General features: G+C 73.2%; 87 protein-coding genes, 1 pseudogene and 1 riboswitch (1 of these 89 running past the window's edge). Of the genes and pseudogenes, 34 read left to right on the forward strand and 54 right to left on the reverse strand.

All coding sequences use genetic code 11. The features are described from left to right. The 8 genes from ACIGFK_RS33340 to ACIGFK_RS33375 all read left to right on the forward strand — a co-directional run. Window positions 1-1,142 (forward strand): ricin-type beta-trefoil lectin domain protein (locus tag ACIGFK_RS33340; protein ID WP_386473900.1); only part of this gene is annotated, 1,142 nt, incomplete at its 5' end. An 800-nt stretch (window positions 1,143-1,942) separates the two neighbouring features. After that, entirely contained in the window at window positions 1,943-3,190 is a 1,248-nt protein-coding gene (locus tag ACIGFK_RS33345) for an ATP-binding protein (RefSeq protein ID WP_376661503.1), read from the forward strand. Continuing rightward, window positions 3,187-4,029, forward strand: a complete 843-nt coding sequence (locus ACIGFK_RS33350; protein WP_400054795.1) for a roadblock/LC7 domain-containing protein — start codon at window positions 3,187-3,189, stop codon at window positions 4,027-4,029. Before ACIGFK_RS33345 ends, ACIGFK_RS33350 begins: the two co-directional genes overlap by 4 nt. Further along, a complete protein-coding gene (locus ACIGFK_RS33355; protein ID WP_376661501.1) occupies window positions 4,022-4,417 on the forward strand; it encodes a DUF742 domain-containing protein in 396 nt (131 codons plus the stop codon). The genes ACIGFK_RS33350 and ACIGFK_RS33355 overlap by 8 nt, the downstream gene beginning before the upstream one ends. Window positions 4,418-4,421: 4 nt before the next feature. After that, window positions 4,422-4,982 carry an ATP/GTP-binding protein gene (locus tag ACIGFK_RS33360; protein WP_376661500.1) on the forward strand — a complete coding sequence of 187 codons (561 nt, stop codon included), beginning with the start codon at window positions 4,422-4,424 and terminating at the stop codon, window positions 4,980-4,982. 10 nt (window positions 4,983-4,992) lie between these two features. Beyond that, window positions 4,993-6,369, forward strand: a complete 1,377-nt coding sequence (locus tag ACIGFK_RS33365; RefSeq protein ID WP_400054797.1) for a cytochrome P450 — start codon at window positions 4,993-4,995, stop codon at window positions 6,367-6,369. Between the two features lie 104 nt (window positions 6,370-6,473). Further along, a complete protein-coding gene (locus ACIGFK_RS33370; RefSeq protein ID WP_376661498.1) occupies window positions 6,474-7,721 on the forward strand; it encodes a cytochrome P450 in 1,248 nt (415 codons plus the stop codon). Continuing rightward, window positions 7,718-8,503, forward strand: coding sequence for an enoyl-CoA hydratase/isomerase family protein (locus ACIGFK_RS33375; protein WP_386467266.1), 786 nt, complete (start codon window positions 7,718-7,720; stop codon window positions 8,501-8,503). Before ACIGFK_RS33370 ends, ACIGFK_RS33375 begins: the two co-directional genes overlap by 4 nt. A gap of 512 nt (window positions 8,504-9,015) precedes the next feature. Here the strand turns inward: ACIGFK_RS33375 and ACIGFK_RS33380 are convergent. The 18 genes from ACIGFK_RS33380 to ACIGFK_RS33465 form a co-directional block, all read right to left on the reverse strand. Further along, window positions 9,016-9,885: a helix-turn-helix domain-containing protein gene (locus ACIGFK_RS33380; RefSeq protein WP_400054800.1), complete on the reverse strand. Its 870-nt coding sequence runs from the start codon at window positions 9,883-9,885 to the stop codon at window positions 9,016-9,018. A gap of 8 nt (window positions 9,886-9,893) precedes the next feature. Next, window positions 9,894-10,112 (reverse strand): alpha/beta fold hydrolase, encoded by a 219-nt coding sequence (locus ACIGFK_RS33385; RefSeq protein WP_376661504.1) that lies wholly within the window; start codon window positions 10,110-10,112, stop codon window positions 9,894-9,896. Window positions 10,113-10,249: 137 nt separating this feature from the next. Further along, window positions 10,250-13,120 carry an AAA family ATPase gene (locus ACIGFK_RS33390; RefSeq protein WP_400054801.1) on the reverse strand — a complete coding sequence of 957 codons (2,871 nt, stop codon included), beginning with the start codon at window positions 13,118-13,120 and terminating at the stop codon, window positions 10,250-10,252. Window positions 13,121-13,180: 60 nt separating this feature from the next. Further along, window positions 13,181-13,795, reverse strand: a complete 615-nt coding sequence (locus tag ACIGFK_RS33395; RefSeq protein ID WP_400054803.1) for an FMN reductase — start codon at window positions 13,793-13,795, stop codon at window positions 13,181-13,183. After that, window positions 13,792-14,877, reverse strand: coding sequence for an LLM class flavin-dependent oxidoreductase (locus ACIGFK_RS33400; RefSeq protein WP_400054804.1), 1,086 nt, complete (start codon window positions 14,875-14,877; stop codon window positions 13,792-13,794). Before ACIGFK_RS33400 ends, ACIGFK_RS33395 begins: the two co-directional genes overlap by 4 nt. Window positions 14,878-14,981: 104 nt before the next feature. Beyond that, entirely contained in the window at window positions 14,982-15,818 is an 837-nt protein-coding gene (locus tag ACIGFK_RS33405; protein WP_376657883.1) for an alpha/beta fold hydrolase, read from the reverse strand. Window positions 15,819-15,952: 134 nt separating this feature from the next. After that, on the reverse strand, window positions 15,953-18,709 hold the full coding sequence (locus ACIGFK_RS33410; RefSeq protein WP_400054807.1) for an AAA family ATPase: 2,757 nt from the start codon (window positions 18,707-18,709) through the stop codon (window positions 15,953-15,955). Next, window positions 18,706-19,593 (reverse strand): carbohydrate ABC transporter permease, encoded by an 888-nt coding sequence (locus ACIGFK_RS33415; RefSeq protein ID WP_400054809.1) that lies wholly within the window; start codon window positions 19,591-19,593, stop codon window positions 18,706-18,708. The genes ACIGFK_RS33410 and ACIGFK_RS33415 overlap by 4 nt, the downstream gene beginning before the upstream one ends. Beyond that, entirely contained in the window at window positions 19,590-20,555 is a 966-nt protein-coding gene (locus ACIGFK_RS33420) for a carbohydrate ABC transporter permease (protein WP_376657880.1), read from the reverse strand. Before ACIGFK_RS33420 ends, ACIGFK_RS33415 begins: the two co-directional genes overlap by 4 nt. Next, window positions 20,555-21,886 (reverse strand): ABC transporter substrate-binding protein, encoded by a 1,332-nt coding sequence (locus ACIGFK_RS33425; protein ID WP_376657879.1) that lies wholly within the window; start codon window positions 21,884-21,886, stop codon window positions 20,555-20,557. The genes ACIGFK_RS33420 and ACIGFK_RS33425 overlap by 1 nt, the downstream gene beginning before the upstream one ends. Before the next feature lie 141 nt (window positions 21,887-22,027). Continuing rightward, window positions 22,028-22,342 carry a GNAT family N-acetyltransferase gene (locus ACIGFK_RS33430; RefSeq protein ID WP_376657878.1) on the reverse strand — a complete coding sequence of 105 codons (315 nt, stop codon included), beginning with the start codon at window positions 22,340-22,342 and terminating at the stop codon, window positions 22,028-22,030. Window positions 22,343-22,387: 45 nt separating this feature from the next. Beyond that, complete coding sequence (locus ACIGFK_RS33435; protein ID WP_376657877.1) at window positions 22,388-23,125, reverse strand: GPR1/FUN34/YaaH family transporter; 738 nt, start codon at window positions 23,123-23,125, stop codon at window positions 22,388-22,390. Window positions 23,126-23,139: 14 nt separating this feature from the next. Next, a complete protein-coding gene (locus ACIGFK_RS33440; protein ID WP_376657876.1) occupies window positions 23,140-25,038 on the reverse strand; it encodes an amidohydrolase in 1,899 nt (632 codons plus the stop codon). Then, window positions 25,035-25,988: an alpha/beta hydrolase gene (locus ACIGFK_RS33445; protein ID WP_386467248.1), complete on the reverse strand. Its 954-nt coding sequence runs from the start codon at window positions 25,986-25,988 to the stop codon at window positions 25,035-25,037. Before ACIGFK_RS33445 ends, ACIGFK_RS33440 begins: the two co-directional genes overlap by 4 nt. Before the next feature lie 46 nt (window positions 25,989-26,034). Next, window positions 26,035-26,370, reverse strand: a complete 336-nt coding sequence (locus ACIGFK_RS33450; RefSeq protein WP_400054813.1) for an alpha/beta fold hydrolase — start codon at window positions 26,368-26,370, stop codon at window positions 26,035-26,037. Further along, the gene (locus ACIGFK_RS33455) at window positions 26,370-26,948 is read right to left on the reverse strand and encodes a Dps family protein (RefSeq protein ID WP_376657873.1); all 579 of its coding nucleotides are present in this window, start codon (window positions 26,946-26,948) and stop codon (window positions 26,370-26,372) included. The genes ACIGFK_RS33450 and ACIGFK_RS33455 overlap by 1 nt, the downstream gene beginning before the upstream one ends. 89 nt (window positions 26,949-27,037) lie before the next feature. After that, window positions 27,038-27,559, reverse strand: a complete 522-nt coding sequence (locus ACIGFK_RS33460) for a DoxX family protein (protein WP_376657872.1) — start codon at window positions 27,557-27,559, stop codon at window positions 27,038-27,040. Between the two features lie 5 nt (window positions 27,560-27,564). Beyond that, window positions 27,565-28,227 (reverse strand): hydrolase, encoded by a 663-nt coding sequence (locus tag ACIGFK_RS33465; RefSeq protein WP_376657871.1) that lies wholly within the window; start codon window positions 28,225-28,227, stop codon window positions 27,565-27,567. A gap of 348 nt (window positions 28,228-28,575) precedes the next feature. Here ACIGFK_RS33465 and ACIGFK_RS33470 point away from each other — a divergent pair, with 348 nt between their 5' ends. From ACIGFK_RS33470 to ACIGFK_RS33480, 3 genes are all read left to right on the forward strand, one after another. Beyond that, entirely contained in the window at window positions 28,576-29,220 is a 645-nt protein-coding gene (locus ACIGFK_RS33470) for a hypothetical protein (protein ID WP_400054816.1), read from the forward strand. After that, entirely contained in the window at window positions 29,217-29,963 is a 747-nt protein-coding gene (locus ACIGFK_RS33475; RefSeq protein ID WP_400054817.1) for a hypothetical protein, read from the forward strand. Before ACIGFK_RS33470 ends, ACIGFK_RS33475 begins: the two co-directional genes overlap by 4 nt. Window positions 29,964-30,042: 79 nt before the next feature. Further along, complete coding sequence (locus tag ACIGFK_RS33480; protein WP_376657868.1) at window positions 30,043-31,389, forward strand: hypothetical protein; 1,347 nt, start codon at window positions 30,043-30,045, stop codon at window positions 31,387-31,389. On the opposite strand, the gene ACIGFK_RS33485 is transcribed toward ACIGFK_RS33480, so the two are convergent. Then, window positions 31,382-32,806, reverse strand: coding sequence for a PLP-dependent aminotransferase family protein (locus ACIGFK_RS33485; RefSeq protein ID WP_376657867.1), 1,425 nt, complete (start codon window positions 32,804-32,806; stop codon window positions 31,382-31,384). The two genes, ACIGFK_RS33480 and ACIGFK_RS33485, sit on opposite strands and share 8 nt — an antisense overlap. 157 nt (window positions 32,807-32,963) lie before the next feature. Here ACIGFK_RS33485 and ACIGFK_RS33490 point away from each other — a divergent pair, with 157 nt between their 5' ends. Next, window positions 32,964-34,235: an acetyl-CoA carboxylase biotin carboxylase subunit family protein gene (locus ACIGFK_RS33490; RefSeq protein ID WP_400054820.1), complete on the forward strand. Its 1,272-nt coding sequence runs from the start codon at window positions 32,964-32,966 to the stop codon at window positions 34,233-34,235. Further along, window positions 34,232-35,494 carry an MFS transporter gene (locus tag ACIGFK_RS33495; protein ID WP_400054822.1) on the forward strand — a complete coding sequence of 421 codons (1,263 nt, stop codon included), beginning with the start codon at window positions 34,232-34,234 and terminating at the stop codon, window positions 35,492-35,494. The genes ACIGFK_RS33490 and ACIGFK_RS33495 overlap by 4 nt, the downstream gene beginning before the upstream one ends. Before the next feature lie 31 nt (window positions 35,495-35,525). Here ACIGFK_RS33495 and ACIGFK_RS33500 read toward each other — a convergent pair whose 3' ends face one another. The 9 genes from ACIGFK_RS33500 to ACIGFK_RS33540 all read right to left on the reverse strand — a co-directional run bounded on the left by ACIGFK_RS33500 (window position 35,526) and on the right by ACIGFK_RS33540 (window position 53,615). Continuing rightward, window positions 35,526-38,507 carry an aminotransferase gene (locus tag ACIGFK_RS33500; protein ID WP_400054824.1) on the reverse strand — a complete coding sequence of 994 codons (2,982 nt, stop codon included), beginning with the start codon at window positions 38,505-38,507 and terminating at the stop codon, window positions 35,526-35,528. Between the two features lie 302 nt (window positions 38,508-38,809). After that, window positions 38,810-39,250, reverse strand: coding sequence for an Lrp/AsnC family transcriptional regulator (locus tag ACIGFK_RS33505; protein WP_376657863.1), 441 nt, complete (start codon window positions 39,248-39,250; stop codon window positions 38,810-38,812). A gap of 217 nt (window positions 39,251-39,467) precedes the next feature. After that, window positions 39,468-44,144 (reverse strand): HEAT repeat domain-containing protein, encoded by a 4,677-nt coding sequence (locus tag ACIGFK_RS33510; protein ID WP_400054826.1) that lies wholly within the window; start codon window positions 44,142-44,144, stop codon window positions 39,468-39,470. A gap of 319 nt (window positions 44,145-44,463) precedes the next feature. Then, on the reverse strand, window positions 44,464-46,080 hold the full coding sequence (gene metG / locus ACIGFK_RS33515; protein WP_386467229.1) for a methionine--tRNA ligase: 1,617 nt from the start codon (window positions 46,078-46,080) through the stop codon (window positions 44,464-44,466). A gap of 96 nt (window positions 46,081-46,176) precedes the next feature. After that, window positions 46,177-47,406: a type III PLP-dependent enzyme gene (locus ACIGFK_RS33520; RefSeq protein WP_376657860.1), complete on the reverse strand. Its 1,230-nt coding sequence runs from the start codon at window positions 47,404-47,406 to the stop codon at window positions 46,177-46,179. Next, the gene (locus ACIGFK_RS33525; protein ID WP_376657859.1) at window positions 47,403-49,244 is read right to left on the reverse strand and encodes an IucA/IucC family protein; all 1,842 of its coding nucleotides are present in this window, start codon (window positions 49,242-49,244) and stop codon (window positions 47,403-47,405) included. The genes ACIGFK_RS33520 and ACIGFK_RS33525 overlap by 4 nt, the downstream gene beginning before the upstream one ends. Further along, the gene (locus tag ACIGFK_RS33530; protein ID WP_376657858.1) at window positions 49,244-50,614 is read right to left on the reverse strand and encodes an MFS transporter; all 1,371 of its coding nucleotides are present in this window, start codon (window positions 50,612-50,614) and stop codon (window positions 49,244-49,246) included. The genes ACIGFK_RS33525 and ACIGFK_RS33530 overlap by 1 nt, the downstream gene beginning before the upstream one ends. Beyond that, the gene (locus ACIGFK_RS33535) at window positions 50,611-52,422 is read right to left on the reverse strand and encodes an IucA/IucC family protein (RefSeq protein ID WP_400054829.1); all 1,812 of its coding nucleotides are present in this window, start codon (window positions 52,420-52,422) and stop codon (window positions 50,611-50,613) included. The genes ACIGFK_RS33530 and ACIGFK_RS33535 overlap by 4 nt, the downstream gene beginning before the upstream one ends. Then, window positions 52,419-53,615, reverse strand: a complete 1,197-nt coding sequence (locus tag ACIGFK_RS33540; protein ID WP_386467221.1) for an acetyl-CoA carboxylase biotin carboxylase subunit family protein — start codon at window positions 53,613-53,615, stop codon at window positions 52,419-52,421. Before ACIGFK_RS33540 ends, ACIGFK_RS33535 begins: the two co-directional genes overlap by 4 nt. Before the next feature lie 246 nt (window positions 53,616-53,861). On the opposite strand from ACIGFK_RS33540, the gene ACIGFK_RS33545 reads away from it, so the two are divergent. Further along, entirely contained in the window at window positions 53,862-54,824 is a 963-nt protein-coding gene (locus ACIGFK_RS33545) for a (2Fe-2S)-binding protein (RefSeq protein ID WP_376657855.1), read from the forward strand. Window positions 54,825-54,907: 83 nt separating this feature from the next. Here the strand turns inward: ACIGFK_RS33545 and ACIGFK_RS33550 are convergent, their stop codons facing one another. Then, window positions 54,908-55,927 (reverse strand): ABC transporter substrate-binding protein, encoded by a 1,020-nt coding sequence (locus ACIGFK_RS33550; RefSeq protein ID WP_376661817.1) that lies wholly within the window; start codon window positions 55,925-55,927, stop codon window positions 54,908-54,910. Window positions 55,928-56,072: 145 nt separating this feature from the next. On the opposite strand from ACIGFK_RS33550, the gene ACIGFK_RS33555 reads away from it, so the two are divergent. The 4 genes from ACIGFK_RS33555 to ACIGFK_RS33570 all read left to right on the forward strand — a co-directional run bounded on the left by ACIGFK_RS33555 (window position 56,073) and on the right by ACIGFK_RS33570 (window position 60,150). After that, entirely contained in the window at window positions 56,073-57,137 is a 1,065-nt protein-coding gene (locus tag ACIGFK_RS33555) for a FecCD family ABC transporter permease (protein ID WP_400054831.1), read from the forward strand. Continuing rightward, window positions 57,134-58,252: a FecCD family ABC transporter permease gene (locus tag ACIGFK_RS33560; protein WP_400054833.1), complete on the forward strand. Its 1,119-nt coding sequence runs from the start codon at window positions 57,134-57,136 to the stop codon at window positions 58,250-58,252. Before ACIGFK_RS33555 ends, ACIGFK_RS33560 begins: the two co-directional genes overlap by 4 nt. Before the next feature lies 1 nt (window position 58,253). Beyond that, complete coding sequence (locus tag ACIGFK_RS33565) at window positions 58,254-59,093, forward strand: ABC transporter ATP-binding protein (protein WP_400054834.1); 840 nt, start codon at window positions 58,254-58,256, stop codon at window positions 59,091-59,093. Between the two features lie 136 nt (window positions 59,094-59,229). Beyond that, entirely contained in the window at window positions 59,230-60,150 is a 921-nt protein-coding gene (locus ACIGFK_RS33570) for an ion transporter (protein WP_376661821.1), read from the forward strand. Here ACIGFK_RS33570 and ACIGFK_RS33575 read toward each other — a convergent pair. The 4 genes from ACIGFK_RS33575 to ACIGFK_RS33590 all read right to left on the reverse strand — a co-directional run bounded on the left by ACIGFK_RS33575 (window position 60,133) and on the right by ACIGFK_RS33590 (window position 68,404). After that, a complete protein-coding gene (locus tag ACIGFK_RS33575; RefSeq protein WP_400054836.1) occupies window positions 60,133-63,810 on the reverse strand; it encodes an SAV_2336 N-terminal domain-related protein in 3,678 nt (1,225 codons plus the stop codon). The two genes, ACIGFK_RS33570 and ACIGFK_RS33575, sit on opposite strands and share 18 nt — an antisense overlap. Next, window positions 63,807-64,886, reverse strand: coding sequence for an AAA family ATPase (locus tag ACIGFK_RS33580; protein ID WP_400054838.1), 1,080 nt, complete (start codon window positions 64,884-64,886; stop codon window positions 63,807-63,809). Before ACIGFK_RS33580 ends, ACIGFK_RS33575 begins: the two co-directional genes overlap by 4 nt. A 129-nt stretch (window positions 64,887-65,015) precedes the next feature. Then, complete coding sequence (locus ACIGFK_RS33585) at window positions 65,016-67,139, reverse strand: hypothetical protein (RefSeq protein WP_400054839.1); 2,124 nt, start codon at window positions 67,137-67,139, stop codon at window positions 65,016-65,018. Beyond that, entirely contained in the window at window positions 67,136-68,404 is a 1,269-nt protein-coding gene (locus ACIGFK_RS33590) for a hypothetical protein (protein ID WP_376658133.1), read from the reverse strand. Before ACIGFK_RS33590 ends, ACIGFK_RS33585 begins: the two co-directional genes overlap by 4 nt. A 213-nt stretch (window positions 68,405-68,617) precedes the next feature. Between ACIGFK_RS33590 and ACIGFK_RS33595 the strand changes: the two genes are divergently transcribed. Further along, window positions 68,618-69,559, forward strand: coding sequence for a trypsin-like serine peptidase (locus ACIGFK_RS33595; protein ID WP_376658132.1), 942 nt, complete (start codon window positions 68,618-68,620; stop codon window positions 69,557-69,559). A gap of 51 nt (window positions 69,560-69,610) precedes the next feature. On the opposite strand, the gene ACIGFK_RS33600 is transcribed toward ACIGFK_RS33595, so the two are convergent. Together ACIGFK_RS33600 and ACIGFK_RS33605 are read right to left on the reverse strand one after the other, a co-directional pair. Beyond that, window positions 69,611-71,026, reverse strand: coding sequence for an FAD-dependent oxidoreductase (locus ACIGFK_RS33600; protein ID WP_376658131.1), 1,416 nt, complete (start codon window positions 71,024-71,026; stop codon window positions 69,611-69,613). Between the two features lie 168 nt (window positions 71,027-71,194). Beyond that, window positions 71,195-72,127: an oxidoreductase gene (locus tag ACIGFK_RS33605; protein WP_376658130.1), complete on the reverse strand. Its 933-nt coding sequence runs from the start codon at window positions 72,125-72,127 to the stop codon at window positions 71,195-71,197. A gap of 245 nt (window positions 72,128-72,372) precedes the next feature. Here ACIGFK_RS33605 and cbiE point away from each other — a divergent pair, with 245 nt between their 5' ends. From cbiE to ACIGFK_RS33620, 3 genes are read left to right on the forward strand one after another with little or no spacing between them, the layout of a single operon-like run. Further along, a complete protein-coding gene (gene cbiE / locus ACIGFK_RS33610) occupies window positions 72,373-73,626 on the forward strand; it encodes a precorrin-6y C5,15-methyltransferase (decarboxylating) subunit CbiE (protein WP_400054842.1) in 1,254 nt (417 codons plus the stop codon). Then, window positions 73,623-74,372, forward strand: a complete 750-nt coding sequence (cobM, locus tag ACIGFK_RS33615; protein ID WP_376658128.1) for a precorrin-4 C(11)-methyltransferase — start codon at window positions 73,623-73,625, stop codon at window positions 74,370-74,372. The genes cbiE and cobM overlap by 4 nt, the downstream gene beginning before the upstream one ends. Then, window positions 74,362-75,216: a cobalt-precorrin-6A reductase gene (locus ACIGFK_RS33620; RefSeq protein WP_400054844.1), complete on the forward strand. Its 855-nt coding sequence runs from the start codon at window positions 74,362-74,364 to the stop codon at window positions 75,214-75,216. Before cobM ends, ACIGFK_RS33620 begins: the two co-directional genes overlap by 11 nt. 60 nt (window positions 75,217-75,276) lie before the next feature. On the opposite strand, the gene ACIGFK_RS33625 is transcribed toward ACIGFK_RS33620, so the two are convergent. From ACIGFK_RS33625 to ACIGFK_RS33635, 3 genes are read right to left on the reverse strand one after another with little or no spacing between them, the layout of a single operon-like run. After that, window positions 75,277-76,776, reverse strand: a complete 1,500-nt coding sequence (locus ACIGFK_RS33625; RefSeq protein WP_376658126.1) for a precorrin-2 C(20)-methyltransferase — start codon at window positions 76,774-76,776, stop codon at window positions 75,277-75,279. Next, window positions 76,773-77,420 (reverse strand): precorrin-8X methylmutase, encoded by a 648-nt coding sequence (locus ACIGFK_RS33630; RefSeq protein WP_376658125.1) that lies wholly within the window; start codon window positions 77,418-77,420, stop codon window positions 76,773-76,775. The genes ACIGFK_RS33625 and ACIGFK_RS33630 overlap by 4 nt, the downstream gene beginning before the upstream one ends. After that, entirely contained in the window at window positions 77,417-78,658 is a 1,242-nt protein-coding gene (locus tag ACIGFK_RS33635; protein ID WP_376658136.1) for a cobalamin biosynthesis protein CobG, read from the reverse strand. Before ACIGFK_RS33635 ends, ACIGFK_RS33630 begins: the two co-directional genes overlap by 4 nt. Window positions 78,659-79,061: 403 nt before the next feature. Further along, a riboswitch (cobalamin riboswitch) is annotated at window positions 79,062-79,179 on the forward strand. 45 nt (window positions 79,180-79,224) lie between these two features. Here ACIGFK_RS33635 and cobN point away from each other — a divergent pair. Then, on the forward strand, window positions 79,225-82,938 hold the full coding sequence (cobN, locus tag ACIGFK_RS33640) for a cobaltochelatase subunit CobN (RefSeq protein ID WP_400054846.1): 3,714 nt from the start codon (window positions 79,225-79,227) through the stop codon (window positions 82,936-82,938). Between the two features lie 28 nt (window positions 82,939-82,966). Further along, window positions 82,967-83,440, forward strand: coding sequence for a hemerythrin domain-containing protein (locus ACIGFK_RS33645; protein WP_400054847.1), 474 nt, complete (start codon window positions 82,967-82,969; stop codon window positions 83,438-83,440). On the opposite strand, the gene ACIGFK_RS33650 is transcribed toward ACIGFK_RS33645, so the two are convergent. Beyond that, a complete protein-coding gene (locus ACIGFK_RS33650; RefSeq protein ID WP_386467190.1) occupies window positions 83,441-83,662 on the reverse strand; it encodes a hypothetical protein in 222 nt (73 codons plus the stop codon). A 275-nt stretch (window positions 83,663-83,937) separates the two neighbouring features. Here ACIGFK_RS33650 and ACIGFK_RS33655 point away from each other — a divergent pair, with 275 nt between their 5' ends. Further along, complete coding sequence (locus ACIGFK_RS33655) at window positions 83,938-86,154, forward strand: germacradienol/geosmin synthase (protein WP_400054849.1); 2,217 nt, start codon at window positions 83,938-83,940, stop codon at window positions 86,152-86,154. A gap of 57 nt (window positions 86,155-86,211) precedes the next feature. Here ACIGFK_RS33655 and ACIGFK_RS33660 read toward each other — a convergent pair whose 3' ends face one another. From ACIGFK_RS33660 to ACIGFK_RS33675, 4 genes are all read right to left on the reverse strand, one after another. Next, window positions 86,212-87,450: a GNAT family N-acetyltransferase gene (locus ACIGFK_RS33660; protein ID WP_400054851.1), complete on the reverse strand. Its 1,239-nt coding sequence runs from the start codon at window positions 87,448-87,450 to the stop codon at window positions 86,212-86,214. 133 nt (window positions 87,451-87,583) lie between these two features. Further along, window positions 87,584-88,819 carry a YncE family protein gene (locus ACIGFK_RS33665; RefSeq protein WP_386467184.1) on the reverse strand — a complete coding sequence of 412 codons (1,236 nt, stop codon included), beginning with the start codon at window positions 88,817-88,819 and terminating at the stop codon, window positions 87,584-87,586. Window positions 88,820-88,994: 175 nt separating this feature from the next. Then, window positions 88,995-90,203: an XdhC family protein gene (locus tag ACIGFK_RS33670; RefSeq protein WP_400054852.1), complete on the reverse strand. Its 1,209-nt coding sequence runs from the start codon at window positions 90,201-90,203 to the stop codon at window positions 88,995-88,997. A gap of 76 nt (window positions 90,204-90,279) precedes the next feature. Further along, the gene (locus ACIGFK_RS33675) at window positions 90,280-91,743 is read right to left on the reverse strand and encodes an NCS2 family permease (RefSeq protein WP_376658118.1); all 1,464 of its coding nucleotides are present in this window, start codon (window positions 91,741-91,743) and stop codon (window positions 90,280-90,282) included. A 687-nt stretch (window positions 91,744-92,430) separates the two neighbouring features. On the opposite strand from ACIGFK_RS33675, the gene ACIGFK_RS33680 reads away from it, so the two are divergent. Continuing rightward, window positions 92,431-94,110 (forward strand): PucR family transcriptional regulator, encoded by a 1,680-nt coding sequence (locus ACIGFK_RS33680; RefSeq protein ID WP_376658117.1) that lies wholly within the window; start codon window positions 92,431-92,433, stop codon window positions 94,108-94,110. A gap of 188 nt (window positions 94,111-94,298) precedes the next feature. Further along, window positions 94,299-95,090, forward strand: coding sequence for a hypothetical protein (locus tag ACIGFK_RS33685; protein ID WP_376658116.1), 792 nt, complete (start codon window positions 94,299-94,301; stop codon window positions 95,088-95,090). Between the two features lie 181 nt (window positions 95,091-95,271). On the opposite strand, the gene ACIGFK_RS33690 is transcribed toward ACIGFK_RS33685, so the two are convergent. Beyond that, on the reverse strand, window positions 95,272-95,955 hold the full coding sequence (locus ACIGFK_RS33690) for a GntR family transcriptional regulator (RefSeq protein ID WP_376658135.1): 684 nt from the start codon (window positions 95,953-95,955) through the stop codon (window positions 95,272-95,274). Between the two features lie 136 nt (window positions 95,956-96,091). Between ACIGFK_RS33690 and ACIGFK_RS33695 the strand changes: the two genes are divergently transcribed. Both ACIGFK_RS33695 and ACIGFK_RS33700 read left to right on the forward strand, forming a co-directional pair. Beyond that, window positions 96,092-96,937, forward strand: a complete 846-nt coding sequence (locus ACIGFK_RS33695; protein WP_376658115.1) for a (2Fe-2S)-binding protein — start codon at window positions 96,092-96,094, stop codon at window positions 96,935-96,937. 198 nt (window positions 96,938-97,135) lie between these two features. Then, window positions 97,136-98,194, forward strand: coding sequence for a DUF2637 domain-containing protein (locus ACIGFK_RS33700; RefSeq protein WP_386467179.1), 1,059 nt, complete (start codon window positions 97,136-97,138; stop codon window positions 98,192-98,194). A 48-nt stretch (window positions 98,195-98,242) separates the two neighbouring features. Here ACIGFK_RS33700 and ACIGFK_RS33705 read toward each other — a convergent pair whose 3' ends face one another. The 4 genes and pseudogenes from ACIGFK_RS33705 to ACIGFK_RS33720 all read right to left on the reverse strand — a co-directional run bounded on the left by ACIGFK_RS33705 (window position 98,243) and on the right by ACIGFK_RS33720 (window position 106,007). After that, window positions 98,243-98,689: an ATP-binding protein gene (locus ACIGFK_RS33705; protein WP_400054855.1), complete on the reverse strand. Its 447-nt coding sequence runs from the start codon at window positions 98,687-98,689 to the stop codon at window positions 98,243-98,245. A gap of 146 nt (window positions 98,690-98,835) precedes the next feature. Then, a pseudogene (locus ACIGFK_RS33710) lies at window positions 98,836-100,265 on the reverse strand (thiamine pyrophosphate-dependent enzyme); the annotation flags it as partial. Window positions 100,266-100,340: 75 nt separating this feature from the next. Next, the gene (locus ACIGFK_RS33715; protein ID WP_400054857.1) at window positions 100,341-102,128 is read right to left on the reverse strand and encodes a protein phosphatase 2C domain-containing protein; all 1,788 of its coding nucleotides are present in this window, start codon (window positions 102,126-102,128) and stop codon (window positions 100,341-100,343) included. A 102-nt stretch (window positions 102,129-102,230) separates the two neighbouring features. Further along, entirely contained in the window at window positions 102,231-106,007 is a 3,777-nt protein-coding gene (locus ACIGFK_RS33720; protein WP_400054859.1) for a S8 family peptidase, read from the reverse strand. Between the two features lie 199 nt (window positions 106,008-106,206). Here ACIGFK_RS33720 and ACIGFK_RS33725 point away from each other — a divergent pair, with 199 nt between their 5' ends. Both ACIGFK_RS33725 and ACIGFK_RS33730 read left to right on the forward strand, forming a co-directional pair. Continuing rightward, window positions 106,207-107,184, forward strand: coding sequence for a helix-turn-helix domain-containing protein (locus ACIGFK_RS33725; RefSeq protein WP_376658801.1), 978 nt, complete (start codon window positions 106,207-106,209; stop codon window positions 107,182-107,184). A gap of 25 nt (window positions 107,185-107,209) precedes the next feature. Next, window positions 107,210-107,692: a DUF456 domain-containing protein gene (locus tag ACIGFK_RS33730; protein ID WP_376658802.1), complete on the forward strand. Its 483-nt coding sequence runs from the start codon at window positions 107,210-107,212 to the stop codon at window positions 107,690-107,692. 66 nt (window positions 107,693-107,758) lie between these two features. Here ACIGFK_RS33730 and ACIGFK_RS33735 read toward each other — a convergent pair whose 3' ends face one another. Then, entirely contained in the window at window positions 107,759-108,364 is a 606-nt protein-coding gene (locus tag ACIGFK_RS33735; protein ID WP_376658803.1) for a TetR/AcrR family transcriptional regulator, read from the reverse strand. 98 nt (window positions 108,365-108,462) lie between these two features. On the opposite strand from ACIGFK_RS33735, the gene ACIGFK_RS33740 reads away from it, so the two are divergent. Together ACIGFK_RS33740 and ACIGFK_RS33745 are read left to right on the forward strand one after the other, a co-directional pair. Then, window positions 108,463-108,888: a DUF4345 domain-containing protein gene (locus tag ACIGFK_RS33740; RefSeq protein WP_400054861.1), complete on the forward strand. Its 426-nt coding sequence runs from the start codon at window positions 108,463-108,465 to the stop codon at window positions 108,886-108,888. Between the two features lie 133 nt (window positions 108,889-109,021). Then, complete coding sequence (locus ACIGFK_RS33745) at window positions 109,022-109,393, forward strand: PPOX class F420-dependent oxidoreductase (RefSeq protein WP_376658805.1); 372 nt, start codon at window positions 109,022-109,024, stop codon at window positions 109,391-109,393. 259 nt (window positions 109,394-109,652) lie between these two features. Here the strand turns inward: ACIGFK_RS33745 and rsgA are convergent, their stop codons facing one another. Then, on the reverse strand, window positions 109,653-110,753 hold the full coding sequence (rsgA, locus tag ACIGFK_RS33750; RefSeq protein ID WP_376658826.1) for a ribosome small subunit-dependent GTPase A: 1,101 nt from the start codon (window positions 110,751-110,753) through the stop codon (window positions 109,653-109,655). A gap of 190 nt (window positions 110,754-110,943) precedes the next feature. Next, window positions 110,944-112,143 carry an FAD-dependent monooxygenase gene (locus ACIGFK_RS33755; protein ID WP_400054863.1) on the reverse strand — a complete coding sequence of 400 codons (1,200 nt, stop codon included), beginning with the start codon at window positions 112,141-112,143 and terminating at the stop codon, window positions 110,944-110,946. 29 nt (window positions 112,144-112,172) lie between these two features. On the opposite strand from ACIGFK_RS33755, the gene ACIGFK_RS33760 reads away from it, so the two are divergent. Beyond that, window positions 112,173-113,042 carry a TetR family transcriptional regulator gene (locus ACIGFK_RS33760; RefSeq protein WP_400054865.1) on the forward strand — a complete coding sequence of 290 codons (870 nt, stop codon included), beginning with the start codon at window positions 112,173-112,175 and terminating at the stop codon, window positions 113,040-113,042. Between the two features lie 4 nt (window positions 113,043-113,046). Here ACIGFK_RS33760 and ACIGFK_RS33765 read toward each other — a convergent pair whose 3' ends face one another. The 3 genes in view from ACIGFK_RS33765 to ACIGFK_RS33775 are tightly spaced (each overlapping or abutting the next) and all read right to left on the reverse strand, a layout consistent with a single transcriptional unit that may run on beyond the window. Beyond that, a complete protein-coding gene (locus ACIGFK_RS33765; protein WP_376658808.1) occupies window positions 113,047-113,889 on the reverse strand; it encodes a hypothetical protein in 843 nt (280 codons plus the stop codon). Next, window positions 113,886-114,542, reverse strand: a complete 657-nt coding sequence (locus ACIGFK_RS33770) for a response regulator (protein ID WP_376658809.1) — start codon at window positions 114,540-114,542, stop codon at window positions 113,886-113,888. Before ACIGFK_RS33770 ends, ACIGFK_RS33765 begins: the two co-directional genes overlap by 4 nt. Next, window positions 114,530-115,343, reverse strand: the 3' portion of a protein-coding gene (locus ACIGFK_RS33775; RefSeq protein ID WP_400054868.1) for a histidine kinase. The gene runs 434 nt beyond the window's last position; the window shows 814 of its 1,248 coding nt (coding positions 435-1,248); its start codon lies off the right edge, out of view — the gene reads right to left on this strand; it ends in the stop codon at window positions 114,530-114,532. Before ACIGFK_RS33775 ends, ACIGFK_RS33770 begins: the two co-directional genes overlap by 13 nt.

Genomic DNA, 115,343 nt, shown 5'->3' on the forward strand with positions numbered 1-115,343 from the left:
GCACCACCGTCCCCTACCCCACCGTCACCGGCATCGCCTCCACCTTCACCCTCCAGGGCAACCTCAACACCCCCGCCGTCCAGTGGAAGCTGAACACCGGAACGGCAACCCAAACCCCCAGCGCGGGCGGCAACACGAACCCCGCCACCACCACGGGCGTCACCTACCCCGCTGCTGAGACCTTCGGCGGGCGCAGCACCTCGTACGCGTCGTTCAACGGCGCCCAGGCGACGATCACCGCGACCGGGTCCGCCATCGACACCCGCAAGAGCTTCACCATCAGCACCTGGGCCAAGGCCGGTCCCGGCGGCGGGCTGATCGCCAGCCAGGACAACACCCGCAACAGCGCCTTCACCCTCTACGCCGACGCTGCCACCCACTCGTGGCGGTTCGCCATGGCCGCCTCCGACTCCGACGGCTGGGCGTACGACTGGTCCGGCCAGGTCAATGACGCCGGGCGGTTCGTTCCGAACACCTGGACCCGCCTGACCGCCGTCTACAACGCCGACACGGGCCTGATGAGCCTCTACGTCAACGACGTCCTGAGCGCCAGCGGCAACCACACGGCCGCCGGCAGCCCGGCCCCGACCGGCCCGCTGGTCCTCGGCCGGTACAAGGTCAACGGACAGCCGGACTACTTCGGCACCTTCGTCGGCGGCGTCAGCAACTTCGCCGTCTACCCCTACGCGGCCGCCCCCACCGCCACCGGCGCCACGACCAAGATCTCGCTGTCCTCGATCGGCACCAAGTGCGCGGACCTGGCGTCCGACGGCAACAAGGTGCAGATCTGGGACTGCAACGAGATCAGCGGTGGCCTCGCCCAGAAGTTCGAGGTCCGCGCCGACGGCACCGTCCGCATCCAGGGCAAGTGCATGGACTCCAAGGACGCCGGTACCGGCAACGGCACCCTGATCCAGGCCGTCGACTGCCACAACCACCCGGCGCAGCAGTTCCTGCCCCGCGCCGACGGCAGCCTCTACAACCCGGTCTCGGGCCGCTGCCTGGACCTGAACCGCGCCGACACGACCAACGGGGTGCAGCTCCAGCTCTGGGACTGCAACCAGTCGGACGCACAGCGCTGGTCCCTCACCGCCCTGGCCACCGCCCCCCTGCCCGTCCCGAGCTACGACGCGGCAGCCTGATCCGCCCCGACAGCGCAGCACACTGGCGGCCGCCCCTCCCACCCGGGAGGGGCGGCCGCCGCCATTGGGGCGGGGCGTGGCACTCGCCGCACACCGACACATCGCGTAGCCCGCCCCGACGCCTGGACCGCGCCCTGACCGGCGACGATTCCGCTTCGGAGGCCGGATGGCCGGGGAGAACCCGGGGGGAATGCACATCCCGACCTCACAGGGATTCGAATGACCCGCCCGTGGACTTCGCCCCGGTATGCGAATATCCGCGAACCATGCGACCGAATTCAGGCCACCTGGCCCAATCCAACCTTGCTCGAACCCGCCCGGGCTGATATGGCCGAGCAACTCGCCCCAATTCACCGCAAGAACCCAACACGCGCCCGGCATCGCGGAACTGGGCGGCGCGGCCATGCCGCCACCTGCCGAGGAGGCCCGCCCAGGGTGCGGTTGACGGCTCTCGGATCGATGTGAGGAATTGCCGCTCCTCTCGTGAAGAACTGTTTGACGGATCAACGGAGAGAGGGGTGGCCGACGGCAGATGCGGAGCCGAAAGACCCCATGTCAACCTGCTGCCGCGACGGCCGGGTTGGGCGGATGCGGCGCCATCCCAGGCGTCCGAGGGTGCGAAGATCCGGTGATAGCATCCCGGCATCTGCGATCTTGATCTGCTTTCACGCAGATGCCGATTGTGATCGGCGTCACGTTCTCTGCATATCAGTAGGTGAACCGTGTCGATCAGCTGTGTTGCGGGGCCTCACGAGGTGTATCTGCAGCCGTCCGCACGCCATGCGCCGGGAAAGGTTTCCATGAATCGAGACGCACTTGTGTGGTGCTTGGTTGCGGTGGCGGCGATATCCGTTGCCGCGGTCGCGGCACTCGTCGCCCGCAACAGGGCGCTGGAGGCGAAGAAGGAGCACATCGAGGCCGAACTGAGGCACCAGCTCCTCACGGCAGACAGCCACCTGCACTCGTCACGCGCCGAGCTGCAGGCGTTCCGGAACGAGCAGGACGCCACGCTCCGCGAAGCCAAGGAAGCGGCGGAGGAGAACACCAAGTCCGTCCTCAAGGGCGCCGCCAGCCTCCTGCAGAGCCTCGCCGCCGAGCAGACGACGCTGCTCGACGGCATCCAGCGCAAGTACGGTGGACACGCCGTCCTCAGCGACCTGTTGGACGTCAACCACGCCAACGCCCAGATGGCGCGCAAGGCCCAGGGCATCGCCGTCATGTGCGGTGCGCCGCTCGGCCGGCGCAACCGGGCCGCCAGCGTCTACGACGTGGTGCGCAGCGCCCAGGGCCAGATCCGCAACTTCAACCGTGTCGCGATCATGCAGCAGACCGGTCTCGCCCTCAAGGCGTCCGCGGTCGCACCCGTCGCGCTCGCCGTGGCGGAGCTGCTCGACAACGCCGCCAGCTTCTCGCAGCACGACGCGCCGATCGAGGTCACGTTCCAGCGCGTCCAGAACAACCTGTGCATCGTCATCGACGACGCCGGCGTCAGCATGAACGACGAGGACCGGCAGCGGGCGACCGCACTGCTCTCCGGGGAAATCGCCCCCCGCCTGTCGCAGCTCGGTACGCAGCCCAAGTTCGGTTTTCCGGTCATCGGCCTGATCGCGCGTCAGCACGGCTTCAAGGTGGACGTCACCGGAGTCTCCCGGTACGGCGGCGTCAGGGCCGTCGTCCTCTTGCCCGAGGAGCTGTGGACCATGGAGGAGATACCGCCCGTCCAGGAGGCTCCGGTCAGCAGCATCCGGCGCGCCCCCGAGAGCCGGCCCCACAGTGCGCCCCGCAGTGCCCCCCAGAGCGCGCCCCAGAGCGCCCCGTCGCGCACGATGCACGGCCTGCCCAAGCGCGGCGCGCGCCAGGCTCCCATCGCCAGCGTCCCCGATCCCGGCCCGCGTCCCGACCCCCGTCCCGACACCACCTGGGCGGCGCCACGGAACCCGGAAGAGACGGGCCGCGCTTCCGGGCGCAGCCTGGGGGCCTTCCAGCGCGGCACGCTCTCCGGCCGCAACCTTGACGCCACCTCGTTCGAAGGGCCCGAAGACGCATGACCGCAGACCTGTCGTGGATGCTAGAGGACATCGTGCACAACGTGCCCCGCGCACGTCACGCCGTCCTGCTGTCCGCGGACGGCCTCCCTCGCGGTGCGACGGAAGGCCTGGCCGAGAACGATGTGCGCACCATCTCCGCCGCCATGGCCGGAATGCAGTCGCTCAGCCGGGCGACGGCCCACTTCGCCGGACCGGACAAGGACCGGCAGTGGAACCAGACCATCATCGAGTTCTCGCACGGCTGGAACTTCCTGATCGGGGCGGGGCAGGGCTCGTACCTCGCCGCCGCGGCCGCGCCCGACGTGGACATGCAGCAGATCTCCTTCCGCATGCACCGGCTCGTGGCCCGGCTGGGCAACAACCTCACCTCGCCGCCGCGCGTGGGCCACGAGGACGCCGGAGGCACGCGGGGGAACGCGCCCCGGCAGCAGAACCCCGGTGACGCGAAGTTCGTCCTCGGCGAGCTCGACCGGGTGGTGTCCGAGGTCAAGGGTGCCCGGCACGCGGTGCTGCTGGGATCGGACGGCCTTCCCCGCGGGGCGACCACCGGGATGAGCCGCGACCTTGCGGACACGATCTCCGCGGCCATGACGGGCATCCACGCCTACAGCCGGGTCACGTCCCAGTTCGCGGGGGTCGCCGAGGACACGGAATGGCGTCAGACGGTCATCGAGTTCGAGCACGGCTGGATCTTCCTCCTGGCCGCCGGCCCCGACGCCTTCCTGGCCGCCGCTGCCGAACAGGCCTGCGACATCGAGGAGTTCACCACGCGACTGCACTCGGTTGTTCCCAGACTGACCGCGGCGGCGACACCGGCGAAGGGGGCAGGACATGCCTGACGGGCCCGAACAGGACGAAGAGCTGGAACTGACGACTCCGTTAGTCCCCCTGTTCGTGATCACGAACGGGCGGGCGCTGCCCCCGGACCACGAGTACGAGCACACGACGCTCGTGACGGCGACGGGGGCGGAGAACGGACAGGTCACGGCGCGCACCCTGTCCCCGGAAGCGGGGCAGGTCATGGACCTGGTCGCGGACGGATTCCTGTCCGTGGCCGAGGTGGCGGGGCACACGCACCTGCCCCTGGGCGTCGTCCGCATCCTGCTGGCACAGCTGGAGGAGGACGGCCTCATCCTCACGAGGACACCGATACCGCGCGCCGAACGTGTCGACAGAGAACTGGTCAGCGCCGTGCTCGAAGGCCTGAAGAATCGATTCGGAGCGTAAACGCGTGTACCTGGATCCAGATGTCTCCCACGCGGTGAAGATCCTCATTGTGGGGCACTTCGGGGTCGGCAAGACCACCTGCATCGGCAGCCTCTCCGAGATCGAGCCCCTGCGGACCGAGGAAGAGATCACCGAGGCCAGCGTGGGCTTCGATGACCTGTCGGGCACGCCCGACAAGACGACCACCACCGTCGCCATGGACTTCGGCCGGCTGACCCTCAGCGACACCCTGGTGCTCTACCTCTTCGGTACGCCCGGCCAGGAGCGCTTCAAGGAGATGTGGGAGGAACTCTCCCGGGGCGCGCTGGGCGCGCTCGTCCTGGTCGACCCGGAGCGGCTGCACGAGTCCTTCCCCGTCCTGGACCTGGTCGAGCGCTTCGGCCTGACGTACGCCATCGCCGTGAACCACTTCGAGGGCACCACGCACTACCCGCTCGACGAGGTGCGCGAAGCGCTGAACCTCACCGACGACACCCCTGTCGTGGAGTGCGACGTACGGGACGAGAGCTCCTCGGCGCAGGCCCTCATCACCCTCGTGAAACACCTCATGTCCCAACTCGGCTAGGAGCGCAGGAATGCAACAGCCACTTGAACCCATGGAGATACCTCCCGGCTGCCCCGCGCACGGGAACGTCCAGATGTACGGTCCCTCGTTCGGAGCCGACCCCGACAGCCACTACGCGCAGCTGCGTCACTTCGGACCCAGTGCGCCCGTGGACATCGCCCCGGACGTCCAGGCCGAGCTCGTGACCAGCTACGACGCCGCCCTGTACGTCCTGCAGAACCCCGCCTCCTTCGTGCGCGACTCCCGCCGCTGGAACGCCCTGGGCGAAGGGCGCGTCCCGGCCGGCAGCCCGGCGCTTCCCATGCTGGGCTACCGCCCCAACGCCCTCTTCAGCGACGGTGCGGCGCACGCCCGGCTGCGCGGGGCGGTGACCGACGCTCTCGCGACCGTCAACGAGCACCAGCTCATCCGGCAGACGCAGCAGTCCGCCAACTACCTGATCAGCCAGTTCAGTACGGACATCCGCGGCCAGGCGGAGCTGATGGCCGAGTACGCCCAGCCGCTGCCCCTGCTGGTCTTCAGCGAACTGTTCGGCTGCCCGCCCGAGATCGGCGACCGCGTGATCGCCGGGATCAGCGGCATCTTCGACGGGACCCCCGGTGCCGACGAGGTGCTCGGCGGGGCGCTCACCGAGCTGATCGCCCTCAAGCGGCACCGTCCGAAGGACGACCTGACGACACGTCTGATGGAGCACCCGGCGCAGCTGAGCGACGAGGAGGTGCTGCACCAGCTGGTGACCCTGCTCTCCGGCGGCACCGCGCCGCTGGCCGCGGCCATCGGCACCAGCAGCGCCCTGTACCTCGGAGAGGACTGGCAGGTCGGCCTCCCGGTCGAGGACGCGGTCTCCCAGACCCTGTGGAACTATGCGCCGATCGCCAACTACGCGGCCCACTACCCGACGCACGACGTCGAGCTCGGCAACAGGGTGGTCCGCGCCAATGACCCGGTCCTCATCTCGTTCGCCGCGGCCAACACGGATCCGAAGCTGACCGAGCACCGCGAACAGCTCAGCGCCAAGGCGCACCTGGCCTTCGGAGCGGGCCCGCACGCCTGTCCCGCCAAGGACCCGGCTTTCATGATCACCGTGACCGCCGTGGAGGCGCTGCTCAACCAGCTCCTCGACGTGGAGATGCGCGTCCCGTTCAAGGCGCTCACCTGGGCGCCGAGCCCGTGGAGCCGCACGCTGGTCACGCTCCCGATCCGCTTCACCCCCAAGGCCGCCGCCCAGGCGTCCAAGCCGGCCGTGGCGAACACGGGCCAGACCTCGCAGCAGCAGGCGGCGGTCTCCTCGCCCGCCGCCGGCCCCTCGCGCAGGAGCACCGGAACCGCGCAGCAGTCCAAGGGCGGCCTGTTCAGCCGCTTCCTGGCCTGGACCAGGGGCGAGTGATCCCAGTGTGATTCTAGTAACCTCCTGCGTACTCAGTGGTAGTGGATGCTCTAACGATCATGTGGGTAGGCATGGCGGCTGGTTCTCAGAAAGGAGCCGCTGTCATGGGCGTTGCCACAACTCCGTCGTACGACCGCCGGGCGTCCGCCTCCCTCTTCTCCCGTCTGCGGACGGCAAGAGGGCAGGCCGACCCCTTCCCGATATACGCCGAGCTCCTCTCACGGGGTGAGGTGGTCCCCGCCCCCTGGGGCGGCTTCGCCGTGACGGGCTTCGCCGCCTGCGACCAGGTGCTGCGCAGCCGTCAATGGCTGGAGCCCGACAGGGAGTGGCGGGAGCGCCAGGGGCCCGGGACGCGCTGGAACGCGCCCTCCTCGCGCGAGATGAGCAACACGCTCGCCGCGCTCAACGCCCCGGACCACACCAGGGTGCGCCGGGCGGCGGGCACCTTCGACCGGTCCACCGTGGAGCGCATCGGCCACAACGTGGAACGGACCGCGGATCGGCTCCTCGACGCCTTCACCGAGCGAATACGCACCGGCGAGGCGGACTTCTCGGAGCTCGTCTGCGAGGAGCTGCCCGTCGCCACCATAGGTGACTGGCTCGGACTGCCGCAGGCCGACTGGCCCATGCTGCGCGAGTTGACTCACGATCAGGTCTTCACCCAGGAGCTGCTTCCGTCGGCCAGCCAGCTGGCCCTGTCGGACGCGGCCACCGCCGAACTCCGCGCCTATTTCATGGAGCTGGTGCGCGACCGGCGCTCCCACCCCGGGAACGACCCCGTCACCGGGTGGATCCGGGCGTGGGACGCGATCGAGCCCGACCGCGACAAGGCCGACGAGGCGGTCTACTTCCTGGTGCTGTTCGTCGTGCTGGCCGCCCTGGAGACCACCGCGACCCTCCTCTCGACGATGACGCTGCGGCTCGTCGAGAGCCCGGAGCGCTGGGACATGGTCGCCGACGACCCGGATCTCATACCCGGGTTCGTGGAAGAAACGCTTCGCTACGACCCGCCCACCCACGTGATCAGCAGGGTCGCCCCGCAGGACACGGTGCTGGGGGGCATCGAGATCCGCCGCGACGAGATGGTCCACCTCATGGTCGCGGCGGCGCACCGGGACCCTGCCAGGCACAGCGACCCGGACCGGTTCGACCCCGCACGCGTGCCCGGCCACCTCGCCTTCAGCGGCGGCATCCACTACTGCCTCGGCGCGCCGCTGGCCCGCCTCGAAGCCCAGACCCTGCTCCGCCGGCTGATCCGGCGCCTTCCCCGCCTCACCCTCGTACGCCCCCCGTCGATGGCGCCCCGTGTGGCGTTCCGGCGCCTCCTGAACCTGGACGTGGCAGTCGCATGACCGAACACACCCCCTCCCCCGTGCGCACCCGGACCGCGCCCAAGGCCATCCATGCCGTGCAGGACGGCCCCGTCCTGCACGTCCGCCTCAACCCCTGGGGGCAGGACGACACGCTGGACACCGCGGTCCTCGACGACTTGATCACCCTGCTCGACGACCTCCACGAGAGACCCGACGTCCGGATCCTGACGCTGTCGTCGCTGGGCACGGACTTCTGCCTGGGTGCCGATCGGGGCGAGTACCAGGAGGCATTGGCCGCCGATCCGTCCGGAGTGGGCCTGCGGCGCATCGCCGACAAGGCGCACCGCCTGTGCCAGGCCTTGGAGAACACCCACGCGGTCACCATCGCCCGGCTGCACGGGCGTGTCATAGGCGCGGGTCTTGCCCTGGCCTCCTTCTGCGATCTGCGCGCCGGTGCCGACAGCAGCCGCTTTCGCATGCCCGAGGTCGGCATCGGGCTACCGCCGGCGTGGGGCGGGGCAATGGGCCGCCTGGTCTCCGAGGCCGGCGCCTCCAGGATTCGCGAGCTCATGCTCACCTGCGACGTCTTCGACGCCGACACTGCCCACCGTATCGGTCTGCTTCACCGGACGGCCCCGCTCGACCAGCTGGACAAGGTGATCGACTCCTGGATCAGGCCCCTCGTCCGACGCTCGCCCGAAGCACTCGTCCTGACCAAACGGATGCTGGCCGGCTACGCACGGGCGGACAGGACGGCAGACGTCTCCCTGCTCGACTCCCATCTCCTGACAGCTGCTCTCCACCAGCACGCAAGGGGCTGACCCCTCCCGGGCGGATGCGGGCGCCCGGCCCGCCACGGGCCGCCGAGACAGGGGACGGCCGGGCACCTTGCCCGTTCGACGGGCACAGTGCACGCGGAGAGGTACCTGACCACTCGCGATCGGATCGGACACCTCGCACCGGACCCGGGCCTGGTCCGCCCCACGGCGTCCGGGTGGAAGCGTTCTCAGGCCTGACGGCGGACCTCTTCGACCAGCTCCGGGACGCCACTCGCTCCGCCCGATGGCACCCTCATGGGGACATTCGCACGGCACCGCGCTCCTCGCCGCTCCGACGGACCCGGTCCGCTGCTGTCGTCCCGTAGGGCCCCCGGTCAGGTCGTCGCCCGTACCGCGCCCTCGATCAGGTCGACGACCTGTGCGGGCTCGGACAGGAGGACGGCGTGGGAGGCGTCCGGGAGTCCGACGGCTACGGCTCCGGCACGTGCGGCGCCGAAGCGCTGGGCCTCGTGTGCGTGTGCGCATCCGTCCTGTCATGACAGCGCACAGGCGGCTCAGCGCCCTCGCTCGTCCTGGGCGCCGCCGGTCGCCGGTGCGAAGGCCGAGGCCGCCAGCGCCTGCCATTCGCTGGGGCTCATGCCGTAGGCCCCGCGGAACGTGCGGCTGAAGTGCGAGGGGCTGCTGAAGCCCCAGCGGTGGGCCACCGCGGCCACGGTGATTCTCCGGTGGGAGCGGCCCAGTTCGATCCGGCAGAACTCGAGCCTGCGCTGCCTCACCCATTGGCTCACCGTGCTGCAGTCGTTCTGGAAGAGCTTCTGCAGGTACCGGACGGAGATGTGGTGGGCGCGTGCGATCGACTCCGGTGAGAGGTCCGGATCCATCAGGTGTTCTTCGATGTAGGCGTGGATACGGGACAGCATTGCGTTGACGGCCCCGGACGCGTCGTCGGCCTCGTCCGTCGCGTCCTCTGAGAGGAGCTCCATGACCAGGACGGAGAGGAGGTGTACGGCCGTCCGGGCACTCCGGTCACCGATCGTGGACCGGCGGAGCTCCGCCTCGGCGGCGAGCGCGGTCAGGAAGTCGGACGCCAGCGCCCCGATCCCCTCCTTGCCGCGTACGGGCACGCCGAGCATCCGGTTCAGCTCCGGCTCCGTGACACCCAGATAGCAGCGGGGCACCCGGAAGAAGATCATCCGACAGTCTTCGCCGAACTGCAGCAGGTGCTGTCGGGCCGGGTCGCAGAAGACCAGGTCGTTCGGCTCCAACAGGCTCTCGGCGCGCTCGTGCACGACGGTGACGGGCCCACGGACGTGGACGGCGAGATAGACGTGGTTGCGGTCGTTCGTGTCCGGCATCTCGGAAAGCACCTGGACCAGCCACCCCGAGCGGGAGGAGGGCCCACGTGACATCAGTGTGAGCGGCATGGGGGTTCCTAGCCGTAGGTTCGTGCGGACAGATGGCCGAGATGGCCGACGAGTTCGAGTGCATCGCGGGAGAGCGGGGCGATGAGGTGGCCGTGATGCGGTTTGCCGGACTTCCCGTGGCCGCGCAGGTCGACGGCGACGGACCGGACGAGCCGCTCCGCGAGCTCGTCGACGAGCGCCTGGAGCTCGGGGCTGCCCGGGCGGGCTCGCTGGAGCCTTGCGGTCATGCGCTCTTCCTCTCTTGATCAACCGTTCCCCGCGGACTTCTGCATTCCGCGGTTCTTGATCAGTCTGAGGAAACGACCACGTCGGCACATCACATGAATCGTCCATTGCCACGACACCCGCGTGGGATGCGAAGCGACTACTCTCCGCTGTCGCGACGCTTGACCAGCCAGGGCAGCTCGGCGCGTGAGGTGACGTCCAGCTTGGTGAAGGCCCGGCGCAGGTGCGAGCTCACCGTGTGCGGTGAGAGGGAGAGGTGCTCGGCCGCCTGCTGGTTGGTCAGCCCCCGGGCCACGAGCCGTACCACCCGCAGCTCCGCGGCCGTCAACTCGGGCCATGCGTCGGAGAGTCCGGACGCCGAGGGCCGGCGGCGGACGCCGGCGGCACGCAGGCGCCGGCGGACGCGTGCGACGTCCCGTTCGGCGCCCGCTCGCACGTAGAGCGCGAGGGCCGTCTCGAAGTACGGCACCGCCTCGGACGTGCGGGTGGCCGCGAGTTTGCGTCCTGCGTCCTCCAGCGCCGATGCCCGGGCCAGCACCCGGGGGCAGTCCTCGTACAGCCGGACGGCGCGTACGAGGGAGGCCAGGTCGTTGTCGAGGAGCCCCCGGGCGTGCGCGGCGGTGGCGGCGAGGAACGTGAGCCCGGGGTTGAGGACGGCTCGCTTCTCCGCCAGGGCGACCGCCTGCGCGGCCGGTTCGTGCCGGCCCGCGCCCAGCGCCAGACGGACGAGCACCGGGGCGTCGGCGGGGTCGATCAGGCCGGCGTAGGCGGGCCGGGACTCGGCGGGTGACGTCATCACCTCGTCGAGTTCGGCCATGGCGCGGTCGGGCCGGCCTTCGAAGTCGGCCATCAGCGCCAGCATCCAGGTGCCGAAGTGCCGGACGACGGGTGCGCGGTCGCTCCGCATGCGCATCGCCTCCGCCGCGTACGCCCGTGCGGTCTGCCGGTCGCCGGTGTGGAGGGCGACGCGCAGCATCACGTACCGGAGCGTGACGTCGGCGAGGTTGCCCGGACCGGGATCGCCGGTCCCCGCGGACGCGGCTTCGGCGTCGGCGCGGGCGTCCGTCAGCCGTCCGGTTTCCAGATGGATGCGGGAGCGGGTCATGAGCCACATGCGCGTGGCGGCCGTCCTGCCCTGCTCCCTGGTGATCCGGATGCCCTCCTCCGCGACGGCGAGCGCCTCCGCGGTGCGTCCGGTGGTGTTCGACAGGAGGGCGTACCACAGGGCCTCCGGAACCCACAGCGAGGTGCTGACGCCCAGGGCGTCGGCCAGCGCGGCGGACCGCTCGGCCTGCCGGAACGCCTCGTCCAGGTCCATGCGGTGGAAACTGACCGCCGAGCGGACCGTGGTCAGCGTGGCCTCGGCAGTACGGTCCCCCGCTGCCGCCGCGGTCTCCCACGCCTGCGCGGCTATCTGCTCGGCCGCCGCGTGCTCGCCGGACATCGACAGGCCGATGGCGAGCATGGCGAGCAGTCGTCCCCGTGCGGTCGCGGATATCCCGGGCAGTTCCGCCCCGGCGCGGGCCTGCCGGACGGCCTCCGAGAAGTCGAACGGTACGGAGAGGCGTGCCAGGGCGAGGCGTATGAGCGCCTCGTCCTCTGATCCGAGGCCGCCGGCCGCCAGGGCGGAGGCTCCCAGCTCACGCGCCTGGGCGGCCCGGCCCGTCTGCCAGAGCAGCGGGATCGTTTCGGCGATGATCCGCGGCCGCTCCGGAGCGGCCGCGGTGGTGAGCTCCAGGGCCTTGAGGCTGCGCTCAGCGGCGGGTCCGGGAGCAGTGGCCGCGAGTTCCGCCGCTTCGGTGCGGAGCCGGTCGGCCTCCGCGGCGTCTCCCGGCCCCGCTACTCCCTCCGGTCCCTCGGATCCCTCCGACGGCCCGGGGCGGTCGACGGGGAAGGCCGCGTTCCCCGGCGGCAGTCCGGCGGTCTGCCCGCGAAGGGCCTGGCGCAGGGGCAGGGGCAGACCGGCTTCGACCGACTCGCGGATCAGGTCCTGACGGAAGGCGAGGCGGTCGCCGCTCTCGGCGAGCAGATCTGCGTCGAGGGATTCCTGGACCGCCGTGATGAGCGCCGCGGAGGACCTGCCGAGCAGTTCGGCGAGTCGTGCGACGGTGACCGGGCCGCCCAGGGCGGCCGCCGTCCGCACCAGCTCCCGGGCCTCGTCCGACAGCCGGTCGAGGCGGCGCACGACGGAGGGAAGCACCCGTGGGGCCGGCGGTCCGGCGGACAGCGCGGCCTTGCCGTTCACGATCGTCACCGCCCCGTCCTCCCGCAGTGAGCCGAGCAGCTCGACCAGCAGCTGTGGCACGCCCTCGGCACGGCGTGCAACGCGCAGGACGTCCGGATCGGGGGCGGCGCCCAGGACGTCCTCGCTGATCTGCGCGGTCGCCCGGTCCCCCAGCTCTCCCAGCGCCAGCTCGTGTGCGCCTGCCTGCCGGATCCTGTCCAGAGTGGTGCGCACACCCGAAGGCACGATGCCGCCGCGCACGGCGACCAGCCAGAGGATGGCGTGCGAAGAGAGTCCGGCCGCGAGGGTGTGGAAGGTGAGGAGGGTGAGGTCGTCGCACCACTGGAGGTCGTCGAGGACGACGAGCAGGGGGCCCTTTCGCGCGGACTCCCGCAAGCGGTCCCCCAGTTCCTGGAGCAGCCAGAACCGCTGGCCGGGTGTCGTGGCGAGGTCCCGGAGACGGACGACGCCCGACCGCGGCTGCCCCATGCCGGCGAGCACGCCGTCGAGGAGCGGGCCGAGCGGCACGAACTGTCCGTCCGGGTCCGCCGCTCCCTCGAACACCCTGGTCCCGCGCCCCCTCGCGGCGGCCGCGGCCTCCGCGAGGATCCTGGACCTGCCGATGCCGGCGGGGCCCCCGACACGGACGATCCCGCCTTCACCCCGGTCGAGCGCGTCCAGCCGCGCCTCGACGAACGCCAGTTCGGCGTCCCTGCCGCGCAGCGGCGTCCGTACACCGTCGAATGCCTCGGGCACGGTCGTTGTCGTCACTCGGTTCACGCTCATACGGCGGAACAGTATGAACCATGTACACCACCCCGCCGTCGCCCGGCCCACGGGCTCGCCTCAGTCGAAGCGCAGGTCGGCGAGTTGCCGTTCGAGGACCGTGACCTCGTCCTCGGGCTCTTCACCGGCCGGGCGCGCCGCCATGAGCGCGGCGAGCTCGGTGCCCGCCCGGCGGACGCGGCGGGGCAGGCCGTCGGTGTACTCGTCTCCCCCCGAGCCCCAGTCCTCGGAGGCCGCGAACACGGCGGTGGGGACGACGACGGTGCGGAGATAGGCGAAGAGCGGGCGCACGGCGTGCTCGAGGGCCAGGGAGTGGCGGGCGGTACCGCCCGTCGCCGCGATCAGGACCGGCTTCCCGGAAAGGGCGTCCGGATCGATCACGTCGAAGAAGGACTTGAAGAGACCGCTGTAGGAGGCCGTGAACACGGGGGTCACGACGATCAGGCCGTCGGCCGCCGTCACCGCGTCGATCGCGGCGCTCAGTCGCGGCGGCGGGAATCCGGTCACGAGGTGGTGGGCGATGTCGCCGGCCAGTTCGCGCAGCTCCACGACCTCGGTCGACGGTGCCCGCCCCCGGGCGGCGAGTTCGTCGCGGGCCGATTCGGCCAGCCGGTCCGCGAGCAGGCGGGTGGAGGAGGGGGTGCTCAGCCCCGCGGAGACGACGGTCAGCTTCATGCGGCGGACACCTCCCGGACGGCTCGGAGGGACGGGTGCGCGGGGGCCTCCGGCACGTCGGCCGGACGTCCCTTGGCGAATTCCCTCCGCAGGACGGGCACGACCTCTTCGCCGAGGAGGTCGAGCTGCTCCAGTACGGTCTTCAGGGGCAGGCCCGCGTGGTCCATCAGGAACAGCTGGCGCTGGTAGTCGCCGACGGTCTCCCGGAACGAAAGGGTCCGGTCGATGACCTGCTGGGGAGAGCCCACGGTCAGCGGGGTCTGCTCGGTGAAGTCCTCGAGCGACGGGCCGTGGCCGTACACGGGAGCGTTGTCGAAGTAGGGACGGAACTCCCGTACCGCGTCCTGGGAGTTCTTGCGCATGAAGACCTGTCCGCCCAGGCCGACGATCGCGTCCTCCGGCCGGCCGTGGCCGTGGTGCGCGAACCGGCGCCGGTAGAGCTGCACCATGCGCCGGGTGTGGTCGGCCGGCCAGAAGATGTTGTTGTGGAAGAAGCCGTCGCCGTAGAAGGCGGCCTGCTCCGCGATCTCGGGGGACCTGATGGATCCGTGCCAGACGAAGGGCGGGACGCCGTCCAGGGGCCGCGGTGTCGAGGTGAAGGCCTGGAGCGGGGTACGGAACGTGCCTTCCCAGTCCACGACGTCCTCGCGCCACAGCCGGCGCAGCAGCGCGTAGTTCTCCTTGGCGAGGTTGATGCCCTGGCGGATGTCCTGTCCGAACCACGGGTAGACCGGACCGGTGTTGCCGCGCCCCAGCATGAGGTCGACCCGGCCGTCGGCCAGGTGCTGGAGCATCGCGTAGTCCTCGGCGATCTTCACCGGGTCGTTCGTGGTGATCAGCGTCGTGGACGTGGACAGGATCAGCCTCTCGGTGCGGGCTGCGATGTAGCCGAGCATGGTCGTCGGCGACGAGGGCACGAAGGGCGGGTTGTGGTGCTCGCCGGTCGCGAAGACGTCCAGGCCGACCTCCTCGGCCTTGAGCGCGATGGCGACCATCGCCTTGATGCGCTCGCGTTCGGTCGGCGTGCGGCCGGTGGTGGGGTCGGGGGTCACGTCCCCGACGGTGAAGATGCCGAACTGCATGGGGTGTCTGCTCTCCTGGGCTCGTCCGGTTCCCGCGCGGGGGAACCGGGGCCGGGGTGACGCCGGGGGCTCCGGCGTCACCCCGGCGGGTCAACGGTGCGGGGTCACTTCGCCAGGAAGGCGAGGAGGGCGGTGTTGACCTCCTCGGCGTGGGTCCACAGCAGACCGTGCGGGGCGCCCTCGATCTCGACGTAGTCGGCCGACGGGAGCGCCTTGCGGAAGGGGCGCGCGGTGCCCTCGGCCGGCAGGATGCGGTCGGCGGTGCCGTGCAGGATCAGGGCCGGCACGTCGACGGCGGGGATGTCGGAGCGGAAGTCGGTGTACCAGGTCGACGGTGCGGCGGACGCGGCGAAGGAGCCGCCGCGGGCGGCGGTGTTCCAGCTGTTGCGGACGGCCTCCTCGCTGATGCGGGTGCCCAGGTTCTCGTCGAGGTTGTAGAAGTCGTTGAAGAAGGCGGTGTAGTAGGCGTAGCGGTCGGCCCTGACGGCGGCGACGACGCCGTCGAAGAACTCCTTCGGGGCGACGCCGTCCGGGTTGTCGTCGCTCTTGAGCAGGCAGGGCTCCAGGGAGGCCAGGAAGGCGACCTTGGCGACCCGGCCGGAGCCGTACGTGGACACGTACCGGGCGACCTCGCCGGTGCCCATGGAGAAGCCGACCAGGACGGCGTCGTTCAGGTCGAGGGTCTCCATCACGGTGTTCAGGTCGGCCGCGAAGGTGTCGTAGTCGTATCCGGTGGCCGGCTGCGAGGAGCGTCCGAAGCCGCGGCGGTCGTACGTGATCACGCGGTAGCCGGCGTCGAGCAGCGCGGCGCTCTGGCGCTCCCAGGAGTGGCCGTCGAGGGGGAAGCCGTGGATGAGGACGACGGGCTGCCCGGCTCCCTGGTCCTCGAAGTACAGCTCGACGGGGTTGGTGTTCTCCTGGCCCACGGTGATGAACGGCATGGGGTTGCTTCCTCGATTCGGGGTGGCTGGTCCGCGCGTCGGAGCGGCGCGGTACGCCCGTCACGCTAGGAGCGGTCCCGCACCTGCTGTTGCCGTCCCGCGCACCACCCCTTGCACGGGGGCGCAGAGCCCGCTCAGTCGCCGGTGGCCGCCCCGGCGTCGTCCTCCGCGAGGACCATCCGGGCCAGATGGACCCTCGAGCGCACCGAGAGCTTGCGGAAGATCGACGCCAGGTGGGTGCTGACCGTGTGCGGGGAGACGACGAGGGCCTGCGCGGCCGACCGGTTGGTGTGGCCCGCGGCGATCAGCCGGGCCACCTTGCGTTCCGAGGCCGTGAGCGCGTCCCAGCCCTGGCCGGGGCGCGGCTGGAGGCCTCCGGTGCGCCGGCCGGAGCGGGTCGTGGCCCGTTCCGGTTCGGCTCGGACCCGGTCGGCCTCGGCGTCGGCCCCCGCCTGGGCGTAGAGGTCGTGCGCCCTGGTCAAGGCGGGTGTCGCGGCGGAGTCGCCTGCCGTGAGGAGAGCGCGCCCGAGGTCGGCGGATGCAGCGGCGAGCGGCAGCGGCCGGGGGCCGGAGGCGAGGATGCGGACCGATCGCTCCAGGAGTTCGCGGTCGGCGTTCACCAGGCCGGCCGCATGGGCGGCCGTCCCCCGGGCGGTCGGCACGGTGGGGTTGCGGGCCGCGTGTTCGGCCGCCTGGGCCGCGAGGTCCTCGGCGAGGTTCCGGTCCCCGCCGCGCAGGGCGATCCGCACGGCCTGGACGACGTGGGGGCGCAGGAGCCGCCACCGGAGGAAGGGGTGGTCCCGCTGGACGGACCGGACCAGTTCCGCCGCTGCCGCGTGGTCGCCGTCGGCGTCCGCGACGACGGCCTCGAAGTACTGGTGGGTGGCGCGGTTGCCGGTGTTCGGCCGGTCGGCCACCGTCGCCCTCACGACGTCCAGGTGGTCCCGCGCGGCTTCGCGGTCGCCGCGCAGCATCGCGAGCAGACCGCGGTTGACGCGGATGTTGACCAGGTTGCCGGGCACGTGGAGGTCGGCTTCGAGCCGCTCGGCGGTGACGAAGTCGGCATCCGCGTCGTCGAGCCGGCCGAGCCCCATGTTCAGGGTCCCCTGGGCCCAGATCAGCATCGCGGGGCGCAGGGGAGGTTCGCCCGCCGTACGGAGCAGTCGCCGTACGGTCTCGAAGTCGTCCGTGTGGATCCGTGCGACGGCCTCCTCCGGCAGGAAGGCCGTGTCGAACACGCTGAGCACCGAGTGGTGTTCGACGGCGGCGGCGCAGTCGCCCGCGTTGAGGGCGATCTCGCCGAGGCCCCACAGCGCGAGGACGCGGGCCTCCCGGTCACCGGCCCGCTCCGCCTCGACGAGCGCCCGTTCGCCGGTCTCGCGAGCGGCCCCGAGGTCGCTCCCGCGGGACCGGGCCAGGGCCAGCCGGGCGGTCAGCCGGGCACGGATCGCCGGGTCGGTGACGGCTGCCAGCGCCGCGGTCAGGCGGCGGGTCAGCTCGTGGACGTCGTCGAGGTGCCACAGCGTGTCGCCGAGTACGGACTGCAGACGGGCGAAGACGTCCAGGGGCGGCTGCCGGGCGAGCAGCGCGTCGCCGGCGTCCCGTGCCTGCGTGTAGCGGCCCGCGCGGGTCAGCGCGACGATGGCCCGTTCTCCCACGTCGTACGCCATCGGCGCACGGGGCGGTACGAGTTCCAGGGCGCGTACGGCCAGGTCCGCGGCGAGGTCGGGCATCACGGCGATCACGTCCGTGGCGGCCGTGCCGAGCAGTCCGATCGCCTCCATGTCGCCGGGTTCGGCGCTCTTCAGCAGATGCGGGACCGCGTCGGCGGAGCTCCGGCCCGCCGCGACGAGCCGGCTCGCGGCCTCCCGGTGCAGCGCCCGGCGTACGGAGGGGGCGAGGTCGGCGTACACCGCCTGGCGGAGCAGGTCGTGGCGGAACAGGAGGCGTTCGCCGTCGTCGTGGAGGAGGGCGGCGCCGATCGCCTCGTCCACTTCGGCGCTGAGTCCGGAGGCGGGCCGGCCGCACAGGGCGGCGGCGTCCGCGAGCGAGAACGCGCGGCCGAGGACCGAGCCGATCCGCAGGAAGTGGAGGGTGTCCGGCCGGAGGTCGGCCAGCCGGTCGCGCACGCCGAGGACCAGCCGCTCCGGCGGCTGCGTCCCGTCCGCGCCCGACGCCGCGATGCCCGCGAGCATCTCGGTCGCGAGGAAGGGGTTGCCGCCGGCCCCGCCGAGGAGCTCCGCGACCTGCTCCGGCACGTCCCCTCCGAGGACGTCGCGTGCCAGCTCGGTCAGGGCCGTGTCGGGCAGCGGCCGCAGAGGAAGGGTCGTCGCACGCGGCCCCTGCCCGCACAGTTCCGGGTCCTCCCTGCCCGTGAGCAGCCAGAGGACCGGGGAGCTGAGCAGCCGTGCGGGCATGGTGCTCAGGGCGAACCGGCTCAGCGGGTCGGCCCATTGGACGTCGTCGACCGCGATCAGTACGGGCGTGCCCGCCGAGCGCTCCTCGATCAGCTGGGCCAGCCGTTCGATGAGCCAGATGCGCTGGTCGTGGTGGCCGGCGAGGTCCGCGAAGTCCGTGCCGGCCAGCAGCGGCGGGTCACCGTGCAGGAGGCCCGAGGCCAGTGAGGCGAGCGGTGCCAGCTCGTGCAGTTCCTCGGCGCGCCCATGGCTGATCACGAACCCGTGGGCCCGTGCGATCGAGAGGGTCTCCTGCAGCAGTACCGTCTTCCCGATGCCGGGCTCGCCCAGGAGCAGCGCGATCGCTCCGCCCTCGCCGTCGCGGACCGCTTCGACCAGGGCGCGCAGTTGCTCCAGCTCGGCTTCGCGGCCCCGCAGCCCGGGTCGGCTCAGCCCCGTCGCCACGCCTCGTAGCCCGCGTCGGCCGGGGCTCATCCCTTGACCGATCCGGCGAGCAGCCCCCGTGCGAAGTGCCGCCGGAGGGAGAGGAAGACGAGCAGCGGGACGGAGGCCGCCACGAAGGCTCCTGCGGTGAGCCGCTGCCACTCGTTGCCGTACGTCCCGGCCAGGCTCGCCAGTCTGACCGTCATCGGCGCGGTCGCCGCCGTCCCGCCGGACAGTGTCAGGGCCACGAGGAGGTCGTTCCACACCCAGATGAACTGGATGATGGCGAAGGAGGCCAGGGCAGGGCGGGTCAGCGGCAGCACGATCCGGAGCAGCACCGTCCCGTGCGACGCGCCGTCGACGCGGGCGGCCTCGATCAGGTCCCGGGGCAGCCCTGCCAGGAAGTTGTGCAGGAGGAACACCGCGAACGGCAGCGCGAAGACGGTGTGGGCGAACCAGACCTGGCCGAACCGGGCGGGACCGGTGAGGTGCCACGCCGGCAGGAACAGCCAGCCCTGGGAGAACAGCTTCAGGAGGGGGACGAGCGCCATCTGGAGCGGCACGACCTGGAGCGCGAAGATGCCGACGACGAGCGCGTCGCGCCCCCTGAAGTCGATCCAGGCCAGGGCGTACGCCGCGAAGAACGCCAGGACGAGCGGGAACAGCACCGAGGGAAGGGTGATGACGACGGAGTTGACGAAGTACTCCGCGAGCCGCCCCGACCCGTTCCCGCCGCCGGACAGCACCTCGCCGTAGTTGTCGAGCGTGAGGTGCGGCGTACCGAACACGGTCCACCAGCCCGTCGTCTTGATCTCCTCCTCGGGGCGGAACGAGGAGAGCAGCAGACCGAGGGTCGGTGTCGTCCAGAGGACCGCGATCAGCACGGCGATCGACGTGAAGGCGCGGGAGGCCAGACGCTCCCGGACGCCGTTCACCCCGCCCTCCTCTGCGCCCGCACCTGGTGGGCGACGAAGGGGGTGACGAGGAGGAAGAGGAGCACGGCGAGCGCCGCGCCGCGGCCCGTCTCGCCGTAGCGGAAGGCCTGGTCGTACATCTCGTGGGCGATGACGCCCGTGTCGAACTGTCCGCCGGTCATGGTCTTGACGATGTCGAAGGCCTTGAAGGTGCCGATCGCCTGGGCGAGGACCACGACGAGCAGCGTGGGCCTGATCGACGGCAGGGTGATCCGCCGGAAGATCTGCCGGGGCGACGCGCCGTCGAGCAGGGCGGCCTCGGTCAGCTCCGGGGGTACGGCCCTGATCGCGCCGGCCAGCAGGACGGCCGCGAAGCCCGCCTGTGTCCACACCATCGCCACGATGAGGAACAGGACGTTCCAGGGGGAGTCGACGAGCCATTGCCTCGGTTCGCCGCCGAACGCGACGACGAGTTGGTTCAGCAGCCCGATCTGCCCCGCTTCCGAGGGGCGGTAGGCGTAGACGAACTTCCAGACGACGCCCGCGCCGACGAAGGAGATCGCCATGGGCATCAGCACGAGGGACAGTGCGAACGCTCTGAACCGCGACCGTACGACGGCCGCCGCGTAGAGCAGGCCGACCGAGGTCGCCAGCAGCGGCACGAGCACCACCCACGCCAGGGTGTTGCGCAGCGCCACCAGCGCCCGGGGGTCGGTGAACATCCACACGTAGTTGTCGAACCCGGCCCACGCGTCTCCCCCGCCGTCGGTGAACGACAGGAGCAGGGTGCGCAGACCGGGCAGGAGAAGACCGGCCGTGAGCAGCAGCAGCGCGGGGGCCAGCAGGATCAGGGCCGCGGCCCTCCTCCGTACCGGCTCCCGGTGCAGCGCGATCAGGACCAGGGCGACCACTGCCGCGAAGGCGGCGACGCCCTGGAGCAGGTACAGCAGTTTGGGCTGCTGGGCGACGGCGTCGAACGACATCAGCGGCTCGGCCAGGACCGTTCGACGGAGTCGGCGAACTGTCGGGTGCTCGCGCCCCCGATCCAGTCGACGGCACCCTTCCAGAACGTCCCGGCGCCGACCGACGCCGGCATCAGGTCCGAACCGTCGAACCTGAACTGCGTCCTGGGGTCCTGGAGCAGCTGGATCGAGAGCCTGTCGACCGGGGTCGCGGCGTTGGCCGGATCCACGCCCTTGTTCGCCGAGACGAACGGGCCCTTCTTCATGCGCGCGTTCGCGAAGTCCGCGGAGGCCAGATATTCCTGGAACGCGCGCACTTCGGGACGGTCGGCGAACGCCGCGGTGAACACTCCACCGCCCAGTACGGGGCGGGCGGCCGGGTCGTCCCCCGGGAGGAGGAAGGCGTAGACGTCCTCGTCCGGTCCGATCCCGGTGCCCTTGGGCCACATGTCCGCATAGAAGGAGGCCTGACGGTGCATCGCGCAGTCGCCGGAGAGAATCGGTGTGCCGGCCTCCTGGAAGGAGATCGAGGCCATCGACCGGGCCGGACCGAAACCGCCGTTGGCGTACCGGTCGTTCTTGAGGACGGACCCCACGGTGTCCATGGCCTCGATCACACGCGGGTCGTCGAACGGGATCTCGTGGGCGACCCACTGGTCGTAGACGTCCGTGCCCTGCCGGCGCAGCAGGACGTCCTCGATCCAGTCCGTCACGGGCCAGCCGGTCGCCTCGGCGGATTCGAGGCCCGCGCACCACGGCTTGACGCCCGATGCCGCGACCTTCTCCGTCACGGCCATCAGCTCGGACCACGTGCGGGGAACGCTCAGCCCCCTGGCGCGGAAGAACTTCGGGGAGTACCAGACGAACGACTTGACGTTCGCGACCAGCGGCGTGCCGTAGAGGGTGCCGTTCACGGTCGCATAGCCGTTCCAGTCGGCCGACCAGCCCTGCTTCGCGAGGGCCACGACCCCGTCACTCGCGGGCTTGAGCTTCCCCGCCCGCGCGAAGCGTTCCAGGAGCCCGGGTTGGGGGAAGAATGCCACATCGGGCGCATTCCCGCCGTCGACCCGGAGCTGGATCCGGGCCTCGAACTCCCCGTCCCCTTCGTACTGGACGTCGATTCCCGTGCAGCCTGCGAAGTCCGCCCAGGTCTCTTCGAACAGGTCGGCCTCCCGGTCCCGGTTCTCCGCGTAGACGGTGACCTTGGTGCCGGGGTGCTTGCCGTACTGGGCGTACCGGCCGCAGTCCGCAGTGGTGTGCGGCCGCGAACCACTGCCCTGCGGGGTGCCGCAGGCGGTGGCGGTGACGGCGAGGGTGATGACCGCGAGAGCGAGCCTCGCGCCGAACCTCATGGGTGCAACTCCTCCGATCGCCCGCCGAAGGGTTCTCGGGGGCGACTCGAAGCTACCAGCGCTCGAACAGCATCGACTAATCGTTCGATCTCGAACGATCGGATCAGCGGGCGACGGCCCGGGCCGCGTCCTGGTGGTGTGTCAGAGGCCGAACCGGGCGCGCCCCGCCTCGGGCACCAGGTCGGTGTACTCGGGGTGCTCGCCGATCCAGCCCCGGATGAAGGGGCAGTACGGCAGGACGCGCAGCCCGCGCACCCGGGCGTCGTCGAGCGCGCCCCGGGCGAGGAGACCGCCCAGGCCCCGGCCGGCGAACCGGCTGTCGATCTCGGTGTGGATGAAGGCGATCTCGCCCTCCGAGAGGTGGTACTCGGCGAAGCCCGCGGTCTCGGTTCCGTCGTCGCCGGCGAGGATCTCGTACCGGGACTTCTGGGGCCGGTCCGTCACCTGCGGTTCCATGGGTGCTCCTGTGCGGTCGTGGGGTGACGCGGTGGGTGGGTGTGGTCAGAGCGTACGGCGTACGCCCGCCTGGCGTTCCAGGTTGCGGAGCTGGACGGCCAGGTCGCCTTCCACCGCGAGGTGGGCGGGGCCGCTGCGGCCGATGGGCAGCACCTGCTCGCTGCGCATGTCCTCCAGCATCAGGGCGAACGCCGTGTACGTCGCGACCAGCGCGACCACAAGGCCGAGCGCGCCGGACGTGCGCGTGAGCCATTCGGCTCCGGTGACGCCTCCGAGGCCGGTGGCCGCCCAGCGGGGAAGGGAGACCGCGAGGACGAGCCACAGCGCGCGCTTGGGCCGGGTCACGGCGGTCATCAGGGCCCCGAAGCACAGGAGCGCCAGGTTGAACACGCCGAGGACCTGGAGGCCGTCGGCCGCGCCGCTGAGCATGACGAGCGAGTAGGGCAGCCAGCTGCCGGCGAACACCGCCATCAGCGTCGCCGCGATCACGTCACGGGCACCGAAGGCCAGGATGCTCACCAGGAGTTGGAGGACGAAGGCCGGCAGCACGGTGAAGGCGACGGCGGCGCGGGCCGCCTCGTCGAAGATCCCGAGCTGGAGGCAGCCCGTCATCACGGAGGCGATGGCTATCGTGAAGAAGCCGAGCGGCATGGGTGAGGCGATGGGGTGCAGGTTGATCCGCGTCATCGACCGGAGGTCCGGCTCGAAGCGGCGTCCCTGCAGCGCGGCCGGGTCTTCTTCGCCGCCGTCGGCGGCGGATGGGGCGGGGGAGGCTGTGCTCATCGTGCGGTCTCTATTCAGTGTTCGAAGCAGGGGTCGACGAAGGACGGCGCCGTCTCGGGCACGGCTCCGCGGGCGACGCGCCACCGGCGGTGCTGCTCGGACTCGGCGACGGCCTCGGCCACGGCCGACGCCTGGAGGGCACCGCTCCGGTAGCCGCTCTGGTAGCCGCCGAAGCGGGCCACCGGACTCCACTCGGGGGTCACCGGCGGGATGGCCTCGTCGAGTCCCTCGTACTCGGCGGTCGCGTGGACGATGCGGCCGCCGACGACGGTGAGGACGGATTCGATGCCGGGGATGACGTCCTCGGGCACGGTGAGGTAGTCGTCGGACAGGATCGCGAGGTCGCCGTAGCAGCCCTCGCGCAGGGTTCCCTTGACGTCCTGCTCGCCGGTGAGCTGCGCTCCGCCCCGGGTGTAGAGGCCGAGGGCGGTCTCCCGGTCGATCAGGTTGCCGGCCGGGTAGAGGGCCGTGCCGCCGACGGTGCGCCCGGTGACCAGCCAGTGGAGCGCGACCCACGGGTTGTACGAGGAGACGCGGGTGGCGTCGGTTCCTGCGGCGACGGTCAGGCCCCGGTCCAGCATGGCCCGGACCGGCGGGGTGTGGGCCGCGGCCCCGGCACCGTAGCGGTCGAGGAAGGCGGCGCCCTGGAAGGACATGCGGTTCTGGACGGAGAGGGCGCCGCCGAGGGCCGCGATCCGGTCGAGGCTGTCGGCCGAGACCGTCTCGGCGTGGTCGAAGAGCCAGCGGTTGCCGCCGGGGAAGAGCCCTTCCGCCGCGAGCTTCTCGAAGACGGCCAGATCGCGGCGGATCGTCTCGTCGTAGGTCGCGTGGAGCCGGAAGCCCCAGCCGTTCTCCAGGAGCAGCCGGACGGCGCTCTCGAATTCGGTCTCGTAGCCGGCGGCGAGCTCGGGCCGGGGCTCGGAGAAGTTCTCGAAGTCGGCGGCGGCCCAGGTCAGGTTCTCTCCCGCGCCGTTGAGCCTGAGCCACTCGTCCCCCTCCCCGGGCTTGACCATTTCGGTCCAACGCTTGAGGTCGGCGAGCTCCTGGCCGGCCGTCTGCGGGAAGAGGTGGTACGCGATCCGGAGGGTCAGCTCCCCCGACCGGGCGAGGTCGACGACCGTGGCGTAGTTGTCGGGGAAGTTCTGGAAGCCGCCGGCGGCGTCGACTGCGGACGTCAGTCCGAAGCGGTTCAGCTCGCGCAGGAAGTGGCGCGTGGACGTCCGTTTGTCGGCCTCGTCGAGGGCCGGCGCCTTGGCCAGGGTCGAGTACAGGATGAGGGCGCTCGGCGCCGCGAGGAGCACGCCGTTGGGCTCGCCGTCGCGGCCGCGGACGATCTGCCCGCCGCGCGGGTCGGGTGTTTCCCGGGTGAAACCGGCCGCCTGAACAGCGGCGCGGTTCATCAGGGCCGACTGGTAGAGGTGCAGCACGAACACCGGGGTGTCGGGGGCGGCGGCGTTCAGCTCCGCGACCGTCGGCATCCTGCGCTCGGCGAACTGTTCGGCGGTCCAGCCGCCCACGACGCGGATCCACTGCCCCTTGGGGGTGCGGCCGGCCTGCTCGCGCAGCATGGCCAGGGCGTGGCGCAGACTGCGCACCCCGTCCCAGCGCAGCTCCAGGACGTAGTTCAGGCCGCCCCGGATGACGTGCAGGTGCGAGTCGTTGAGACCGGGGATCACCCGGCGGCCGAGAGCGTCGACGACCTTGGTGCCCGGCCCGACGAGGTGGGCGAGGTCGTGGTCGTCGCCGAGGGCCGCGACCCGGCCGTCGCGGATCGCGACGGCGCGGGCCTCGGGCCGTCCGGGGTCACCGGTGAAGACCTTGGCGTTGCGGACGAGGAGGTCTGCGTGCTCGTGCTCCCGACGCGGGGCGGGGACGAGGCCCGCCACCGGCATGCTCGTCGACGGCCCGGTCATGCGAGGGCCTTGCGGAGGGTGTCGGTGGCGAGGCCGATGGCGAGTTCCGCGCCCTGCGTCTCGCGCAGTGCGTTCAGCATGACGAAGTCGTGGACGACGCCTTGGACGCGCAGGGCGGTGACGGGGACACCGGCGGCGCGGAGCTTGGCCGCGTAGGCCTCGCCCTCGTCGCGCAGGACATCGGCCTCGGCGGTGATGACCAGGGCGGGCGGCAGGCCGGTGAGCTGCTCGGTGGAGGCGCGCAGCGGGGAGGCGGTGATCAGGGCACGCTCGGCCTCGTCGGTCGTGTACTGGTCCCAGAACCACTTCATGGCGTCGCGGCGCAGGAAGTAGCCCTCCGCGAAGAGGCGGTACGAGTCGGTGGCGAAGGCGGCGTCGGTGACCGGGTAGAAGAGCACCTGGTGGGCGATGCGGACGTCGCCGCGCTGCTTGGCCATGAGGGTGAGGGCGGCGCTCATGTTGCCGCCGACCGAGTCGCCCGCGACGGCGATGCGCGTGCCGTCGAGGTCCTTGTGGTGACCCTCGCGGGCGACCCACTGGGCGACGCTGTAGTTCTGCTCGATGGCGACGGGGTAGCGGGCCTCGGGCGAGAGGTCGTACTCGGGAAACACGACGGCCGCGCCGGTGCCGACGGCGAGTTCGCGGACGAGCCGGTCGTGGGTGTGGGCGTTGCCGAAGACCCAGCCGGCGCCGTGGATGTAGAGGACGACGGGCAGCGGACCGGTGGCGCCGCGGGGTCGGACGATCCTGGCGCGGACGTCGCCGGTGGGGCCGCCGTGGACGGTGATCCACTCCTCGTCGACCGCGGGCAGGGGAACACCCTCGCCGCTCTGGACACCGTCCACGGCCTTGCGGCCGTCCGCGACGGGGATCTGGTAGAGGAACGGCGGCTGGGCGGTGGCCTCGGCAAAGGCCTGCGCGGCGGGTTCGAGGACCGGACGGTTCTTCATGAGGGGTGCTCCTTCGAGGATGTACGGGAGGGGGCGGATCGTGGGCTCAGCGGGTCGCCCGGGCGGCGTCGAGGATCACGTCGGCGACGACGGCCGGGCGGGAGACCGCCACGGCGTGCGACGCGTCCGCTTCGGTGATGCGCGAGCCGGCGCGCCGGGCCATCCACCGTTCGGCGGCCGGCGGGATGTTCCTGTCGGCGGTGGCGATCAGCGCCCAGGACGGGATCGTCTTCCAGGCCGCTTCACCGGCCTTCTCCTCCAGCACGGCGGTGGCGACCGGGCGCTGGGTCACGGCCATGACGACCGCGTCGACGGCGGGCACGTCGGCGACGACCTCGCAGGCCGGTCCGCCGCCGACCACGACGACGTCGAACGCATCCATCAGCCGTGCACCAGAGGGGTGTCCACGAGGTGCTCGGCCAGGAACCACACCTGCGCCTCTCCGGTACGGACGACGTCGGAGACGAGCAGGTCGGCGCTGCCCTCGTCGCCCTCCCCGGAGAGCCGGGCGGCGGCGTCCCGGGCGTCGATCAGGATCCGCTCGTGCGCGTCGAGGAGCCGCGACAGCATGACGGGCACCGGCTCGACTCCGTCCGGCGGACGGGGGATCGACGTCAGCTCCGCGACGTGGCGCGGGTCCCCGACGGCGACGCCGCCGAGGCTCTGGACCCTCTCGGCCAGCGCGTCCACGATGGCCAGCTGGGCCTCCGCGTGCTTGTCCAGCATCAGGTGGAGCGAGTAGAAGGTCGCCCCTCGCATGAGCCAGTGGTGCTTCTTGTAGAGGGAGTGGAGGATCTGCGTGTCGGCGAGAACGCGGTTCAGCCGCTGGCAGGCGTACATGCGGGTGTCGTGGCCGAGGCCGATCGGCAGCTGCTTGAGCGTGCCGAACGCCTGGGTCTCGGCGCCCTTCTGGTGCAGCAGCGGCTGGCCGCCGCCGTGCGGGGTCGTGAGGGTGTCCATCGGGTGCTCCTGTTCGGGAGGGGTGGGAAGGGCCCGGCCGCCCGGTCGGGGGTACGCGGGCGGCCGGACCCGGTCTGTGCGGCCCGCGCTCAGCGGTCGGCGACCGCCGGGGCGGGGGTCGCCGCGGCGGGGGTCCGGTGCAGGACGAGCCGGGTGAGGAGTCCGCTGCCGAGACCGGCCACGAGCGCGAGGGCGGCCCACCACAGCGGGTACGGCGTGAGGCCGAGGACCGCGTCGAGGGACCAGGCGCCGGGGCCGGTGGCTGCCAGAGCGGCGGCGGTGCCGATGAGGACGAGCGGGTACTCGTATCCGTCGTTCTGCACCCAGAGCCCGTGGCGCCACTTCACGGTGAGCGCGACCGTCATGACCCCGATGGCGCCGGTCGCGGCGAGCGGGGTCAGGAGTCCGGCGGCGAGCAGCAGGCCCGAACCGATCTGGCCGCCGCCCGCTGCCAGGGCGGTGAGGGCTCCGCCGCGGAAGCCGTCGGCGCGGAACTCCTCGGTACCGCCCTCGAGTCCCTTGCCGCCCAGGTGCGCGCTCACCTTCTGCACACCGTGGCCGGCGACGAGCAGTCCCACCAGCACACGCAGGATCAGAATGCCGGTGTCCACAGGGGTCAGCCGGCCGCGTGCGCGCCGATGACGCTCTGCGCGTACACGACGCCCAGGCCGTACGCGCCCGCGTGGGCCTTGACGATCTCCATGACCGCGCCGTACGTCTCCTGGCGCGCCCAGTCGCGCTGCAGCTCCAGGAGGACCTGGACCCAGGTCACCGGGACGGCGCCGGCGGCGATCATCCGCTGCAGCGCGTGCTCGTGGGCGGCCGGGCTGACGCCGCCGGAGGCGTCGGTCACGACGTACACCTCGTAACCCTGCTCGATCGCCGAGAGCGCGGGCAGCACCAGGCAGACCTCGGTCCACAGACCCGACAGGATGATCTTCTTGCGCCCGGTCGCCTTGACCGCCGCGACGAGCGCCTCGTCCTCCCAGGCGTTCATGGTGGTGCGGTCGATGATCTCGTTCTTCGGGAACACCTCGGCGAGCTGCGGCAGCAGCGGGCCCGAGAACGACTCGGCGGCGACCGTGGTCAGGACGGCCGGCACGTCGAACGCCTTGGCCGCCTTGGCGAGACCCGCCGTGCTGTTGATGATCGCGGCACGGTCGCCACTGCCGGTGCCGAAGAACATCTGCGGCTGGTGGTCCACGAAGAGCATGACCGAGTTGTCGGGCGTGAGCAGATCCTTGCTCGGGGCGGCCTGCACCTTGTCGATGTCGAACATGAGGGGTCCTCTCGAAGCAATCGGTAACGTGCCCGCCGCCACGCGGCTCGGCACTCCTTCACGCTATGAGCGCCCCGACCGCCCGCGTTGACCTCCTGCGCCCAGGGGTCGGCACGTCAGCGCACAACCGGATCCGAAGGTGCGGCAGGACGTCCGCGAGCAGCCCCGGACCGCAGGTTCACCGTTGTGAACGCCGGCCGCCGGCGGTCGGCGGTCGGCTCGTGGTGCCGTGCGTCCACATAGTGGGACTGGCCTGGACCCCACAGGCTCCGGTGGACTTGGGGGGACCGCGTCCGGCTGTTGGAATGATCAGCGAGATGCGCCCAGCAAATGAACCGGAGAACCCCTTTGAAAGCCCCAGCACTGAGCGCAGGCGAGAAGCCGTCCGGAGCGGCCGAGCTGACCCGATTCGCCGCCGTCGTGGCGGAGGTGGATACCGCGGCTCTCGGCACTCTGCTCGAACTGCGGCGCCGGGAACTGGCGTTGCGGTCCGATGATGTGTTCGAGCGCGCGTCGAAGACCGCCGAGGTCTACGCCCGGTGGTTCGACGCCCACGGCGTGACCTGTCCGCTGCCGGGTCAGATCGCCACGGCCCGCCGCAAAGGGCTGCCCGTGATCGGGCCCGCCGTCGATGCCCTGTTGTACGCCGAGCTGACCAGCGGCGTACTGATGGGCGTCCAGGACGGCGACGCCATCGACGGCGACCTGCACTTCGACTGGGCGGTACAGGGCGAGACCTTCGCCGGGTTCCGCTCCACCGTCACCTGTGCCCAGGACGAGCCCGTCGTCCGGGACGGGGCCGCGATCGTCGCCTCCGTCCTCCAGGGCCCCGACCGCCGGACCAGCGTCACCAAGAGCTCCCGGCACCTGGTCTTCACCGTGTACGACGCGCCCGGTCTGGCTGCCGAGGACTTCGACGGCGCCGTACGGCTGCTGCGCGATCTCCTCGTGGACGCCGGAGCCGTCCCCGACGTGCTGGAGGTGAGACTGTGACCGGCGCGACCGGCGCGACCGGCCCGACCGGCTTCCCGGGCGCCGGCTGCGAGGAGCTCCCGCAGGAGCCCCTGCCCAGCCGGCACCAGCGGCGCATCCTGATATGCGTCGGCGAGCCGGAGGCGGGCGGGCACGCGGGCGGACATCCGGACGTGTACGCGGCCACGGCCCGCTGGCAGCGCCAGTACGTCGGCGGCGTCTACGTCCGCCTCTCGGGCACCCCCGAGCAACAGCACCACGTCGTCGACCGGTTCACCGCCGCGGGGTGCACCCTGCAGGCCACCCACTTCTACCGGGCCGCGGATGTCCGGGCATTGGCGTCGCTGGCCCGGCAGCTCGAAGCCCTCCCCGCCGAAGTCGTGACCTTCGAGGGCGAGTTCGAGTCCCGGGGGATCGCGGAGCTGCTGATGGTCGGCGCGACCGACGTCGTCGGACCGTACCCGCAGCGGTACATGGCCGCCGCGCGGGCGGCGGCCTCGTACGTCAACGACCGGCTCGGCGAGGCCTGGCTGGCACTGCCCATGGTGACGCGGGCCGAGGGGACGTCGTATGCGGTTGGGGGACCGCATGCGCACGGGGGGCACGGGAGCCGGACGGGCTTCACGCGGGACGAGCTGGAAGACCACTTCGCCGACACGGCGAGGGCACTGGCGGCCGAGACCGAGAGCCGCCTGGAGATCCTGGGCCGCCTCCCGATGCACGGAGAGACCGTTCCGTGTCCGGCGGCGGCCCTCTCCGAGTGACCCGCGGCTCCGCCGACCGGCCGACCCGCCGCACCGCATAACTCATGAGCGCCACAAGCGATCTGGGGGGAACTGCACGATGCGCACCACTGCGACCCTGCGCGCCATACTCGATTTCGACCTGACCGACTACATCGGCAACGCCCGCGCCGTGGGGCGCGATCTGCTCGACCCCGCGCTGCGCGCCTGGATGGCCGAGGCGTACGAGGACGTCGTCGTCCTCCTCGCCCTCGACCGGGACCGGCTCAGCCGCAGCGAATACACGATGCTCCGCTTCGCCGAACTCGTCTTCCAGGCCGAGTGGAAACTGGCCCTCCCCGAGGGCGAGGCGCCCCAGGAGGTCGCCTCGCGCGGCGGCGGACCGCTGGACCGGCGCGGCAAGCGCTACCAGCCCTACGGCAACGTACGGCTCCTCAACCACGTGCTCGGCACCCGCATCCACGCCCCCGACGGGGCCGTCGAGCGGGCCTGCTGGCAGACGATCCGCACCACCGCCGAGAGCTGGCGGGCCTACGAGCAGCGCACCCTCGACGGAACGGAGAAATGGGCGCAGGACGCCCTGCCCTCCGACGGGCAGCTGACGGAGCGCATCGCCCGGCTCGGGTCGCTGGTCTCCCTGAGCATCGGCCGCGCGCCCGCGCTGCACCCCGCCGCGCCCGAACCGCCCCGCCACTGGCGGGACTACGTGCTCACGCCGCACGGCCCCGCCAACGTCCTGGAGCACCTGGCCGTACTGCCCCAGACCACGCAGCACGACGAGGTCACCTTCCTGCGGGTGATCCACCTCGTCGAGGCCACCACGTGGGGGGTGCTCGCCCGGGTGATGTCCGCCGCGGAGTGGCTGCGCGGCGGGCGGTGGGAGTACGCCGCGGAGTGCCTGGGGCGCGCGGCGGACCTGGCCGCAGCCCAGACCGAAGCCTTGCTCGTCATGCGCAGAACGATGCCGGTGGAGCACTTCCAGGGGTTCCGGGAGGCGACGGGCGATGCGAGCGCCGTCCAGGCGTTCCCCACCCAGCTGCTGCACATCCACCTGCTCGGGGTCCACCCGGAGAAGACCGAGGCGCTCGCCGAAGCCACCGAGAACGCCTACGTCCTGATGCACCAGAACCCGGACTTCGAACCGCTGCGGGAGCTGCTGCAGCGGGTGCCGGCGGAGCAGGCGGGGCGGCGGGTGCTGGATGCGGCCCACCGCCTCGACCAGGAGCTGTTCGCCTGGCGGAAGATCCACTACGGGGTCGCGCTGCGCTACCTGCCCAAGCAGACCACGGGCTCGGGCGGCACCTCGGGAGCCCCTTACCTGCGCAGCTTCTACCAGGACAGGCTGTTCGACGCGGACCGGTCGCTGCTTCCGCAGCACCGCTTCGGGCCGAGCACCGTCCTCAGCCCCTGGATCCGGTCCCGTCCGGCGCTCTCCCCCTTCAACTGACGGGGTCCGCCGGCCGCGTCCCGTCGGACTGCTGCGCGTACACCTCCCCGATGCGCCGGATCGCCTCGGAGATGCCCGACCGGCCCAGGGCCGTGTACCCCAGTACCAGCCCGGGCCGGGCCGTCGCCGGATCGTCGTAGTACGCCCTGCTGCCCTTGACCAGGACGGACCGCTGGAGCGCCTCGGCGACGAGGCGCTCCTCGTCGGTACCGGGCGGCAGTGCGGCGACGACGTGCAGCCCGGCGACGGGACCGACCAGGGTCGCGGCCGGCAGGTACTGCTCCACGGCCTGTGTCAGCATGCCGTGCTGGGACCGGTAGCGCGTGCGCATCTTGCGCAGGTGCCCGTCGAGCAGGCCGTTGCGCAGGAAGTCCGCGAACGCCAGCTGCATCAGGCCGTCGCCGCCCAGGTCGCGCCTGACCCGGATCGCCTCCGTCATCGAGGTCAGCGCCGGCGGCAGCACCAGCCAGCCCAACCGCAGGCCGGGAGCGAGGAGTTTGCTCGCCGTACCGGCGTAGATGACCCGCTCGGGATCGGCGGGCTGGAGCGCCAGGTGGCGGCCGCGGTGCTCCAGCCACAGCCCGCCGTCGTAGTCGTCCTCGATGATCCAGCCGCCGGTGTCCCGTGCCCACCGCACCAGCTCCTGCTGGCGCTTGGGCGACATGGGCACGCCGAGCGGGAACTGGTGCGAGGGCGTGACCAGGACGGCCCGCACCTTGCTGGCGTAGAGCTGCTCGATCTCCACCCCTTCCGGCCCCACCGGCACCGCCAGCGTCCGGATCCCGTTCTCCTCGACGAACTGGCGCTGGCGGTCGTGGCTGGGGTCCTCGACCGCCAGCCTGTCGATGCCCAGCTCGCTCAGGACCGCGCAGATCAGGCCCAGACCGTGCGCGAACCCGCCCGTCACCATGGTGTTGTCCGGATGCCCCAGCACACCGCGGACCCGGCCGAGATACGCGACGAGCTCCGTACGCAGCTGCTCGACGCCGAGCAGCGGCGGATAGCCGAGCCCTTGGTAGCGGGCCGTGCTCACGGCCCGCTGGTAGGAAGCCGTCCATTCGCGATGCGGGAAGGTGGCCGCATTGGGCGTGCCCGGCAGCAGGTTGAACCGGACCGACGGGATCGCCCGGTCGACCAGCACCACGGGCTTCCTGATCCGCGTGTCGGCGTGGGCCGCCACCCGCGTGCCGGAACCGCGGACCGACTCCAACAGGCCCTCTCCGGTGAGCTTTTCGTACACCTCCACCACGACACTGCGCGATACGTTCAGGTCCTGGGCCAGCTGGCGGCTGGACGGGAGCCTGGAGCGGGGCGTCAGCCGTCCCTGCTCCACCTGTCTGCGCAGCTGGTCGGCGATCTGGGAGCCGAGTGGCTCCGGGGTGTCGCGTCGTACCTCCAGAATGACGTGCCACGTCATGTTGTCCCCCCAAATTTTACTGTTTGTAGCGGTCGTCACGAATTTACAGCCGGTTCTGGATTGGTCCGGTGGCGAGCCGGTCAACTGGCCTGGCGTGCACGTTTCCCGGTCAGCAGACTGACCAGCCGATACGCCCCGGCCGAAAGGTTCACGTGCCATGCCCTCCTCGTCCCCGTCCCCGTCCCGGCCCTCGTCCCCGTCCTCGCCCCCGCTGCTGGTCCTGATCAGCCCCATGGACCAGGAGACCCGCGGTCACCTGCTGGAGTCCGTGGCACGGGACCACCGGATCTGGCTGTTCTCCGACCGCGAGGTCGGCTGGGAGGCGCCGTTCATCACCGGGCACACGCGGGTCGACACCCTGGACGCCGACGGCATGATCGAGGCGGCCCGGCCCCTGGCACCGGACGCGATCCTGTGCTGGGACGAGACCCGCATCCTTCCGGCGGCCAAGGTGGCCGGCGCCCTGGGGCTTCCGGGGCTGACCCCGGAAGCCGTACTGACCTGCCGCGACAAGCACCTCACCCGCCTCGCGGTGGCCGGGGCGGGCGGCCCGCAGGCCCGCTCCACCCCGGTGTCCACCCTCGCCGAGGCGCACGAGGCCGCTGCGGAGACGGGCTACCCGGTCGTGGTCAAGCCCCGGGCGCTCGTGGGCAGCACGGGCACGCGCATGGCCCGCACCCCCGGGGAACTGGCCGAAATCTTCCCCGCCATCCGAGGGACGACCATGGTCGAGGTGCGCGAGCGCTTCGAACAGCCCGTGCTCGTCGAGGAGTACCTGGACGGTCCGGAGATCAGCGTCGACGCCCTGATCTGGGACGGCGAGGTCACCCCGCTCTTCGTCGCCCGCAAGGAACTGAGCCCGCCGCCCAACTTCGAAGAAGTGGGACACGGCGTCGACGCCGCCGATCCGCTGCTGGCCGACCCGGAGCTGCTGCGCGCCCTGACCACGGTGCACGCCGCCGTCGGCATCACCCGCGGCTGGACGCACTCGGAGTGGCGCCTCACCGCGCGCGGCCCCGCCCTGGTCGAGGTCAACGCCCGCAGCGGCGGCGACTTCATCTCGTACCTCGGGCTGCTGGCAACGGGCTGGGACGCGGGCCTGGCAGCCGCCCGCCTGGCGCTCGGAGAGCGCCCCGAACAGGGCGCCGCGCGCTCCGGGGCCGCCGCCGTGCGCTTCCTCTACCCCGAGGTGGAGACCGTCGTCGGCCGCGTCACCATCGACCGGGACCGGCTGCCGGCGGGCATCGGGATCGCCCGCGTGGTCGCACAGCCCGGCCACGTCCTGGAACTCCCGCCCGCCTCGCACACCGGCCGGTACGCCATGCTCGTGGCCTCCGCCGCCACCGCCGAGGAATGCCGGGCGACGCTCGACGCCGCCGAGGGCGCGGTGCGCCTCGAAGCGGCCGAGCCGGTCCCGGCCCCGCGATGAGCGTGGACGGGGCGACCCGCGCCGACGGTGCCGAGGCGGCCGGCGTCGCACTCACCTGGCGCGAGGCACCCCTGCCGGTGAAGGCGGTGATCGCCGGGATCATGGTGAACCGGCTCGGCGGCTTCCTCCAGGTGTTCCTCGTGCTCTACATGGTCGCCGGCGGATACCCCGAGGTGCAGGCGGGGTTCGCGCTCGCCGCGCACGGAGCGGGCGCGGTGGCGGGGATCCTCCTCGGCGGCTGGCTCGTCGGGCGCATCGGCGTCCGGGCCTCGATCGTCTCCTCGATGACGGCCAACGCGGCCCTCACGGCCGCCTTCCTGTACGCCGCGTCGTACCCGGTGATGCTGCTGCTCGCGGTCGGCACCGGCGCGGCGGGCCAGGTCTACCGGCCCGCCTCGGCGGAGCTGGTCAGCCGTCTCACCGGCGAGCAGCGCCGCGTCATGGTCTTCGCCATGTACCGCCTCGCCACCAACATCGGGACCACCGCGGCGCCGCTCATCGGCGCCGCCCTGGTCGCCCACTCGTACACCCTGCTGTTCTGGGCGGAGGCGGCCGCCGCCCTGGGCGTCGCCGTACTCGGCGCCCGGCTCCTGCCGCACGACCGCCCCGGGCCCACGGCCACCGGCCCGGCCGGGGCGAAGGCGGCCCCGGAGACGGAGGGGGAGACGAGGACGGCGGCGGGCCCGGGCGGCTACCGGGCGGTGCTGGACGACCGGAGCTTCGTGCTGTTCCTGCTCGCCATCCTCGGCTTCTCCGCGGTCTACACCCAGTACCTGTCGACGCTCCCGCTGGCGGTGCGGGAGCGCGGACTCGACATCTTCGTCTACGGCGTCCTCGTCGCCGTCAACGGCCTGATCGTCATCCTGTGCGAGCTGGTGGTGACCCGGAAGGTGCAGCGGTGGCCGGCCAGGATCGCCACCATCACCGGAATCCTCGCCGTCGGCGGCGGCCTCGCCGCGTACGCGCTGCCCTGGGGCGTCGCCGGCCTCGTGGCCGCCACGGTGGTGTGGTCGGTCGGCGAGATCATCGGCTCCCCGACCATGACCGCGTACCCCGCGCTGGCAGCGGCGCCCGAGCACCGGAGCCGCTACCTCGGCGCCTCCCAGGCCATGTTCGGGGTGGGCTCCGCCGTGGGACCAGCGGCGGGTGTCGCCGCGTGGTCCCTGATGGGCGACTCGGTATGGCTCGCGTGCGGCGCCCTCGCCGCACTCGCCGCACTCGCCGCCTTCATCGGCATGCCCGCCTCCCCGAAACCCTGAGTCGTCGGACACCGGCCCGGCAGCCCGTGGCCTACGGGCGCGGGGGCCGGGGGCCGAGTTCGGTCAGGGCTCGGTCGAGGGCGTGGGTGAAGAAGTCGGCCGCTGCGGGGTCGATGCACAGCGGGGGCTTGATCTTGAGGATGTTGAGGTGGTCCCCGGTGGGCTGGACGATGACGCCGAGGTCCAGCATGCGGTCGCAGAGTTCGGCGGTCTCCTCGGTGGCGGGTTCCAGGGTGGTGCGGTCGCGGACGAGTTCCAGGCCGAGGTAGAGGCCGGAGCCGTGGACGGCGCCGATGAGCGGGTGGTGGCCGGCGAGCGCCTGGAGGGCGGACTTGAGGTGGGCGCCGGTGCGGGCGGCGTTGCCCTGGAGGTCCTCGTCGCGCAGGGCGTCCAGGACGGTGAGGCCGGCGATGCTGGACACGGGGCTGCCGCCGGTGGAGGAGAAGAAGTAGCCCTGGTCGCAGTAGCGGTCGGCGACGGCGCGGCTCGTGATGACGGCGCCGAGCGGGTGGCCGTTGCCCATGGCCTTGGCCACGCAGACGATGTCGGGGACCGCTCGCTGCTGCTCGAAGCCCCAGAACCAGTGGCCCAGGCGGCCGTAGCCGACCTGGATCTCGTCGGCCACGGCCAGGCCCCCGTGCCGACGCACGGCTGCGTACACCTGCCGGAGGTAGCCGTCGGGGAGGGCCACGCCGCCCGCGTTGCCGTAGTAGGACTCGCCGATGAAGGCGCCCGCGGGGCGGCCTGAGGCGGCCAGGTCGTCGATGACCCGGACGGCCTCCGGGGCGTACCGCGCGGCGTGTTCGCCGCGGTGGCGGCCGCGGTAGGAGTTGGGCGAGTCGACCGTGTGCACCCAGGCGGGGCGGGTGGCCAGGGCGTTGGGGTTGTCCTGGAGGGAGGTGGAGACGGCGTCTGAGGCGTACGTCCAGCCGTGGTAGGCCTCGCGCAGCGCGACGACGTCGTGCTGTCCGGTGGCCCCGATGGCGAGGCGGATCCCCAGGTCGACGGCCTCGGAGCCGGAGTTGACCAGGAAGACCGTGTCGAGGGGGTCGGGCAGCAGGGCGGCCAGGCGTTCCGTGAACTCCACGACCGCCGCGTAGTGGAAGCGGGAGTTGGTGTTGAGCCGGCGGAGTTGCCGGGAGACGGCCTGCTCGACGCGGGGGTGGGCGTGGCCGAGCGGGGTGACGTTGTTGACCATGTCCAGGTACGACCGGCCCTCGGCGGAGACCATGTGGTGGCGCCAACCGCGTTCCATGCGGGGCGGGTTGTCGTAGTAGTGCTCCTGGACCGGGGCGAAGGCGGCCGCGCGGCGGGCGAGGAGGTCCGGCTGCGTGACGGCCGCGGTCGCCGGGAGGCCGAGCAGCGGGGCGGGGTCGGCGGTGAGCGCGAGCCAGCCTGCTGCGTACTCGGGGCGGACCAGCGGCGGGACCGCGGTGACGTCCTGCCGCCGGAGCGAGACGTGGAACCGTGCGCCCGCCGGGAGGGCGGCCAGCCGGTCGCCGGCGCGTACGGGTGCCCCGGCGGCGGGGGCCGGCTCGACGGTGCCGGGGAGGGAGAGGTGCAGGACGTACGGGGCGCAGGTGACGGCCAGGTGGCCGGGGGCCGCCGCCACTACCCGGCCGTCGTGGGGTGCGTGCAGGGCGGCGGGTTCGCCCAGCCATACGTCGATGCCGGTGGCGACGGTCGCCGGTGAGGTGGCGGACAGGGCCGGGGCGGCGGTGAGCTCGGCGTGGCCGTGCCGGGTGGCGACGGCCCGGGCTCCCTCGGCGAGCAGGGCGCGCGCGAGACGGTCGCCGGCCGACTCCTCGAGCCAGATGCCGTGGTCCATGGCGTCGGCCTCGGCGGACAGGTCGAGGACGGCGATGCGGGCGGGGTCGAGGCCCTCCACCAGGGGACGGGCGGGGGCGGGAGCGGTGTTCCGGCCGGGGCCCTGCGGGCCGAGGGCATCGCTGATCAGGCGGGTCATGACTGCGGCCGGAACGGCGGTGGCCTGCTCGAAGATGCGCCACTCGCGGTCGAGGGCGGCGTCGACGTAGGCGTTGTCGCCGTCGACGGCGGCCTGCTGGCGTCCGCTGACCACCAGGGTCGCGGCCCTGAGCACGACCAGCGGCCACAGGGCCGTCGCCTCGTCGGCGGACAGGGGGCGGACCTCGTGGAAGGCGCGTACGGCGGGGAGGAGGTGGTGCGGTTCCATGCCGTCGTGGTGGAGCATCGAGGACAGGGGTATCGCGAGCTCGCACACCGCCCAGGTGTCCGTCAGGTCGCCGAAGTCGATGATCCCGTCGGGCAGGGGCAGCGGGCCGTCGGGCGAGCGGACCAGGTTGTCGTCGGTCAGGTCCAGGTGCACGGCCTGGCGCGGCAGCCGGTCGGCGACCTCCAGCAGGGCGGCCCGGGCGTCCGCGGTCGCGGACCGTACGGCGGCACGCCGGTCCGCCTCGGTGACGTGCTCCAGGAGCCGGCCGACGACGCGCCCGGCGTGGCGGGGGTCCCACTGCAGGACGCGGTCCAGTCCCGGGTGCCGGAAGCCACTCAGGGTGGTGCTGACCTGGCCGGCGATACGGCCCATGGCGGCGACCGTCCGGGGCGGGAGGTGGCGCGGGCCCGAGAGCGTCCCACCGGGCAGGTGCCGGAGCAGCCGGGCGGTGACGGGACCGCTGTCGGTGTCCACGGCGGCCGTCATGCGGCTGCCCTCGGTGTCGCGCAGGACGGTCGCCAGCCGCAGCCCGGGCTGCGCGTCGGCGATCAGGTCGGCGGCGGCGTCCTGGGCGTCGATCTCGGTCACGGTGAAGGCCGGGTTCGCGATCTTCAGTACGGCCGCGGGTGATCCGTCGTCGTGGGTCAGGAGGAAGTTGGCGTCCTGCTGGCTGCCGAGCGACTCGGCGCGTACGTCGAGGCCGAAGTGCTCGGCGGCGATCCGGCGCGCCCGGTCGGCCGTGACGCGCGGGGCGGGAAGGGCCTGGTGGCTGAAGAAGTCGACGGTGCGGGAACGGGGCTGGGGCTGGTCGTACGTCATGCCGGGGTCCTCGGCTGTTCGGGGTGGGGGTGACGGGGTGCGCCTGCGGGGCGGCGGCAGTGGGGGCCGTGCGCATGCGGAGCTGCCCGTACGACGGGGTCGCGGGCAGGCGGGCCGTGCGTCCGGCGGGGAGGCCGCCACCGGACGGGCGGTGCGTCGTGCGGCGGGAGGGCCGCAGGACCGGGGAGGGCAGGCCGGATGAGGGCCCGAAGGCGCGGCGACCGGGCCGGCAGGTGGTGCACAGGGGCGGGGGCGGGCGGGAGACCGTGTCACGGCCGGCGCCCGGCCTCAGGGGGCCGTGCTCAGTCGACGTCCCAGAGGAAGCGGTGGGTGTGGATCCCGAAGTAGGGGAAGTTCTCCACGGCCGCGACGCCCTCGATGGGGCGTACGACGTCGTTGACGAAGTCCAGCAGGTCGTGCGGACGACGGCAGACGACCTCTGCGAAGAGGTCGAAGGTGCCGGAGGTGAGCACCGCGTAGACGATCTCGTCGTGGCGCGAGAGCTCGTCGGCCACGGCACGCGGATCGCCGTCCACGCGCAGGCCGAGCATGGCCATGGTCTGGCCGCCCATGGCCATGGGGTCGGTGACTCCGACCACCTGTACCACCTTGGCGTCGATCAGCCGCTGGAGCCGCTGGCGGGCCGCCGAGGGCGACAGCCCGACCTTCGGCCCGAGATCGGCGTACGGGATCCGCCCGTCCGCCTGCAGCTCGCGCAGGATCGCCCGGTCGATCTCGTCCATGGCCCGCACCTCCTTGACGCAACCAGCTAAGCATCTGACTGATACGAGCGCAATAGAGGTCCATCACGATCGATTCAGTGGCCGAGGCAGCGGAATCGAGTGCCGGTCTTCGTCGCTCGTCGACCCCGGCGGGAAAGAACGGATGTCCGACCCCGCCGCCGGCCTGCCTCCGTGACGCTCGAAGAGCCCGAGGTCTTCCTCGGGTCCGAGGACACCGTCATGGAACTCTGCCGCTGCATCGGGGCGCCGGCCGCGGCGCGGCGGGCTCCGTGGCTGCGGCCTCCGTGAGCCGTTCGAGGGGCTCCGTGTAGAGGGGCCGTTTGTCGGGGCGGGCGTGGACGGCGGCGCGTCTGAGGGCGGGGATCGCCGACGGGCCCAGGTCGATGAGGGCCTCGGCCGCGGCCTTGCGTACGGCGGGGTGGGGGTGCTCCAGCAGTCCGGTCAGGGCAGGGATCGCAGGTGCCCAGTTCGCGTGGCAGAGGGTGCGGACCGCCATGCGGACCAGGTCCGGCTGGGGGTCGTCCAGCAGGGTCGCCGTGTGGTGCAGGTACGTCTCGCGGTCCAGCATCGTTCGCACGGTGCGGTGGGCGTGCAGGCGGACCCCGGGCCTGGGGTGGTGCAGGAGTTCGCCGAGCAGGGAGCGGAGGGCGGGGTCCTGGTCCGGGGTGGGTCCGCCGTGTTGCTCGGTCAGCCGGGTGAGGGCTTGGCGTATCCGTACCGGGTCGCCGGTGCGGGCCAGGTCCAACAGGTCTCGGCGGGTGAGGGGTTGCGGCGTTGCCTCGGGGGTGCGGTCGCGGAGGGAGGCCAGGGCGGTGGCGTCCTGTTGCGCGGCGTCCGGGTGGCGGAGCGGGCCGTCCACGAGGAGGAGTCCGTCCGCGAGGTCGTCGCGGCCTTCGGCGCGCAGGCGGAGAGCGGTGCGGGTGAGGGCAGGGGTGCGGAGCAGCGGGCGGCCGTGGAGGAGCTCGAGGAAGCCCCAGGAGCCGTCGGCGAGGCGGTCTTCGAGGTGCTCCGCCAGTACGTCGGCGGGGGCGTTGCGCAGTGCCCGGGCGGCTGCGGAGCCGGCGGCGGGAGGGGCGTGCTCCCACCACTGCAGGAGGAGCGGCACCAGGGGTTCCAGCTCCCGCGGGGCGAGTCGGCTCGCGACGAGGGCCGCCCTGTCGTGCAGGGTGTCGGGCGCGCGGAGTTCCGCCTGCAGTTCCGGCCCTCCGACGGGCAGGTCGGCGAGTACGCCGATGAGTACGTCGGCGGGGACGTCGACGTGGCCCCGCAGGAAGGCTCGGAGTACGGGGAGCCTGGCCTCCGGCTCGGGCCATTCCAGCAGGGCCAGGGCCGCGGTGTGCCGGTGGTGCGGGGTGGATGCGTGCAGCATGGCCAGCAAGCGCTCCCGCTGTGCGGTCGAGCGGGGCTGGTCGAGGTCGGCGGTGCGCACGGTCCGCGGCTGCGGTGTCGGCGCGTGCGCGGTCTCGGTGATGGTCCAGGGCGGTGCGTCCAGCGGCTGGATGTCCGTCAGCCAGTCGATGAGTGCGGGGCGGACCGCGTCTCCGGCGGAGGCGTAGACGTCGATCAGCGCGGTCAGGCGGTCGCGGGAGTCCGGGATCCCGTCGTGCCGGAGGCGGAATGCCTCCAGGGCGGACGGTGTGCGGACTGCGGCGGCCAGCGCGGCCCGCCAGGACTCGGTGCCGTCCGCTCCCGCGGCTGCCGCGGGCTGCGGTACGGCGAACGCGTCCCGCAGCACGGCGGTTTCGGCCTGCCGGGGGTCGGCGCCCAGGCGGGCCGAGGCGAGTGCGCGGTCGAGGTCGGCTCGGACCAGTACGGCGTCGAGGCTGCGGAGCAGGGGCAGCGTGGACGGGCTGCCCGCGGGGGCGGTGGGCAGTGCGCCTGCGCCCGCAGGCGCGAGGGGCAGTGCGCGTACGGCCTCGGCGACCGCGGGCTTCCGGATCGCGGGCAGGGTCGGTGCGACCGCTTCGAGGACCGCGACGATGCCCTGGCGGACTTCGGCCGGGGCCTCGGCGAGTGCGGCCAGGAGGGTTCCGGTGGACCGGGCGAAGGCCGTCAGCTCATCCGTCGTCCACGGTGCGGGGCAGAACCGGAGGGTGAGCCGCAGGACGCGGTCCCGGACGGCGGGTTCGGAGTCGGCGGCCAGACGGAGCCAGTCGGCCAGCATGGGGCGCAGCTCCATGCGGCCGATGAAGGGCGGCAGGTCCTCCCTTTCGGCGATGCGCCGGGCGACCGACGGGTCCCAGCCTTCGGTCGTCAGCGCTGCGATGTCGGGGCGCGCTCCCCCGTCCGGCGCGGCGGCCGGTGTGATCCCGTGCCCGGCCATGGCCGTCGCCAGGTCCTCGACCGTCCCGGAGGCGAGGCCGACGCGGCGGGTCGCGACGAGGGTGAGCAGGGACGGCGCCACCCGTGCCGCCTGGGCGTCCAGTGCGAGGACCGAGCGGGCCGGCAGTGTGCCGTCGAGGCCTGCCAGGAGCAGTTCGCGGGCCCGGTCGTCCTCGCTGTGTTCGGCGGCGGCGAGCAGGGTCGCCGGGTACGCGTCGCCGAGGACGGCGCGCAGGGCCTCGGTGAGCCCGTCGCGCAGCCCCGGATTGTCGTGGCGCCCCAGCCAGTGGAGCAGCGCCGGGACCGCCTCGGGCGTGCCCGTGCGGACCAGCACCGCGGCGGCGGTCTTCTTGACGTTCATGTTCGGGTGGCCGAGGCAGGCGGCGACCGCGCCGGCGGCCCACCGGGCCCGTGCGTGGCCGAGGGCGAGCAGGGCCTGCCGGACGGTCTGGATGTCCGGGGCGGCGGTCAGCGCGATCAGGCTCGCCGACAGCGCCTGCGCGTCGTCGCCCGCCGCGTCGCGGGCGAGGAGTGCGATCACGTGCTTGCGCACGTGGCGGTCGCGGTGGCGCAGCAGCCGGTGCACCCGCGCACGGGTGCCTGCGTAGGGCGCTCGGAGCAGCAGTTCGAGCAGGACCGTCAGCTCGCCGCTCGAGAGTCCGGGCCGGTCCAGCAGGTCCAGCGCCATGGACGCGAGGAGTGCGTTCCCGGCCTCGCCCTCGGTCGCCGCGTCGAGCAGGCAGGCCGGCCTGACCCGTCCGCGTGCGTGGAGGCGGCGGCCCAGGCCCCGTACGGAGTCCAGGACCTCCTGGGGGACCGCGGGTTCCCCGGCCTGTGGTCCCGGGGCGGCGGCAGCGCCCGGCTCCCGGTTCGCCGCCCGGTCGGCCACGATGCGCAGGAGGAGGTCCGCGATGACGGGCAGCGTGCCGGCGCTGCCGTGGGTGGCCAGGCGGCACAGGGCGGCCTCCGGCTCGTCCGGGTCCAAGTGGGATCCGAGGAAGGCCAGTTCGCGCTCGTCCGGGCCGCCGAGGTCCGCCGCGATACGGGGTGGCAGATCGGTCGGGTCGAGGCGGACGAGAAGGGAGCGCCGCTCTGCCGGATCCTCGGTCAGATGCCACAGCACCTCGAGGGCGCGGTGCCGCACCGCGCGCAGGTGCGGTGCGATCTCGCCCGGGGCCTGCGCCGCGGCCAGGCCGAGTCCCTCTCTCAGGGCCGTCGTCGTGCGGTGGCCGCCGATGGCCTCCAGCGCGTCCAGGGCCGCTGCGGGAGCCGGGGGAAGGAGGGCGATCACGGCGTCCTCGGCATCCGTGTGGCGCAGGGCGCGGATCGCGTCGAGGAACGGGCCCGGTGCGGGGGCCGAGGGCAGGACGCGGGTGATCGCGTCCCCGATCGGGAGCTCCCCCGCCCCCTGTGCGGCCAGGGCGACGAGCAGCGCGAGCCGCCGCGGCCAGCTCGGATCGCCGGCGGGCGCGTCGACCAGTACGCGCAGCGTCTCCTGCCGGCAGGTGAACAGGATCGTCGCGACCTCGTGGGGTGCGATCGTGTGGTCGGCCAGTGCCAGGCCGATGACGGACGGGACGTGCAGATCCTCCGGGAAGTGCCCGCGCCGGTGGAGGCCCCGCAGGCACGTCAGCGCCGGACCGGCCAGCAGCAGCGGGTCCTGTGCGGCGACCGTCGTCAGTGCGCCGATGTCGTCGCGGCCGGCGAGGTCACCGAGGAGTTCCAGGCCGCGCCGGCGAAGACCCGGTGGCAGTTCCGGATCGCCGACGACCTGCCGCAGCAGGCCGCCGTGCCCGTGCCGGGCCGCGGCCTCGAGTGCGGCATCGGCGGCCCCGGGCCGGGCCCTCACCGCATCGGCGGCGAGGAAGGGGGCCAGCCGTGCGGACGGAAGGGGGCTCGACGCCGCCCACGGCTCGGCGAGTTCGCCCAGTGCGGCGACGACGACGTCCGTGCTGTCGGCGCCGAGCAGGTCGACCAGGTGTTCGCGGACCGGGGCGGGAGCCAGCAGACCGGCGTACAGCCCCTCCCGGGCCAGGCGCAGCGCCGCGGCCTGCAGCACCGGGTCGCCGGCGGCCGCCAGCTCGTCCACGAGCCGTTCGGGCCGGTGCGCGTCGGCCACGGCCGCTTCCCGTACGGCCTGGTAGAGCAGTTCGCCCGGCGGCTCCGTCCGGACGACCGCAGGGTCGGTCAGCAGTTCGGCGCGCAGCCAGGCGATCCGTACGCGTGCCGGCAGCCCGGCCGTACGCCACGACGGCCGGGGCAGCCCCGGGCGGTACGGTCCGAGCCGTTCGTGGAGCCGCGCCAGGACGAGGTCCGTCTCCGGAGGTCCCTCCAGCGACACCGGCAGCAGCCCCGCGAGTTCGGCCAGGTCCGACGCGTCGCCGGTCCGGCCCGCCGTCACGCGCTCGGCCAGGAGGAGCAGTCCCCGGTGCCGCACGCGGGGGTCCGGGTGCCGGACGAGCCGCCCGAGGGCGGCCGGCGGGCAGCGCCGCGCGTCGAGCCGGCCGTCCTGCCGGTCGGCGTCGGCCCGACGCATCGCGTCCTGGAAGGGTTCGTCCGGCGGCGTGGTCATCATCGGATGCTAACGGGGCCGTTCCCGGCCCCACCAGCGGGATTTGCCCGATGCGCCGCACGCGCAGGACGGCGGTCAGCATCGGGAGGGTGAACTCGCCGCGGGCGGTCTCCGGCCGACCGACCGGGCGGCCTGCGCGCAGTCGGGCCGGTGTGCTGCGTAGGCGGCCGCCGCCGCGCCGAACGGCGAGGCGTGGAGCGTCCGTTCGTCTCGATCCATGCGGTGGCGCCAGCCGCCGTACCGGCTGTCCGGTACCCCGCGTCGCGCCCCCTGGATGTCCGCCGCCGGCAAGCGGTCGGACACCCGGGAGCCTCGGGCATCAGACCGTCGCCGGCTCCTCCGGGCGCGGGAAGAGGACCGCTCCCTTGGTCACTTTCGCACCGGCCTGGAGCCTGCCCCACTCGCCGGCGTCCCGGACCTTCTGGTCCGCCAGGGCGCCCAGGGACTCCGCGGCACCCAGGGAGTCCCACAGCTTCCCGGAGGTCTCCGGCATGACCGGGTTCATCAGGACGGCGACCGCGCGCAGCGACTCGGCCGCCGTGTAGAGGATCGTGGCCAGGCGGGCTCGGCCCTCGCTCGACTCGTCCTTGGCCACCTTCCACGGCTCCTGTTCCGTGATGTAGCCGTTGACCTGCTTGATGAACTCGAAGACGGCCAGGATGCCGCCCTGGAAGTCGAGTTCGTCGCCGATGCGGCGGTCCGCTTCCGCCACCGCCTTGGCGAGGCCGTCGTGGACGGCCCGCTCCGCCTCGCCGTCGGCCGTGGCCGCGGGGAGCGTGCCGCCGAAGTACTTGCCGACCATGGCGGCCACGCGGGAGGCGAGGTTGCCGTAGTCGTTGGCCAGCTCGCTCGTGTACCGGGCGGTGAGGTCCTCCCAGGAGAAGGAGCCGTCCTGGCCGAAGGAGATCGCGCGCAGGAAGTACCAGCGGTAGGCGTCCACGCCGAAGTGCGAGGTGAGGTCCTGGGGCTTGATGCCGGTCAGGTTCGACTTGGACATCTTCTCGCCGCCGACCATCAGCCAGCCGTTCGCGGCGACCTTCCGGGGCAGCGGGAGGCCCTGCGCCATCAGCATCGCGGGCCAGATGACCGCGTGGAACCGGAGGATGTCCTTGCCGACCAGGTGGACGTCGGCCGGGAAGGTCGCGCCGAACTTCTCCGGGTTCTCGTTGTAGCCGACCGCCGTGGCGTAGTTCAGCAGCGCGTCGACCCATACGTAGATCACGTGCTTGGGGTCCCACGGGATCGGGATGCCCCAGTCGAAGGTCGACCGGGAGATCGACAGGTCCTGCAGCCCCTGGCGCACGAAGTTCACGACCTCGTTGCGCGCGGACTCGGGCTGGATGAAGCCCGGGTCGGCCTCGTAGTGGGCGAGCAGCTTGTCTCCGTACTCGCTCAGCTTGAAGAAGTAGTTCTCCTCGCTGACCGTCTCCACCGGCCGCTTGTGGATCGGGCACAGCTTCTGGCCCGCGTACTCGCCCTCGCCGTCGAGGAGCTCGCCGGGCAGCTTGTATTCCTCGCAGCCCACGCAGTAGGGGCCTTCGTAGCCGCCCTTGTAGATCTCGCCCTTGTCGTACAGGTCCTGCACGAACTCCTGGACGCGGTCGGTGTGCCGCTTCTGGGTCGTCCGGATGAAGTCGTCGTTCGACATGTCCAGGTGTTCCCAGAGCGGCTCCCACGACTCGCTCACGAGCCTGTCGCACCACTCCTGCGGGGACACGCCGTTGGCTTCGGCCGTGCGCATGATCTTCTGGCCGTGCTCGTCGGTCCCGGTGAGGAACCACACGCGCTCGCCGCGCTGCCGGTGCCAGCGGGCGAGCACGTCGGCCGCGACCGTGGTGTACGCATGGCCCAAGTGAGGAGCATCGTTGACGTAGTAGATCGGGGTGCTGACGTAGAAGGCCTTCGCCCCGGCAGACTCGGGTCCATTGGGATTCATGGCTGGCGAGTCTAGTGGATCCGTTCCGTCACCACTCTTTAGAACAGGCTTGCGCAACAACGCAGTTGGGCCTTGCCGGAGCCGCACGGGGACGGCTCAGGCCGGGGTGTGACCGCCCGGTGCGAGGAAGTGGAAACCGGGCCTCGCGTGCATCAGGAAGTCGTGGTGGGAGATGTTCCAGGCGTAGGCGCCCGCCAGGCCGAAGGCCACGCGGTCGCCGGCCCGCAGGCCCGGGGCGGGTACGTGGCGGGACAGCAGGTCCTTCGGGGTGCAGAGCTGGCCGGTGAGGGTGACCCGCTCTCCGGCCGCGGCGGGGCGGGGCCAGGGGTGGGGCCACTCGGACACCGGGATCACGGTGCAGGGCTGGTCGTGGCCCTTGGTCGCCGGGGTGCGCATGTGGTGGGTGCCGCCGCGGACCACGGCGAACTCCTCCCCGTGGCTCCGCTTCACGTCCAGCACCTCGGTGGCGTACCAGCCGCAGTACGCGGTGAGGGCCCGGCCCGGTTCGATCCGCAGGGTGAGGCCGGGGTGGGCGTCCGCGAGGCGGGCGAGGCCGGCTCCGTACGACTCCCAGTCGAAGCGGCTCCCCGGGGCCGCGTAGTCGACGCTCATCCCGCCGCCCACGTTCACCTCGGCCAGGCCGATGCCGTGGCGGGCGGCCAGCCCGGCGGCCCAGGCGACGACCGATTCGGCGACCGCGAGCTGCTCCGGGGCGTCCAGGCCGCTGGCGAGGTGGGCGTGCACGCCGAGCAGCCGCAGCTGCAGGCAGGTGCCGTCGGTCAGCAGCCGCACGGCCTCGTCGGCCTCGGCCGGGTCGAGGCCGAAGGGGGTCGGGCGGCCCCCCATGGCCAGCGAGCTGCCTTCGAGGGAGGCGGCCGCCAGCGGCAGGTTGAAGCGGAGCAGCACCCCGGGGACCGCCTCGCGGCCGGAGGCGGTGCGTGCGGCGAGGGCAGCCAGCACGCGCAGTTCGTGCAGGCTTTCCACGTGGAAGCGCTCCACGCCCAGTTCGAGGGCGGCCGCGAGCTCCGCGGGGGTCTTGCCCGGTCCGCTGAAGGCGAGGGGCCGGCCCGGTACGGCCTTGGCCACATGGGCGAGCTCGCCGCCGGAGGAGACCTCGTAGCCGTCGACGTACGGGCCGAGGGCGGCCAGGATCTCCGGCTCCGGGTTGGCCTTGGCCGCGTAGTACAGCTCGACCCGCTCCGGGAGGGCGGCCCGCACGGCTGCGGCGTGCTCGCCGAGCGCGGTCAGGTCGTAGAGGTAGGCGGGCAGTTCCGCGCCGTCGAGGCCGGCGAGGCGGCTGCGCACTGCGGGGGTGGGGGCGGTCATCGGGCGCTCCGGGTGTCACGTTCGTGGTCGAGGTCGAGGTCGCGGGCGTGGGCGTGGGCGTCGACCCCGGCATCGGCGTGGAGCTGCAGCACCTGGGACAGCACGTCCTCGGCGAGCGGGGAGGCGAGCCGGACGTAGCCGGCGTCACGGTCGGCCTTGCGCTCCCAGCGGGTGAGCAGGTTGGCCTTGGCGGGCAGCGGCACCCCGGCGAGGAGGGCGGCGAGGCGAGGCGGGCAGCCGTACCGGTCGGCGTGGGCCTGGAGGGTGACGCGGACCCGGGCCCACAGGGCGGCCTCGGACTGCGGGTGCAGGTCGGCGAGGGCGGCGAGCACCTCGGCGATGTGGTTGACCAGCAGGCAGTACACGACGCGGTCCCAGCCGCGCTGGGCGTCGTACGTCATCGGGCCCGCGACGTCGGCCGGCAGTGCGGCGAGCAGGTCGGCGTGCTGCTCGGGGACCAGCTTGGTGCCCTCCAGGTCGCGGAAGAGGACCTGGGCCGGCATGCCCTCCTCGTCGACGCAGACGACGACGTTCTGCAGGTGCGGTTCGAGGACGAGTCCGTGGTCGAAGTACGCGGCCAGGACCGGCGGGACGAGCAGTTTGAGGTACGCCGTCCACCAGTCGAGGGCGGTCCGGGCGGAGGCGTCGCCGAGCAGGCGGGAGATGTGCGCGGGGCCGGTGGGGTACTCGTCGGCCACGGCCGCGGCGAGGAGCGGCGTGGTGCCGGGCATGAGACGGGCGAGGAGCCCCTCGCGGACGATGACGCCGAAGCCTTCGAGGAGGGAGCGGTCCGGGGTGCCGTCGGGGCCGGGCAGGGCGATGCTGCGGTAGGCGGGCTCGCGGAGCATGGCGGTGCCGGGGAAGCGGGTCTCCAGGTCGGTGAGCACCGGGGCGAGCAGGCGGGTCAGGGCGACCGCGCCCGAGAGCTCGTAACTCGCGTTCTTCCGCAGGCAGTTGGTGATGCGGATGTTGAGGCTGAACTTGAGGAAGGCGGCTCCGTCGTAGAGCGTGCGCACGGAGGCGGTGGCGGCGAAGGGCCGGCCGGCTTCGCCCAGGTCGAGGATGTCCCCGCGGTCGAACGCCGCGCGCAGCTGCGGGTGTTCGCGCAGCATCTCGTACTGCCACGGGTGCGCGGGGAGCAGCCGGTAGCCCTCGGGCACGTCGCTGCGCAGCCGGTCGAGGGGGCCCGCGGCTCCTTCTGCGGCGGTCTCCTCGGCGACGAGGTGCTCGCGGACCGCGAGGTGGCGCAGCCGGAAGGAGGCGCCGGTCTCGGGTGCGTACGCCAGCCAGGAGTCGGTGTCGCCGGTGCGGGCCTTGGGGGTGGGGTGGAAGCGGTGCCCGAAGACGAGGGACTGCTCGGACTCCAGGTAGGCGGTGAGCCCGTCGCTGTCCCCGGCTCCGGCCGCTGCGGCGGCCGGCCGCCCGGCGCGGACGGCGAGCGCGGCCGACACGGCCTGGTGGCTGGAGGCGATCTGCTCCAGGAACTCCTCGTTGCGCACGTCGGTGCGCAGGGCCAGCTCGTCCTGGGCGTACTCGGCGAGACGGCGCCAGCCGATCTCGGCCCAGCCGCCGTCCCGCTGCTCCCGCACGGGTCCGGTGAAACGGTGCGCGCCCAGCAGCGAGGTGCGGCGCAGGGCGGCGCGCAGCAGCACCCCTCGGCGCGGCAGCCACAGCAGCAGGTGGCCGTCGGCCACGGCGGTCTGGTGCTCCGGTCCGGACAGCTCGCGCAGCAGGCAGTTCAGGAGGGTGTGGACGACGGCCTCGTCGGCCGTGGGCAGCCCGGCCGGAACGGCGGAGGGGAGGACGGCGGCGGTACCGATTGCATCGGTCGGGGACATCAACGGCTCCAGCGGGTGCGGAGTGAGCGGAGTTTCGTGGCCGGGAGGACGGTGGCGCAGACCGTGACCAGCGCCACGGCGGTGCCGGTCAGCACGGGCGCTGTGGGCCCGTACAGGCCGTTGCCCGCGGCGGCGGCCAGTCCGGCGACGACCGCGCCGGCCTTGGAGAAGAATTCGATCGAGCCGAACAGGCCGCCCGGAGCACGGCCCTTGGCGCAGTCGGAGGCCATCACGGCCAGGCAGACGAGACCCAGGGTCAGCCCGGCGCCGAGCAGCAGCCGGACGGCGACCAGGGTGGCGAGCGAGTGGGCCGGCCCGTGCCCGGCGAGTCCGAGGGCTATGCACGCGAAGCCGAGGCCCAGGCCGAGGCGGGGTCTGCGGTGGAAGGCCGAGTGCACCCACATCGCGGTGGCGAGGTAGCACAGGTGGGGCAGGGCGAAGAGGATCCCGGAGACCGCCGGGGAGGTACCGGGGATCCGCTCCTCGATGAGGGAGATCAGGTACGGGAAGGAGATCACCGTGGAGAGGACGAAGGCGAACTCCAGGGCGTACAGCCCGCGCAGGGAGGTCGTGCCGGCCCCTCGGGCGGGGGACCGCGGGACCGGGTCCGCGGGGGCGGCCCCGACCGCGAGACCTGCGGGGGCCGCCTGCGCCCCGGGGCCCGCAGGGGCCGCCGCCGGGAGCGGGGACGCTGCCGGGTACGTCGGGGCGGCGGGCGGCGGGCTGCCGGACGGGGTCCGGGCGGCCGGGCGGTCCCCCCGGGATTCCGGGAGTGCGGTGATCAGCAGCGCTGCCGTCAGGGGGAGTACGGCGAGCAGGGCGTACTGGCGGTGCGGGGAGATCCAGGGCGAGAGGCCGCCCACCACGATCGGGGCCAACACCAGGGCGGCGCGGGCGGCGCCCTGCATCAGGGTGAGCGCCCGGGAGAGCTCCGGGCCCTCCAGTGCGGCGCCCAGGTAGCCGTTGGAGGCGGCGTAGGTGCCGCCGAGGATGCCCTGGAGGACGAGGGCCACGGTGAAGGCGGGGAGGGACTCGGCCCAGCCGGCCAGCAGGAAGGACACCGCCAGCCCCAACTGGGCGCGCAGCAGGAGCCGTTTGCGGCCGAACCGGTCGGCGAGCCGTCCCCACAGGGGGGCGCCGACGGCGGCGAAGACGGTGGGGACGATGTAGAGCACGCCGGCCCAGCTCGCGTCGCGGTCGCCGAGTTCCGGAAGGATCTCGGTGAGGAAGGGCGGGAGGCCGAGCGCGGCGAACGAGGCCACGAAGTAGCAGCCGGCGACGGCGTGCACCTGCCGCCGGCCGAGGGACGGGCGTGGCTCGGGAGCGGCCTCCGCCGTGTCCCTCAGTTCCGGTGGCGCTGCCGCGCTCAACGCGAACCCTCCGTCCGGAGAAGGTAGTTGGGGCCGGTGGTGTAGTGCTTGTTGATGTCGGCCGCTCCCGTGCGCTCCTTGCTGAGCAGGGTTCCGGCACTGACCATCGCCTTGACGGGCAGCTCCGGGGCGTCCAGGACGCGCTCCCGCAGGGTGGCGCCGGGCCCTCCGGCCGCGGTGCCGAGCCGGTCGACCGCCTCAGCGAGCCGGTCGCGTACGAGGTCCAGCAGGGCCCCGGCCCCGGCGCGGCCGTGCCGGGCGAGCCCGAAGGCGTACGAACCGGCGCACAGGTGCAGGGTGATCGTGGTGAACATGTCGGTGAGCGGCCGGTCGTCCTCGCACAGGATGCGGGCGTCGTCGAAGCCGAGCGGGGCGTCGGCGCCCAGGCTCGCCCGGACGCGGGCCGGGTGGACGCGCGGGCTGTCGTCGTCCTTGAGCAGCAGCCGCATGCGGGTGTCGCCGGCCGGGCCGTGATCGAGCACGAGGGAGATGTTCTGCTGGTGCGACTCCAGGGCGATGCCGTGCCCGAAGAGGGTCGTCTGCCAGTCGAACAGCAGCCGCAGGTAGGCGTCGAGCAGGGCGATCGGGTCGCCGCCGTAGAACCGGTCGGCGAGGTGGTCGATCAGCAGCCGCCCGCCGGGGGCTTCGGCGAGCAGGGCGGCGAGCGGGGTGACGACGGCGGCGTCGAGGCCGGCCGGGTAGCGGCGGCAGAGCGCGGCGAGGAGCTCGTGTCCGGCATGGGCGTGGACGGTCTCGTCGGCGTGCAGGATCACGCCCTGGAACCGGGGTTCGCGGGCGATCACGGCTTCCAGCAGCCGCTGGCCGGCGACCCCGTCGGCGAGGAAGCCGGGCCGGATGATCCGGCGGTTGCGCAGCCCCAGGGTGGAGGTGGCCATGGGGACCTTGATGTGCAGGGTGGGGTCCGCGCTGACGGCGACCGTACGCATGGACAGCGTCGGGACCACGTCGAGGTACGGGCGCTCGGCGAGGACGGCCCGGCCGGCCAGGCCGGCGGCGCTCAGGGCCCCGCGCAGCGGCGCCCCGACGGTGAGGGGGTGGACGGGGAGGGCGAGGTGGCTGCCGCCGAGTGCGGGCAGGCCGAGTGCGGCCGGCGTGGGCCAGGCGTCGGGCAGTGCGGCCGGTCCGCCCGCCACCGCGAGGTCCCGTTGCGGCACGACGATCCAGCGCAGCGCGAAGGTCGGATGGAACTCCGGCGCGTGTGCCCGCAGTTGGGTCTCGTCGAGGCCGGAGCGGCCGCGTGCGGTGGGGTACACCGGGTGGTCGAGGCGGGCGGCGAGGGTGTCGTGGGCGAGCCCGCCCGCGAGCCCGGTCCAGTCGGCGGGGTCGGCGCCGTGCGCGGCGGCGAGGCCGGCGGCCGCCTCGTCGCGGGTGCGGTCGTGCAGGCGCATGGTGGCGAGGGTCTGGCGGCACTCCTCGGCGAAGGCCTCGAAGCCCGCACGGTCGGCGGGGTCGGCGAGTGCGCCGAGCGCCTCGAGGACCTCGTCGTGGGTGGTGAGTCGGCGACCGTCCGACTCCCTGGCGAGCAGCGGCAGCCGGGCGCCGTACACGCCCTGGTAGCCGTCCGGGGCGACGGGCAGGAGGAGGGCGTCGCCGTCGCCTGCGGGCAGCCTCAGCCAGCGGCCGTCGGCGCGGTCGACGGGGGTGGTGCGGGTGCGCAGGCCGACGGCGTCCTCCCGAAGGAGCGCGCCGAGGACGCGGAGCAGCAGCTCGGCCTCGGTGGTGCGGCCTGCGTCGGCGGGGCCGGCCTGGGCGGCGGCCGGGGCGGCGGCCGGGGCGGTCGTGGTCACGGGGTGAACTCCCAGCGCTGCGCCGCGAGGTACTCGTCGGCGACGCGGTCGACGGCCTGCTGGTCGGTGTTCCGGCCGAACGCGCGCAGTGCGCCGATGTAGTCGCGGTTGGTCCCGTACACCTCGTGCCGCTCCCCCACCGCGCGCAGCGGGCGGTACGTCAGGTCGACGCCGTCGACGGTGAGGTCGGCGGCCCCGGGCGCGGTGGTGAGGGTGCCGGCGCTCCGGGCGCAGGGGTACGCGACGAGGGCGACGCCGTCGGTGCGGGCGCCGAGGTCCGCGGGGAGCGGCTCGCCCAGATGCGTACGGAGGACGTGTTCGAAGAGCGGGATGTCCAGCAGCCGGGCGAGCATCAGGTCGATCTGGTCGCCGACGGCCCGGTAGTTGACCTCGATGATGCGGGCGCGGCCTTCGTGCACGACGAACTCGGTGTGGCAGATGCCGAATCCGACGCCGAGGGCGTCGAGCTGGGCGAGGACCTGCCGGACGACCGGTTCGGGGTGGGCGCCGACGAAGGTGGAGCGCTCCTCGATGAAGTACGGGGGCGGGGACAGCCGGGTGTGGAATCCGCCGAGCACGTGGCGGACCGTGCCGTCGCCGAGCGTCTCGATGCTGTGCAGCTCGCCGGCCAGGTACTCCTCGATCACGAGGGCCGTCTGCGGCCGGCGGCCCTGGACCTCCTTGCAGCGCAGGACGAGTTCCGCGGGTCCCTCGACCAGCACCACGTCCTCGCTGGCCACGCCTTCCCGGGGCTTGACCACGCACGGGTAGGGCACGTCCAGGGCGGTGAGGGCGGCAGGGTCCCGGCCGGCGGCGAGCTCCGTCGACCACACGGCGTCGAGTCCGCTCGCGGCGAGGTGGCGCCGCATCTCGGCCTTGTCCTTGACGCGCAGCGCGGCCCGCCAGTCCTTGGCGGGGAGGCCGAAGTAGTCGGCGGCCAGGGCCGCCTGGGTCTGGAGGTGGTCGCTGTTGGTGAAGACCGCGTCGGGTGCGCGGTGCGTCGATATCCGGGTGACGACCGCACGGAAGTCGCGTACGTCGCACTCCAGGACCTCGAGGTCCGGCGCCGAGCGGCGGTGCGCGTCGGGCTGGTCCGTGAGGACGGTGACCTGGAGGCCGAGCCGGGCCGCGGCGGGGAGGAACCCCTCGGTGACCGAGTCGGTGGGGTTGAGTGCGAGCAGGTACAACCGCATGGGCTGAGCCCCTTCCGGATCCAGAGCTGTGGGGGGTGAGCGGGTGACTGCTTTCCGGCACGCCTCGGTGCCGGCGAATTTCCGTATCCACCGGCAAAAGCAGCTTAGGTTAGCCAACCCTTAGCCTCAACTCCCGTTCGAGACACGCAGGGTGGCGCGGCGAGCATGATCATAGATCATTGGGTTAAGGTAAGCCTTACCTACTCCCTCGTATGGAGTCTTCGTGTCGCACATGATCGAGAACCGATGACCACGGTCCCGCGCACCGCGTCTCCCCCACGTCCCGCCCGGGACTGCGCCGCCGCGCTGGCGCGGACCTACGGCCGCCTCACGGCGGTCTGCGAGGCCCTGGACGTCCGGGTGGCGGCCCCCGGCACGCACCCCTTCGCACACCCTTTCCCGCACGCCTTCGCGCACCCCTTCACCCACTCGTTCGCGGGATCCCCCGCACAGCAGTCCGCATCACCCGGACGGTGGATCGGCGGCGCGGAGCTGGCCGGGCCATCGGATCCGGCCGAAGGCCAGGGGGCCCTGGACGCCTTCGTCGCCGCCGAGGCCGACCGCATCCGGGCCGGGCACGGGCACGACCCGCGGCCGGACGTCGCCGCTTCGCGCGCGCTCCACGACTACCTCTGGTCCGTCAGCCTGCTGATGAGCGGCGTCTGGTACCTGGAGCGGCGCGTGCCCCGCATCCGCCCGCGCGAGGTGCGCGTGGACCTCTCCACCGGCCGGTTCGAGATCGTTCCGGGCGCCGGGTTCGCCTGTCTGCCCGGCGATCCCGCCGCCCGCCTGCCGGGCGCCCGGGTGGTGGCCGGCGAGGAGGCGCTGCGCGCAGAACTCCGTGCGGCCGTCGCCGATCACATGCGGCCGCTGCTGGCCGCCATCGGGCCGCGGGTCCGCCGCCGGGACCGGGCCCTGTGGGGGATGGTCACCGACGACCTCGTCTCCGGGATCTGGTACCTCGGCCGCGCCCTGGGCGAGGAGGAGCGGGCGGTGCGCGAGGCGACCGAGCTGCTGCCGACCGCCATAGCCCCCTTCCCCGGCGGCGCCGACTTCCGGCGGCTCGCGGACCGCGAGGGACACCTGCACCCGACCCGCACCCGGCTCGGCTGCTGCATGTACTACACCCTGGACGCGTCCCGGGCCTGCGCCACCTGCCCCCGCACCTGCGACGCGGAGCGGCTGCGCCGGATCGAGGGCCAGGCCTGAGCGGGTACGCCGAAGGGCCGGTCCCCGTCCCGTACTCCACGAGTACGGGACGGGGACCGGCCCCTTCTCCCTTCGGGAGCGGCCTACTTGGCGGGGTCCACCTGGAAGGCCTTGGCCAGGTCGTCGAGGACCACGTCGGCACCCTGGAGGGAGACCGAGGTCATCCAGGTGGCGTCGTCGACCTCGTGGACCTGGTTCTTCTGGACCGCGTTCAGGCGCTGCCACAGCGGGTTGGCGAGGAACTTCTTCTTGCGCTCCTCACCGCCCGAGAAGCTGGTCATGAAGATGTGGTCGCCATCGGCCTGCTGGATCTGCTCCTCGCTGATCTCGATGTTGAACTTCGCCTCGTCGCGCTGGTTCTCCGGACGGGTCAGGCCCATGTCGGTGAGGATGATGCCGCTGAAGGTCTTGGGCAGGTAGATGCGCGTCGGGCCGTCGACGAAGCGGACGACCGAGAAGGTGGGCTTGCCGTCGGCGGAGCCGCCGCCCTTGGCGTTGATCGCGTCGCCGATCTTCTTGGCGCGGGTCTGGTACGCCGTCAGCTTGGCCGCGGCCTTCTCCTCCTGGCCCAGGGCCTGGCCGAGGAAGGTGATGTTCTCCTTCCAGATCGGGCCCGTGGTCTTCACGAACACGGTCGGCGCGATCTGGCTCAGCCGGTCGTAGAAGTCGGCGTGACGGACCGTCGCCGAGACGATCAGGTCGGGCTTGAGGGCCGCGATCGCCTCGAGGTTGGGGCTGTCGAGCGGGCCGACGTCCTTGGTGTCCTTCACCGCGTCACCGAGGTAGGGCGGGAAGCCCTTCTGGTCACGGTACGAGCCGATGCCGCCGACCAGCGGTGCGTCGAGTGCGACGACCGCCTCGACCAGGCTGTTGTCCAGCGCCACCACGCGCTTGGGCTTGGCCTTGATCTCGGTCTTGCCCTTGTCGTGGGTGATCGTGCGCGGGAAGCCGGCCGATTCGGCGGTCGTCGGCTTCGACGACTCGGCGCCCGGCTTCGTGTCGTCGCTGCTGCCGCCGCAGGCGGCCAGCGAAAGGGCGAGGGCCGCCGTGAGAACGGCAGCGGCGATCCGGCCCGGCCGGCGGCGCTGAGTGAAGGTGTTCATCGGTTCTCGGTTCTCCAGAGGGAACATTCGTTCTTAGGTAAGGCTTGCCTGAGTGAACGCGTTGTGAAGACTAGCTGCTCTTCGTGGTCAAAATCCAGACGGAACCATGGAACAAATTCGGTTAGGCATCCCTTACCTTGTCTGAGTGTCTCTGAAGCCCGTCATCGCGTCCGCCACCACGGCCAATGTCCCAACCGTCCCGCCGCCCCGCAGAGTTGTGTCCCGGTCCCTGGTGCTCACGGCGCTGGTCGTCACCGTGGCGGCCATGGTCTGCGCCTCCCTCGCGATCGGCACCAAGGCCGTCCCGCTCTCCGACGTGCTGGCCGCGATATCGGGCAGCGACGCCGGTGACGCGGTCGTGGTCCGCGAACTCCGCATGCCCCGCACCTTCCTGGGCGTGCTCGTCGGACTCTCGCTGGGCGCCGCGGGCGCGGTCGCCCAGGACATCACGCGCAACCCGCTCGGCGACCCCGGCTTGATCGGCATCAGCTCGGGCGGCTCGTTCGCGGTCGCCGCGAGCATCGGCATGCTGGGGCTGACCAGTTCGTACCAGTACATCTGGTTCGCCTTCCTCGGCGGGGCGCTGGCCGGCTTCATCGCCTACGCCGTCGGCGGCACCGGCTACGGCGGCGCCACCCCCGCCAAACTCGCCCTGGCCGGCGCGGCCGTGACCGTACTGCTCGACGCGGGCACCAACACCCTGGTGCTGCTCGACGTACGCACCCTGGACCAGTACCGCTTCTGGGCGGTGGGCTCCCTGGCCGGACGGGACCCGCAACTGGGGCTGCAGCTGCTGCCGTTCGTCGCTGTCGGACTCGCCCTCGCCATCGGGCTCAGCGGCCGGCTCAACGCCCTCGCCCTCGGCGACGACCTCGCCAGCTCGCTCGGCACGCCGGTCAGGTCCACCCGCGCCCTCGGGGCCCTCGCCGTGGTCCTGCTGACCGGGGCGGCCGTCGCCGCCGCCGGTCCGGTGACCTTCATCGGCCTGGTCGTTCCGCACGTCGTACGGGCCTTCACCGGCCCCGACGCCCGCTGGCTGGTGCCCTGTTCGGCGCTGGGCGGGGCCTCCCTGATGCTCGCGGCCGACGTCGTGGGCCGGATGGTGGCCCGGCCGGGCGAGCTGGAGGCGGGCGTGGTGACCGCGCTGCTCGGTGCGCCGTTCCTCGCGCTGCTGGTCAAGCGCGGCAAGCTCAAGGAGCACACCCGATGAGCACGACGACGAGTGCGGCAGCTCCTGCCGCCGCGGCCTCGACGGGCCGCCAGAAGAAGCCGCGGCGGCTGCGGTTCGAGGTGGGACCCGTCGGCTTCGCCGTCACCCCCCGGGTCGCGCTCGCGGTGCTCGGGCTGGTGCTGACCGGGTTCGCGGGCCTGATCGCCTCCGTGTCGCTGGGCACCTTCGCGATCCCGGTCGGCGACGTACTCGGCGCGGTGCTGGGCACCGGCTCCGTTGCGGCCGATCTGATCGTCCACCAGCTCCGGCTGCCGCGCGCCCTGACCGCACTGCTGGTGGGGGCCGCGTTCGGGCTGGCCGGCGCCGTGTTCCAGGCCGTCACCCGAAATCCGCTGGCCAGTCCGGACCTGATCGGCATCGCCGCCGGGGCCGGGGCCGGCGCGGTCTGCTCGATCCTCATCGGCGGGGTGACCGCGGCCGGCGCCGGCACCTTCGGGGCCGTCCCGTTCGGGGCCCTCGCCGGCGCCCTGCTGACCTCGCTCGCCATCTACCTGCTGGCCTACCGGGACGGCACCATCACCGGCTACCGCTTCGTCCTCGTCGGCCTCGCCGCGAACGGCGCCCTGATCGCACTGACCCGCTGGCTGCTGGCCCGCGCCGACATCGACCAGGCCTCCCGCGCCATGGTGTGGCTGACCGGCAGCCTCAACGGGCGCGGCTACGAACACGTCCAGTGGGCCGGTCTGGCGCTGGCGGTGCTCGTACCGCTGACCCTGGCGCTCGCCCGCCCGTACCAGCTGCTCCAGTACGACGACGACACCGCACGCAGCCTCGGCATCCCGCTGCGGCACGCCCGGATCGCCCTCCTGGTCCTCGCCACGTGCCTCACCGCACTGGCCACGTCCGCGGCCGGGCCGATCGCCTTCATCGCGCTCGGCGCCCCGCAGATCGCGCGCCGCATCACCGGCAGCGCGGGCATCCCCCTGATCACCAGCGCGCTGACCGGGGCGGTCCTGCTGATCCTCTCCGACCTGGCCGCGCGCCTCGTCCTCGCCCCGACCGAACTGCCCGTCGGCGTCCTCACCGGCGCCGTGGGCGCCCCGTACCTGCTGCTGCTCCTCGCCCGTACCAACCGGGCCGGAAAGGGAGGCTGACATGACCGCCCCGCTGACCGAGACCCAGTCCACGGGCCTCCCGCCCACCGCACTGCACACCTCCGCGCTGCGCCTGGGCTACGGCGACCGCATCGTCTCCGAGGACCTCGACCTCGGCATCCCCGCCGGGCAGGTGACGGCGCTGGTCGGCCCGAACGCGTGCGGGAAGTCCACCGCCCTGCGCGCACTGGCCCGGCTGCTCAAGCCGGCCGGCGGCGCCGTCCACCTGGACGGCGAGGACATCGCGGGCCTGTCCGCCCGGGAGTTCGCGCTGCGCCTGGCCCTGCTGCCGCAGACCCCCAGCGCGCCGGACGGCATCTCCGTGCGCGACCTGGTGGCCCGCGGCCGCACCCCGCACCAGCGGTGGTGGCGCCAGTGGTCCTCCTCCGACGAGGCCGCGGTGGACGCCGCGCTGGCGGCGACGGGTGCCGCGGAGCTGGCGACCCGCTCCATCGACGAACTGTCCGGCGGCCAGCGCCAGCGCGTGTGGATCGCGATGGCCCTGGCCCAGCACACGCCGGTGCTGCTGCTGGACGAGCCGACGACCTACCTCGACCTCGCCCACCAGGTCGACGTCCTCGAACTGGTCGCCGACCTCAACCGCACCGAGGGCCGCACGGTGGTGATGGTCCTGCACGAGCTCAACCTCGCCTGCCGCTACGCCGGGCACCTCATCGCGATGCGCGACGGCCGGGTCATCGCCGCCGGCCCACCGTCCGAGATCGTCACCCCGGACCTGGTCCACGAGGTGTTCGGCCTGCGGGCCGAGGTCATCGAATGCCCGGTCGCCGGCACTCCCCTCGTCATTCCGATGGGCGGCCGCCGCACGGACATCGCCTGACCGGTCCGGAAGGGGCTCCTGGTACGTATGCGACGGGTGTGAAACCCGATCGGCTGTAACGCGTTAGAGGCATGGGCCGACCGATCGCCCGCCCGCCGCTGCCGCCCGCGACGCAGTCGAACGTACGAGGAGCACGATGACCAGCACGACGACGAACCCGAAGCCCGCCGGACGCGGCCGGATGAAGCTGGCGGCCCGGTGCCGGATCGCCACCGAAGCCCCCGCCTTCGGGATCGTCGTCTTCTGCGCGATCCTGTTCAACGCCGCGCTGATGGGCCTGGAGACGTACAGCGGTCTCGCCGGGCAGTACCGGCTCGTGCTGGGCGGCGCGGAGAACTGCTGCCTGGCCCTGTTCACCCTGGAGATCCTGTTGCGGATCGGCGCCCAGGCCGACCAGCCGAAAGCATTCTTCCGCGACCCCTGGAACCTCTTCGACCTCGCGGTCGTGGCCTCCGCCTTCCTGCCGTTCGTCCGCGAGAACACCACCATCCTGCGGCTGCTGCGCCTCGCCCGGGTCCTGCGCACCGCGCGTTTCCTCCCGCACCTGCGGATCCTGCTGATCGCCGTGGGCCGCAGCCTGCCGGGCACCGCAAGCTTCCTGTTCGTGGGGGCACTGGTGGTGTACGTGTACGCCATGATCGGCTGGGTCTGCTTCGCCGAGGCCGACCCCGAGCACTACGGCTCGGTGGGCCGGGCCGGGCTCACCCTGTTCCTGCTGACCACCCTCGACGGACTGACGGACGCGGTGCGCGCGGGGCTGCAGATCTCCCGGCTCAGCATCGTCTTCTACGCCTCGTACGCGCTGCTCGCCTCCTTCGTGCTGGTGAACGTCCTCATCGGCGTCGTCCTCAACTCCCTGGACGAGGCACGGGAGATCGAGGAGGAGAGCAACCGGGTCCCGGCGCAGGGCGGCGGGGAGGGGGCGGACCTCAAGGAGCGGATCGCGACGGCGCGGCGCGCGCTGGACGAGCTCGAGGCGAGCCTGCCGGTGGCGGGCGCGGGGGCTGCGGAGGCCCGGCCGGAGCGGGAGCTGGAGGCTTCACGCTCCGGAGCCTGAGTCTTCCTCCGCGGGGCCGGGGTCGCGCAGGCGGATGTCCCGCGAGCCGTCCGGGCGCCATGAGACGGTCCAGCGGTCCGGCTCCTCAGAGGAGGGCAGCTCGAGGTCCGTGTTCGCTTCGAAGCTCACGCTCTCGAAGCGAACGCGGCCCCGGAAGTCCGCGGAGTCGAAGGCCACCGGCTCTTGGAATACGGCCCCGGTCGACAACAGTCCGCGCTCCCATGCCGTGCGGGTGTAGGACACCCGCCCACCGAAGACGGCACGGTGAAGTCCGGTCATGTCGCGGAAGACCGCACGGGTGAAGTCGGCCGCGCCGGTCACCCGGATCCCGTTCATGTCGGACGGCGCCTCCAACACGGCCCGTTGGAAGGAGACTTCTCCGGCGAAGGTGCAATCCGACCATCCTGCGCTATCCCTGAAGAGCGCACGGCGGAACATGGCCCCCTGGCTGAACCGGGCCCGCTCGAAGGCCGACACGTACTGGAACACGACTCCGTCGAAGGAGACGCTCCCCATGAAAGTGCATCCGGTGAAAACCGCCCGGCGTTCGAACACCGCACGGCTGAAGGAGGCGTTGCCCGTGAACTCCGCCTGCACGGTGGTCCAGTCGTCCACGAACCGTGCGCGGTCGAAGTCCGCCCTGCCCAGCCTGACGCGCCCCGTCACCGGCTCCGTCACCGCTTGCAGGAGTTCCCGGAGCAGGCCGGGGGCGAAGGTGGTGCCCCGGAAGTCCAGCGCGGCACCCGGCGCGAGGGTCCCGAGGTAGGCGGCCCGCTCGACGTCCTCCACATGGGCCAGGCACCGGCCGTACCGCGGCAGCCTGATGCCGGTGCACCGCTCCGCGTACTCGGACAGGTGGTCGCAGACCTGCCAGTCGATGGCCTCGCGCCGGAGCTCATCGGCCTCGGTCAGGGCCTGCCCCAATTCGGCCGGGTCGTGAACGGGAACCCAGGCCATCGACCCGCCTCCGCCCCGCGTGACGGTGTGCAGCCCGGCGGCCCCGAGGTGCACGCCGAGCTCTCTGAAGAGGGAGCGGGACAGGACCGTCCGGATCGGATCGGGCACCTCCCGCCAGGTCAGGTTCCGGGCCTGTTCGACGGCCGATGCGAAGCCGTCCTCCCCGTAGCCCACGACCACTGCGACACCTGCGATCCACCAAGGCTGCCGACTGATCAGCTCCTCTGCCCTCCGGGCCAGTTCGATCAGTACCCGGCCGACCACGCCGACGGAACCCGGCTCGTCCACGGTGACGAGCCGCACCGTCTCGAAGCCGTCGGGCACCCGCACCGCCGCCCCCGTATCACGTACGAGGCCCCGCAAGAACTCGTCCAGCAGCATTCCCGCCGGGTGCGGCGACACGTCCCCGTCCATGCTCTCCGGCGCCATGGAGAACGGCGGGAGGCAGGCGCCGACCGCCAGGCCCACCCGGGACCACCGGTCGGCCTCGCCCCGCTCATTCCCGTACGCGGCGAGGAAGTCGCGGAATCCCGGCTGGTCCAGCAGGGCCCGGCCCGAAAGGAACACCATCCGGTCCGGCCAGACCCCGTGGACGATGCCGATCAGCGCGCCGTCGCGGGAGACCGGGCCGCCGCGGTACTGCGTCCAGTTCTCCGGTTCGGCCGTGAGCCGTACGAGTTCGCCGTTGCGGGCGCCGTTGTACGGGAGCACCTCGCCCGTCAGGGCGATGCGCTCCCCCTGGTCGGTGAAGCCGTCCACCCGGACCGGCCCCGGTCCCGCCTCCCCGTCGGACCAGTGCAGGGGCTCCGCGAAGACGGCCGGGTCGACCAGGTCCTCGTCGGCGCGCAGCAGGACCACCCGGGGCAGTGCCTCGTCCCACCACACCGAACGGCACCCGATCTCCCGGCCTCCGGTCCTGATCCAGGCGACCACGCTGGTGGCCGGCAGGTCGTCCCCGACCGTGAGCACCAGGCGCGGCGTCAGCAGGGTGCCGACCTCCTGCGGCTCCGCCATGGTGTCGTAGCGGACGCGGACCACGCGGTCGGCCAGGCCCGGCTCCGGGCGGGTCGGGCGCGGCCGGGCCGCGAACGGCAGGGCGTCCGGCGGCACGGGGCGGCGGCCGTCGCGCCCGTTCGTGACGCGGGTCGCCGAGAAGTCCGGGCCGGGGCCCCGGTTGCGGCTCATGTACTCCCAGACGCGGCGCCGTACGAGTTCGCGTACGGCGGCCACCTCCCCGCGCAGCTGCGAGCCGAGCAGCGCTTCCCGTACACCCGGAAGGAACTCGAACTCCACCTCGTCCGCATCCTGTCCGGGGCCCCAGGGCGCGAACAGGCCGCCGAGGGCGACCTCCGCCAGGTGCGCGTGCTCCGAGTCGCGCAGCAGTGAGCGCCGTACGAGGGTCATCACCGGGAGGGTCAGCGGTACGGCGGCCAGGTGCGCGGCGAGCTGCTGCGCGGTCGGGGAGGCGTTCGCGCGGAAGCGTTCCACGGCCTCCAGCGCGGTGGGGGCCACGGGCGGGCCGCCGGGGGCCGGGGGCGCCACGCGCCCGGGTTCCGCGTCCAGGCGCAGGCAGGCCAGGCGGTGCCGGCGGCCGTCGCCGGAGACCACGCGCAGCAGCCGGGCCAGGCCGGCGGAGGCGAGCCCGACGACGGGGACGACAGCGGCGGCAGCGGCGCCGTCGGCCGGACGCCTGCGGCGCGGGGTGCCTCGGGTGCGGGTGGCCCGGCCGCCCGGGAACCGCTGCCACGCACGGGTGGCGACGGCCGGGCGGTCCGCGCGGACGGAGAACGGGACGGGCCGGACCGCGCCGCGCGACCACAGCCGTTCGGGCAGCACGTTCAGCACGGCCACGGCGTTGTGCGCGCTCCAGTGCCGGAGCACACCCTGGAGCGGGGCTTCGCACCAGCCTCCGGCCACGGTGTCGGAGAGCACGAGGAGCAGTCGGCGGCCCGCCGGGTCGGCCAGTTCGAGGGGGTTGCGGGGCGGGCCGCCGCGGCGGTGCGTGAGCATGGGCGTGGCACCGGAGGCGGTGCCGGTCAGCTGCCAGGTGCGCACGTCGCGGAAGACCCCGCTGCGGGTCAGGACCGTGCGGAGTTCGTCCACCAGGTCGGCCCAGAGCAGCATCGAGTGGTGGGTGTCGACGACCAGGGCCAGGTCCAGCCAGCGGCTCTCGGCGGGCCGCAGGACCGGGGTGGGCACCATCTGCTCGATGCTGCGTTCCACGGTGAGCTGCTCGTCCAGTTCCTCCCCCGGCCCGCCGATGGAGCGCCGGCCGACGGGGCGCAGGGAGCGCATCAGGCCGAGCGGATCGTCGAGGGAGCCGGCCCGCGGCAGTCGCAGGGGTGTGCCGCGGCGGCCTGCTGCCGCGGCGGCAACCCGTGTCCCGTCCGGAGCCCCGGCGGGCTTCCCCTCGGGGTCGCGGAGGGGCACCGCGGCCGGGTAGAGCCGTACGGCCGGCTCCGCGCCGTCCTGGCCGGCGCCGTGGGCCGGGGCGGGCTCGGGCGCCGGGGGCGCGGCGGCCGGCGGCTGCTCGCCCCCGGGCCCGGCCTGGGGCGTCCCGGGCGGGCGGGCGCCGGCCGGGTCCACCCGGGCCGCGAGCCACAGGATGTCGGCGATCTCCTCGATCCCGGCGCCGGTGCTCGGGGCGCCGTCCCCGGCGCCGTCGGGGAATCCGGCGAGGGCGGCGAGCAGCTTCTCGATCACGCCGTCGGCCCGGTCAGGTGCTGCATGACGGTGTCGAGGAAGCGGTCGCGGTCGCCCGGGGCCGACCAGGCACCGGCGAGCCGGAGCTGGATGGCGTTGAGGAGCTGGTCGGTGGCCAGGTCGCCGTCCTCGGCGCGGTCGAGGAAGGCCCGTACGAGTTCCCCGTACTCCTCGTCGGTCTCGATGTCGACTCCGAGGCGGCGGCGCACGATGCGGGCGAGCTTGTCCGGTCCGGGAGCGTCCAGGTGGAGGCGGACGCAGCGCCTCAGGAAGGCGGGCGGGAAGTCCCGTTCGCCGTTGCTGGTGAGGACCACCACGGGGAAGTACCGGCACTGGACGTTGCCGTCCTTGATGCGCACGGTGGCGTCGAGGCCGTCCGCCGTGCCGACGGGGACGGTGGGGCTCTGCTTGGCGAGGCGGGCGAGTTCGGGGATGACGAAGCCGCCCTCCTCGAAGACGGTGAGGAGGTCGCCGGGGAGGTCGATGTCGCTCTTGTCGATCTCGTCGACGAGCAGCACGCGGGGGCGGTCCTGCGGCAGCAGCGCGGTGCCGAGCGGGCCGAGGCTCAGGTAGCGGGAGATGGAGGGTGCGGTGACGGGGGCGGGATCGGTCACGGGGGCGGGCGCGGCGGAGGGTGCGGCCGGTGCGGCGCCGGGCGGGCGCAGCTGTTCCAGGCCGGCCTCCTGGAGGCGGCCGACGGCGTCGTACAGGTACAGCCCGTCGCGCAGGACCGTCCGGCTGGTGATCGGCCAGTGCAGTACGGGCCCCAGCCCGAGGTCCGTCGCGATGCTGTAGGCGAGCGTGGACTTGCCGACGCCCGGCTTGCCGGTGACGAGGAGCGGCCTGCGCAGGTGCAGGGCCGTGTTGACGACGTCCTTCTCCGGCTCGTCGGGTACGTAGCCCGCGCCGCGCTCCGACGTCTGCCGCCAGGCCTTCCCCTCGCAGCCCGGTGGCGCGTACTCCGGGTCCGGGACGCCGTTGAACCTGCGCCAGGGCGGCGGGGGGCCGGCCTCCAGGCGGGCACGCCGGTCCGCGCCCTCACCGGTCCCGTGGTACAGCCACCAGTCCTTCGCCACTGCCTGTGCCTCCATCGTCGGTGTCGCGGTCTGTCCGTGTGTCCGTCGTCATGGATCGGATGCGGGGATCGGGGATCGGGGATCGGGGATCGGGACCGGGGATCGGGACCGGGGATCGGGATCGGGGAGTCACGGATCAGGAGGGCAGGCCAGGGGCCGGAGGCCCGGCACGTCGTCGGGATCGTCCCACAGGAGCACCAACTGGTCTGCCCCTGGCGCCGGTTGTACGGGGCGCGCATTTCCGCCCGGGGGCACTCCGGCGGCCGCCCGGCGCACCTCCCGGACGCGCGCGGGCAGGTCGAGCACGTCGAGCGCCCCGGGGTCGGGGCGGCCGTCGGGCCCTGCGGGTGCGAGCAGGTCCAGCAGTGCGGGCTCCGGTGCGCCGCCGCCGCGCCGCCACACCGCGACCGGGACGCCCCCTTCGAGTACGGCCTCCAGCAGCCCTTCGTGCGGGGCGGTGGTGGTGTGCGCCACGACGCAGGCGGGGGCGGGCCCCGACGCCAGCTCCATCCCGAGGGTGTCCGTGGTCTCGGCGTCCCACACCACCCGGACGGCTTCGGGGTGCCGGCCGCCCCGGATGCACAGCCACCGCCACTTGGTGTGCCACTCGGCCCGGGTGTCGGCCCGTTCCTCCGGGCAGCGCACCACGACCTGGTAGAGCAGGCCGAGGGCCCTGCGGCGCCCGGCCGGCCCGCGCGGCACCGGCCACTGGTCGAAGTCGGTGTCCAGCAGCTCGTACGGGACGTGGAACTCGATCCGGTCCACCGCCGCGTACGGCGCCCCGGGCGCGTGACCGCCCGCCCGGGCCCCGCCGATCAGCGCGAGCTGCCGCAGCAGTTCCTCCCGTACGGCGTCCAGCGCGAGCGGTGCCCCCTCCGACTCCCACACCTGCCGCGTCGCGTCCCCGCGCAGCCACATCCGTACCAGGAACCCGTCCTCGCCGCCGGGCGGCACGTCCAGCCGGACGTCCAGGGCGGTGCGGGGTGCCGGGCTCGGGGGCGGCGGCAGCACGGGCAGGCCCAGCCGCGCGCGGGTCTCGCGCACCCACTCCAGCAGCCGGGCCGCCCACTCCGCGTCGGTCGCCGCGGCCCGGTCCGCGAGGAACCGTACGAAGGGCACCACCAGCGGCATGCCGGTGCCCCCGGTGCTGCCGCCCTGGCGCTCGTCCAGGTCCTGGACCACGTCGAGCAGGCTGTCCCCGGGCAGCCCGTCGGCCATCGGGGTCGTACACCCCGCCGCCTTGAACGCCCACGCGTAGGCCTCGGGGGCGTGGCGCGGCAGGGCCCGGCCCGCGAAGAGGACGCCGAGCCCGTCCCAGGCGCCCTGGTCGAGCCGGGTGGCCCGGGGCGGAGCGGGCCGGGCCGGGCCGGCGCCGGGCAGGTCCTCGTCGAGGAAGGAGCAGGCGTCCCAGTCCCGGTCGACGAGGAACTGCGGCAGCTGCCAGCCCTCGCCGCGGTCCCGCTGCTCCCGGAAGGCGCGGTGGATGGTGCGGGCGGAGGCGGCGAGTCCGGTGACGCCCTCCTGCACGGACCGCTGTCCGAGCTCCTCGAGCAGTGCCTCGGTGAAGCGGCCCGCGCCGCGTTCGGCGTCGTTCTGCGCGGCTTCGCCCTCGCGGGAGGCGTAGAGCCGGAACTGGCGCCGGCCGGGCACCGAACCGCCGCCCCCGTAGTCGTTGGTACCGAAGTTCCACCGGCTGTCGCGGGGTGCGTCGACGCGGCAGGCGTCGACGAGGGCGGCCTGGAGCGGGAACCTGCGGTGCCCCACGAGGTCGGTGCGCCACCAGCGCAGCGCCGAGTCGAGGTTGAGGTGGCGGATCTGGCCGGGGTGGGCGTCGGTGCAGGGCAGCATCAGCTCACCGCGGGGGCCGAGGTAGCCGTGTCCGGCCCAGAAGATCCACAGCAGGTCGCCGTCGCACTGCGGGAGTTCGTCGAGCAGCGCCGACTTCACGTTGCCCTCGGTGGCGGGCCGGTGCGCGGTGCGCAGGGCGGCCATGGCCGGGGAGTCCGACCAGTCGAGGGCGTCCGGCCCGTCGATCGGGGACAGCAGCAGCCGTACGTTGCCGGGCGGCACCTGGGCGGGCCCGGTCAGCCAGCGTGCGAAGCGCAGGGCGTCGCGGGCCGGGCCGCGCAGGTTCCAGCGCGGGCTCACGGCGTACTGCTCGACCCCGGCGACCAGCGCGAAGGTCCGCCCGGGGCCGAGGGTTGGCGGCAGGAAGCCGGGGTCCATGCCGGATCCCGCCGGGTCGGCGGTCACCCGATCCCCGCCTCTCTCACCGCCCGCCCGATCCGCTCGTAGAGGGTGTTCTGCTTCCAGTACGCGCTGTGGCAGGCGGGGAAGGGCTGGCGGCTGCCCACCTCGTGGTCGCTGATCCGCTGGTCGCCGGGAAAGACGGGGCCCGCGAGGTACGCGAGCACGTCCTGGCGGTCGTAGACGTTGAGCCAGCGCGGGAAGCCGTACGGGAGCTTCTCGCCGGGCTCCAGCGCGGTCAGCGCGCCGAGTTCGTACAGGAACGGGGCCTGGGAGCCGACGGTGACGAGCAGTTCCACGCCGGGTACGGGCTCCCCGCGGGCGGCGGCGAGGGCGAGGAGGTCGACGAGGGCGATCCCGCCGAGGCTGTGGCCGATGAGCACGGCCGGCCCCGGCCGGGAGGTGATCTCGGCGTGCAGGAACGCGCGCAGGGCGTGGCCGCGGGCCTGGTAGCGCAGGATGTCGCCGAGCGCGGGGGTGGCGCCGACGGTGAGGGAGCCGCGCCAGGCGTTGAGCAGGGGCTGGGTGGTGACGCGCATCGCGAGCCGGCCCAGCACCGCGGCCGCGCGGGCGCCGGGCACCCGGGCGTCGCCGCCGAGGCGGGCGGTGAGCAGCTCGACGAGGCGGTCGCGTTCGGCGCCGGTGCAGTCGGCCTCGGCCCCGGCGGAGGCGAGCGCGGCGGCGGTCACGGCCCGCGCGAGGACGCCGGCCAGCTCCGCCGCCTGCGCGGCGTCGGCGGCGCGCGCCCCGGCCCGCGCGGCCTCGGCGGAGCGGGCGGTGGCGTCCAGCGCGGCGGGAAGGCGGCCCCCGAGCCCGGTACCGCGCAGCAACGCTGCGAGTTCCCCGTCGCCGTGGGCCGCGATGACCGCATCGGCGGCGCGGGCCCCTGCGGGGAACTCTGCCGACATCGCTGCCAGCAGGCCCAGTACGCGGGCCCCTGCCGACTGCACGCCCGGCATGGCGAAGCCGTCGTCGTCGGGTCCGCCCTCCCACCCGGCTTCGGCCAGCACCCGTACCTCGCACAGCGGGTCGGCGATCAGCAGCGCCCAGGCGGCCGTCTCCGCATCGGCGCCCTCCGCGTCCGGTCCCGGCCGCAGACCCGGTACGGACCGGCCGCCCGCGCCGAGGTCCGCCCCGAAGCGGTCACCCCAGTAGCAGGAGTCGACCTCCGCCCCGGGAAAGCGCCCGGCCAGCCGTTCCCGCACCAGGGCGAACAGCGCGTCGTGCCGCTCGCGCCGCACCCCCGTACCGTGGACAAAGAGAAACCGCATCCCACCCGCCCCCTCGTACAGTCATCCGCCCCCGCCCGCACGATAGCGCCGAGCCGCCAACCGGCGTCAGGGATCTGCGAGTTCGGAATCCGCGCGGCGGGCCGGCCGGCGGGCCCGGACTGTGAGCACGAACACGTCCCGGACGCGGAACCCGCCGCGGCTCCCGGCCCATCTGACGAGAGGTCGTGAATGTCTGTGGGGCGGGAGCACCGGATGGTCAGCAGGGTTGAGGCGCGGGTCGTACGGGGCTCGGTGCTCCTCGCGGTCCTGTGCGCGCTGGTCCTCGCGGGCGGCTGGTACGTCTGGGAGCTGCGCGCCATCGCCGCCCACCTCGCGGACGGGGATCCGGGGCGGGGCGTGTACGAGCAGGACCCTGAGCGGGCGGACCGGACGGCCTCCGAGGTGCTCGACGGGATCGTCCGGGAGGCCGCGGAGCCGCCGATGGACGGCAAGGCCTTCGGCGGTGGCGGGGCGGTGAGCTGGCGGTCCGCCGGGTGGAAGCCCTCCGAGCCGCTGGAGGCCCGCCCCGCCCCGGCCGAGCCCGCGATCGGCGCGCTGTTCTCCCCCGGCCCGGACGCCGACCCCGACCACCACTGCTCGGCCGCGGTGGTCCACTCCCCCCGCGGCGACCTGATCGTCACCGCCGCCCACTGCGTGTACACCCGCGGCTTCCGCACCAACCTGGCCTTCGCCCCCGGCTACCGCGACGGCGTGGCCCCGTACGGCATCTGGGTCCCGACGCGCATCGACGTGGACCCGCGCTGGACCGACGACCAGGACCCGGACCACGACGTGGCCTTCATCCGGCTGCGCCGCCCCGGCTACCCCGGCCAGCGCCTGGAGGACGTGACCGGGGCGGAGACCATCGCGTTCCGGCCCGAACTCCCCGCCCCCGCACGGGTCGTGGGGTACCCGAACGACGCCGAGCAGCCGCTGGACTGCCGCAACACGGCGGTGGCGGCCGGGCCGACGCAGCTGCGGCTGGACTGCGCGGACGTCCCGAACGGCACCAGCGGCGGCCCGGTCCTGACCGACGGCAGCACCCTGATCGGGGTGATCGGCGGGCGTGACGGGGGCGGCGACGAGGAGACCTCCTACAGCAGCTACTTCGGCGACGGGGTCCGGTCCCTGTACGAGCGCGCCACCAAGCCCTGACCCGACGCCGTGCCGGGCGCCGTGACCCGGTGAACCTTTCCGGTCACAGCACTAGCTGCCGGGCCCGGCCGGCGGCGGGGCGTGGTGCGGCGGGTACGCGGTTGCCGTCGGCGAGGTGGGCAGGCGCCACTTGGACAGGACGCGGACCACCGTGGCGGGGCTGAGCAGGGTGGTCGGCGGGGCCGAGAGGGAGAGCACGCCGAAGAAGCGGCCGGCGATGGCCGGGTCGGAGTTGGCGCCGACCATCACCCGTGACATGTAGCCCTGCAGGACCTTCGCGGCCCGGTCCGCCGGCGGCCCCTCCGTCCCCGGGTAGCGCAGGTCCTCGCTGGTGGCGATCTGCCAGGCCACTCCCGCCTCGGCCACCGCCCTGCGCTGGATCCGGCGGGCGGCCGCCGGGACGTCCCGCGGGGCCAGGGGTGCGATCTCCTTGCGCAGGGCGTCCGCCACCAGCGCGGCCACCGTCATCCCGTGCCCGTACACCGGGTTGAACCGGCAGGCCGCGTCGCCGAGTACGACGAATCCGGCCGGCCAGCGGTCCAGCCGCTCGTAGTGCCGCCATTCGTTCGCGGTGGACCGGAACCCGGTCGCCGGGGACAGCGGCTTCGCCTCGCGCAGGGTGTCGTAGAGCACGGGGCTGCGCAGGCCCCGGGCGAAGTCGAGGAACTCCTCGTCCTTGGTGGGCGGGGCGTGCTCGCCGTTGCCGATGAGCGTCGCCAGCCACCGGTCCTCGCCGTCCTGCGGGATGAGCACGGCGCCCCGCGGGACGTCCGGGCGGCCCTGGACGTACAGTCCCCGCCAGCGCCGTGCCGGGTCGGGCGGGATCTCGTAGTACCGGCTGGAGTAGCCGAGATGGGAGTCGTAGCGGGTGGTCTCCGGCGTCGGGTAGCCGAGCGCGGCCAGCCAGGCGGGGGCTCTGGAGGTGCGCCCGGTCGCGTCGACCACGAACCGCGCGGCCAGCGGGTCACCGTCGCGGAACTCCACGCCGGTCACCGAGCGGCCGTCCGGGCCGCCGACGAGCCCGGTGGCCTGGCTGCCTGCGCGCAGCCGGATCCGATCGTGCCGCAGCACCTCGCGGCGTAAGGTCCAGTCGAGCAACTCACGGCTCGCGAGGAGGATTTCCGAGCCGTCGACCTGGTGGAACCAGTCGGCGGGGCTCAGCCAGAGGAAGTCCCTCGGGCTGTTCAGCAGGGCGGCCCCGCGGGCGGTCAGCTTCTCCGTGACCCCGGGCAGCAGTTCCTCGATCAGCCGTACCCCCCGGGACCACAGCACGTGCACGTGCCGGGACTGCGGGAGGCCCGGCCTGAAGGAAGGGGCGGCCTCGGCCAGTTCGTCCCGCTCGACCAGGGTCACCCGCGCGAACCGGTCCGCGAGTACCCGTGCCGCCAGCAGCCCGGCGATGCCCGCCCCGAGGACCACCGCGTGGTCGTGGGCTTCTGGGTGGTTGTCCATGTCGTCGTCGCTCATGTCGCCGAGTCTCCCGGTGAGCGTGGTGGCAGGTCAGGGGCGGTCCGGGGCGCCTGGATGCGCCCCGGGGGCGGACGGGCTCACGGCGGGGCGCCCGCGTGCGCGGTTCCCCGCCCGCCGGTGCGCGCCTCAGGGGCAGGAGACCGTCCCTCGACCGGTGGGGGAGGCTCAACGCGGCAGGGATGCGTACGAGACTCCCGTGAGCTTCTCGGAGGCGGCCCAGAGCGCTTCGCCGGACGTGTCGTCGAGGGTCCACTTCGCCCGCCAGGAGCGGACGGGCGCCCCGCGCCAGCCGAAGCGCGGCCCGATGAAGTCGTCGGAGCGCACCCCGGGCGCCGTGGCCGCGTAGAGGGTGGGGAGCGCGCCGGAGGCGGTGGGCTGCGCGATGACGGTGTTGCCGACGGCCGACATCCGCGAGATCAAGCTGGGACCCTCCAGTTTCGAGGCGCCGGAGTGCAGGTTGCTGGAGGCGTAGCCGGGGTGGGAGGCGGCGGCGGTGATCGCGGAGCCGGCGGCGGTGAAGCGCCGGGCCAGCTCGTGGGTGAAGAGCAGGTTGGCGGTCTTGGAGCGGCCGTAGGCGACCCAGCGGCGGTAGCCGTGTTCGTCGCCCAGGTCGTCGAGGTCGATGTCGGAGAGCGCGTGGAACCCGCTGGAGACGTTGACGATGCGGGCGCCGGGCGGCGCGGCCCGCAGCTTCGGCAGCAGCAGCCCGGTCAGGGCGAAGTGCCCGAGGTGGTTGACGCCGAACTGGGTCTCGAAGCCGTCGGTGGTGCGCCCGAACGGCAGGGCCATCACTCCGGCGTTGTTGACCAGCAGGTCGAGCGATGCGTGGCGTGTGCCGAAGGCGGTGGCGAAGTCCCGGACGGACGCCAGCTCGGCCAGGTCGAGTTCGGCGAACTCCACCTCGGCCGCGGGTACTTCCGTGCGCAGCCTGACCACGGCGGCCCGGCCGCGCGCCGCGCTGCGGCAGGCCAGCACCACGGTGGCGCCGCGCCGGGCGAGCTCGCGGGCGGTGATGTAGCCGATCCCGCTGTTGGCCCCGGTCACGACCGCGGTCCGGCCGCGCTGGTCGGGGATGTTCGTGGCGTTCCAGCCGGGCATGGCAACTCCCTCGGGTCCCTCGCGAAAGATGGGTTACCGAGGGTAGCCCGCAGGGGTCCCGGGCCGGGAGCCAGGGCAGGTTCCTCCCCGGAATGCGCAGGCCAGTAGGCTGCGGTTCCGCAGTCATGCTGCCCGCCCGTCCGCCCGCCCGTCCGCCGCACGTCCGTCCGAACCTCCGACCGACCGTACGCCCGCCCGTCGGTCGTCCCGTCCCCCGCCCCTCCCCGTCCCCGAGGTACCGCGCAGTGAGCTCCGCACCGCCCCCCATACCCGTGACGGTCGTCGGCCTCGGCGCCGACGGCTGGGCCGGGCTCACCGCCCCCGCACGGTCCGCGCTGTCCCGTGCCGAGGTGCTGATCGGAGGGCCGCGCCAGCTCGACCTGCTGCCGGCCGCCGAGTGCACCGGGCAGCGGGTGGCCTGGCCGAGCCCGCTGCGGCCGGCCGTCCCGAAGCTGATGGCCGAGCACGCCGGGCGCCGGATCGCGGTGCTGGCCAGTGGGGACCCGATGTTCTACGGGATCGGCCGCGCGCTGTCCGAGGAAGTGGGGCCGCAGGGCCTCCTCGTCCACCCGCACCCCTCTTCCGTCTCCTACGCCTGCGCCCGCCTGGGCTGGCCGGTGGAGGACACCGAGGTCGTGACGGTGGTGGGCCGCCCGGTGGCCCGGCTCGCGGCCGCCCTGTACGAGGGGCGCCGGGTGCTGGTGCTCAGCGCCGGAGCGGCGACCCCGAACGAGATCGCTGCTCTGCTTCGAGAGCGGGGCTTCGGCCCGAGCCGGATGCGGGTCCTGGAGCAGCTCGGCTCCGAGCGCGAGGACGCGTACGAGGGCCGCGCGGACGGCTGGGACCACGCGCCCGGCGACCCCCTGAACGTGGTCGCCGTCGACTGCCGCCGCGACCCCGCCCACCCCGCCCCGCGCCTCGGCGCCACCCCCGGCCTGCCGGACGCCGCCTACGAGCACGACGGCCAGCTCACCAAGCGCCACGTCCGGGCGGCGACCCTGTGCGCGCTCGCCCCGGCCCCCGGCGAGCTGCTGTGGGACATCGGCGGCGGCTCCGGCTCCATCGGCATCGAGTGGATGCGGACGCACCCGTCCTGCCGGGCCGTGGCGGTGGAGCGGGTTGCGGAGCGGGCCGCGCGGATCACCCGCAACGCGTCGGCGATGGGCGTACCCGGGCTGCGCGTGGTCGTCGGGGCCGCCCCCGACGCGCTCACCGGCCTCCCCGCTCCCGACGCGGTGTTCATCGGCGGCGGGCTGACGGCGCCCGGACTCCTCGACGCGGCCTGGGCGGCGCTCGCCCCCGGCGGCCGGCTCGTGGTCAACACCGTCACCCTGGAATCGGAGGCGGTCCTCACCGACCGCTACCGCCGCCACGGCGGCGAGCTGGTGAAGCTCGCCGTCGCGCACGCCGTGCCGGTGGGCGGTTTCACGGGCTGGCGGCAGGCAATGCCCGTGACGCAGTGGTCAGTTACCAAGGAAAAGGATCAGGACCAGACATGACCGTGTACTTCATCGGTGCCGGCCCCGGCGCCGCCGACCTGATCACGGTGCGCGGTGCCCGGACCCTGGCCGCCGCCCCGGTCTGCCTGTACGCGGGCAGCCTCGTCCCGCGCGAACTGCTCGCCGAGTGCCCGCCGGACGCCCGCCTGGTCGACACCTCGCAGCTGAACCTGGACGAGATCATCGCCGAGTGCGTACGGGCCCACGAGGCGGGCGAGGACGTAGCACGGCTGCACTCCGGCGACCCGTCCATCTTCAGCGCGGTCGCGGAGCAGATGCGGCGCCTCGACGCGGCCGGCATCCCCTACGAGGTCGTCCCGGGCGTGCCCGCCTTCGCGGCGGCCGCGGCGGCGCTGAAGCGGGAGCTGACCGTCCCCACCGTCGGCCAGACCGTGATCCTGACCCGGATCGCCCAGCAGGCCACCCCGATGCCGCCCGGCGAGGACCTGGCGACGCTGGGGCGCAGCGGCGCCCTGCTGGTCCTGCACCTCGCCACCCGTTACGTGGACCGGGTCGTCGACGAACTGCTGCCGCATTACGGGGCCGAGTGCCCGGTGGCGGTGGTGGCGATGGCCAGCCGCCCCGACGAGCTGATCCTGCGCGGCACCCTGGCCGACATCGCCGGCCGGGTGAAGGAGCACGGGCTGGTCCGCACCGCCGTCATCGTGGTGGGCCGCACGCTGGGCGCCGAGCAGTTCCGCGACAGCCACCTGTACTCCCCCGAGCGCGACCGGCATGTCTGCTGAGACCGCGGCGACCGGCGGGACCGCCGGCACTGGCGGGACCGCCGGCACTGGCGGGACCGCCGGCACTGGCGGGACCGCCGGGACCGCCGACACCGCCCCCGAGCGCCACGTCCTGATCCTGGGCGGCACGACGGAGGCCCGCAGGCTCGCGGCGGCGCTGGCCGACGCGGGAACGGGCTGCCGGGTGACCACGTCCCTCGCGGGCCGGGTCACCGCCCCCGTGCTGCCGCCGGGCGAGACGCGCATCGGCGGCTTCGGCGGCCCCGCCGGGCTGGCCGCGTGGATCGCCACCCACGGGGTCACCCACCTCGTGGACGCCACCCACCCCTTCGCGGAGCGGATGAGCTTCAACGCGTCGCAGGCGGCGGCCCTTTCGGGGATCCCGCTGCTGGCGCTGCGCCGCCCCGGCTGGACGCCGGAGCCCGGCGACGCGTGGACCTTCGCGGACTCGCTCGCCGAGGCGGCGGCCGTGCTGCCCTCCCTCGGCAGCCGCGCATTCCTCACCACCGGCCGGATGGGCCTGCACACCTTCGCCCACCTCGACGACACCTGGTTCCTGGTGCGTTCGGTGGACCCCCCGGACGCGCCCGTTCCCCCGCAGCTGGAAGTCGTACTGGCCCGGGGCCCGTTCACCCTGGACGACGAGCGGGAGCTGCTGGCCCGCCACCGGATCGACGTACTGGTCACGAAGGACAGCGGCGGCTCGGCCACCGCCCCCAAGCTCACCGCGGCCCGCGAGGCGGGCGTCCCGGTCCTCGTCGTACGGCGCCCGGCCGTCCCGGTGGGCGTGGCGGAGGCGGATTCGCCGGCCGCGGCCCTGGACTGGCTGCGGCAGCAGGCGTGAACGCGTCGGGCCCGAGGTGGAGCAAGTACCCCGGGCCCGACGCCTGTCACCCCAACCCGGTCACGGGTAGCGGCGCGGCGTCCACGTGATCCGCGAGCCGTCGGCCCGCTCGGTGATCTGCGTCTGCGAGGAGCCGACCAGCAGGATCGTCCTCATGTCCACCTCGGACGGCTCCAGTTCGTCGAGCGTGACGATCCGCACCGACTGCTCCGGCCCGCCCACGTCCCGCGCGACGACCACCGGGGTCTCGGGCGCACGCAGCTCCAGCAGCAGCTCGCGGGCCTGCGCCACCTGCCATGTGCGGCTGCGGGAACCGGGGTTGTACAGGGCGAGCACCAGGTCGGCGGTGGCCGCGGCGCGCAGCCGCTCGGCGATGACCTCCCACGGCTTGAGCCGGTCCGACAGCGACACCGTCGCGTAGTCGTGGCCGAGCGGGGCGCCGGCCGCGGCGGCCGCGGCGTTGGCCGCCGTCACTCCCGGCAGGACCCGTACGGGCACGTCCTTGTAGCCGTCCTGGCCGGCGACCTCCAGGACCGCCGTGGCCATGGCGAAGACGCCCGGGTCGCCGCCGGACACCACGGCCACCCGCTTGCCGCGCCGGGCGAGGTCGAGCGCGAACTCGGCGCGCTCCGACTCCACCTTGTTGTCCGAACCGTGCCTGACCTGGCCCGGCTTGACGGGCACCCGGTCCAGGTACGTCGTGTACCCGACGAGCACCTCGGCGTCGGCGAGCGCCCGCCGGGTCTGCGGGGTCAGCCACAGCGGCCCGGCCGGGCCGGTGCCGACGACCACGACCTCGCCGGGCCCGGACGGCACGCTGCCCGGGTTGCCGATGCGGCTGGGCACCACGGCGACGGCGAAGTACGGCACGCTCTCCGCGTCGGTCTCGGCCAGCAGGCCGGTCCGCTCGCCCTCCATGGTGGCGCGCTCGACGTAGCGGGCCTCGGCGAGCCGGCCGCTGTTCTCCATCGCGCCGCGCACGGCCGGGAAGGTCCGGCCGAGCTTCATCACGACGGCCGAGTCGGTGGCCGCGAGGCGGGCGGTGAGCTCCTCCTCGGGCAGGGTGCCGGGAAGGATCGTCAGCACCTCCTCGCCCTCCACGAGCGGGGTGCCGAGCCGGGCCGCGGCGGCGCTCACCGAGGTGACGCCGGGGATCACCTCGGTCTCGTACCGGTCCGCGAGCCGCTTGTGCATGTGCATGTACGAGCTGTAGAAGAGCGGGTCGCCCTCCGCGAGCACGGCGACGGTCCGGCCGGCGTCCAGGTGCGCGGCCAGCCGGGCCGCGGCGGCCTCGTAGAACTCCTCCATGGCGCCCTGGTAGCCGCCGGGGTGGTCGGTGGTCTCGGTCGTCACCGGGTAGACCAGCGGCTCCTCGATGTGGCTCTCGCGCAGGTGCTTCGCGGCGATCGAGCGGGCGATGGACCGCCCGTGCCGCGCACTGTGGTACGCGACGACGTCCGCCTCGCCGATCACCTCCACGGCCCGCAGGGTCATCAGGTTCGGGTCGCCGGGCCCGAGCCCGACCCCGTACAGCCGTCCCTTGTCCACCGGCTCGCTCATTCGGCCACGCTCGCAATGGCGTTGAGGGCCGCGGCGGCGATGGCGCTGCCGCCGCGCCGCCCGCGCACGATCAGGTGGTCGAGCCCGGAGTGGTGCGCGGCGAGGGCGTCCTTGGACTCGGCGGCGCCGATGAAGCCGACGGGCACGCCGATGACGGCGGCCGGACGCGGGGCACCCTCCTCCATCATCTCCAGCAGCCGGAAGAGCGCGGTGGGCGCGTTCCCGACGGCGATCACGGAGCCCTCCAACAGGCCCCGGTCGCGCCAGACTTCGAGTGCGGCGGCGCTGCGCGTGGTGCCCATCTTCGCGGCGAGCTCGGGCACGGCCGGGTCGGAGAGGGTGCAGATCACGTCGTTGTCCGCGGGCAGCCGCTTGCGGGTGACCCCGCTGGCGACCATCTGCACGTCGCACAGGATCGGCGCACCGGCCTCCAGTGCGGCACGGGCCCGCAGCACCACCTCGGGCGTGTACCCCAGGTCGCGGGGCAGGTCGGTCATCCCGCAGGCGTGAATCATGCGCACCGCGACCTGGGCGACCGAGGCGGGCAGCCCGGAGAGGTCCGCCTCGGCGCGGATCGTGGCAAAGGACTGGCGGTAGATCGCGGCGCCGTCCTTCTCGTACTCGAACACGGTGTACTCGCTCATTTCTTCACTGCGGCTTCGGACTCTGAGGGGTTCGCGTTGCGCGCGGCCGTTAGCGCGGCCGCCAGGTCTGATGGCTCGCGGGACACGTCCCGCCCGTGCACGGACAGCCGGTATCCGTCCCCCGTGGCGAGGGCGTCCACCCACTGCGTTCCCCGCGGACGCCCGCACCTGCGCTCGCAGCCGGACCAGTGCACGGGCAGCTCGCCCGTCGCCACGTGTACGAGCGCACGCGCATCGGCACGCACATCGGCGAGGGACTTCGCGCAACCGGGCTGCCCGGTGCACGCGGTGACGGACCGCCAGGGGCTGTCGGGCTCGGTGACGAGCCCGGGATCGACAGCCGGGGCGGCGCCGGTGACGACGATGCTGCGCCAGGGCGTGATCCTCAACTCCCCCGGCAGCGTGCGCCACTGGGCGGTGGTGAGCCGGCCGAGCGGGACCAGCACGCAGAGCGCGTCCGCGTGCACCCCGGGCGCGGGCGGCGGAGCGTACGGCCGGGGCGCGTCGGGCACGTACCGCGCGGGGATCCCGCCCGCACCCAGCATCCCGGCGAACTCACTTGTATCCGGGGCGTGTTCGTCGGGCAGCTCCGCCACGCGCCAGGCCCGGGTTCCGGCCTCGGCGACGGCGTCGAGGAAGCGGTGGGCGGCCAGCAGGGCGGCCCTGGGCGCGTCCGCTGCGCGTACCTCGACGGCATCGCGGGCCGCGCCGAGGCGGAGCAGCGTACGGCCGTCCGCGCCGGGGCCGAGCAGGGTGATGTCGGGGTCCAGCGCGGCGACGTCACCGCGGCCGTCGTCGACGGCGAACAGGAACCGCCCGGACAGGGCGGTGACCCGGGCGTCGGCGCAGAGCAGCGCATCGAGCGCCCTCGCCGTGCCGGGGTCGGCGAGCGGGGTCGCGACGATGTTGCGCACCCGCTCGTGGGCCGGGGCCGGCAGCAGCCCGGCCGCGTCGAGCAACCCGGCGAGCCCGCCCCCGCACCCTTCGGCGAGTCCGCGCAGCTGTACGTTGCCGCGCGAGGTGAGCTCCAGGTGCCCGTCCCCGAACCGGTCGGCGGCGAGCGCCAGCGCGGCGGCCTGCGGCGCGGTGAGCAGCCCGCCGGGGATCCGCACCCGCGCGAGGAACCCGTCGTCCGCGGCGTGCAGCCGCAGCGCGCCGGGGCAGGCGTCACCGCGGTCCCGTATGACGGGTTCGTCCCGCGATGCGGCGACAGGGGGCTGGGGCATGGCGGCGAGCATACCCACGTTTCCGTCCCCCCGACCTGTGTCCGTCGCCACGCTCAGCAGCCGGAACCCGCCACACCGTCACCTCCCGGCCGAAGTTCGGCCCGACCGACCCGAACCCACCCCCACCCAGCCGACCAAGCCCCGCCGACCCGAATCCAGCCCCGCCGGCGTTTGAGGCGCGGGGCCCGGGGCAGAGCCCCGGCAACGGCGCCGCACCCGACCACACGCACCCACCCCCACCAACGCAGCCCCGCCGAGCCAAAACCAGCCCCGCCGGCGTTTGAGGCGCGGGGCCCGGGGCAGAGCCCCGGCAACGGCGCCGCACCCGGACGACAACAGCGCCCTCGCAGCGCACCCCACCCCACCTCGCCCGGCCAGGCCAAAGCCCCCCTAGGATGACCCCCGGCGGCGCCACACGGTCCGCCATCGCCGAGGACGGCGACATGGGAGGAAGCCCGGTGAGATTCCGGCGCGGTCCCGCCACTGTGAACCCCGCGGAGCAACCCGCGGGGTGAGTCAGGAACTCCCGCTGTCCTCACTGCCCGGGGCGCGGAAACCCCGAGGAAGGCTGCCGCCGCATGATCCTGCTGCTGTCGACGTCCGACACCGATCTGCTCAGCGCCCGCGCCGCGAACACCGCCGCGAACACCCCCGCGAACACGGCGGCCACCGCCGCCACCGCGGACGACGCCGCCGTCCCGTACCGCTTCGCGAACCCCTCCCGGCTCCCGCTCGACGACCTCCCCGCGCTCCTCGACGGAGTCGACCTGGTCGTCGTACGCCTCCTCGGAGGCCTCCGCGCCTGGCAGGACGGCCTCGACGTCCTCCTCGCCCCCGGCCAGACCCGCCCGGTCGTCGTCCTGACCGGCGAACAGGCCCCCGACGCCCAGCTGATGGAGGCCTCCACGGTCCCCATCGGCATCGCGGCCGAGGCGCACGCCTACCTCGCGCACGGCGGCCCGGCCAACCTCGGCCAGCTGGCCCGCTTCCTCTCGGACACCGCCCTCCTCACCGGCCACGGCTTCGAGCCCCCGGCGGCCGCCCCCACCTGGGGCCCCCTGGAGCGCACCCCGCAGCAGACCGAAGACACCGGAACCGGAACCGGCACCAGCCCCGGCCCCGGCACCGGAACCCGCCCCGCCATCGCGGTGCTCTACTACCGGGCCCACCAGATGTCCGGCAACACCGCCTTCGTGCACGCCCTCTGCGACGCGATCGAGGCCCAGGGCGCCCGGCCCCTCCCCCTCTACGTCTCCTCCCTCCGCACCCCCGAGCCGGAGCTCCTCCAGGCATTGGAGTCCGCGGACGCGATCGTCACCACCGTCCTCGCGGCCGGCGGCACCAAGCCCGCCACCGCCTCCGCGGGCGGTGACGACGAGTCCTGGGACGCCGGCGCCCTCGCCGCCCTCGGCGTGCCGATCCTCCAGGCCCTGTGCCTGACCGGCTCCCGCTCCGCCTGGGAGGAGAACGACGAGGGCCTGTCCCCCCTCGACGCCGCCACCCAGGTCGCCGTGCCCGAGTTCGACGGCCGCCTGATCACGGTCCCGTTCTCCTTCAAGGAGCTCGACGAGGACGGCCTGCCCGCCTACGTGGCCGACCCCGAGCGCGCCGCCCGCGTCGCCGGCATCGCCGTACGCCACGCCCGCCTGCGCCACACCGACCGCCGTGACAAGCGGATCGCGCTGGTCCTCTCGGCGTACCCCACCAAGCACTCCCGCATCGGCAACGCGGTCGGCCTCGACACCCCCGCCAGCGCCGTCGAGCTGCTCCGCACCCTCATCTCCCACGGCTACGACTTCGGTCCGGCCGCCGAGATCCCCGGCCTGGTCTCCGGCGACGGCGACGAGCTGATCCGCGCCCTCATCGAGGCGGGCGGCCACGACCAGGACTGGCTGACCGAGGAGCAGCTGGCCCGCAATCCGGTCCGCATCCCGGCGGCGGACTACAAGCGCTGGTACTCCGAACTCCCCGCCGACCTCCGCGAAAGCGTCGAGGAGCACTGGGGCGAGGCGCCCGGCAACATGTTCGTCGACCGCTCCGCCAACCCGGAGGGCGACATCGTCCTGGCGGCCCTGCGCCGCGGCAACCTGCTGATCCTCATCCAGCCGCCGCGCGGCTTCGGCGAGAACCCGATCGCGATCTACCACGACCCGGACCTCCCGCCGTCGCACCACTACCTGGCGGCGTACCGGTGGATCCAGGCGGCGGCCGCCGACGGCGGCTTCGGCGCCGACGCGATGATCCACCTGGGCAAGCACGGCAACCTGGAGTGGCTGCCGGGCAAGAACGCCGGCCTGTCCGCCTCCTGCGCGCCCGACGCGGCCCTCGGCGACCTGCCGCTCATCTACCCGTTCCTGGTCAACGACCCGGGCGAGGGCACCCAGGCCAAGCGCCGCGTCCACGCCACCCTCATCGACCACCTCGTCCCGCCGATGGCGCGCGCCGAGTCGTACGGGGACATCGCCCGCCTCGAACAGCACCTGGACGAGTACGCCCAGATCAGCGCCATGGACCCGGCCAAGCTCCCGGCCATCCGCGCGCAGATCTGGACCCTGATCCAGGCCGCGAAGCTCGACCACGACCTGGGCCTGGCCGAGCGCCCCGACGACGACGGCTTCGACGACTTCCTCCTGCACGTCGACGGCTGGCTGTGCGAGGTCAAGGACGCCCAGATCCGCGACGGTCTGCACGTGCTCGGCGGCGCCCCGACCGGCGAGTCCCGCGTCAACCTGGTCCTCGCGATCCTGCGCGCCCGCCAGATCTGGGGCGGTACGACGGCCCTCCCGGGCCTGCGCGAGGCCCTCGGCCTGGACGAGTCGGCGGCCACCCGTACTTCGGCGGACGCCATCGAGGAGCAGGCCCGTGCCCTGGTCCAGGCGATGGAGGACGCGGACTGGTCCCAGGACGCGGTGGCCGCCGTCGCTGCCGGCCACCCGCAGCCGGTCGCCGACGTCCTCTCCTTCGCCGCCCGCGAGGTGGTCCCGCGTCTGGCCGGCACGACGGACGAGATCGCCCACGTGGTCTCGGCCCTGGACGGCAGGTTCGTCCCGGCCGGCCCCTCCGGTTCGCCCCTGCGCGGCCTGGTCAACGTCCTGCCCACGGGCCGCAACTTCTACTCGGTCGACCCGAAGGCCGTCCCCTCCCGCCTCGCGTGGGAGACGGGCCAGGCCCTCGCGGACTCCCTCCTGGCCCGCTACCGCGCGGACCACGACGACGAGTGGCCCGCCTCCGTCGGCCTGTCCCTCTGGGGTACGAGTGCGATGCGCACGGCGGGCGACGACGTGGCCGAGGCCCTCGCCCTCCTCGGCATCCGCCCGGTCTGGGACGAGGCCTCGCGCCGCGTGACGGGCCTCGAGCCCATCCCGCTCGCCGAACTGGGCCGCCCCCGGATCGACGTGACCCTGCGCATCTCGGGCTTCTTCCGCGACGCGTTCCCCCACGTCATCGGCCTCCTGGACGACGCGGTCCGCCTCGCGGCCTCCCTCGACGAGCCCGCTTCGGACAACTTCGTCCGGGCGCACGCCCAGGCGGACATCGCCGTCCACGGCGACGAGCGCAAGGCCACCACCCGCATCTTCGGCTCCCGCCCCGGGACGTACGGCGCGGGCATCCTCCAGCTCATCGACTCCCGCGACTGGCGTACGGACGCCGACCTGGCCGAGGTCTACACGGTCTGGGGCGGCTACGCGTACGGCCGGGGCCTCGAAGGCCGCCCCGCCCGCTCCGAGATGGAGACGGCGTACAAGCGCATCACGGTCGCCGCGAAGAACACGGACACGCGCGAGCACGACATCGCCGACTCGGACGACTACTTCCAGTACCACGGCGGCATGGTGGCCACGGTCCGCGCCCTGCGCGGCACGGCCCCCGAGGCGTACATCGGCGACTCCACCCGCCCGGAAACGGTCAAGACCCGCACGCTGGTCGAGGAGACGTCCCGCGTCTTCCGGGCCCGCGTGGTCAACCCCAAGTGGATCGAGGCGATGCGCCGCCACGGCTACAAGGGCGCCTTCGAACTCGCAGCGACGGTCGACTACCTCTTCGGCTACGACGCCACGACCGGCGTGATCGCGGACTGGATGTACGACAAGCTCACGGAGACGTACGTCCTCGACCCGGAGAACCGCGCCTTCCTGGAGGAGGCCAACCCCTGGGCCCTGCACGGCATCGCGGAACGCCTCCTGGAGGCGGAGTCGCGCGGCATGTGGGAGAAGCCGGACCCGCAGATCCTCGAATCCCTCCGCCAGGTCTACCTGGACACGGAAGGCAACCTCGAAGCCGAAGCCGAGTAAAGCCCCTACAAGCGGTGATCCTGGTGCGATGTGCCACTACTGCGGCTGCCGCCAGATCCCCCTCATCAAGGAGTTCATCGCCGAACACGAGTCGGTGACCGACGCGGCGGGCGACGCCCTCCGCGCCCTGGACGCGGGCGACCACGCCAAGGCCCGCGCCCTCACCCTCGACATGCAGACCGTCCTCCTCGCCCACTGGAAGGGCGAGGAGGACGGTCTTTTCGCCGTGATGTCCACGGACCCCGAGTACGCGGACTACATCGCGGCCCTGACGCGGGAACACCGCGAGCTGGCGGCTTTCCTCTCCATGGCGGACCTCTCGTCACCCGCCGACGCGCAGACCTTCCGCGAGGCGATGGACGACCTGCACCACCACATCGCCAAGGAGGAGGACGGCCTCTTCCCGGCCTCCCTCACCGCCCTGACGGGCGACGAGTGGGACCTCTCCATCAAGGCCTGGCGCACGGCCCACCCGGACGGCGAACTGCACGCCCCGGGCTGACTAGACCTTGACGGTCTGGTTCAACGCCACGAGCGCCTGCGCCCAGCGCGCGTACTTCAGCTGCCCGAAATCGGCGACGGTCTTCACCCCGAACGCCTGGGCGAGCAGCTCGCCGTCCTTGTCGGTGACGCCCTTGAGCGCGGAAACAGGAGCCGAAAGCACCTCGTGGAGAGGCTTCTCGGCCCACGCCTTGTCGAGCACCTTGTCCAGATCGATAGCCATGGGTGTTCCCTCCCGGAACGCCGGAACCACAACACGGACAAACTAACCCAATCCGACAATCACTCCAGTTTCCGACACCCCGGGACGTCGTACGACGCCGCTCCCGGCACTCACCTATCCCCCACCGGGCCCACGCGCCACGGAAGGGCACATCCGTCACCTGATGAAGTGAATTTCCCCTTGTCACAGCGGCGTCAGGGGTAGGGCCCTGCTGATCTCTTGCGGGGGCCGGAGCGAACCTGCCCCCGGACCCGTGAGCGAAAGGCCGGCCCGCCGTGACGCAGCCGTTCCAACTGCCGGACTTCTACGTGCCCCATCCGGCGCGACTGAACCCCCACTACGAGGTCGCGAGGGTCCACACGAAACAGTGGGCGCGCGACTTCGGGATGCTGGAGGGTTCCGGTGTCTGGGACGAGGGCGACCTCGACTCGCACGACTACGCGCTGCTCTGCGCCCACACCCACCCCGATTGCGGCAGCGACGCGCTGTCGCTCGTCACCGACTGGTACGTGTGGGTGTTCTTCTTCGACGACCACTTCCTGGAGATGTTCAAGCGGACGAGGGACCGGGCCGGGGCCAGGGAGTACCTCGACCGGCTCGCCGCCTTCATGCCGATGGACCTGGCCCAGGGGTTCCCCGAGCCGGCGAATCCGGTCGAGGCCGGGCTCGCCGACCTGTGGGCGCGGACCGTGCCCGCGATGTCGGCGGACTGGAGGGAACGGTTCTCCGAGTCGACGAAGAACCTCCTCGACGAGTCGATGTGGGAGCTCGCCAACATCGACATCGGCCGGGTGGCGAACCCCCTCGAGTACATCGAGATGCGCCGCAAGGTGGGCGGCGCACCCTGGTCGGCCGGTCTGATCGAGTACGTGGCCGCCGAGGTCCCGGCGCGCGTCGCGCACGCGCGGGCCCTCGGGGTTCTGCGGGACGCCTTCGCCGACGCCGTGCACATCAGGAACGACCTCTTCTCCTACGAGCGGGAGGTGAACGACGAAGGCGAACTCTCCAATGCCGTGCTGGTGCTGGAGACCTTTCTCGGCTGCACCACCCAGGAGGCCGCCGAGGCCTCGAACGACCTGCTGACCTCCCGCCTCCAGCAGTTCGAGCAGACGGTGTTCACCGAGTTGCCCCAGCTCTTCGCCGACCACGCGATGAACCCGGCCGAGATCGCGGCCGTCCTCGCCTACGTCAAGGGTCTGCAGGACTGGCAGTCCGGCGGCCACGCATGGCACATGGTCTCGAGCCGCTACATGAACCAGGGGGCGCGGAGCACCGCTCCCGTCACCCTGCCCTTCTTCCCGAGCGGGCTCGGCACCAGCGCCTTCGACCTGCGGTCCGTCTTCACGAAGCGCTCGATGGAGCTGCGGCGCCGCTCCTTCACGCACGTCCCCTTCGAGCGGACCGGACCCTCGCTCGTCCCAGAGATCCACATGCCGCACGAGCTCGCCCTCAGTCCGCACCTGGCGCACGCCCGCGAGGCGTCGGTGGCCTGGTGCCGGAGCATGGGCCTGCTGGAGCCGCAGCCCGGCGACCCCGGCTCCGTCATCTGGGACGAACAGAAACTGCGCGGCTACGACTTCGCGCTCTGCTCGGCCGGCATCGACCCGGACGCCTCCCCCGAGGCACTGCTCCTGAACGCCTGCTGGCTGAGCTGGGGGACGTACGCCGACGACTACTACCCGCAGGTCTTCGGGCACGCCCGGGATCTGGCGGCGGCCAAGACGGCCACGGCGCGCCTGATCGCGATGGCGTCCGTCGACCACGCCGGGCAGCCCGCGCCGGCGACCGCCCTGGAGCGCGGGCTCCGCGACCTGTGGGTCCGCACCACCACCGGCATGTCCTCCGTCCAACGTGCCGAGTTCCGGGCGACGTTGGTGGAGATGCTGGAGAGCTGGGTGTGGGAGGTGGACAACCGGATCCAGAACCGCATCCCGGACCCGGTGGACTACGCCGAGATGCGCCGCCTCACCTTCGGCTCGCGCCTCACCATGTACCTGTGCCGGCTGGGGCACCAGGACCGGGGCGTTCCCGAGGAGATCTACGCTTCGGGGACCATCCGTTCACTGGAGAACGCCGTCTCGGACGCCGCCTGCCTGATCAACGACGTCTTCTCCTACCAGAAGGAGCTGGAGGTCGAGGGCGAACTGCACAACTACATCCTCGTGACCAGGAACTTCTTCGACATCGGCTACCCGGAGGCACTCCACATCTGCCATGCGCTGATGACCCGGCGCACCGAGGAGTTCCAGCACATCGTGGCGAGTCAGCTGCCGGTGCTCTACGAGGACTGGAAGCTCGGGACGCAGGCGCGGGCAGCCCTGGACGCGTACGTGGGCGAGCTGCAGGACTGGCACGCCGGGATCCTCAACTGGCACCGGAGGACCCGCCGTTACCGCCCGGAGGACCTGCACCGGCTGCCCGACGCGCTGTCCACCCGGATCCGGGACTCCGGCTTCGGCATGTCGGCCGCCCGGCTCTCCCTGCCCGCGTAGCACTGCCGGCGTAGCACTGCCCGCGTAGCCCTGCCCGCGTAGCCCTGCCGGAGCCCGTCAGAACTCGTCGGCGGTGTGCGGCAGCAGCCCGTTCCCCGTCGCCAGGGCCGCGTCCAGCGCCGCAGCGGCGCCGGGCGTGTGCTCCCGTACGAGCCCGGCCGCGACGAGTTCGGCGACCCGGGTCCCGCCCAGGTAGCAGGCGGCCAGTTCGCGTACGTCCAGGGCCAGGTCGGGGCCGGTGTCCGCGTGCTCGTACGCCGCCCCGCCCGGCCCCGCCTTCAGCCGGAACCGCCCGGCGTTGGCGGGCAGCCTTACGTCGTGCACCTCCAGTACGACTTCCACGGGCGCGGCCCAGGACCGCGCGGTCAGCGCAGCGCCCACGTCGACCAGGCGCAGCCAGAGCGCGGGGAACTGGGCGGTCACCCGGACCTGGTCCCGGTCGGCGGCGAAGTGCAGCAGCGGGTCGTCCACCGGCCGGCCCCAGGCGGTGACCTTGCCGGTGAGGTCGACGGCGGCCATGCACTCCCACAGGGCGGCGGCCACCGCGGGGGTCTCGGCCTCCAGCTCCTCCACGCGGACCAGCCCCGGCCCGCGGAAGGGCCGGGAGCTGTCCTCGGCCTTGGTGCGGTAGACCACGTAGCCGGCGATCGGCTCGCCCGGGTCGCCGAGGACGATGATCCGGGGCGGGCTCAACTCTTCGTCTTCCTCGGACTGTTCGCACAGCCACTCCTCGCGCCAGCGCCACGGGCTGCGGGTCGGGCGGCCGGCCCGCACGGCGCGGGCCGCCTCGTGGAAGGGGCCGAGCTCCGCGAGGGCCCCGGCCGGGTCCACGAGCCGCAGCGGGCGCGGGTCCGGGGCCAGGCGCAGGGCCAGCGGGCGGGTGGAGTCGATCTCGACGGTGACTCCGGTGGTGGCGCTGCCGAAGCCGAAGCGGCCGTAGATGGCGGCCTCGGAGGCCCAGAGCGCGGCGATCGGGCTGCCCGTGGCCGCGGCGTACCCCAGCATCTCGGCCATCAGCCCGGTGAGCACGCCGCGGCGGCGGTGGGTGGGGGCGACGGAGACGAAGGTGAGCCCGGGGCAGGGCAGGTCCGCCCCGGGCACCGAGAGCCGGAAGTCGTGCGCGGCCATGAAGCCGACCAGGGCGTCCCCGTCGTAGGCGCCGGTCCGGCGGCAGCGTGTCAGCAGGTCGTGGTGCCTCTCCCGCACCTCCTTCTCGGGGCGGTCGTGGAACACCAGGTACGCGAGCTCCAGAGCACGGTCGATGTCTGCCTCGGCTACCTCGCGGATGTCCACCATGATCACGAGACTAATCGGCCATCGCGGACCAGTCACCCCAAACTGGCTTGATCTGCCCGTTTGGCCAGTTCGTGATCGGCCGAAGCCCGACGGGCGGCCGCCGGGCTTCGGGGCGGCCGCTACCGGGCCGCCGCTACCGGGCCGCCGGGCCGGTCCACCCGGCGGGGACGTGGCCGAGGCGGACACGCTGCGGGTGGTCGCCCACCGGGACGGAGACCCGCTTGGTCCCGGTGGCGAAGTCGATGGCCGTGACCCGGTCGGCGCCGCTCTCGGAGATCACGCAGGAGGTGCCGTCGCCGTCGACCGTGGCCCAGTACGGCTTGTCGGCGGGCACGAGCGGCCCCTCGGTGAGGGTGGCCCGGTCCACGACGGTGGCGTAGTCGTCCATGGTGCCCGCGATGCAGAGCTTGGTCCCGTCCGGGCTCATGGACATGCCGTGGTGGCGGGAGTCGTTGACCCACTTGGTGCGGTCGGTGGTGGTGGCGGGGTTCTCGGGGAGCATCTTGAGGCGGGTGATCCGGTCGGAGGCGACGTCGTACTCCAGGAAGCCGTTGAGGAACGACACCTGGAAGTAGAACTTCGACTCGTCGGGGCTGAAGGAGACGGGGCGTACGGCGTCGGAGAGGTCCGGGCGGCCGAAGGCGTCCAGCCGCTCCCGCATGTCGATCACCCGGACGGTGCGGAAGGTCTGCGCGTCGACGATCGTGATCTTCCGGTCGCCCTTCGTCCAGTCCAGCCAGGGTGCGTCGAGGGCGGAGGTCACGTCCCCGATGGCGCTGTTCCAGAGGAAGCGGCCGTCGCGGCTGAAGACGTTCTCGTGCGGCTTGTCCCCGGTGGCGAAGGAGCCGACCTGCCTGCCGGTGGCGATGTCGAGGACGTGCACGGTGTTGGCGGTGGAGGCGGAGACCGCGACCTTCGTCCCGTCGGGCGAGACCGCCATGTGGTCGGCCCGGTAGCCGGCCACGGGGAAGCGCCAGTTGACGCGGCCGGTGCGCACGTCGATGGAGACCACGTCCGCGAAGCTGGGGCGGGAGGCGACCACGGCCGTGCCGTCGGGCGTGGTGTACATGTCGTCCACGAACTGGTCGTGGCCCTCGCCGGCGGTCGCCCGCACCCCGAGGAAGAAGGCGAGCTTGACGGGGTTGAGGTAGATCTCCCGCAGCCGCTCGGCCTTGTCGGGGATCACGTCGATCCGGCCGATCCTGGCGAGGTCTCCCGTGGAGGCGAGGACATCGGCGGTGCCCTCCCAGTTGTTGCCGACGAAGAGCACCTCCCGCAGCCCGTCGGCCGGGGCGGCCGCGGCCGGCACGGCGGCGGTGAGCAGGGTGGCCGCGGCCAGCACGCCCAGGGTTCGCAGGGTACGTATCATCCGCTCGGCTCCGGTGTGGGGAAGGGATGGAGAGAGTGCCTCCTGTTACCGGCCGGTAAAATAGACGGATCGTCAAAAGGGCGCAACCCCTTGAGAGTTGCGCCCTGTCATACCTGTCGACCACCTGGGAAGACGGCCGGAGGAGCCCGTCGGCACGGCGGGCCGGCCGGCCCTGTCAGGCGACGGAGAAGCCGATCCGCTCGATCACCGTCTTAGACGGGTCGGGGTGGATCGGGGTGTGCGCACCGGCCAGGGAGACGCCGGTGCCGCCGCGCCGGTTGGCGACGATCTCCGCGGCGATGGACAACGCGGTCTCCTCCGGGGTGCGGCCGCCGAGGTCCAGGCCTATCGGGGAACGCAGCCGGGCCAGCTCGAGCTCGGTGACGCCGGCCTCGCGCAGCCGCCTGTTGCGGTCCTCGTGGGTACGGCGGGAGCCCATGGCACCGACGTAGGCGACGGGCAGCCTGAGGGCCGTTTGGAGGAGCGGGACGTCGAACTTGGCGTCGTGGGTGAGCACGCACAGCACGGCCCGGCCGTCCACCCCGTCGGCCGCGGCCTGCGCCTCCAGGTAGCGGTGCGGCCAGTCGACGACGATCTCGTCCGCCTCGGGGAAGCGGGTCCGCGTCGCGAAGACCGGCCGGGCGTCGCACACCGTCACCCGGTAGCCGAGGAACTTGCCGATCCGCACCAGGGCGGAGGCGAAGTCGACGGCACCGAAGACGATCATCCGCGGGGGCGGGACGCTGGACTCGACCAGCACCGTGAGGGGCTCTCCGCACAGCCGGCCGTCGGCGCCGATCTCCAGCACGCCGGTCCTGCCGGCGTCGAGCATGGCGCGGGCCTCCGCCGCGACGGCGGCGTCCAGCTCGGGGTGCCCGCCGAGGGCGGCTCCAGGGGCGGCACCGGCCTGCTGCCGCACTCCGAGCGCGCCCTCGTACGAGCCGTCCGGGCGGATCAGGATCGCCCCGCCCAGCAGGCCCGCGGGGCCGTCGGCGATCCTCGCCACGGCCGCGGCCTCACCGCCGGACGCGGCGGCCAGCGCGGACGCGAAAACGGCCCGCGCGGGAGAACCCGCGCGGACCGGAGTGACGAGGATGTCGATGATCCCGCCGCAGGTCAGACCTACGGCGAAGGCATCGTCGTCGCTGTACCCGAAGCGCTCCCGGACGGTCTCGCCGTCCTCCAGCGCCTGCCGGCACAGCTCGTACACCGCACCCTCCACGCATCCACCGGAAACCGAGCCGATCGCCGTGCCCTCGCCGTCGACGGCGAGGGCGGCTCCCGGCTGCCTCGGGGCGCTTCCGCCGACCGCCACGACCGTGGCGACGGCGAAGTCGCGTCCCTGCTGGACCCACCGGTTCAGTTCCTCGGCGATGTCCAGCACGGCAGCCTCCTCGGAGGGCTCTCTCGGCTTCCGGTATCGGATGCGCGGAGGGTCAGGTGATGATCACTTCCCCGGCCTACTTGACGCCGAGCGCGGCCTCGATCGGGTGCAGGGCGAAGTAGACCAGGAAGATACCGGTGAGCACCCACATGAAGGCACCGACCTCGCGGGCCTTGCCCTGCGCGACCTTGATGGCGACGTAGGAGATGACACCGGCGGCGACACCAGCGGTGATCTGGTAGGTGAACGGCATGATCACGACGGTCAGGAAGACCGGGATCGCGGTCGCGCTGTCGGCCCAGTCCACGTGGCGGGCGTTCTGCATCATCATCGCACCGATGACGACCAGGGCCGCGGAGGCGACCTCACCCGGGACGAGCTGGGTGATCGGGGTGAAGAAGAGGCAGGCGGCGAAGAAGAGGCCGGTGACGACGGAGGCGAGGCCTGTGCGGGCTCCCTCACCGACGCCGGTGGCGGACTCGACGAAGACGGTCTGGCCGGAACCACCCGCGATACCACCGATGGCGCCACCGGCACCGTCGATGAAGAGCGCCTTCGACAGACCCGGCATGCGGCCCTGCTCGTCGGCCAGCTTGGCCTCGGTGCCGACACCGATGATGGTGGCCATCGCGTCGAAGAAGCCGGCGAGGACCAGGGTGAAGACGATCATGCCGACCGTCATGACACCGACGTCGCCCCAGCCGCCGAACTCGACCTTGCCGAAGAGCGAGAAGTCGGGCATCGAGACGGCGGAGCCGGAGAGGGTCGGGGGACCGTTCTTCCAGGCCTTCGCGTCGATGTCGACGACGGCGTTCAGGATCGCGGCGAGGACGGTGCCGCCGACGATGCCGATGAGGATCGCGCCGCGGATCTTGCGGGCCTGCAGCATGAAGATCGTCAGCAGGGTCACGCAGAAGAGGAAGACGGGCCAGCCGGCGAGCTCGCCGACCGAACCGAGCTGCACGGGCGGACCGAACTCGGGGCCCTTGCCGACGAAGCCGGCCTTGACCAGGCCGATCAGCGCCACGAAGAGGCCGATGCCCATCGTGATCGCGTGCTTGAGCGCGAGCGGAATCGCGTTCATGATCATCTCGCGGAGGCCGGTGACGACCAGGAGACAGATCACGACGCCGTACATCACGCACATGCCCATGGCCTGCGGCCAGGTCATCTGCGGAGCGACCTGCGAGGCGAGCACACCGGACACGGAGAGTCCGGCGGCGAGCGCGAGCGGCACCTTGCCGACGAAGCCCATGAGGAGCGTGGTCAGAGCGGCGGCGAAAGCCGTGGCCGTGATCAGGGCCTTCTGGCTCATGGTGTCTCCGGCGACGTCCTTGCCGGAGAGGATGAGCGGGTTGAGCAGGAGGATGTACGCCATCGCCATGAAGGTCGTGATACCGCCACGAACCTCATTGCCGATATTGGACCCTCTGTGGGTTATGTGAAAGTACCGGTCGAGCCAAGAACGTCCGGCGGGGTTCAGAGAGCCGTCACCGGCTTCGTCCGCACTGGTCTTGGGCTCCACAGACGACTGGGTCATGGTGCCTAACTCCCAAGGTTCAAAGGGGCACCCGCAAAAAAATTGGAGACGCGGGATTTGGGAAACTGCGTTGGCTGCACGACCCGGGGTGACGGCCCGAGGCGACGCGAGAGTTCATTGCGTGTACTGCGGGTAGTGCGGGGGTGACCCGCTGGTACTACGTGGGTTTTGCAGGGGTACTGCCAGGTTGAAGGGACCGCGAGCGGTGCGGCACTTCGTATTGCTCCGGGCGGTGCGGTCGGCAAGTGTGACGTTCCCGTGTCACACCGCCCGGAAGTCTGAGGGGGTCCCGGGGGCCTCTCGGCTCCTGGACGCTCCGCCCTAGAGAATCCCGGTGAGGATTTCCGGACGGTCACCCGCGATCATCACGGCTGTGGGGTACTCGGCCTTGTCGGCGAGCGCCTCCTCCCAGCCAGCGGGGCGAAGGAAGTCCATGAGCGGCTCTCTTCTACGTCATCGGGTCGTTCACTTCAAGCCAGGAAGCCGACGCCTCTCGACCGGTCGTTCACGTGTTGTTAATGCGGTGTGGAGCCAGTACACAAGCCGCGCGTCCCCCGGGTGCAGTCACCGAAACCATGAAGGAGTTGGCTGAGGGGCTCCCTCGTCTTGTAGATTCGTATGAAAGGCAGGATGCGACGACCTGCCCGATTTCCAACGGCAACAACGAGACAGATCGGCGGCGACATCATGCGGCTGCGCGCACTGCTGGAAACCGAGGCGCTGGGGCTGCGGCTGCTGGGCGGCGAGGAAGAGCTCGACCGTACCGTCCGCGGGGTCATGACGACCGACCTGCGCGATCCCAGCCGATACCTGTCCGGAGGTGAACTGGTCCTCACCGGCCTGGCATGGAGACGAAATTCAGCCGACTCCGAGCCATTCGTACGACTGCTCGCGAGCGCGGGCGTCGCCGGGCTCGCGGCGGGCGAGGCCGAGCTGGGAGACATCCCGGACGACCTGGTTTCGGCCTGCGTCCGCAACCGGCTGCCGCTGTTCGCAGTGAACGAGGACGTTGCATTCGCCACGATCACCGAGTACGTGGTGAGGCAGGTCTCGGGAGAACGTGCCGGGGACCTCGCGGCCGTGGTCGACCGGCACCGCCGTCTGATGACCTCGGGTCCCGCGGGCGGCGGGCCCGATGTGGTGCTGGATCTGCTCACCACGGACCTCGATCTCCGGGCCTGGGTGCTGTCCCCCACGGGCCGGCAGATCGCCGGGGCCGGCGAACCGCTGGCGCCGGGGGTGTGCGCTGCACTGGCGAGCGAGCACCTCGCGGCGGTCCGGACGGGCCGCAGGGGACCGCACCGGATCTCCATCCAGGGTATTACCTACTCGCTCTTCCCGATCAGGGGACACGGGCGCGGCGCCACCGGCCCGGCCCCGAAGGACGTGCGCGAGAGCGTGCTGTCGGACTGGCTGCTCGCCGTGGAGGCGGACGCCGGCGACTGGCCCGCCGAACGCCTCGACCTGCTGCAGGGCGTCACCCAGCTGATCGCCGTCGAGCGCGACCGGCGGGACGCGGCGCGGACGGTGCGCCGCCGTCTCGCCCAGGAGGTCCTCGAACTGGTCCAGACGGGCGCCCCGCCCGCCGAGATCGCCGCCCGCCTGCGGGTGGCGGCCCCGGTGCTGCTGCCCGGTGTGGGCGGCGCCCCGCACTGGCAGGTCGTGGTGGCCCGGGTGGACTGGGACGGCGGGGACATCCCCGGCGGCCCGGTGGCCCAGTCGCTGCTGGAGGAGATCCTCGTCGACCCGTCCGTGTCGGGGCCGGAGCCTTCCGACCGGATCGCGGTGGCCCATGCGGGTGACGAGGCCATCGCGCTGGTCCCGCTGCCCTCGCTGCCCGGGGACACCTCGGAGGACCGGGGCCCGGACACGGCCCTGCACGCCGACGAGCTGCTGGCCTCCGTACGGGACCCGCTGCAGGCCGGCCTCTCGGACGACGGCCGGCTCACGCTGGGCGTCAGCGCGGCCGTGCACTCCGCCGAGGGGCTGCGCGGGGCGCTGGAGGAGGCCCGGCACGCCCGCCGGGTCGCCGCGGCCCGCCCGGGCCGGGTCTGCGCGGCCGGCCACCACGAGCTGGCCTCGCACGTGCTGCTGCTGCCGTTCGTGCCGGACGACGTGCGGCGCGCGTTCACGGCGCGACTGCTGGACCCGCTGCGGGACTACGACCGGCGCCACCGTGCGGAGCTCATCCCCACGCTGGAGGCCTTCCTGGACTGCGACGGCTCCTGGACCCGCTGTGCGACGCGGCTGCACCTGCACGTCAACACGCTGCGTTACCGGGTCGGGCGAATCGAGCAGTTGACGGCGCGCGACCTGTCGCGGCTGGAGGACAAGCTGGACTTCTTCCTCGCACTGCGCATGAGCTGAGGAAACCCGGCCGTATCCAGGCCGTATCCGATCCGCCCCCGCCCGGTGCTCCGGCCGGGGGCGGCTGACGAGGTGTCCGGACTTTGTGAAAGAGTTCACCCGACCCCTTGGCCGGAGCCGCCGATCCGTGCTCTCATTTCGCCCCAGGGCTCGACGACGTGCTGCTTGATTGCTTTGGGGAGGGCAATGTGGCGGATACCGCCATGTCCGGTGCCGGATCTACGGGGGGAGAAGACCCCCTCCAGCGGGCGATATGGCGACTGCGTTCGCGCGGCTGTTGGACCGACGCGGCGGCTCTGCTGACGCCGCACGCAGGCGAGGCCGCGAACGCGGGGGCGGCCGTGCAGCGGACCGCGCTGCTGGTCGAGCGGTGCCTGTTCACGGGGCAGGGCTGGGCCGAGGCCGAGGATGCGCTGCGGGTCGCCGAGGCGGTCTCGCAGGACGACGACGACCGCGGCGCGGCGGCCTGCGAGCGGGGCCAGCTGGCCTACGCGGCGACCGTGCTGGGCGTACGCGACCGGGCCGACGAGGCCCGCTCCGCGCTGGGCCGGGCGGCGGCGCTGCTGTCCCCGGGGTCCCGGACCCGCCCGCTGCTGGACTTCCGCCGGGGGCTGGTCGCCGAGCACCTGGCGGACGCCCCGCAGTCGGCCCGGCCGGCGTACCGGCGGGCCCACGCGGGGGCCGAGGCGCACGGGGACGTACTGCTGCTGTCCTTCACCTGGCGCCATCTCGCGGCGCTGGCCCTGCGGGACGGGGAGGTCGCGGAGGCCCGCAAGGGCTTCGCGGAGTCCCTCCGCATCCGGGAGGAGCTGGGCTTCCTGGTCGGCACGGCCCCGGCGCTGGCCGCCCTGGCAGAGGCCGAGCCGGAGCCGGAGGCCGCACGGCTGCGTGCGGAGGCGCGGCGGCTGTTCCACCTGCTGGGCGGCATCCCGACGTGGCTGGCGGACCAGCTCCAGCCGACACCGTCCCCTGCGGGGTAGCTCGCGCGGCATCGGGTGCGGGGTCCCCTGCGGGGCGGCTCCCCGTGCCGTCGGGTGCGGCGCCGCTGCCGGGGGCCCTGCCCCCGGACCCCCGCGCCTCAAACGCCGGCGGGGCTGGATCTTGCCGGCGTAGGCGCGGGGTCCGGGGCGGGGCCCCGGGTCCCGGCGGAGCCGGGCTTCGTCAGCGGCCCGCGCCTGCGAAGTGGCGGCGGACCAGGGATTCCACCGCCGGGAGGTCGCCGGCGATCAGGACCTCCAGGAGCGCCCAGTGCTCGGCCGCGTCGGCGACGAGTTCGGCGCGGCGGACGCGGGGGGCTCCCGGCAGGGGCCACTGGGCGCGACGGTGGAGTTCTTCGGCCACCGCGACCAGCCGGGTGTTGCCCGCCAGGGAGAGCACCTCCCGGTGGAAGGCGCGGTCCGCCTCCGCGTAGGCCGGCAGGTCACCCTCGGCCGCCGCCTCCGCCGTGGCGGCCGCGGCCGGGCGCAGGGCCTCCCACTCCTCGGCGGGCAACGACCGGGCGAGCCGCAGCATGACCGGGACCTCCAGCAGCCCCCGTACCTCCGCCAGCTCGGCCAGATCGCGCGGGGTCCGCGACAGGACCCGGAAGCCCCGGTTCGGGAGGCACTCCACCGCCCCTTCCAGGGCCAGCTGCTGCATCGCCTCGCGCACCGGGGTCGCCGAGACCCCGAAGCGCTCCCCGAGGGCCGGGCCCGAGTGGATCTCCCCCGGGGCCAGCTCCCCTTCGAGCAGCGCCGCGCGCAGGGCATCGAGGACCTGCCCGCGCACCGAATGGCGCAGTACCTTCCCGGCGGTCTTCTGCTCCGGAATCGACTGGACCGACGGATGCGACGGATTCGACGGCATCGGCTGCATACGGCGGCCCTCCTCACTGGTCTCGGCCTCGCCCCGAGAATATGCGACGTCCCACGAGGTGATACGGACACCGAGGGTAGATAAGGTAAGGCTTACCTGTTAACGATCGTGCGATTCGGTGGTCCCCATGACCGTCATGACCCTGGCCGGCTCCCCGGTGGCGGATGCGTACGCCCGGCTGACCGAGGCCTACGCCGGACTCCGCGTCACCGAGCTGTCCCCGCCCGAACCGGCCCCCCGCGGTGCGGGGTGGGTCGGCGCGGACGAGCTGGCGGCGGGCGGGCCCGCCCTGGACGCCTTCCTCGCGTGGGACGCGGCCCAGATCGCCCGCGACTACGGCACCCGGGCCCGCCCCGACGTGGTGGCGGGCTTCGGGCTGCACCGGTACGCATGGCCGGCCTGCCTCCTGATCACCCTGCCGTGGTTCCTGCACCGGCGCGTCCCGCGGCTCCCCGCCGAACGGGTGGCGTTCCACCGCACCGACGGCCGGATGGCCGTACGCACCGGGACCTTCTCCTGCCTCCCGGGCGACCCGGCGGCCGCCCTCCCCGGGGCACGGGTCGTGCCCGGCGAGGAGGAGCTGCGCGCCGAGGTGCGGGCCGCGGTGGCCGAGCACCTGGGCCCGCTGCTGGAAGGTTTCGGCCCGCGCATGCGGCGCGGCCGGCGAGCCCTCTGGGGTCTGGTCACCGACGAGGTCGTCGAGAGCCTCTGGTACGTCGCGAGCCTGCTCGGGCCCGGCGAGGAGCAGCGCGCCATGGCCGAGCTGGAGGCACTCCTGCCCGGCGGCACCGCCCCGTTCCCGGGGGCCGCGGGCTTCCGCACGCTCGCCGGGCCGGCCGGCGAGGAGCTGCCCACCCGGGACCGGGCCGGGTGCTGTTTCTTCTACACCATCCGCCCGGACGACACCTGTGTCACCTGCCCGCGCACCTGTGACGCCGACCGGGTCTCCCGGCTCACCGCGACCGCCGCCTGAACCCACCCTCAGGACTGACCGTAATCGAACTCAACTCAGTTCATACGAGCGCCAGTTCGAGCCACAACACCCTATCCGGCGGGCCCCGCCCCCCGATGGCGTCCACTTGCCCCGAAACCCGCGTGCACCACGGACCGGCTGCGCCACTATGGCGCCCGGAAAGCCGCACGGCCGCAGACGCGAGGCAAGGACATCCGCATGAGACTGACCGACATATCGCTGGACTGGCTGCTGCCCGGCAGCCTGTTGATCCTGGGCGTACTTGCGGCAGTTGCGGTACTGGCCCGGGGCAGGCGGGAAAGCGAGAAGGCCGCGGCCGACGACAGCTGGGAGCGCAGCGAGGAACGGCGGCGCCGCAAGGAGGCCGTCTACGGGACCGCCTCCTACGTCCTGCTCTTCTGCTGCGCGGCGGTCGCCGCCGCACTGTCCTTCCACGGGCTGGTCGGCTTCGGCCGCCAGAACCTCAACCTCTCCGGCGGCTGGGAGTACCTGGTCCCCTTCGGCCTCGACGGCGCCGCCATGTTCTGCTCGGTGCTCGCCGTCCGCGAAGCCAGCCACGGTGACGCGGCCCTCGGCTCGCGCATGCTGGTCTGGCTGTTCGCCGGCGCGGCCGCCTGGTTCAACTGGGTGCACGCCCCGCGCGGCATGGGCCACGACGGGGCTCCGCAGTTCTTCGCCGGAATGTCCCTCTCGGCGGCCGTGCTCTTCGACCGGGCCCTCAAGCAGACCCGCCGTGCGGCGCTGCGCGAACAGGGCCTGATCCCGCGTCCGTTGCCGCAGATCCGGATGGTCCGCTGGCTGCGGGCGCCCCGCGAGACCTTCGGCGCCTGGTCGCTCATGCTGCTGGAGGGGGTGCGGACCCTCGACGAGGCCGTGGACGAGGTGCGCGAGGACAAGCGCGAGCGGGAGCAGGACCGCCACCGCAGGCGCGATCAGAACCGGCTGGACCGGGCGCGCATCAAGGCGCTGGGCCGGCAGAACCGGGCGTTCGGGCGGTCTCGCGGCCGCCAGGTCGAGCTCCCGGAGCTCACGCAGGGAGCTGGCTCCGCGCCGGTCGGCGCGGAGCCGGCCATATCGGAACCAGGACAGCTGCCACTGCGACGCCGGCCCTCCCTGCAGGCCGTCAACCGGACCGGGTCCGCTGAGGTGACCGGCCCCCGGACGGTGGATCTCACCGCCGAGGACGACACCCAGACCATCCCCCGGCTCGACTCCCTGGAGCGCAAACTGAAGGATCTGGAGCAGCAGTTCGGCTGACCGGCCCGCCTTCTCGTGCAGTCGTTCCGGTCCCGTGGGGCCCGCCGTTCAGGCGGGCCCCGAGTCGTACCCCCGCTCCAGCTCGAACCACACCACCTTGCCGCCTCCGAGCTCCGCGGCGTCCACGCCCCAGTCGTCGGCGAGCGACTGCACCAGGACCAGTCCCCGGCCGTGCGTACCGTCGTCGGCGGTCGGTACGTACGGCCGGGGCCGGCGGCCGGCGTAATCCCGGACCTCCACCCGTAACCGGCCGGCGGCGAGGCTCGCGGACACCTCGGCCCCCTGGTCGGTGTGGACGAGGGCATTGGTGACGAGCTCGGTGATGAGCAGCTCGGCCACTTCGGTGGCATCGGCCGCGCACCGGTGGCGCATCAGCTCCCGCAGCGCCCGCCGGATCTCGCCCACCGCCTTCAGATCGGCCCGGCGCACGCTCCGGCTGATCCCCTGCACGTCCACCGCGCCCGCCCCGTCCGGACCGGACGGCTCGCGCGGCACCGGCCTGCCTCTGCGCCACTGCTTCCCGGTCTTCGCCCCCACCCGCACGGCGATGTCCCTCCCTCGTCGTGTGTTGCAAACAGAGCAGCTTGTCGAACAGGTCTACGGGATGCATGCCCCCCGGGCCGATCCGCACTCCTGCGGGCTTACGGGCAGGGCGCGTTGCGGAGGTGGGATCGAGCCATCCGGATCACCTGCCGACCCCTCCGTCGAGCACGATCTTGCTGGCGGAAAGTGCAAATCCGGTCACCGTCTCGGCGCTGATCCTGGGCGGAACGGACGGCGCGTCGGGGTCGGTGACCACGTCCGCCAGGGCCGGTCCCGGGTGCCGGAATGCATCCCTCAAAGCCCCTGTGAGCTGCTTGGGCTTCTCCACGCGGACCCCGTACGCCCCCCGCCGCGCGGGCGATGGCCGCGAAGTCGGGATTTCTGTTCGTAGTTCCGTACGAGGGGCGGCCGGAAACAAGCACCTCCAACTCGACCATTCCGAGCGACGGATTGTTGAAGGGGACCACTTTGACGGGCAGGTCGTACTGCACGAGGGTGAGGAAATCTCCCATCAGCATGGAGAATCCACCGTCACCCGACATCGACACCACTTGACGGGAGCGGTCGTGAACTGTGCCCCGACGGCCTGCGGCAGCGCGTTCACCATGGAGCCGTGGCCGAAGGAGCCGATGATGCGGCGCCTTCCGTCCGGGGAAAGATAGCGCGCCGCCCACACGTTGCCCATGCCGGTGTCGACGGCCGACACGGCTTCCTCGTCGGCCGGTTCGGCCAGGACGGAGGCCACGTTCGGCATGCGTTTCACCCCGTGCGCGCAGGGGCCTCGGCCACGCCCTCCTGGACGGTCTCCACTTCGCCGGGGAGGAATTCGTTGCACGGGAGGTCCGTGCCGGGCGGGATCAGCCGGTCGCACGCGTGGGTGGCCTCGTAGGCCGCGCCGTAGCCGAGCAGCCCGCTCATGCCGACGTCGTACGGATTGTCGTACCGGCGATGCCTGCGCAGGTGAATACGGGCACGCCCCTCAGGGCCTCTCCGGCGGGGTTGCGCCGCCGGTGCCCCTCCCTGCGTCGCCGGTGGCCCGCTCTCGACGGGCCTCACCCGAATGGAGTAATCGAACGCGCCACCCACATGGGTGAAGATCAAGCTGAGTAGTGCCCCATCCGAGGCAATCCGTGAAGGGAAACCACATGCGTATTCGACGAATTCTCGCCGCCGTCATCGCCACGGCAGCCTTCGCCGGACTCGGCCTCACAGGTGCCGCCACCGCGACCGCAGCCACCCCGTCCGCCACCGTCGCCGAAAGCCTCACCCCGGGTGAGTGCGAGCAGGGCGGCGGGACGGTCGACTGGTCCACCAACACCTGCAAGGGCGGCACGGGCGACGGGAAGATGGTCGACTGACACCATCGGACGCCCCGCGGCCACGCGCCGCGGGGCGCTTCCGCGCGGGCCATCGAGCGGTGCGCGTCGTGCAGCCCGTTGATCAGGTGCGGGTTGCCCGGGCCGCAGGAGCCCGCGCAGGCGGTGAGGCGGCCGGTGATCCGGGCCTCGGCGCCCGCGGCGAAGGCCGCCGGGGCGCCCCTCTCCGGTTGGGCCCTCTGCCGGGTGCGCCTTCCGTCCATGCACGTTCCGCGGGATCGCGCCTGTTACGCCTCCCAGATCGCGGCGGCCGTCCGGTCGTCGGCGTAGCCCTTGAGGCGGAGCTGGGTGTCCGCGAGGAAGGCCGCCAGGCCGGGGGGTTCCGGCTCGGTCCAGCGGGTGGCCAGCTCGGCCGGGAGCAGGGCCTCCTCCCGCATGGGGGCGGCCAGGCCGCCGGAGCAGACGAGCAGGGTGTCTCCCGGCCGGGCCACCGAGGCCCGGAACCGGAACTCCCCCTCCCACGCGCCCTCGTCGGGCTCCAGGTCCTGCCACTCCCCCGACCGGAGCCGGAACAGCCCGCCCGCGCCGGAGCCGAAGCACACCCGGGTCCGGCACTGCGGGTCCACGGGGAGCAGCAGCGCGCGCAGCCCGGCGGTGTACGCCTCCTCGGCGAGGCCGAGCTCGGCGGCGCGGACGCGGAGGCGGCCGTAGCCCCGGTCGGTGAGCCGTTGGAGGCCGGAGCGGAGCGCGTCGCGGCGGCCGGCCCGGATGTCCTCGGCGAGCCGCTCCTGGCTCCGCCCGACGGCGGCCGCGACGGTGCGGCAGAGCTCCGCGGCAGCTGCGGGGGCCCCGGGGACGGCGCGGTCGCCTCCGGCGAGGACCACCATGACCAGGGCGTCGTCGCCGGTGCCGAAGCGGGCGGTGAGCAGGTGGTCCCGGCGGGCCTCGCCCCGGAAGCGGGCGGAGTCCCCGCGCAGGGAGACGGCGCGCAGGGTGTACGTGCCGTAGCGGGCGCCCTCCAGGACGGTGTCGGGGGTCAGGTCGTCGAGCGCGGCCGGATCGGCGGCGGGCAGCGCGCCGGGCTCCGCGGCGTAGGTGGGCGCCCGGTCCCCGAGGTGCTGCACCTCGGGCCGCTCGTCGTGCCCCGGCTCCACCGTCACTTGCACGGTCCGGTCCTCCTCCGCCGTCCAGGCGGGCACGTCCACGTTCCCGAGCGCGTACCCGGTGGCGCTGGCGGCCCGCGGATCCTGCGGGGGCGCCGGTGGTGGCGGTGGCGGCTGTACGGGTGGCACCGGGGCGGGACCGGCCGCCCCGTCCAGCGGCTCGGGGTCCGGGCGCGGCCCGGGCACGACGGGCCTAACGGGCAGCCCCGTGCCCGGGGCCTCCGCCGGCGGAGCCGGGGGCGCGGGCCGGGGCCAGGCCGTCGCCGCCTCCCACGGCAGCGGCCGGGGCTCGGGCTCGGGCCGCGCCGCGGCGGGCGTGGCCGCTTCCCACGGCAGGGCCTGCGGCTCCGCCGGGGCCGGGCGGGGTGCCTGCGCGGGCGCGGCCCCCCACGGCGGGGCCGGCTGCGGCGCGACCGGGGCATGAGCGGACGGGTAGGCCGGCAGACCGGGGCCCGGCGGGGCGGGGCTTTCCGCGCGGGGCGGCGGGGCGGAAGCGCCTCCCGAGGTCCCCGGGGCAGGCGGACCCGCCGGGGCCTGCGGAGCCGGAGAGGCGGAGCCGGCCACAGCGGACGGCCCGGCCCAGGCATTCGGCGTGGCCGGGGTGGGCCCGGGAACCGGCGCTGCCGAGGGGTGCGGCGGGGCCGGGCTGCTCGCAGCAGGCGGCAGACCCGGACCGGCCGGCGGGGCCGCAGGGGTCGGCGCGGCCGCAGGGGCCCCGGGGGGCGCGGCGGGCGGTGGTGGGGTGGGGCTCGGGGGTGGTGGAGGGGGTGGGGACGTAGGGGGTGTGGTGAGGGAGGAGGCCGTGTGGAAGCGGTTGTCCAGGGTGTCTCCGGGGTCGGGGTCCGGGACCGCGTCCGGGTCCTCGTACAGCTTCTGCCACCAGTCGTCCGCGCCCGCGCCCTGCTGACTCATGCCCTCATTCTCGGCCTACCGCGCGAGCGGAAAACACCGAATGCGCGAAAAGGGTCCACCGGCCCGCCGCCCGGTGGACCCCTCCCCCCTCACCCGTACGAACTAGCGGACGTCGTAGGCCCGTCCGACCGTCTGGGCCACGGAGGCACCCTTCGCGTCGGACAGTTCGACCTTCAGCGAAACCTGCTTGCCGGAGGCCCCGGCGTGGTCCACGACCGCGGTCCACACACCGCCGCGCTCGCTCACCTTCGCCTCCGTCCAGTTCTCACCGTCGTACGAGTACGACAGCTTCGCCGCCTTCAGCGCACCCGGCGCGTAGCCCGCGTGTCCGGTGGCGCTCAGCACGATGCTCTGGCCGTTCGCCGCCGGGACCGTCTTCAGCCCGTCCAGCGGGGCCGCGTACCTCGGGAAGAGGATCGGCAGGCCCTGCGAGTAGGCGGCGGGGTCGGGCTTCGAGGTGAAGGCCCAGGTGGTCGTCACCGCGGTGGACCGCTGCCAGACCCGGGCCGGCGGGCCGATCTTCTCGATGGCCTGGGTCAGTTCGTAGCGGCCCTCGTCGGCAGGGACCTCGAACACCCCGAACGGGTACCAGCTGTCCCCGATGACCTCGCCGTTCCGCTTGAGCTGGAGCCCGCCGATGTCGCCGAAGGAGCCCGGCTGCGCGGCGTGGCCGCTGTCGCCCCACATGGCGGGGGCGAAGCCGATCAGGTTGCCCTGCCGCTCGGCGGCCAGGGCCTCCTTGCCCGAGCGGTCGCGCGGGGCGACCGGGCCGGTGATCCCGTCGTACCAACTGGCCCTGACCTGCTGGCCCTTGCTGTAGGTGCGCTGCTCGCCGACCATGAACTCGCCCCACGGGAAGCTGCTGGAGAGCGTCTGGTCCCAGGCGGTGTCGCCGGCCGAGTAGTACTCGCTCCGCGTACCCGGCGTCGCCACGGTCTCGATCGAGCCGAAGTACACCGCCGTGCCGATCGGCCGGTACGCGCCCGACAGGTCGATGAAGTCGCCCGCCACGCCCATGGAGTTGTAGGAGGACTCGACCCGGCCGAGGTCGCGGTCGCGCACCCGGTAGGTGTGGCCGCCCTGGACCTGCCCCTTCTCCGGGAAGGCGAGGGAGTAGGCGTACGGGCTCCTGGCCGTGCCCTTCCAGGCCAGCGTGACCGCGCCCGCCTTCAGCCGCGCGAGCAGCGCCCGGCCCTCGGCCGCCTCGATCGACAGGGTGGGCAGCACACCGGTGAAGCCGGTGGAGCCGACCCAACGGCCCGCCGCCTCGCGGTAGGCGAGCACGGCCTTGGCGCCGGCCGCCTTCGCGTCCCGGGCCACCCCGTACAGCGCCCCGTCCACGGTCTTCACCAGGACGACGGCGTCCTTGGCGCCCGCCGCGGCGAGTTCCTCGGGGGTGCCGGTGCCCGCGTCGACGAGCGGTGCGCTGCCGGTTCCGTCGAGGTTGTCGCTGCCCGTGGTCGCGGTGATCGGGTGCAGCACCGGACCGCCGACGGCCTTCAGCTCGGTGAGCAGCGGCGCGGCCGCCCGCCAGTAGCTGCCGAACTCGAAGTCGCCGTCCGTGGCGCGGCCTTCGACCGAGGCGTAGAAGCCGCGGATGGTGCGGCCGCCGGCCGCCGTGCCCGCGTGCAGCCAGGCGTCGTCCCAGCTGCGGGCGAAGGCGAGCGTGGTGTTCCGGCTCTCGACCGGCTTGTCGGCCTCGATGTCCAGGCGGCCGGCCCTGCGGGCGTCGAGCACGACGGTCGTGTCCTTCTTCACCTCGACCTGGGGGCGGCCGAGGTAGGTGAGGGAGTCGACCAGCGTGGCGCCCTCGCCCGCGTCGGGGGTGGCGACGAAGGCGGAGAGGAAGTACGCGCCCGGGCGGACCCGGTAGACCTGGTCGGCGGAGCCGTCGTTGAAGCGGCGCTCACCGGTGGCGTCGTCGGTGCCGATCACGTCCAGGGAGGACGGTCCGGCGGCCGGGTTGCCGGAGCGGTCGACGAGCTTGACCCGCAGGGTCACCGTCTGGGGCTCCACGTACAGGGAGAAGGGGGTGGAGACGTGCACGCCGTTCGCCGTGGCGACGACGCGGCCGGTGACGTCCCCGTACTGGGAGCGTTCCAGCTTCGCGGCCGGGTCGAGCGCGAGGGGCACCTTGACGGTGGCGCCGGCGGGGACGGTCACGGTGCGCTGTCCGAGCCGGGCGATCTGGCTGCGGACCCTGGAGCCGTCGTTGCCGGTGACCTTCTCGACGGCGAGGTCCAGCGTGATGGGGCTCTTGCCGAGGTTGGTGTACGGGACCTCGACGGTCCGGCGGTCGCTGCGGTCCTGCGGCCAGTCGTAGGAGCCGCCCTGGACGGCGGGGGCGCTCGTGACGGTGGTGTCGACGGCGGCCTTGACGTCGAGGCGGCCGCCTCCGGTCTCCCGTACGTCGCCGGGGACGCCCGTGGCGGCCGAGCCGACGAGGGCGGCCTTGATCTGCTGCCCGGTCCAGTCGGGGTGGCGCTGCTTGACGATGGCGGCGGCGCCCGCGACGTGCGGGGTGGCCATCGAGGTGCCGGACATCGACTGGTACGCGTACACGCCCCGGCCGCCCATGTTGGCGGCGGAGATCCCCACGCCGGGGGCGGCGATCTCGGGCTTGAGGGTGTGCTGGAGTCCGGCCGGGCCCCGGCTGGAGAAGGGGGCGGTGGTGTCGTCGCGGTCGACGGCGCCGACGGTCAGCACACCGGCGGCGCAACCCGGCGAGGAGACCGTGTTGTTGCCGGGTCCGGAGTTGCCGGCGGCGATCACGAACAGCGGGCCCTGCTGGGAGAGTTTCTCCGCGGCGGCCGCGAGCGGGTCGTCGCAGGCGGTCTGGGAGGGGTCGCCCAGGCTCATGGAGACCACGTCCGCCTTGGACTCGACGGCCCACTCCATGCCCGCGATGATCCACGAGTCGAGGCCGTAGCCCGCGTCGTTGAGGACCTTTCCGCTGAGCAGTTCGGCACCGGGGGCGACCCCCTTCTTGGCGCCACCGCTGGCGGCTCCGGACCCGCCGACGGTGGAGATGGTGTGGGTGCCGTGGCCCTGCCGGTCGGCGTCGGTGTCGGAGTCGGTGAAGTTCTTCGAGGCGGCGACGCGGCCCGCCAGGTCGGGGTGTTCCAGGTCGGTGCCGGTGTCGAGGACGGCGACCTTGGTGCCCTTGCCGTCGAGTCCGGCGGCCCAGGCGGCCGTGGCGTTCACCTGCTTCGTCGACCGCTCCAGGTTCGCCTGGACCTTGCCGTCCAGCCACAGCTTCTTCAGCCCGCCGGCCGCGGCGCGGGAACGGCCGTCCCCGGTGGCGCCGGCCGTGACGTCGGACCAGAAGGCGGCGGCCTGTCCCTTGTCGGCGGCGAGCGCGACGGCGCCGATGGAGCCGAGGACGAGGGACCGGTCGGCGCCGCGCGGGGCCGGCGGGGCGCTGCGCGCCACGTTCACGGAGCCGTCGTAGACCGCGATGAGCGGGAGCTTCTTGGCGTGCGCGTCGTCGTAGCCCTGCCGGACGAGGCCGGTGACGTTGAAGAGCTCGTGGTCGACCTTGCCCGCGGCGAGCGCCTCGACCGCGCCCTCGGGGTAGACGTAGAGGTCCTTGCCCGACTGCCGGGTCTGCACGAGCGGCTGCGAGCCGTCCTCGCGCGGCATGGCGGTGGCGGCGGTGCGGCCCGCCGCGTCGGTGGAGACCATGATCCGGTCACCCGTGACGAGGGTGATGGCGACGGGGGCCGTGGGCTGCTTTCCGGCCGCCTCGCTGCCGACGATCGGTCTCTTCCCCGCTCCAGGCGCCCCGTCCATCGGCTGAGCCGTGGACGGGCCGACTGCGGTGACGGCCAGGACGGCAGCGGTGGCCGCTCCCAGTGCCGTACGCGATATCGGGCGCATCGCTCTCCCCAGGTGAATTCCGGCCAACTGCTGCATTGCACGGCAAAGCTGCCGCACAAGTGGCTTCGGCCCGGCGGATGTTGGTGCTGCGGTGGCATGACCTTTACAGAGGGGCGGGGGGTACGGCGATGATGTCCGCGGCGGGTTTGCGCCGTGGCCGCTTCCCGCCAGGCGCTGTTTCGAGAGGTGGGTGGGCGGGTTGCTGGGTGCCATAGGCCTGGACGAGGGCCAGGAGTCGGCGTACCGCGCCCTGGTGGCGATGGGCGCGGCCGAGGCCCCCGATCTCGCCCACCGGCTGACCCTGCCGGTGCTCCAGACGGAGCGGACGCTGCGCCATCTGGAGCGCCACGGCCTGGCCGCGCAGTCCTCGGCCCGCCCGGGCCGCTGGGTCGCCGCCCCGCCCGGGGTCGCCCTCGGGGCGCTGCTCACCCAGCAGCGGCACGAGCTGGAGCAGGCGGAGCTGGCCGCGGCGCTGCTGGCGGAGGAGTACCGGGCGGAGGCGGCCGAGCCCGCCGTGCACGACCTCGTGGAGGTGGTGCAGGGCGCGAGCGCGGTGGCGCACCGCTTCCACCAGCTCCAGCTGGGCGCGGTCGAGGAGGTGTGCGCGCTGGTCAGCGGGCGGCCCCAGGTGGTGACGGGCACCGACAACGAGGCCGAGGAACGGGCCTCCGTACGCGGGGTCGACTACCGGGTGGTCATCGAACGGGAGGTGCTGACCCTGCCCAGGGGCATCCGGGAGGCGACGACGGCCCTGGCGCGGGGCGAGCGGGTCCGGGTGACGGGGCAGGTCCCGACGAAGCTGGTGATCGCGGACCGGACCCTGGCGATGGTCCCGCTGACCTCGCGCGGTTCGGAGCCCGCGGCCCTCGTCGTCCACGCGTCGGGGCTGCTGGAATCCCTGATGGGCCTGTTCGAGGCGGTCTGGCGGGAGTCCCTGCCGCTGCGGCTGGGCACGTCGGGCACGGCCGAGGAGGGCGGCGGCTCCCCCGACGCCACGGACCTGGAGATCCTCTCCCTGCTGCTGGCGGGCCTGACGGACGCGAGCGTGGCGAAACACCTCGAGCTGGGCCTGCGGACGGTGCAGCGCCGGGTGAAGGGCCTCATGGAACTGGCGGGGGTCACGACGCGGATGCAGCTCGGCTGGCACGCCTACGAGCGGGGCTGGGTGGCCCGATAGCCCCTGGTCGGTCAGGCTGAGCAGCATGGATCTGCCTCAGCTGCTCCTGGTGGGGCTGGTGCTGCTGCTCGGGGTGGTCGGGGTGATGGTGCCCGGCGTTCCCGGGACCCTGCTCGTGTGGGCGGGGGTGATGTGGTGGGCGCTGCACGAGCGCTCGGCACTGGCGTGGGCCCTGCTGGTCGCGGCGACGGCCCTGCTGCTGGTGGTCCAGGTGGTGAAGTGGCAGCTCCCGCCGCGCAGGCTCCGGGGGGTGGGGGTCACCCGGCGGATGGCGGTGTTCGCGGGCGCGGGCGCGCTGCTGGGCTTCGTACTGGTTCCCGTGATCGGGTCGGTCCCGGGCTTCGTGGGCGGCGTCTACCTCTGCGAACGGCTCCGCCTCGGCACGCACGGCGAGGCGTGGGCCTCGGTGCGGGCGGTGATGCGGGCGGTGGGGACGAGCGTGCTGGTCGAGCTCTTCGCGTGCCTGCTGGTGGTGGGGGCGTGGGTGGGGGCGGTACTGGCGGAGTAGGCGGCGCGCTCGGGGCGGGCGCGGGCAGGGCGGCGCGTGCAGGGCGGCGCGTGCAGGGCGGCGCGCTCAGGGCAGCCGGTGTGCGAGGTCCTCTCCGAGGAACGGGCGCAGGGCGCCGAGCAGGGCTCCGATGCAGGTGTCGCGCAGTTCCGTGCGCGTACAGGTCTCGGTGGTCAGCCAGTCGAGGCAGAGCACCCGGACGAACACCAGCCAGCTCTTCAGCACCGCGGCCACGGCCTCCCGTACGGAGTCGTCCGCGAGCGGGAGCACGCCGAGGAGCCGGGTCCGCAGGACGTCCAGCTCGCCGTCGATGATCGTCTGGACCACGGGGTCGCCCGCGAGCACGCGGTTCGCGGCCAGGACGGTGTTGCGGTGGGCGACGAAGTAGTCGAGGTGGACGTCGAGCCCTTCGGTGAGCTGGCCCAGCAGGTCCCCGGGCCGGTCGAGCGGGACCTGTTCCAGCAGCCGGTCGGACGCCTGCCGGAAGACGGCGGCGAAGAGGTCCTGCTTGCCGGCGAAGTGACGGTAGAGCAGCGCCCGGGAGACGCCGGCGTGCTCGGCGACGTCCTCCATCAGCACGTCTTCGTAGGGGTGCTGGGCGAAGAGCTGTGCGCCGACGGCGAGGAGCCGGGCGCGGCGCTCGGCGGGACTGAGGCGCTGGCGGGGAGGCACGGGCCCGATCCTACTTGACACGCGTCTACTAGTGGCGCGTACTGGTCCTGTACTAGTAGACATGGGTCTACTTGTCTGGGGCGGGAGGCGGTCGGACCATGGCCAGGACGAGGACAGAAACAGCACGTTCGAAGGCGAGGGCCCTCAAGTGGCTCGTGCTGACGATGGGCGCCGCGTGCGTGGCGATCGGGCTCGGACACGTGTTCCTCGGGAACGCGGCGGTGCCGGGCGCGGCCTCGGCCGGCGCGACGGTCGACAGCCTCGGCCGGTTCCTGGGCGCGACCTTCGCGGGCTACGGCCTGGCCTGGCTCTGGGCGGGCCGCCAGTCACCCATCCCGGCGAACGCGGTCCGCTGGCTGGCCGGGGTGTTCCTGCTGGGCGCGGCGGGGCGGCTGATGTCCCTCGCCGTCCACGGGTGGCCGCAGGGCTTCCAGGTGGTGCTGACGGTCATCGAGCTGGTGCTGCCGCCGGTGTACTTCTGGCTGGCGGACGCGGACGAGAAGGCGGCCCGGATCCCGGCCTGAGCCGGACCGGACCGGACCGGACCCCGGACCCCGGACCGGACCGGACCGGACCCCCGGACCGGACCGGACCGGACCCCCGGACCTAGGGCCGCAGCCCGATGCGGTGGGCCGTGGCACCTGCGAGGCTTTCGGCATGAGGGACTTCGACGGTTTCAGCGAGGCGGAGCAGGCATACCTCCGCTCCCAGCACCTGGGCCGGCTGGCCACGGTGGACGCGGCGGGTCAGCCGCAGGTGAACCCGGTGGGGTTCTTCCCGCAGGAGGACGGGACGATCCTGGTCGGCGGAATGGCGATGGGGGCGTCGAAGAAGTGGCGCAACCTGCAGGGCAATCCGCGGTTGGCGCTGGTGGTCGACGACCTGGTGAGCACCCGTCCGTGGCGGGTGCGGGGCATCGAGATCCGGGGGCGGGCGGGGCTCGAAGTGGGGCCGCACGCGCTTGGGCCCCACTTCAGCCCGGAAGTCATCCGGATCCATCCGGACCGGGTCCACACGTGGGGTCTGTGACCCTGGCCTGGCCGCGGGCCGGTTGCCGTGCGGCGCGGGCGGTAGCCGGGCGTGGGCCGCTGCGCAGAGCCGTCCCCTACCCGCCCTTCCACCGTTCCCCGGGCTCCGCCCGGACCCGCGCCGGCGAGGCTCGAAGAACTGGGGCACCCCGCCACACACGGCAACGACGCCCCACGCCAGAGGGCCCGCGGCGCACGGCCCCCGGCCGCACGGCAGCGGAGCGCCGCACGGCAAAGGGCCACGCCCCCAACCGGCAGCCTCAGGCCCGGCCGCCCCGCTTCGCCGCGTAGTTCAGGCGGCCCTCCGCCGACTTGAGGCGCCAGTCGCGCCGCAGCTCCGCCCGCATGCGGGCGTCCGTCTTGGCCACGATCCGCTGGTTCTCCCGCAGCAGCTTGCGGTAGCTCTCCAGCCGGCGTTCCGACAGCGCGCCCGCGTCCACCGCGGCCAGCACCTCGCACCCCGGCTCCGCCTCGTGCGCGCAGTCCTGGAAGCGGCAGCGTTCCGCGTACTCCTCGATCTCCGAGAAGACCTGGCCGACCCCGGCCTCGGCGTCCCACAGGCCGACGCCCCGCAGTCCGGGGGTGTCGATCAGCACGCCGCCGCCCGGCAGGGCGAGCAGGTTGCGGGTGGTCGTCGTGTGGCGGCCCTTGCCGTCGACCTCGCGGGCCGCCTGGACCTCCATGACCTCCTCGCCGAGCAGCGCGTTGGCCAGCGTGGACTTCCCGGCGCCCGAGATGCCCAGGAGCACGCTCGTACCGCTGCCGACCACCGCGGCCAGGACGTCCGTGCCCTCCCCGGTCAGGGAGGAGACGGTGAGCACCTGCACCCCGGGCGCGGTGGATTCCACGTCCTGGACCAGGTGTCCGAGGGTCACCGGATCGGGGACCAGGTCCGCCTTGGTGAGGACGACCAGCGGCTGCGCCCCCGACTCCCAGGCCAGCGCCAGGAAGCGCTCGATGCGCCCGAGGTCGAGTTCCACGGCCAGCGATACGGCGATGATCGCGTGGTCGACGTTGGCGGCGAGGATCTGCCCCTCGGACCGCTTCGAGGAGGTGGACCGTACGAACGCGGTCCGGCGCGGCAGGTACGCCGTCACGTAGCGCGGGTTGCCGCCCGGCTCCACGGCGGCCCAGTCACCGGTGCAGATGACCCGGAGCGGGTCGTGCGGGGTGACGAAGGCGGTGTCGGCGCGGACGATGCCGTCCGCGGTCATGACGTCGCACTGGCCGCGGTCGACCCGTACGACCCGGCCGGGCAGGAGGCCCTGCTCGGCGTAGGGGGTGAATTCGGCCGCCCAGGCGTCGTCCCAGCCGAAGGGGGCGAGAGCGTGCGAGGCGGACGAAGAGGAAGAAGACTGCAGGGAAGCAGAGAAAGACAAGGGGAACCCTTCACAGGGTGGCCCCGGCAGCGCGCACGCGCCCGCTCAGCGGCGGCGGTGCGTGAAGAGGTGTGAGGTCAGCCGGAGACCACGGAAGTGACATTGATGGCCTTCTGAGTGCGGGCGGCGCCCTGCGTGACGACAGTCATCAATGAACTCACCTCCGGATCGATCACGTGCTGGTCCGTTCCCCACCGTTCGGCGGGAACGTCCCCACCGTAACAAGCCCCTTCGCCCGGCCGCCAATTCTTTTTCCGGCCGACCACGCGCGGCTCGCCAGGTCCCGCCCGGCGATCCCGGCGCGCGTCGCCGGCACCAGCATCGCCGCGGCCCGCTCCACCCCCCGCTGCTTGGGTTCCACGCGTGTGCGGTGGCGCTGCTCGTAGCGCCGGAAGGCGGCCGCGTGGTCCCCGGGGCTCGCCGCCAGTTCCGCGGCCAGGGTGTACGCGCCCGCCATGGCCAGGGTGCTGCCGTCCCCGAACAGGGACACCGACGACGCGGCGTCCCCGAGCAGTGCGGTGCGGCCGTGCGACCAGCGGTCCATGCGCACCTTGCTGACGGCGTCGAAGTACAGCTCGTCGGTGGCCCGTACGCGGTCCAGCAGTTCGGGGATCCGCCAGCCGCCGCCCTCGTACGCGTCCAGGAGCAGCCGCTTGTGCGCGTCGGCGTCGCGGTGGTCGAAGTCCGGTACGGCGGTGGCCCGGTAGGCGAAGAACGCGAGGGAGTCGCCGCGGCGGGGGTGTACGGCGGCCATCCGGCCGGGGGTGTTGTGGGCGACGACGGCATGGGGCTGGGGGGCGGGGACGCCGAGGGGCAGGGTGGCGACGTAGAGGCCGGCGTGGGTGACGAACCGGCTCTCGGGGCCGAAGACCTGGCTGCGGACGGTGGAGTGCTGGCCGTCGGCCCCGATGACGAGGCCGAAGCGGCGCGGTGGTGCGTGGCGGAAGGTGACGTCCACTCCGTGCTCGTCCTGGCCGATGGTGGCGATGGAGTCACCGAAGAGGAACTCGGCGTGGTCCGCGGCCGCTTGGTGGAGGACTGCGGCGAGGTCGCCCCTGCCGATCTCGATGTCGCGGCCGCCCGGGCCCGCGCCGGGGACCGCGCGCAGGGGGAGCCCGCCCGTGCGCCGCCCCCGGGCGTCGACGAACCACAGGTCCGTGACGTCCGTGCCCGCCTCGCGCAGGCGCTCCGCGACGCCCATCCACTCGGCGACCTCCAGCGCCGGACCCCGGACGTCCACGGGGCTGCCGCTGGAGCGGACGCCGGGCGCGAGTTCCACCACGGTCGGCCGGAAGCCGTGCCGGGCCAGCGAGTAGGCGAGCACGGGGCCGGCGACACCGGCTCCGGAGATCAGTACGGTCTTGTCGGCCATGACACCCTCCTGCTTACCGATGGTCAGGGATGACTGTAGGCACCTGTCCGCAAGTCAGGCAAGAAGATAGGGTGTTCCGCGTGACCGAGCCTGAGAGCGGGACTTCCGAGACGGATTACGAGACGGATTACGAGACTGTTTGCGAGACGGATTGCCGGACGCCCGGGCATGAGGCGGGGCGGACCCGGCAGCGGATCCTGGAGGCCTCCATGGAGCTGTTCGGGGTCCGCGGCTTCCACGAGACCTCGCTGCGGGAGATCGCGGAGCGGGTCGGCGTCACCAAGGCCGCGGTCCTCTACCACTTCCCCGGCAAGGCCGACATCCTGGGCGCGCTCGTGGAGCCGATGCTGGTCGACCTCGCGGCGGCGATGGCCAACGCCGCGGCCGCCGGGCCCGGCCGGGCGCGCTGGGCGGCCGTCGAGGGGATGCTCGACGTCTGGCTGGAGCACCGCTACCTGATCCGGCTGAACCTCCAGGACATGGCCCTGGCCACTCCCGGGCCCGCCTTCGCCCGCTTCCGCGACGCCATGCTGCGGGCCAACGCCCTGGTGGCCGGGGCCGACCCGGATCTGGCGGAGCGGGTACGGGCCGCGCAGGCCGTGGCGATGCTGTCCGACCCGGTGGTGCTGTTCGCGGACGCCCCGGTCGGGGCCCTGCGCGCGGCCGTGCTGGACGGCGTGCACCGGCTGCTGGACGGTACGGCGGAACCGGCCGCCGGGCCCCCGCCGCCGGCCCGGAGCCGTCGCGGACGGCCCGCCACCATGAGCACGGCCATGGTCGAAACCGCCCGCCGCATGCACGCCGCGGGGAGCAGCGCCCCGCAGATCGCCGCCGCCCTGGGCGTCTCGCGCGCCACGGTGTACCGGCACCTGCCGCCGGCCGCGCCGCCTCCGGCGTAGGCGGTCAGGGCCCGTACAGGGCCTGCGCGCGGCCCGAGCCCGCTTCCATGTCCAGGGTCCGGGGTGCGGCGTCGTCGCGGAGGCCGTCCGGGACCTCGCAGCGGCCGACGCCGGCCTCGCAGGTGGTGCGGAAGGCGGTGGCGACGGGCACGATGACGGCCAGGCGGCCGGAGCCGACCTTCCCGACGACCTGGTCCGGCGGGGCGAGGAAGGTCACCGCGGCGCTGCCGGAGCCGACCCGGACGTCGGCCTGGGGGGAGGTGAGGCCCGCGGCGTGCAGGCGGCCGGAGTCCACCTTCGCACGCAGGGCCCCGCGCAGGCCGTTGATCTCGATCCGGCCGGCGTCGACCTCCGCGTCCACGGTGCCGCCGAGGCCCGCCAGGTACACCCGGCCGGAGCGGGCCGTCACCTTCACCGGGATCCCGGCGGGCACGGTCACCGCCAGCTTGACCGTGCAGCCGGCCGCGACGACCCGCCAGGAGTCTGCCCCGGGGCAGCGTGCGGTCAGCCGCAGGGCGTCGCCGAGCCGGCTGGTGTCGACGGAGGGTGGCGTCAGCGACCAGCTCACCTCGGCCCGGTAGCCGACCTGCCGGTCCCCGCGGGGGGTGACGGTGATGTCCGCGTCGCCGCCCACGATCTCCAGCGCGCCCACGGGGCGGCCGTCGCTGCCGCCCTGCAGGACGTCGCTGCGCACGGCCCCGAGCGAGAAGGCCTGCCAGGCGGCCGGCAGCAGGACCAGGAGCGCCCCGAGGAGCGCCACGGCGGTCCAGGTCCGGCGGTGCCTGCGCCGCGGCTTGCCGGCCGGGCTCGTGCCGGCCGGCGGTGCGCCGGTGCCGGGGGCCGTCACGGTGTGCCGTCCAGGAAGCGCAGGACCGCGAGGACCCGGCGGTGGTCTCCGTCGGCCGGCGGCAGGTCGAGCTTGGTGAAGATGCTGTTGATGTGTTTGGCCACCGCGCTTTCACTGACGACGAGTTCGGTGGCGATGCCCGCGTTGGAGCGGCCCTCCGCCATCAGGGAGAGGACCTCCCGCTCGCGCGGGGTGAGCCGCTCCAGGGGGTCCGGGCCGCCGCCGCGGCGCAGCAGGAGCTGGGCGACGACCTGGGGGTCGAGCGCGGTGCCGCCCGCGGCGACGCGGCGCAGCGCGTCCACGAACTCCTCGACGTCGGCGACCCGTTGCTTGAGCAGGTAGCCGATGCCGGCGCCGCTGCGAGTGGCCAGCAGGTCGGCGGCGTAGCGCTCCTCCACGAACTGGGAGAGCAGCAGCACGGCCGTGTCGGGGTACTGACGGCGGATCATCAGGGCCGCGCGTACGCCCTCGTCGGTGAAGCCGGGCGGCATCCGTACGTCGAGCAAGGCGAGTTGGGGGCGGTGTTCCTCGACGGCGGCGAGCAGCGCCTCGGCGTCGCCGGTCTCGGCGGCCACGTCGAACCCTGCCATCTCGAGGACTTTGACGAGTCCCACGCGCAGCAGGACGGAGTCCTCGGCGATCACGGCACGCACGGCAGCTCCACGGTGATGTCGGTCGGTCCCCCGGCGGGACTGGTGATCTTGATGGTTCCGTCGACCGACCCTACGCGCTTGCGCAGGCCCACCAGGCCTGTGCCGCGTGCCGGGTCGGCTCCGCCGACCCCGTCGTCGGTGACGGTGATGCGCAGGTGCTCGCCCGTGCGGTCCCGGACGCGGTCGAGCCGTACCGAACAGTGCCCGGCCCGGGCGTGTTTGGCGACGTTGGCGAGGGCCTCGGACACCACGAAGTAGGCGACGGCCTCCACGGTGGCTCCCGGCCGGGTGCCGATGTCCACCGTCAGCTCGACGGGGAACGGGGCCCGGGCGGCGATCCCGGAGAGCGCCGCGTCCAGCCCGCGGTCCTCCAGTACGGCCGGGTGCAGGCCCCGTACCAGATTGCTCAGCTCCTCGATGGCCTCCTTGGCCTCGCGGTGGGCCTCGTCGATGACGGCCCTGGCCTCGGGCGGCAGGTCGGTCAGGGTGGCGCGGGCTATGCCGAGGTTCATGGCGAGTGCGACGAGGCGCTGCTGGGCGCCGTCGTGCAGGTCCCGTTCGATGCGGCGGCGTTCGAGGTCGGCCGCGTCCAGGACGCCCGCCCGGCTCTCGGCGAGGTCCTCGACGCGGCGCTCCAGCTCGCGGGAGCGGTTCGGGCCGAGGAGGGCGGCCGCCGCGAAGGCGTCGATGCGGGTGGTGAGCGCGGCCAGCCAGGGTGCGCAGAGCAGGAGGAGGGCCCCGGCCACGGTGATCAGGTCGGGGTCGAGGCTCCGGTCCGGGTGCGGCAGGGCCCAGTCCCAC

The organism is Streptomyces sp. NPDC085524, assembly GCF_044541755.1.
GTDB lineage: Bacteria > Actinomycetota > Actinomycetes > Streptomycetales > Streptomycetaceae > Streptomyces.

What these genes read in the sequence shown, in the direction of transcription:
- ACIGFK_RS33480 (WP_376657868.1), top strand. Translation starts at nt 30,043, where the DNA reads ATGCGCACCACTGCGACCCTGCGCGCCATACTCGATTTCGACCTGACC.
- ACIGFK_RS33525 (WP_376657859.1), bottom strand. Translation starts at nt 49,244, where the DNA reads ATGTCCCCGACCGATGCAATCGGTACCGCCGCCGTCCTCCCCTCCGCC.
- ACIGFK_RS33700 (WP_386467179.1), top strand. Translation starts at nt 97,136, where the DNA reads ATGAGACTGACCGACATATCGCTGGACTGGCTGCTGCCCGGCAGCCTG.
- ACIGFK_RS33420 (WP_376657880.1), bottom strand. Translation starts at nt 20,555, where the DNA reads ATGTCGTTCGACGCCGTCGCCCAGCAGCCCAAACTGCTGTACCTGCTC.
- ACIGFK_RS33665 (WP_386467184.1), bottom strand. Translation starts at nt 88,819, where the DNA reads ATGATACGTACCCTGCGAACCCTGGGCGTGCTGGCCGCGGCCACCCTG.
- ACIGFK_RS33455 (WP_376657873.1), bottom strand. Translation starts at nt 26,948, where the DNA reads ATGGACACCCTCACGACCCCGCACGGCGGCGGCCAGCCGCTGCTGCAC.
- ACIGFK_RS33565 (WP_400054834.1), top strand. Translation starts at nt 58,254, where the DNA reads ATGACCGCCCCGCTGACCGAGACCCAGTCCACGGGCCTCCCGCCCACC.
- ACIGFK_RS33425 (WP_376657879.1), bottom strand. Translation starts at nt 21,886, where the DNA reads ATGAGGTTCGGCGCGAGGCTCGCTCTCGCGGTCATCACCCTCGCCGTC.
- ACIGFK_RS33595 (WP_376658132.1), top strand. Translation starts at nt 68,618, where the DNA reads ATGGTCAGCAGGGTTGAGGCGCGGGTCGTACGGGGCTCGGTGCTCCTC.
- ACIGFK_RS33620 (WP_400054844.1), top strand. Translation starts at nt 74,362, where the DNA reads ATGTCTGCTGAGACCGCGGCGACCGGCGGGACCGCCGGCACTGGCGGG.
- ACIGFK_RS33375 (WP_386467266.1), top strand. Translation starts at nt 7,718, where the DNA reads ATGACCGAACACACCCCCTCCCCCGTGCGCACCCGGACCGCGCCCAAG.
- ACIGFK_RS33465 (WP_376657871.1), bottom strand. Translation starts at nt 28,227, where the DNA reads ATGTTCGACATCGACAAGGTGCAGGCCGCCCCGAGCAAGGATCTGCTC.
- ACIGFK_RS33635 (WP_376658136.1), bottom strand. Translation starts at nt 78,658, where the DNA reads ATGCTCGCCGCCATGCCCCAGCCCCCTGTCGCCGCATCGCGGGACGAA.
- ACIGFK_RS33590 (WP_376658133.1), bottom strand. Translation starts at nt 68,404, where the DNA reads ATGCGGTTTCTCTTTGTCCACGGTACGGGGGTGCGGCGCGAGCGGCAC.
- ACIGFK_RS33645 (WP_400054847.1), top strand. Translation starts at nt 82,967, where the DNA reads ATGTGCCACTACTGCGGCTGCCGCCAGATCCCCCTCATCAAGGAGTTC.
- ACIGFK_RS33500 (WP_400054824.1), bottom strand. Translation starts at nt 38,507, where the DNA reads ATGACGTACGACCAGCCCCAGCCCCGTTCCCGCACCGTCGACTTCTTC.
- ACIGFK_RS33540 (WP_386467221.1), bottom strand. Translation starts at nt 53,615, where the DNA reads ATGCGGTTGTACCTGCTCGCACTCAACCCCACCGACTCGGTCACCGAG.
- ACIGFK_RS33435 (WP_376657877.1), bottom strand. Translation starts at nt 23,125, where the DNA reads ATGAGCACAGCCTCCCCCGCCCCATCCGCCGCCGACGGCGGCGAAGAA.
- cobN (WP_400054846.1), top strand. Translation starts at nt 79,225, where the DNA reads ATGATCCTGCTGCTGTCGACGTCCGACACCGATCTGCTCAGCGCCCGC.
- ACIGFK_RS33550 (WP_376661817.1), bottom strand. Translation starts at nt 55,927, where the DNA reads ATGAACACCTTCACTCAGCGCCGCCGGCCGGGCCGGATCGCCGCTGCC.
- ACIGFK_RS33490 (WP_400054820.1), top strand. Translation starts at nt 32,964, where the DNA reads ATGCCCTCCTCGTCCCCGTCCCCGTCCCGGCCCTCGTCCCCGTCCTCG.
- ACIGFK_RS33505 (WP_376657863.1), bottom strand. Translation starts at nt 39,250, where the DNA reads ATGGACGAGATCGACCGGGCGATCCTGCGCGAGCTGCAGGCGGACGGG.
- ACIGFK_RS33365 (WP_400054797.1), top strand. Translation starts at nt 4,993, where the DNA reads ATGCAACAGCCACTTGAACCCATGGAGATACCTCCCGGCTGCCCCGCG.
- ACIGFK_RS33660 (WP_400054851.1), bottom strand. Translation starts at nt 87,450, where the DNA reads ATGGTGGACATCCGCGAGGTAGCCGAGGCAGACATCGACCGTGCTCTG.
- ACIGFK_RS33745 (WP_376658805.1), top strand. Translation starts at nt 109,022, where the DNA reads ATGAGGGACTTCGACGGTTTCAGCGAGGCGGAGCAGGCATACCTCCGC.
- ACIGFK_RS33495 (WP_400054822.1), top strand. Translation starts at nt 34,232, where the DNA reads ATGAGCGTGGACGGGGCGACCCGCGCCGACGGTGCCGAGGCGGCCGGC.
- ACIGFK_RS33545 (WP_376657855.1), top strand. Translation starts at nt 53,862, where the DNA reads ATGACCACGGTCCCGCGCACCGCGTCTCCCCCACGTCCCGCCCGGGAC.
- ACIGFK_RS33405 (WP_376657883.1), bottom strand. Translation starts at nt 15,818, where the DNA reads ATGCCGTTCATCACCGTGGGCCAGGAGAACACCAACCCCGTCGAGCTG.
- ACIGFK_RS33740 (WP_400054861.1), top strand. Translation starts at nt 108,463, where the DNA reads ATGGCCAGGACGAGGACAGAAACAGCACGTTCGAAGGCGAGGGCCCTC.
- ACIGFK_RS33450 (WP_400054813.1), bottom strand. Translation starts at nt 26,370, where the DNA reads ATGGATGCGTTCGACGTCGTCGTGGTCGGCGGCGGACCGGCCTGCGAG.
- ACIGFK_RS33600 (WP_376658131.1), bottom strand. Translation starts at nt 71,026, where the DNA reads ATGAGCGACGACGACATGGACAACCACCCAGAAGCCCACGACCACGCG.
- ACIGFK_RS33380 (WP_400054800.1), bottom strand. Translation starts at nt 9,885, where the DNA reads ATGCCGCTCACACTGATGTCACGTGGGCCCTCCTCCCGCTCGGGGTGG.
- ACIGFK_RS33755 (WP_400054863.1), bottom strand. Translation starts at nt 112,143, where the DNA reads ATGGCCGACAAGACCGTACTGATCTCCGGAGCCGGTGTCGCCGGCCCC.
- ACIGFK_RS33520 (WP_376657860.1), bottom strand. Translation starts at nt 47,406, where the DNA reads ATGACCGCCCCCACCCCCGCAGTGCGCAGCCGCCTCGCCGGCCTCGAC.
- ACIGFK_RS33485 (WP_376657867.1), bottom strand. Translation starts at nt 32,806, where the DNA reads ATGACGTGGCACGTCATTCTGGAGGTACGACGCGACACCCCGGAGCCA.
- ACIGFK_RS33510 (WP_400054826.1), bottom strand. Translation starts at nt 44,144, where the DNA reads ATGACCACGCCGCCGGACGAACCCTTCCAGGACGCGATGCGTCGGGCC.
- ACIGFK_RS33720 (WP_400054859.1), bottom strand. Translation starts at nt 106,007, where the DNA reads ATGCGCCCGATATCGCGTACGGCACTGGGAGCGGCCACCGCTGCCGTC.
- ACIGFK_RS33370 (WP_376661498.1), top strand. Translation starts at nt 6,474, where the DNA reads ATGGGCGTTGCCACAACTCCGTCGTACGACCGCCGGGCGTCCGCCTCC.
- ACIGFK_RS33760 (WP_400054865.1), top strand. Translation starts at nt 112,173, where the DNA reads ATGACTGTAGGCACCTGTCCGCAAGTCAGGCAAGAAGATAGGGTGTTC.
- ACIGFK_RS33440 (WP_376657876.1), bottom strand. Translation starts at nt 25,038, where the DNA reads ATGACCGGGCCGTCGACGAGCATGCCGGTGGCGGGCCTCGTCCCCGCC.
- ACIGFK_RS33630 (WP_376658125.1), bottom strand. Translation starts at nt 77,420, where the DNA reads ATGAGCGAGTACACCGTGTTCGAGTACGAGAAGGACGGCGCCGCGATC.
- metG (WP_386467229.1), bottom strand. Translation starts at nt 46,080, where the DNA reads ATGAATCCCAATGGACCCGAGTCTGCCGGGGCGAAGGCCTTCTACGTC.
- cobM (WP_376658128.1), top strand. Translation starts at nt 73,623, where the DNA reads ATGACCGTGTACTTCATCGGTGCCGGCCCCGGCGCCGCCGACCTGATC.
- ACIGFK_RS33355 (WP_376661501.1), top strand. Translation starts at nt 4,022, where the DNA reads ATGCCTGACGGGCCCGAACAGGACGAAGAGCTGGAACTGACGACTCCG.
- ACIGFK_RS33625 (WP_376658126.1), bottom strand. Translation starts at nt 76,776, where the DNA reads ATGAGCGAGCCGGTGGACAAGGGACGGCTGTACGGGGTCGGGCTCGGG.
- ACIGFK_RS33730 (WP_376658802.1), top strand. Translation starts at nt 107,210, where the DNA reads ATGGATCTGCCTCAGCTGCTCCTGGTGGGGCTGGTGCTGCTGCTCGGG.
- ACIGFK_RS33680 (WP_376658117.1), top strand. Translation starts at nt 92,431, where the DNA reads ATGCGGCTGCGCGCACTGCTGGAAACCGAGGCGCTGGGGCTGCGGCTG.
- ACIGFK_RS33385 (WP_376661504.1), bottom strand. Translation starts at nt 10,112, where the DNA reads ATGACCGCAAGGCTCCAGCGAGCCCGCCCGGGCAGCCCCGAGCTCCAG.
- ACIGFK_RS33345 (WP_376661503.1), top strand. Translation starts at nt 1,943, where the DNA reads ATGAATCGAGACGCACTTGTGTGGTGCTTGGTTGCGGTGGCGGCGATA.
- ACIGFK_RS33410 (WP_400054807.1), bottom strand. Translation starts at nt 18,709, where the DNA reads ATGAGCCCCGGCCGACGCGGGCTACGAGGCGTGGCGACGGGGCTGAGC.
- ACIGFK_RS33400 (WP_400054804.1), bottom strand. Translation starts at nt 14,877, where the DNA reads ATGCAGTTCGGCATCTTCACCGTCGGGGACGTGACCCCCGACCCCACC.
- ACIGFK_RS33570 (WP_376661821.1), top strand. Translation starts at nt 59,230, where the DNA reads ATGACCAGCACGACGACGAACCCGAAGCCCGCCGGACGCGGCCGGATG.
- ACIGFK_RS33650 (WP_386467190.1), bottom strand. Translation starts at nt 83,662, where the DNA reads ATGGCTATCGATCTGGACAAGGTGCTCGACAAGGCGTGGGCCGAGAAG.
- ACIGFK_RS33390 (WP_400054801.1), bottom strand. Translation starts at nt 13,120, where the DNA reads ATGAGCGTGAACCGAGTGACGACAACGACCGTGCCCGAGGCATTCGAC.
- ACIGFK_RS33350 (WP_400054795.1), top strand. Translation starts at nt 3,187, where the DNA reads ATGACCGCAGACCTGTCGTGGATGCTAGAGGACATCGTGCACAACGTG.
- ACIGFK_RS33445 (WP_386467248.1), bottom strand. Translation starts at nt 25,988, where the DNA reads ATGAAGAACCGTCCGGTCCTCGAACCCGCCGCGCAGGCCTTTGCCGAG.
- ACIGFK_RS33605 (WP_376658130.1), bottom strand. Translation starts at nt 72,127, where the DNA reads ATGCCCGGCTGGAACGCCACGAACATCCCCGACCAGCGCGGCCGGACC.
- ACIGFK_RS33395 (WP_400054803.1), bottom strand. Translation starts at nt 13,795, where the DNA reads ATGAAGCTGACCGTCGTCTCCGCGGGGCTGAGCACCCCCTCCTCCACC.
- ACIGFK_RS33695 (WP_376658115.1), top strand. Translation starts at nt 96,092, where the DNA reads ATGACCGTCATGACCCTGGCCGGCTCCCCGGTGGCGGATGCGTACGCC.
- ACIGFK_RS33430 (WP_376657878.1), bottom strand. Translation starts at nt 22,342, where the DNA reads ATGGAACCGCAGGTGACGGACCGGCCCCAGAAGTCCCGGTACGAGATC.
- ACIGFK_RS33560 (WP_400054833.1), top strand. Translation starts at nt 57,134, where the DNA reads ATGAGCACGACGACGAGTGCGGCAGCTCCTGCCGCCGCGGCCTCGACG.
- ACIGFK_RS33715 (WP_400054857.1), bottom strand. Translation starts at nt 102,128, where the DNA reads ATGAGTCAGCAGGGCGCGGGCGCGGACGACTGGTGGCAGAAGCTGTAC.
- ACIGFK_RS33675 (WP_376658118.1), bottom strand. Translation starts at nt 91,743, where the DNA reads ATGACCCAGTCGTCTGTGGAGCCCAAGACCAGTGCGGACGAAGCCGGT.
- ACIGFK_RS33690 (WP_376658135.1), bottom strand. Translation starts at nt 95,955, where the DNA reads ATGCCGTCGAATCCGTCGCATCCGTCGGTCCAGTCGATTCCGGAGCAG.